At 52.1% G+C, this 115,343-nt stretch carries 107 protein-coding genes and 4 tRNA genes (2 of these 111 cut by a window edge); 70 read left to right on the forward strand and 41 right to left on the reverse strand.

Features of this window, described 5'->3' with window-relative positions; all coding sequences use genetic code 11:
• The 5 genes from sapD to pspF all read right to left on the reverse strand — a co-directional run.
• Positions 1–832: the 5' portion of a putrescine export ABC transporter ATP-binding protein SapD gene (gene sapD / locus AC6I4B_RS10965; RefSeq protein WP_497771632.1), read on the reverse strand. The gene continues 161 nt to the left of window position 1, outside the view; the window shows 832 of its 993 coding nt (coding positions 1–832); its start codon is at positions 830–832; its stop codon lies beyond the left edge, outside the window.
• A complete protein-coding gene (sapC, locus tag AC6I4B_RS10970; protein WP_497771634.1) occupies positions 832–1,722 on the reverse strand; it encodes a putrescine export ABC transporter permease SapC in 891 nt (296 codons plus the stop codon). Before sapC ends, sapD begins: the two co-directional genes overlap by 1 nt.
• Positions 1,709–2,674, reverse strand: coding sequence for a putrescine export ABC transporter permease SapB (gene sapB, locus AC6I4B_RS10975; RefSeq protein WP_497771635.1), 966 nt, complete (start codon positions 2,672–2,674; stop codon positions 1,709–1,711). The genes sapC and sapB overlap by 14 nt, the downstream gene beginning before the upstream one ends.
• Entirely contained in the window at positions 2,671–4,320 is a 1,650-nt protein-coding gene (gene sapA / locus AC6I4B_RS10980; RefSeq protein WP_497771637.1) for an ABC transporter substrate-binding protein SapA, read from the reverse strand. Before sapA ends, sapB begins: the two co-directional genes overlap by 4 nt.
• Before the next feature lie 122 nt (positions 4,321–4,442).
• Positions 4,443–5,417 carry a phage shock protein operon transcriptional activator gene (gene pspF, locus AC6I4B_RS10985; RefSeq protein ID WP_497771639.1) on the reverse strand — a complete coding sequence of 325 codons (975 nt, stop codon included), beginning with the start codon at positions 5,415–5,417 and terminating at the stop codon, positions 4,443–4,445.
• A 167-nt stretch (positions 5,418–5,584) separates the two neighbouring features.
• Between pspF and pspA the strand changes: the two genes are divergently transcribed.
• The 15 genes from pspA to AC6I4B_RS11060 all read left to right on the forward strand — a co-directional run bounded on the left by pspA (position 5,585) and on the right by AC6I4B_RS11060 (position 20,342).
• On the forward strand, positions 5,585–6,253 hold the full coding sequence (gene pspA, locus AC6I4B_RS10990) for a phage shock protein PspA (protein WP_497771640.1): 669 nt from the start codon (positions 5,585–5,587) through the stop codon (positions 6,251–6,253).
• 66 nt (positions 6,254–6,319) lie between these two features.
• Complete coding sequence (gene pspB / locus AC6I4B_RS10995; protein WP_497771642.1) at positions 6,320–6,544, forward strand: envelope stress response membrane protein PspB; 225 nt, start codon at positions 6,320–6,322, stop codon at positions 6,542–6,544.
• Positions 6,544–6,903 (forward strand): envelope stress response membrane protein PspC, encoded by a 360-nt coding sequence (gene pspC, locus AC6I4B_RS11000; protein ID WP_497771644.1) that lies wholly within the window; start codon positions 6,544–6,546, stop codon positions 6,901–6,903. The genes pspB and pspC overlap by 1 nt, the downstream gene beginning before the upstream one ends.
• A gap of 14 nt (positions 6,904–6,917) precedes the next feature.
• Complete coding sequence (pspD, locus tag AC6I4B_RS11005; protein WP_497772112.1) at positions 6,918–7,139, forward strand: phage shock protein PspD; 222 nt, start codon at positions 6,918–6,920, stop codon at positions 7,137–7,139.
• Between the two features lie 326 nt (positions 7,140–7,465).
• Positions 7,466–9,148 (forward strand): sugar phosphorylase, encoded by a 1,683-nt coding sequence (locus AC6I4B_RS11010; protein WP_497771645.1) that lies wholly within the window; start codon positions 7,466–7,468, stop codon positions 9,146–9,148.
• Between the two features lie 13 nt (positions 9,149–9,161).
• The gene (locus AC6I4B_RS11015) at positions 9,162–10,451 is read left to right on the forward strand and encodes an ABC transporter substrate-binding protein (RefSeq protein ID WP_497771647.1); all 1,290 of its coding nucleotides are present in this window, start codon (positions 9,162–9,164) and stop codon (positions 10,449–10,451) included.
• A gap of 20 nt (positions 10,452–10,471) precedes the next feature.
• Positions 10,472–11,353, forward strand: a complete 882-nt coding sequence (locus AC6I4B_RS11020) for a carbohydrate ABC transporter permease (RefSeq protein WP_497771649.1) — start codon at positions 10,472–10,474, stop codon at positions 11,351–11,353.
• Positions 11,340–12,182, forward strand: coding sequence for a carbohydrate ABC transporter permease (locus AC6I4B_RS11025; RefSeq protein WP_497771650.1), 843 nt, complete (start codon positions 11,340–11,342; stop codon positions 12,180–12,182). The genes AC6I4B_RS11020 and AC6I4B_RS11025 overlap by 14 nt, the downstream gene beginning before the upstream one ends.
• 28 nt (positions 12,183–12,210) lie before the next feature.
• Positions 12,211–13,263, forward strand: a complete 1,053-nt coding sequence (ycjQ, locus tag AC6I4B_RS11030) for a D-guloside 3-dehydrogenase (protein WP_497771652.1) — start codon at positions 12,211–12,213, stop codon at positions 13,261–13,263.
• A gap of 16 nt (positions 13,264–13,279) precedes the next feature.
• A complete protein-coding gene (ycjR, locus tag AC6I4B_RS11035) occupies positions 13,280–14,068 on the forward strand; it encodes a 3-dehydro-D-guloside 4-epimerase (protein ID WP_497771654.1) in 789 nt (262 codons plus the stop codon).
• A gap of 10 nt (positions 14,069–14,078) precedes the next feature.
• Positions 14,079–15,134, forward strand: a complete 1,056-nt coding sequence (ycjS, locus tag AC6I4B_RS11040; protein WP_497771655.1) for a D-glucoside 3-dehydrogenase — start codon at positions 14,079–14,081, stop codon at positions 15,132–15,134.
• Entirely contained in the window at positions 15,131–17,407 is a 2,277-nt protein-coding gene (locus AC6I4B_RS11045; protein WP_497771657.1) for a glycoside hydrolase family 65 protein, read from the forward strand. The genes ycjS and AC6I4B_RS11045 overlap by 4 nt, the downstream gene beginning before the upstream one ends.
• The gene (gene pgmB, locus AC6I4B_RS11050; protein WP_497771659.1) at positions 17,404–18,066 is read left to right on the forward strand and encodes a beta-phosphoglucomutase; all 663 of its coding nucleotides are present in this window, start codon (positions 17,404–17,406) and stop codon (positions 18,064–18,066) included. The genes AC6I4B_RS11045 and pgmB overlap by 4 nt, the downstream gene beginning before the upstream one ends.
• Positions 18,067–18,076: 10 nt before the next feature.
• On the forward strand, positions 18,077–19,156 hold the full coding sequence (locus AC6I4B_RS11055) for an ABC transporter ATP-binding protein (RefSeq protein WP_497771660.1): 1,080 nt from the start codon (positions 18,077–18,079) through the stop codon (positions 19,154–19,156).
• Positions 19,157–19,430: 274 nt separating this feature from the next.
• Positions 19,431–20,342: an OmpG family monomeric porin gene (locus AC6I4B_RS11060; RefSeq protein ID WP_497771662.1), complete on the forward strand. Its 912-nt coding sequence runs from the start codon at positions 19,431–19,433 to the stop codon at positions 20,340–20,342.
• Between the two features lie 30 nt (positions 20,343–20,372).
• On the opposite strand, the gene AC6I4B_RS11065 is transcribed toward AC6I4B_RS11060, so the two are convergent.
• Positions 20,373–21,383, reverse strand: a complete 1,011-nt coding sequence (locus tag AC6I4B_RS11065) for a LacI family DNA-binding transcriptional regulator (RefSeq protein WP_497771664.1) — start codon at positions 21,381–21,383, stop codon at positions 20,373–20,375.
• 155 nt (positions 21,384–21,538) lie between these two features.
• Here AC6I4B_RS11065 and AC6I4B_RS11070 point away from each other — a divergent pair, with 155 nt between their 5' ends.
• The 3 genes from AC6I4B_RS11070 to tyrR all read left to right on the forward strand — a co-directional run bounded on the left by AC6I4B_RS11070 (position 21,539) and on the right by tyrR (position 25,867).
• Positions 21,539–22,936, forward strand: coding sequence for a YcjX family GTP-binding protein (locus AC6I4B_RS11070; protein WP_497771666.1), 1,398 nt, complete (start codon positions 21,539–21,541; stop codon positions 22,934–22,936).
• Positions 22,933–23,994, forward strand: a complete 1,062-nt coding sequence (locus AC6I4B_RS11075) for a TIGR01620 family protein (protein ID WP_497771667.1) — start codon at positions 22,933–22,935, stop codon at positions 23,992–23,994. The genes AC6I4B_RS11070 and AC6I4B_RS11075 overlap by 4 nt, the downstream gene beginning before the upstream one ends.
• Before the next feature lie 331 nt (positions 23,995–24,325).
• Entirely contained in the window at positions 24,326–25,867 is a 1,542-nt protein-coding gene (gene tyrR / locus AC6I4B_RS11080; protein ID WP_497771669.1) for a transcriptional regulator TyrR, read from the forward strand.
• A gap of 425 nt (positions 25,868–26,292) precedes the next feature.
• Here the strand turns inward: tyrR and tpx are convergent, their stop codons facing one another.
• Positions 26,293–26,799, reverse strand: coding sequence for a thiol peroxidase (tpx, locus tag AC6I4B_RS11085; protein ID WP_497771670.1), 507 nt, complete (start codon positions 26,797–26,799; stop codon positions 26,293–26,295).
• Positions 26,800–26,900: 101 nt separating this feature from the next.
• Here tpx and ycjG point away from each other — a divergent pair, with 101 nt between their 5' ends.
• Complete coding sequence (ycjG, locus tag AC6I4B_RS11090) at positions 26,901–27,866, forward strand: L-Ala-D/L-Glu epimerase (RefSeq protein ID WP_497771672.1); 966 nt, start codon at positions 26,901–26,903, stop codon at positions 27,864–27,866.
• Here the strand turns inward: ycjG and mpaA are convergent.
• Entirely contained in the window at positions 27,857–28,576 is a 720-nt protein-coding gene (mpaA, locus tag AC6I4B_RS11095) for a murein tripeptide amidase MpaA (RefSeq protein ID WP_497771673.1), read from the reverse strand. The two genes, ycjG and mpaA, sit on opposite strands and share 10 nt — an antisense overlap.
• Before the next feature lie 190 nt (positions 28,577–28,766).
• On the opposite strand from mpaA, the gene AC6I4B_RS11100 reads away from it, so the two are divergent.
• Positions 28,767–30,383 carry a peptide ABC transporter substrate-binding protein gene (locus tag AC6I4B_RS11100; protein ID WP_497771675.1) on the forward strand — a complete coding sequence of 539 codons (1,617 nt, stop codon included), beginning with the start codon at positions 28,767–28,769 and terminating at the stop codon, positions 30,381–30,383.
• Positions 30,384–30,432: 49 nt separating this feature from the next.
• Here AC6I4B_RS11100 and AC6I4B_RS11105 read toward each other — a convergent pair whose 3' ends face one another.
• Positions 30,433–32,574, reverse strand: a complete 2,142-nt coding sequence (locus AC6I4B_RS11105) for a putative bifunctional diguanylate cyclase/phosphodiesterase (RefSeq protein WP_497771677.1) — start codon at positions 32,572–32,574, stop codon at positions 30,433–30,435.
• A gap of 380 nt (positions 32,575–32,954) precedes the next feature.
• On the opposite strand from AC6I4B_RS11105, the gene AC6I4B_RS11110 reads away from it, so the two are divergent.
• The 3 genes from AC6I4B_RS11110 to dbpA all read left to right on the forward strand — a co-directional run bounded on the left by AC6I4B_RS11110 (position 32,955) and on the right by dbpA (position 37,431).
• A complete protein-coding gene (locus AC6I4B_RS11110; RefSeq protein ID WP_497771678.1) occupies positions 32,955–34,127 on the forward strand; it encodes a methyl-accepting chemotaxis protein in 1,173 nt (390 codons plus the stop codon).
• Positions 34,128–34,742: 615 nt separating this feature from the next.
• Positions 34,743–35,726 carry a zinc transporter ZntB gene (zntB, locus tag AC6I4B_RS11115; RefSeq protein ID WP_497771680.1) on the forward strand — a complete coding sequence of 328 codons (984 nt, stop codon included), beginning with the start codon at positions 34,743–34,745 and terminating at the stop codon, positions 35,724–35,726.
• Between the two features lie 331 nt (positions 35,727–36,057).
• Entirely contained in the window at positions 36,058–37,431 is a 1,374-nt protein-coding gene (dbpA, locus tag AC6I4B_RS11120) for an ATP-dependent RNA helicase DbpA (RefSeq protein ID WP_497771682.1), read from the forward strand.
• Positions 37,432–37,473: 42 nt separating this feature from the next.
• Here dbpA and ttcA read toward each other — a convergent pair whose 3' ends face one another.
• The gene (ttcA, locus tag AC6I4B_RS11125) at positions 37,474–38,409 is read right to left on the reverse strand and encodes a tRNA 2-thiocytidine(32) synthetase TtcA (protein WP_497771683.1); all 936 of its coding nucleotides are present in this window, start codon (positions 38,407–38,409) and stop codon (positions 37,474–37,476) included.
• Between the two features lie 341 nt (positions 38,410–38,750).
• On the opposite strand from ttcA, the gene AC6I4B_RS11130 reads away from it, so the two are divergent.
• The 9 genes from AC6I4B_RS11130 (at position 38,751) to AC6I4B_RS11170 (ending at position 49,877) form a co-directional block, all read left to right on the forward strand.
• Complete coding sequence (locus AC6I4B_RS11130) at positions 38,751–39,896, forward strand: transglutaminase-like domain-containing protein (RefSeq protein ID WP_497771685.1); 1,146 nt, start codon at positions 38,751–38,753, stop codon at positions 39,894–39,896.
• On the forward strand, positions 39,874–40,230 hold the full coding sequence (locus AC6I4B_RS11135) for a mercuric transporter MerT family protein (protein ID WP_497771687.1): 357 nt from the start codon (positions 39,874–39,876) through the stop codon (positions 40,228–40,230). Before AC6I4B_RS11130 ends, AC6I4B_RS11135 begins: the two co-directional genes overlap by 23 nt.
• Complete coding sequence (locus AC6I4B_RS11140) at positions 40,227–40,511, forward strand: heavy-metal-associated domain-containing protein (RefSeq protein WP_497771688.1); 285 nt, start codon at positions 40,227–40,229, stop codon at positions 40,509–40,511. The genes AC6I4B_RS11135 and AC6I4B_RS11140 overlap by 4 nt, the downstream gene beginning before the upstream one ends.
• Positions 40,512–40,707: 196 nt before the next feature.
• Positions 40,708–41,736, forward strand: a complete 1,029-nt coding sequence (locus AC6I4B_RS11145) for a methyl-accepting chemotaxis protein (RefSeq protein ID WP_497771690.1) — start codon at positions 40,708–40,710, stop codon at positions 41,734–41,736.
• Between the two features lie 514 nt (positions 41,737–42,250).
• The gene (locus tag AC6I4B_RS11150) at positions 42,251–43,027 is read left to right on the forward strand and encodes an ABC transporter permease (protein ID WP_497772113.1); all 777 of its coding nucleotides are present in this window, start codon (positions 42,251–42,253) and stop codon (positions 43,025–43,027) included.
• The gene (locus AC6I4B_RS11155; protein ID WP_497771691.1) at positions 43,024–43,692 is read left to right on the forward strand and encodes an ABC transporter ATP-binding protein; all 669 of its coding nucleotides are present in this window, start codon (positions 43,024–43,026) and stop codon (positions 43,690–43,692) included. The genes AC6I4B_RS11150 and AC6I4B_RS11155 overlap by 4 nt, the downstream gene beginning before the upstream one ends.
• A gap of 60 nt (positions 43,693–43,752) precedes the next feature.
• Positions 43,753–44,856 (forward strand): Stealth CR1 domain-containing protein, encoded by a 1,104-nt coding sequence (locus tag AC6I4B_RS11160; RefSeq protein WP_497771693.1) that lies wholly within the window; start codon positions 43,753–43,755, stop codon positions 44,854–44,856.
• Positions 44,857–44,919: 63 nt separating this feature from the next.
• Positions 44,920–48,582, forward strand: coding sequence for a CDP-glycerol glycerophosphotransferase family protein (locus AC6I4B_RS11165; protein ID WP_497771695.1), 3,663 nt, complete (start codon positions 44,920–44,922; stop codon positions 48,580–48,582).
• Positions 48,583–48,611: 29 nt separating this feature from the next.
• Positions 48,612–49,877: a hypothetical protein gene (locus AC6I4B_RS11170; RefSeq protein ID WP_497771696.1), complete on the forward strand. Its 1,266-nt coding sequence runs from the start codon at positions 48,612–48,614 to the stop codon at positions 49,875–49,877.
• 4 nt (positions 49,878–49,881) lie between these two features.
• Here the strand turns inward: AC6I4B_RS11170 and AC6I4B_RS11175 are convergent, their stop codons facing one another.
• From AC6I4B_RS11175 to nifJ, 5 genes are all read right to left on the reverse strand, one after another.
• A complete protein-coding gene (locus tag AC6I4B_RS11175; protein ID WP_497771698.1) occupies positions 49,882–51,123 on the reverse strand; it encodes a capsule polysaccharide biogenesis protein in 1,242 nt (413 codons plus the stop codon).
• A 30-nt stretch (positions 51,124–51,153) separates the two neighbouring features.
• Positions 51,154–53,178 carry a capsule polysaccharide biogenesis protein gene (locus AC6I4B_RS11180; RefSeq protein ID WP_497772115.1) on the reverse strand — a complete coding sequence of 675 codons (2,025 nt, stop codon included), beginning with the start codon at positions 53,176–53,178 and terminating at the stop codon, positions 51,154–51,156.
• A 133-nt stretch (positions 53,179–53,311) separates the two neighbouring features.
• Positions 53,312–54,985, reverse strand: coding sequence for a polysaccharide biosynthesis/export family protein (locus AC6I4B_RS11185; protein ID WP_497771699.1), 1,674 nt, complete (start codon positions 54,983–54,985; stop codon positions 53,312–53,314).
• A gap of 27 nt (positions 54,986–55,012) precedes the next feature.
• On the reverse strand, positions 55,013–56,164 hold the full coding sequence (locus tag AC6I4B_RS11190) for a capsule biosynthesis protein (RefSeq protein WP_497771701.1): 1,152 nt from the start codon (positions 56,162–56,164) through the stop codon (positions 55,013–55,015).
• 495 nt (positions 56,165–56,659) lie between these two features.
• Positions 56,660–60,187, reverse strand: a complete 3,528-nt coding sequence (nifJ, locus tag AC6I4B_RS11195; protein ID WP_497771702.1) for a pyruvate:ferredoxin (flavodoxin) oxidoreductase — start codon at positions 60,185–60,187, stop codon at positions 56,660–56,662.
• Positions 60,188–60,532: 345 nt separating this feature from the next.
• Here nifJ and AC6I4B_RS11200 point away from each other — a divergent pair, with 345 nt between their 5' ends.
• On the forward strand, positions 60,533–60,799 hold the full coding sequence (locus tag AC6I4B_RS11200) for a putative hemolysin (RefSeq protein ID WP_497771704.1): 267 nt from the start codon (positions 60,533–60,535) through the stop codon (positions 60,797–60,799).
• 6 nt (positions 60,800–60,805) lie between these two features.
• Here AC6I4B_RS11200 and hslJ read toward each other — a convergent pair whose 3' ends face one another.
• Positions 60,806–61,243 (reverse strand): heat shock protein HslJ, encoded by a 438-nt coding sequence (gene hslJ, locus AC6I4B_RS11205; RefSeq protein WP_497771705.1) that lies wholly within the window; start codon positions 61,241–61,243, stop codon positions 60,806–60,808.
• 122 nt (positions 61,244–61,365) lie between these two features.
• Complete coding sequence (locus tag AC6I4B_RS11210; RefSeq protein WP_497771707.1) at positions 61,366–62,355, reverse strand: 2-hydroxyacid dehydrogenase; 990 nt, start codon at positions 62,353–62,355, stop codon at positions 61,366–61,368.
• A gap of 417 nt (positions 62,356–62,772) precedes the next feature.
• Between AC6I4B_RS11210 and AC6I4B_RS11215 the strand changes: the two genes are divergently transcribed.
• The 11 genes from AC6I4B_RS11215 to AC6I4B_RS11265 all read left to right on the forward strand — a co-directional run bounded on the left by AC6I4B_RS11215 (position 62,773) and on the right by AC6I4B_RS11265 (position 72,171).
• Positions 62,773–65,412, forward strand: a complete 2,640-nt coding sequence (locus AC6I4B_RS11215) for a YdbH family protein (RefSeq protein WP_497771709.1) — start codon at positions 62,773–62,775, stop codon at positions 65,410–65,412.
• Positions 65,412–65,603, forward strand: coding sequence for a YnbE family lipoprotein (locus AC6I4B_RS11220; protein ID WP_497771710.1), 192 nt, complete (start codon positions 65,412–65,414; stop codon positions 65,601–65,603). Before AC6I4B_RS11215 ends, AC6I4B_RS11220 begins: the two co-directional genes overlap by 1 nt.
• Before the next feature lie 7 nt (positions 65,604–65,610).
• Positions 65,611–65,934: a YdbL family probable chaperone protein gene (locus tag AC6I4B_RS11225; protein WP_497772116.1), complete on the forward strand. Its 324-nt coding sequence runs from the start codon at positions 65,611–65,613 to the stop codon at positions 65,932–65,934.
• A 137-nt stretch (positions 65,935–66,071) separates the two neighbouring features.
• Complete coding sequence (hinT, locus tag AC6I4B_RS11230) at positions 66,072–66,428, forward strand: purine nucleoside phosphoramidase (RefSeq protein WP_497771712.1); 357 nt, start codon at positions 66,072–66,074, stop codon at positions 66,426–66,428.
• A gap of 3 nt (positions 66,429–66,431) precedes the next feature.
• Positions 66,432–66,806 carry a YcfL family putative periplasmic lipoprotein gene (locus AC6I4B_RS11235; protein ID WP_497771713.1) on the forward strand — a complete coding sequence of 125 codons (375 nt, stop codon included), beginning with the start codon at positions 66,432–66,434 and terminating at the stop codon, positions 66,804–66,806.
• A gap of 13 nt (positions 66,807–66,819) precedes the next feature.
• Positions 66,820–67,467: a penicillin-binding protein activator LpoB gene (gene lpoB, locus AC6I4B_RS11240; RefSeq protein WP_497771715.1), complete on the forward strand. Its 648-nt coding sequence runs from the start codon at positions 66,820–66,822 to the stop codon at positions 67,465–67,467.
• A complete protein-coding gene (gene thiK, locus AC6I4B_RS11245; RefSeq protein ID WP_497772118.1) occupies positions 67,448–68,290 on the forward strand; it encodes a thiamine kinase in 843 nt (280 codons plus the stop codon). The genes lpoB and thiK overlap by 20 nt, the downstream gene beginning before the upstream one ends.
• Positions 68,278–69,303, forward strand: a complete 1,026-nt coding sequence (nagZ, locus tag AC6I4B_RS11250) for a beta-N-acetylhexosaminidase (RefSeq protein ID WP_497771716.1) — start codon at positions 68,278–68,280, stop codon at positions 69,301–69,303. The genes thiK and nagZ overlap by 13 nt, the downstream gene beginning before the upstream one ends.
• 38 nt (positions 69,304–69,341) lie before the next feature.
• On the forward strand, positions 69,342–69,884 hold the full coding sequence (gene ycfP, locus AC6I4B_RS11255) for an alpha/beta hydrolase YcfP (protein WP_497771718.1): 543 nt from the start codon (positions 69,342–69,344) through the stop codon (positions 69,882–69,884).
• 275 nt (positions 69,885–70,159) lie between these two features.
• Entirely contained in the window at positions 70,160–71,464 is a 1,305-nt protein-coding gene (locus AC6I4B_RS11260) for an NAD(P)/FAD-dependent oxidoreductase (protein WP_497771719.1), read from the forward strand.
• A gap of 170 nt (positions 71,465–71,634) precedes the next feature.
• Positions 71,635–72,171 (forward strand): glycine zipper 2TM domain-containing protein, encoded by a 537-nt coding sequence (locus tag AC6I4B_RS11265; RefSeq protein WP_497771721.1) that lies wholly within the window; start codon positions 71,635–71,637, stop codon positions 72,169–72,171.
• A gap of 130 nt (positions 72,172–72,301) precedes the next feature.
• Here AC6I4B_RS11265 and AC6I4B_RS11270 read toward each other — a convergent pair whose 3' ends face one another.
• A complete protein-coding gene (locus tag AC6I4B_RS11270) occupies positions 72,302–72,937 on the reverse strand; it encodes a TetR/AcrR family transcriptional regulator (protein WP_497771722.1) in 636 nt (211 codons plus the stop codon).
• A 246-nt stretch (positions 72,938–73,183) separates the two neighbouring features.
• Here AC6I4B_RS11270 and bhsA point away from each other — a divergent pair, with 246 nt between their 5' ends.
• A complete protein-coding gene (gene bhsA / locus AC6I4B_RS11275) occupies positions 73,184–73,441 on the forward strand; it encodes a multiple stress resistance protein BhsA (RefSeq protein WP_497771724.1) in 258 nt (85 codons plus the stop codon).
• Between the two features lie 192 nt (positions 73,442–73,633).
• On the opposite strand, the gene ldtC is transcribed toward bhsA, so the two are convergent.
• Both ldtC and AC6I4B_RS11285 read right to left on the reverse strand, forming a co-directional pair.
• A complete protein-coding gene (ldtC, locus tag AC6I4B_RS11280) occupies positions 73,634–74,593 on the reverse strand; it encodes a L,D-transpeptidase LdtC (protein ID WP_497772119.1) in 960 nt (319 codons plus the stop codon).
• Between the two features lie 133 nt (positions 74,594–74,726).
• The gene (locus AC6I4B_RS11285) at positions 74,727–76,895 is read right to left on the reverse strand and encodes a TonB-dependent siderophore receptor (RefSeq protein ID WP_497771725.1); all 2,169 of its coding nucleotides are present in this window, start codon (positions 76,893–76,895) and stop codon (positions 74,727–74,729) included.
• A 422-nt stretch (positions 76,896–77,317) separates the two neighbouring features.
• On the opposite strand from AC6I4B_RS11285, the gene AC6I4B_RS11290 reads away from it, so the two are divergent.
• The 9 genes from AC6I4B_RS11290 to AC6I4B_RS11330 all read left to right on the forward strand — a co-directional run bounded on the left by AC6I4B_RS11290 (position 77,318) and on the right by AC6I4B_RS11330 (position 87,686).
• Positions 77,318–78,142, forward strand: coding sequence for an ABC transporter ATP-binding protein (locus AC6I4B_RS11290; RefSeq protein ID WP_497771727.1), 825 nt, complete (start codon positions 77,318–77,320; stop codon positions 78,140–78,142).
• The gene (locus AC6I4B_RS11295; RefSeq protein ID WP_497771728.1) at positions 78,139–79,164 is read left to right on the forward strand and encodes a FecCD family ABC transporter permease; all 1,026 of its coding nucleotides are present in this window, start codon (positions 78,139–78,141) and stop codon (positions 79,162–79,164) included. Before AC6I4B_RS11290 ends, AC6I4B_RS11295 begins: the two co-directional genes overlap by 4 nt.
• Positions 79,161–80,213 (forward strand): FecCD family ABC transporter permease, encoded by a 1,053-nt coding sequence (locus AC6I4B_RS11300; protein ID WP_497771730.1) that lies wholly within the window; start codon positions 79,161–79,163, stop codon positions 80,211–80,213. Before AC6I4B_RS11295 ends, AC6I4B_RS11300 begins: the two co-directional genes overlap by 4 nt.
• 8 nt (positions 80,214–80,221) lie before the next feature.
• Complete coding sequence (locus AC6I4B_RS11305; RefSeq protein WP_497771732.1) at positions 80,222–81,172, forward strand: ABC transporter substrate-binding protein; 951 nt, start codon at positions 80,222–80,224, stop codon at positions 81,170–81,172.
• Positions 81,169–82,068 carry a MurR/RpiR family transcriptional regulator gene (locus tag AC6I4B_RS11310; RefSeq protein ID WP_497771733.1) on the forward strand — a complete coding sequence of 300 codons (900 nt, stop codon included), beginning with the start codon at positions 81,169–81,171 and terminating at the stop codon, positions 82,066–82,068. Before AC6I4B_RS11305 ends, AC6I4B_RS11310 begins: the two co-directional genes overlap by 4 nt.
• 100 nt (positions 82,069–82,168) lie before the next feature.
• Positions 82,169–83,044 carry an NAD(P)-dependent oxidoreductase gene (locus tag AC6I4B_RS11315; RefSeq protein WP_497771735.1) on the forward strand — a complete coding sequence of 292 codons (876 nt, stop codon included), beginning with the start codon at positions 82,169–82,171 and terminating at the stop codon, positions 83,042–83,044.
• A 518-nt stretch (positions 83,045–83,562) separates the two neighbouring features.
• Positions 83,563–84,750 carry an ABC transporter substrate-binding protein gene (locus AC6I4B_RS11320; protein WP_497771737.1) on the forward strand — a complete coding sequence of 396 codons (1,188 nt, stop codon included), beginning with the start codon at positions 83,563–83,565 and terminating at the stop codon, positions 84,748–84,750.
• A gap of 36 nt (positions 84,751–84,786) precedes the next feature.
• On the forward strand, positions 84,787–85,620 hold the full coding sequence (locus AC6I4B_RS11325; protein ID WP_497771738.1) for a glycyl-radical enzyme activating protein: 834 nt from the start codon (positions 84,787–84,789) through the stop codon (positions 85,618–85,620).
• Positions 85,617–87,686 carry a pyruvate formate lyase family protein gene (locus AC6I4B_RS11330; RefSeq protein WP_497771740.1) on the forward strand — a complete coding sequence of 690 codons (2,070 nt, stop codon included), beginning with the start codon at positions 85,617–85,619 and terminating at the stop codon, positions 87,684–87,686. The genes AC6I4B_RS11325 and AC6I4B_RS11330 overlap by 4 nt, the downstream gene beginning before the upstream one ends.
• 46 nt (positions 87,687–87,732) lie before the next feature.
• Here AC6I4B_RS11330 and AC6I4B_RS11335 read toward each other — a convergent pair whose 3' ends face one another.
• Entirely contained in the window at positions 87,733–87,873 is a 141-nt protein-coding gene (locus AC6I4B_RS11335; protein WP_497771741.1) for a hypothetical protein, read from the reverse strand.
• Positions 87,874–88,120: 247 nt separating this feature from the next.
• Between AC6I4B_RS11335 and AC6I4B_RS11340 the strand changes: the two genes are divergently transcribed.
• Positions 88,121–88,324, forward strand: coding sequence for a glycogen synthesis protein GlgS (locus AC6I4B_RS11340; RefSeq protein WP_497771743.1), 204 nt, complete (start codon positions 88,121–88,123; stop codon positions 88,322–88,324).
• A 75-nt stretch (positions 88,325–88,399) separates the two neighbouring features.
• Here the strand turns inward: AC6I4B_RS11340 and AC6I4B_RS11345 are convergent, their stop codons facing one another.
• Positions 88,400–89,701: a uracil/xanthine transporter gene (locus AC6I4B_RS11345; RefSeq protein WP_497771745.1), complete on the reverse strand. Its 1,302-nt coding sequence runs from the start codon at positions 89,699–89,701 to the stop codon at positions 88,400–88,402.
• A gap of 290 nt (positions 89,702–89,991) precedes the next feature.
• On the opposite strand from AC6I4B_RS11345, the gene AC6I4B_RS11350 reads away from it, so the two are divergent.
• The 5 genes from AC6I4B_RS11350 (at position 89,992) to pspE (ending at position 93,106) form a co-directional block, all read left to right on the forward strand.
• Positions 89,992–90,399 (forward strand): cupin domain-containing protein, encoded by a 408-nt coding sequence (locus AC6I4B_RS11350; protein ID WP_497771747.1) that lies wholly within the window; start codon positions 89,992–89,994, stop codon positions 90,397–90,399.
• A 93-nt stretch (positions 90,400–90,492) separates the two neighbouring features.
• On the forward strand, positions 90,493–90,843 hold the full coding sequence (locus AC6I4B_RS11355) for a transcriptional regulator (protein WP_497771748.1): 351 nt from the start codon (positions 90,493–90,495) through the stop codon (positions 90,841–90,843).
• A 67-nt stretch (positions 90,844–90,910) separates the two neighbouring features.
• On the forward strand, positions 90,911–92,209 hold the full coding sequence (locus tag AC6I4B_RS11360) for an arsenic transporter (protein WP_497771750.1): 1,299 nt from the start codon (positions 90,911–90,913) through the stop codon (positions 92,207–92,209).
• A 12-nt stretch (positions 92,210–92,221) separates the two neighbouring features.
• Positions 92,222–92,650, forward strand: a complete 429-nt coding sequence (arsC, locus tag AC6I4B_RS11365) for a glutaredoxin-dependent arsenate reductase (RefSeq protein ID WP_497771752.1) — start codon at positions 92,222–92,224, stop codon at positions 92,648–92,650.
• Between the two features lie 117 nt (positions 92,651–92,767).
• A complete protein-coding gene (pspE, locus tag AC6I4B_RS11370; RefSeq protein ID WP_497771753.1) occupies positions 92,768–93,106 on the forward strand; it encodes a thiosulfate sulfurtransferase PspE in 339 nt (112 codons plus the stop codon).
• A 180-nt stretch (positions 93,107–93,286) separates the two neighbouring features.
• Here pspE and AC6I4B_RS11375 read toward each other — a convergent pair.
• From AC6I4B_RS11375 to AC6I4B_RS11390, 4 genes are all read right to left on the reverse strand, one after another.
• A tRNA-Val gene (locus tag AC6I4B_RS11375) sits at positions 93,287–93,363 on the reverse strand.
• Between the two features lie 4 nt (positions 93,364–93,367).
• Positions 93,368–93,444: transfer RNA gene (locus tag AC6I4B_RS11380), tRNA-Val, on the reverse strand.
• Positions 93,445–93,448: 4 nt separating this feature from the next.
• Positions 93,449–93,525, reverse strand: a tRNA-Val gene (locus AC6I4B_RS11385).
• Positions 93,526–93,529: 4 nt separating this feature from the next.
• Positions 93,530–93,606 (reverse strand) — tRNA-Val (locus AC6I4B_RS11390).
• 245 nt (positions 93,607–93,851) lie between these two features.
• On the opposite strand from AC6I4B_RS11390, the gene zinT reads away from it, so the two are divergent.
• Positions 93,852–94,529: a metal-binding protein ZinT gene (gene zinT, locus AC6I4B_RS11395; protein WP_497771755.1), complete on the forward strand. Its 678-nt coding sequence runs from the start codon at positions 93,852–93,854 to the stop codon at positions 94,527–94,529.
• 46 nt (positions 94,530–94,575) lie between these two features.
• Here the strand turns inward: zinT and mdtK are convergent, their stop codons facing one another.
• Entirely contained in the window at positions 94,576–95,949 is a 1,374-nt protein-coding gene (gene mdtK, locus AC6I4B_RS11400) for an MdtK family multidrug efflux MATE transporter (protein ID WP_497771757.1), read from the reverse strand.
• 252 nt (positions 95,950–96,201) lie between these two features.
• Here mdtK and AC6I4B_RS11405 point away from each other — a divergent pair, with 252 nt between their 5' ends.
• Positions 96,202–96,840 (forward strand): riboflavin synthase subunit alpha, encoded by a 639-nt coding sequence (locus tag AC6I4B_RS11405; protein ID WP_497771758.1) that lies wholly within the window; start codon positions 96,202–96,204, stop codon positions 96,838–96,840.
• 44 nt (positions 96,841–96,884) lie between these two features.
• On the opposite strand, the gene cfa is transcribed toward AC6I4B_RS11405, so the two are convergent.
• Both cfa and punC read right to left on the reverse strand, forming a co-directional pair.
• Positions 96,885–98,033, reverse strand: coding sequence for a cyclopropane fatty acyl phospholipid synthase (gene cfa, locus AC6I4B_RS11410; RefSeq protein WP_497771759.1), 1,149 nt, complete (start codon positions 98,031–98,033; stop codon positions 96,885–96,887).
• Between the two features lie 295 nt (positions 98,034–98,328).
• On the reverse strand, positions 98,329–99,522 hold the full coding sequence (gene punC, locus AC6I4B_RS11415; protein ID WP_497771761.1) for a purine nucleoside transporter PunC: 1,194 nt from the start codon (positions 99,520–99,522) through the stop codon (positions 98,329–98,331).
• Between the two features lie 111 nt (positions 99,523–99,633).
• On the opposite strand from punC, the gene punR reads away from it, so the two are divergent.
• Positions 99,634–100,545: a DNA-binding transcriptional activator PunR gene (punR, locus tag AC6I4B_RS11420; RefSeq protein ID WP_497771762.1), complete on the forward strand. Its 912-nt coding sequence runs from the start codon at positions 99,634–99,636 to the stop codon at positions 100,543–100,545.
• A gap of 18 nt (positions 100,546–100,563) precedes the next feature.
• On the opposite strand, the gene purR is transcribed toward punR, so the two are convergent.
• A complete protein-coding gene (gene purR / locus AC6I4B_RS11425; protein ID WP_497771764.1) occupies positions 100,564–101,589 on the reverse strand; it encodes an HTH-type transcriptional repressor PurR in 1,026 nt (341 codons plus the stop codon).
• Positions 101,590–101,719: 130 nt separating this feature from the next.
• Between purR and AC6I4B_RS11430 the strand changes: the two genes are divergently transcribed.
• The 3 genes from AC6I4B_RS11430 to AC6I4B_RS11440 all read left to right on the forward strand — a co-directional run bounded on the left by AC6I4B_RS11430 (position 101,720) and on the right by AC6I4B_RS11440 (position 103,296).
• Entirely contained in the window at positions 101,720–101,899 is a 180-nt protein-coding gene (locus AC6I4B_RS11430; protein WP_497771765.1) for a hypothetical protein, read from the forward strand.
• A complete protein-coding gene (cydH, locus tag AC6I4B_RS11435; RefSeq protein ID WP_497771767.1) occupies positions 101,883–101,972 on the forward strand; it encodes a cytochrome bd-I oxidase subunit CydH in 90 nt (29 codons plus the stop codon). The genes AC6I4B_RS11430 and cydH overlap by 17 nt, the downstream gene beginning before the upstream one ends.
• Before the next feature lie 160 nt (positions 101,973–102,132).
• Complete coding sequence (locus tag AC6I4B_RS11440; RefSeq protein ID WP_497771769.1) at positions 102,133–103,296, forward strand: MFS transporter; 1,164 nt, start codon at positions 102,133–102,135, stop codon at positions 103,294–103,296.
• Between the two features lie 38 nt (positions 103,297–103,334).
• Here the strand turns inward: AC6I4B_RS11440 and sodB are convergent, their stop codons facing one another.
• Positions 103,335–103,916 carry a superoxide dismutase [Fe] gene (gene sodB / locus AC6I4B_RS11445; RefSeq protein WP_497771771.1) on the reverse strand — a complete coding sequence of 194 codons (582 nt, stop codon included), beginning with the start codon at positions 103,914–103,916 and terminating at the stop codon, positions 103,335–103,337.
• Between the two features lie 123 nt (positions 103,917–104,039).
• Positions 104,040–104,837, reverse strand: coding sequence for a C40 family peptidase (locus AC6I4B_RS11450; RefSeq protein ID WP_497771773.1), 798 nt, complete (start codon positions 104,835–104,837; stop codon positions 104,040–104,042).
• A 341-nt stretch (positions 104,838–105,178) separates the two neighbouring features.
• On the opposite strand from AC6I4B_RS11450, the gene grxD reads away from it, so the two are divergent.
• On the forward strand, positions 105,179–105,526 hold the full coding sequence (gene grxD / locus AC6I4B_RS11455; RefSeq protein ID WP_497771775.1) for a monothiol glutaredoxin 4: 348 nt from the start codon (positions 105,179–105,181) through the stop codon (positions 105,524–105,526).
• Positions 105,527–105,583: 57 nt separating this feature from the next.
• Here grxD and rnt read toward each other — a convergent pair whose 3' ends face one another.
• The 4 genes from rnt to AC6I4B_RS11475 all read right to left on the reverse strand — a co-directional run bounded on the left by rnt (position 105,584) and on the right by AC6I4B_RS11475 (position 108,560).
• The gene (gene rnt / locus AC6I4B_RS11460; RefSeq protein ID WP_497771776.1) at positions 105,584–106,228 is read right to left on the reverse strand and encodes a ribonuclease T; all 645 of its coding nucleotides are present in this window, start codon (positions 106,226–106,228) and stop codon (positions 105,584–105,586) included.
• 103 nt (positions 106,229–106,331) lie between these two features.
• Complete coding sequence (gene gloA, locus AC6I4B_RS11465) at positions 106,332–106,739, reverse strand: lactoylglutathione lyase (RefSeq protein WP_497771778.1); 408 nt, start codon at positions 106,737–106,739, stop codon at positions 106,332–106,334.
• Positions 106,740–106,810: 71 nt separating this feature from the next.
• The gene (locus AC6I4B_RS11470; protein WP_497771780.1) at positions 106,811–107,908 is read right to left on the reverse strand and encodes an alkene reductase; all 1,098 of its coding nucleotides are present in this window, start codon (positions 107,906–107,908) and stop codon (positions 106,811–106,813) included.
• A gap of 55 nt (positions 107,909–107,963) precedes the next feature.
• Positions 107,964–108,560, reverse strand: coding sequence for a TetR/AcrR family transcriptional regulator (locus AC6I4B_RS11475; RefSeq protein WP_497771781.1), 597 nt, complete (start codon positions 108,558–108,560; stop codon positions 107,964–107,966).
• A 142-nt stretch (positions 108,561–108,702) separates the two neighbouring features.
• On the opposite strand from AC6I4B_RS11475, the gene AC6I4B_RS11480 reads away from it, so the two are divergent.
• Both AC6I4B_RS11480 and AC6I4B_RS11485 read left to right on the forward strand, forming a co-directional pair.
• Positions 108,703–108,942, forward strand: coding sequence for a DUF1289 domain-containing protein (locus AC6I4B_RS11480; protein WP_497771783.1), 240 nt, complete (start codon positions 108,703–108,705; stop codon positions 108,940–108,942).
• A gap of 49 nt (positions 108,943–108,991) precedes the next feature.
• Complete coding sequence (locus AC6I4B_RS11485; protein WP_497771784.1) at positions 108,992–109,888, forward strand: aldo/keto reductase; 897 nt, start codon at positions 108,992–108,994, stop codon at positions 109,886–109,888.
• 41 nt (positions 109,889–109,929) lie between these two features.
• Here AC6I4B_RS11485 and AC6I4B_RS11490 read toward each other — a convergent pair whose 3' ends face one another.
• The 3 genes from AC6I4B_RS11490 to AC6I4B_RS11500 are packed head-to-tail and all read right to left on the reverse strand — an operon-like array spanning position 109,930 to position 113,057.
• On the reverse strand, positions 109,930–111,954 hold the full coding sequence (locus AC6I4B_RS11490) for an FUSC family protein (RefSeq protein WP_497771786.1): 2,025 nt from the start codon (positions 111,952–111,954) through the stop codon (positions 109,930–109,932).
• Positions 111,951–112,811 (reverse strand): efflux RND transporter periplasmic adaptor subunit, encoded by an 861-nt coding sequence (locus tag AC6I4B_RS11495; RefSeq protein ID WP_497771788.1) that lies wholly within the window; start codon positions 112,809–112,811, stop codon positions 111,951–111,953. The genes AC6I4B_RS11490 and AC6I4B_RS11495 overlap by 4 nt, the downstream gene beginning before the upstream one ends.
• Positions 112,812–112,820: 9 nt before the next feature.
• Entirely contained in the window at positions 112,821–113,057 is a 237-nt protein-coding gene (locus AC6I4B_RS11500) for a DUF1656 domain-containing protein (RefSeq protein WP_497771790.1), read from the reverse strand.
• A gap of 195 nt (positions 113,058–113,252) precedes the next feature.
• On the opposite strand from AC6I4B_RS11500, the gene slyA reads away from it, so the two are divergent.
• Positions 113,253–113,693: a transcriptional regulator SlyA gene (slyA, locus tag AC6I4B_RS11505; RefSeq protein ID WP_497771792.1), complete on the forward strand. Its 441-nt coding sequence runs from the start codon at positions 113,253–113,255 to the stop codon at positions 113,691–113,693.
• Positions 113,694–113,730: 37 nt separating this feature from the next.
• Here slyA and AC6I4B_RS11510 read toward each other — a convergent pair whose 3' ends face one another.
• Together AC6I4B_RS11510 and slyB are read right to left on the reverse strand one after the other, a co-directional pair.
• On the reverse strand, positions 113,731–115,089 hold the full coding sequence (locus AC6I4B_RS11510) for a sensor domain-containing diguanylate cyclase (RefSeq protein ID WP_497771794.1): 1,359 nt from the start codon (positions 115,087–115,089) through the stop codon (positions 113,731–113,733).
• Positions 115,090–115,307: 218 nt separating this feature from the next.
• Positions 115,308–115,343 carry the final stretch of an outer membrane lipoprotein SlyB gene (slyB, locus tag AC6I4B_RS11515; protein ID WP_497771796.1) on the reverse strand. 432 nt of this gene lie beyond the right edge of the window, so only the last 36 of its 468 coding nucleotides appear in the window; its start codon lies off the right edge, out of view; the stop codon is at positions 115,308–115,310.

A 115,343-nucleotide genomic window follows, 5' to 3' on the forward strand; every position in this document is an offset into this window, starting at 1 on the left:
GCGTATTCAGGCGGCTTTTATGCGGCATTGAGCGGCCAAAATCTGGGATCGCGCGGATTAACGCCTGGGTATACGGATGGTGCGGCGTCGTCACCAGCTCCTCGCTCGGCGCGCTTTCCACCGTCTGCCCGCAATACATCACGTTAATTTTGTCTGCCCAATGGGTCAGCATCTGCAAATCATGTGAAATCAGCAGGATAGTGGTGTTGTTATTCTGATTAAGCCCTGAAAGCAGACGGAAAATTTGCGCCTGCGTGGTCGGCTCCATCGCGTTGGTCGGCTCATCGGCAATCAGCAAACGCGGCTGGTTCGCCAGCGCGATGGCAATCATGACCTTTTGGCACTCGCCTTCGGTCAGCTCGTAGGGGAAGCTGCGCATCGCATCTTTGTGGTCTTTAATGCCGACACGGTGCAGTAGCTCAATGGCGCGACGTTTACGCCAGCCAAAGCGCTGCCACCAGCGGCCTTTAAACGTCCAGCCAGGGATGTTTTGCATTAACTGCTCGCCGACGCGCTCGGAGGGGTCAAGACACGACTGTGGCTCCTGGAAAATCATCGACACGTTATGACCGACCAGCTTGCGTCGCTCGCGGTTGGAGAGCCGGAGGAGGTCGATATCGTCAAATCGCATCCGGTCAGCGGTCACGCGCCAGTTATCTTTGGTGACGCCACAAATCGCTTTCGCAATTAAACTCTTACCGGAACCCGACTCACCGACCAGGCCGCGAATTTCGCCTTCTGCCAGCGTCATGCTGACGCGGTCAACCGCCTTGACCCAGCCTTCGCTGGTGTTGAATTCGATGGTTAAATTGCGGATATCAAGTAACGGCATTATTCCACCCCCGCATTAATCGCGCGGCGAATACCGTCGCCCAGCAGGTTAACCAGCAGCACGCTGACCATAATCGCCGCACCCGGTAACATGACCGTCCACGGAGCAACGTAAATAAGTTCCAGCGCGTCGCCCAGCATTGCGCCCCATTCAGGAGACGGCAGTTGTGCGCCCAAATCAAGAAAACCGAGGGCGGCGATATCGAGAATTGCCATCGACAGCGCGCGGGTAATTTCCGTCACCAGCCCAGCGGCGATATTAGGCAGGATCGCAAACCACAAAATATTGAGTGTGGTCGCGCCATCCAGGCGCGCGGCAATCACATAATCGCGTTCCAGTTCGTCGTGAACCATGCTGTAAATTGAGCGCACCATGCGCGGTAGCAGCGCCAGCCACACCGCGAACATCGCGTGTGACAGATGCGGCCCGGCAAACGCCACCACGATAATCGCCAGCAGCAGCGACGGAATCGACAGTAGGGTATCGAGAATATGGTTCAACACCGCTGAACGCAGGCCGTGAGTCGATCCCGCAAATGCCCCCAGTACGAGGCCAAATACCGTTGCCGCCAGCGTCACCAGAAACGCGCCGCCGACGGTAGGAGCCGCACCACTTAACAGGCGGCTTAACACATCGCGGCCTAAATCATCCGTGCCGAGGAAGAAAGAGACTTCGCCATAGCGCGACCACGATGGCGGCAGCAGTTGATATCCCAGGAATTGCTGATCGATACCATACGGCGCAAACCAGCTCCCGAGCACGCAGAGTAAAACCAGCCCGATACAGCCGTAAAATCCAATCATCGCGGTGGTATCGCCGTAGAATTTACGCCACACCGTGCGCAAGGCTCCCGGCGGACGTTTTTCAAGATAGACGCTATCGTAAGGCATACCATTCCTTATGTTTCAGCGGGTTAGCCATAGCACCCAAAATATCGGAGATCACGTTGACGATAATCACCAGCGCGCCAATCACCATCACTCCCGCCGAAATTGCGGCGTAGTCCTGTTGGCGAATGGCGTTAATCAGCCAGCGTCCCAGCCCCGGCCAGCTAAAGACCATTTCAGTGATCATCGCCAGCGTCAGCATGGTAGAAAATTGCAGCCCCAAACGCGGGATAACCGGCGGCAGGGCATTGTGCAGCACATGGCGGCGCAAAATGGTTAGCCGCGAAACACCGCGCGTGGCGGCGGCTTTTACATAGTTTGTGTCATAGACGGCGATAGTGCTGATGCGCATTAAACGCACCACTTCCGTCGTTGGCGCGACCGCCAGCGTCAGTACCGGCAGCACCATGTGGCGCAGGGCGCTGATGATCATTTCGTGACGCCACGGTGAATCAGAAAGCCAGGCATCAATCAGCGCAAAACCGGTCACGTTTTTCACTTCATACAGCAGGTCAAAACGTCCGGAAACCGGCAGCCAGCCCAGCGTCAGCGAGAAGAACAGCGTCAGTAGCAGCGCCAGCCAGAATACGGGAATAGAAAAGCCGAGCAGGGCAAAAAAGCTGATCATTTTGTCCTGCCATTTATTGCGCGTAATCCCCGCCAGCATCCCTACAGGAATGCCGACCAGCAGCGCGAAACCGAACGCCAGAATGCACAGCTCCATCGTGGCCGGAAACACTTCACGCACCTGTTCGGAAATCGACTGGCCGTTAATGCTGGACACGCCGAAATCCCAGTGCATAACGCTGTCGAACCAAAATGCCCACGCGTTCCACAACGAGGCGCCCTGGAGCGGCGCATGTGGGGTGAAGTAGTTCAGGCTGAAGCCGACGAAGGTCAGGAAAAAGAGCGTAACCAGCAGCAGCAACAGGCGACGGAGGGTGAAAATAATCATGGTTTCTGCACCTTCTGTTCTTTTTCCCGCGAAACACCGGCGAAAGAGGCGTTACCGAATGGGCTTAACACCAGCCCTTTCATATCGTAGCGATAGGCCTGGAGGCGCAGCGACGAGGCCAAAGGCAGAATCGGCAATTCGCGCGCCAGAATCTGCTGGGCTTCGTCGTAGGCATCAATACGCGACGCCAGTTGCTGCGAGTCCAGGGCTTTGCGTAGCACGTTATCAAACTCACGGTCGCACCAGTGGGCGAAGTTAGTTTGTGAGGTAATCGCCGCGCAGCTCAACAATGGACGGAAGAAGCTGTCTGGATCGTTACTGTCGGTCGCCCAGCCGGAAAGCGTCAGGTCATGGTTCATGTCCATCAAACGAGCCTCCTGGAAGCGGCCTTCTACCGGCACAATCACCACTTTTACGCCGATTTGCGCCATATCGGCCTGGATAAGCTCGGCGGTCTTTAATGGGCTTGGGTTCCACGCTTGCGAACTGGTCGGAACCCACAAGTGCAGCGTCATTTTCTCAAGGCCCAATGCTTTTAAGCGGCGACGGGCTTCAGCCGGATTGTATTCGGTAATTTTAGCCTCGTTATCGTAAGCCCAGGAGGCGCGAGGCAAAATTGAGGCGGCGGTTTCCGCAGTGCCGTAATAAATAGACTGCATCAGGCGCTGGTTATTAATCGCCAGCGACAGGGCATGACGCACTTCCGGTTTGTCCAGCGGCGGCTTATTGGTGTTAAACGCCAGATAGGCGATGTTCATGCCCGGGCGCAGCGTCAGGCGCAGACGCGGATCATCGCGCAGAATGCTGAGCTGGCTGGCGGCAGGCCAGGCCAGTACATCGCACTCGCCGGTTAACAGCTTCGACAAGCGCCCCGTACCGCCGGAGCCGAGATCCACGACCACCTGCGGCATCAGCGGCGTACCGCGCCAAAAGTGGGGATGCCGTTGCAGGCGAATATATTGCCCGGCCCGATACTCATCCAACTGGAATGGGCCAGTACCGACCGGTTGGCGGTCTAGCTGTTCCTGGCGGTCTTGCTGGCTGAGTTTGTCGGCGTACTCGGCGGACATTACCGGAGCGTAGTGGGTGGCCAGATGCCAGAGAAACGACGCATCAGGGCGATTCAGGCGGAACTCCACCGTGCGGTTATCGAGCTTGCGCACACTGCGTACGCTGTCGGCAAACTGCAAACTGTCGAAATAGGGGAATGCGCTGCCGTTAACGTTATGCCACGGATGATTGCGGTTAAAAATACGCTCGAAGGTAAACACCACATCGTCGGCATTTAACGCGCGGGTTGGCGTAAACCAGCGGGTGGTTTGGAACGACACATTGCTGCGCAAATGGAAGCGGTAGGTCGCGCCGTTGTCCAGCACTTCCCAGCTTTCCGCCAGCTCCGGCACTAAGCGATAGGTATAAGGATCGACGTCCAGCAGCCGGTCATAAAGCTGAGCGGCCAGGGTATCGACAATCAGCCCGCTGCCTGCTTTTTGCGGATTAAAGGTGTTGACCTGCCCACTGACACAGTAGACAAAGCCGCTGTCGCGAATGTCGGCATGAGGAGGGGCGAGCGGTTGCGGCGCTGCAATGGCATGGCCGCAAAGTAACCCCAACGCCGCCAGTAATGATGACAAATTCAGGCGCATAGTTTCGTTAATTTTTCGATTGATCTGCAAAGTGTATCGCACTTACGGCTACCAGGTACAAATCTCTGAAAGCAACTGCCTTAAAAGTCACCAGTTTTACCGGCTATTGGTGGCAAAGCGACCTAAAGCGAGTGCTTCTTCAACAACGCGCGTAGCTGGTGGTACGTCAGCCCCAGTAGCTCGGCGGCCTGTTTTTGGTTGAATTTAGCCTGTTGCAGGCTTTGCTGTAGCAGGCTTTTTTCTTGCTCCAGCTGGAAATGCCGCAAATTTAACGGCAGCGCGGGGGCAGCGACCGATGCCGATGGCTCTGGCGCGACGGCGGGTTGGCGATAAAACGGGTCGATAATAATGTCGTCCAACGGAATGTCACTGCTGCCGTGGCGATACATCGAACGCTCCACCACGTTTTTCAGTTCACGAATATTCCCCGGCCAGCGGTAGTTTAGCAGCGTGTCGCGGGCGCGGTCGGTAAACCCCGGGAACAGCGGCAGCTTTAGCTCACGGCACATCTGAATCGCGAAATGTTCAGCCATTAACATAATGTCGCTTTGGCGTTCACGCAGCGGCGGCAACAGCACCACATCAAAGGCCAGACGGTCGAGCAGGTCAGCACGAAACGTGCCATCTGCTACCCTCTGCGGCAAATCGGCGTTGGTCGCGCAGACTAAACGCACGTTGACCTGAAGCGGCTGGCTGCCGCCCACGCGCTCCAGCTCGCCGTATTCAATCACGCGTAGCAGCTTTTCCTGCACTAACATCGGGGCTGTAGCCAGTTCATCAAGAAACAGCGTGCCGCCATCGGCGCGCTCGAAACGCCCGGGGTGGCGCTTTTGGGCGCCGGTAAATGCGCCCGCTTCGTGACCGAATAGCTCTGAATCGAGCAGGTTTTCATTGAGCGCCGCGCAGTTCAGCGAGATAAATGGCCCCTGCCAGCAGGAAGAGAGGTAGTGCAGACGGTTGGCGATAAGCTCTTTCCCCGTGCCGCGTTCGCCGATAATCAGCACCGGTTTATTCAGCGGGGCGAGGCGGGAAACCTGCTCCAGCACCTCGATAAAACGGTTGGCCTCGCCGAGAAGCGTATCTTTGTAATCTGCCATGATGAAATTCGCCACTTGTTGGTGTAATTCGCCATTTTACTGTAGGTCTTTGGCGATGAAAAATCAATCACACCTTTAATAATCAATAAGATAAAAAGTTGGCACGGAAGTTGTAATAGTCTCTACGCAGGGCTAAGCCCGAAACACAGAACTATGAGGATTGAACAATGGGTATTTTTTCTCGTTTTGCCGACATCGTGAACGCCAACATCAACTCACTGCTGGAAAAAGCGGAAGACCCGCAAAAACTGGTGCGTTTGATGATCCAGGAGATGGAAGACACGCTGGTTGAAGTGCGTTCTACCTCTGCCCGTGCGCTGGCAGAAAAGAAAGATCTGACACGCCGCGTTGAAAAAGCGCTGGCACAGCAGATGGAATGGCAGGAGAAGGCCGAACTGGCGCTGCGTAAAGATAAAGAAGATCTGGCGCGTGCGGCACTGATCGAAAAACAGAAGTTGACCGACGTTATCGCGACGCTTGAGCATGAAGTGACGCTGGTGGATGAAACGCTGGCGCGGATGAAAAAAGAGATTGGTGAGCTGGAAAATAAACTGAGCGAAACCCGTGCTCGCCAGCAATCTTTGGCGCTGCGTCACCAGGCAGCGAGTTCATCACGCGATGTGCGCCGTCAACTGGACAGCGGTAAACTGGACGAAGCAATGGCGCGGTTTGAATCTTTCGAGCGTCGAATCGACCATATGGAAGCGGAAGCCGAAAGCCACCGCTTTGGTAAACAGCCGTCGCTTGACCAGCAGTTTGCTGAACTGAAAGCGGATGATGAAATCAGTGAACAACTGGCGGCGCTGAAAGCCAAAATGCAGCAAAGCGACCAATAACAAGTTTTCATCATCATTCCGGCGGCACGCGTTGGTGCCGCTGCTCATAAATCATAAGGAGTATCTATGAGCGCGCTTTTCCTCGGCATCCCGTTAACGTTGTTTGTGCTGTTTGTGTTGCCGATTTGGCTATGGCTGCACTACAGCAACCGTTCCCGCTCAGGTGAGCTTTCGCAGGGCGAGAAACAGCGGTTGTTACAACTGACCGATGACGCAAAGCGGATGCGCGAGCGTATTCAGGCGCTGGAAGCCATTCTTGATGCTGAGCATCCAAACTGGAGAGACAACTAATGGCGACACTGGATTTCAGTAAAAAACTGTGGCGCATCCCGCAACAAGGCATGGTGAAAGGGGTGTGCGCCGGGATTGCGCAATTCCTGGATGTACCGGTCAAACTGGTACGAATTATCACCGTACTGGCGATGGTTTTTGGGCTGTTTTTCTTTGTGCTGGTGGCCTACGTTATTCTGACTTTTGCCCTCGACCCGATGCCGGAAGGGGCGATGGATAACGGGCAACAGCCTACCAGCCGTGACCTGCTGGATGCGGTTGATGCTGAACTGGCAGCGGGCGAACAGCGCCTGCGCGAGATGGAGCGCTACGTGACATCGGATACTTTTTCCCTGCGTAGCCGCTTCCGTCAGCTCTGAAAACGAGGTGAATGATGAGCAATAAATGGCAACGGGCCGGTCAGAAAGTGAAGCCCGGTTTGAAAATCGTCGGCAAGCTCGCGCTGCTGACCGCACTCCGCTACGGCCCGGCGGGTGTCGCTGGCTGGGCGGTAAAATCCGTTGCCCGTCGGCCTTTAAAAATGTTGCTGGCGGTGGCGCTGGAACCGTTGCTCAATCGTATGGCCAATAAACTGGCGCAGCACTACAAGCGATAAACGGCGCTCGTCAATACAATGGTATTGATAATGCAAATGCATCTAAAGAAAATATTGGTATTGATATCTATCAGCGGCGTGCTCGACGCCGCTGATGAATCAACGCATCGTTAACAGGTGTTTGGCGCTGAACCCTTTCTTTTTATCCCACCATCGCATTAATCCACATTTTACCCTTTGAGTCATAATTTGCGGCAGCTCACAAATACGCATTTTGCACGCAAGGAATCTGTTTTTTTCCGCTGAATCGGCCTTTTACCACTATTGACAGTCTTTTTTACTGAGAGTAGCCTTTTCTCGTGGGACCGCTACCATGAGAAATCAACGTGAACGAAAAAATTCTTCAACTGCTTTCCGATGTGTATGGAAATACATTTTCAGAACAACATATCGCATCGCTTTTTTCTAATATTGAACAGGCCGAAAGAGTAATATCAAAAACGCGAAAACAGCAATGGGATGAGCGTGATGTGGTATTGATAACCTATGCTGACCAATTTCGTGGAGAGCAGGGGAAACCGCTAGCCGTTTTTAATGATGTGTACCAGAGATGGTTTTCCTCTGTTTTTTCACATGTCCATCTATTGCCTTTTTATCCGTGGTCCTCTGATGATGGCTTCTCAGTAAAAGATTATTATCAGGTAGACCCCAATAGTGGCGAGTGGGGAGATGTACAGGCGTTAAGTTCATCGGCAAAATTAATGTTCGACTTTGTTTGTAACCATATATCGGCTCACAGTGGATGGTTTAAGCAATATTTGAATCAGACGCCGGAATATAAAGATTTCTTTATTGAAATGGATCCCGCGACTGATTTAAGTGCGGTAACGCGACCGCGTGCGCTACCTCTGCTGACCCCCTTTACCCTGAAAGATGGCTCCGTTCGCTCACTGTGGACGACCTTCAGCGATGACCAGCTCGATCTCAACTATGCCTGCCCGGATGTGCTGCTGGCGATGGTGGATGTTCTGCTGCACTACCTCAAACAGGGCGCAGAGTATATCCGTCTGGATGCGGTGGGTTTTATGTGGAAAGAGCCGGGTACGAGCTGCATTCATCTGCAAAACACGCACCGTTTAATCAAACTCTTCCGCGCCATTGTAGAGCGCGTCGCGCCAGGCACGGTGATTATCACTGAAACCAATGTACCGCATAAAGATAACATCGCTTATTTCGGTAACGGCACTGATGAGGCTCACATGGTCTATCAGTTCTCACTGCCGCCGCTGGTGCTGCACTCGGTGCTGACCCAGGATGTCTCGGCGCTCTGCCAGTGGGGCGCAACATTGCAACTTCCTTCTGCGCAGACGACGTGGTTTAACTTCCTGGCCTCTCATGACGGCATTGGTTTGAACCCGCTGCGTGGCCTGCTGCCAGAAGAAGAGATCCTCTCTCTGGTGGACATGCTGCAACAGGAAGGTGCACTCGTTAACTGGAAGCAAAACCCGGATGGCAGTCGTAGCCCTTACGAAGTTAACGTCACGTATATGGACGCCCTTAATACGCAGAGCAGCAATGATGATGAGCGGTTACGGCGTTTTATTCTGGCTCACGCTATTTTGCTGAGCTTCCCTGGCGTTCCCGCTATTTATATCCAGAGTATTCTGGGTTCCCGTAATGATTATCTGGGCGTAGAGCGTTTGGGATATAATCGCGCAATTAACCGTGAAAAATATATCAGCGCCATGCTGGAGTCAGAATTGCAAGATGACGTTACGCTACGTCATAAAGTTTATCATTCGTTATCAGCTCTTATTAAACTTCGTCGCGGTTTAACCGCCTTTCATCCTGACAGCCAATTTTCAATACGTGCGCTTTCCTCGACGGTCATGCAAATAATTCGCCGCGCGGAGTCCGGCGAGGTGATAACCGCTTTATTTAATGTTAGTCGTAATAGTCAGTCTGTTTGTGTCGATATCACGGCGGGTGTGGATTTAATCTCTGGCGAGACGCTCTCCTCTGCTGAGATATTACTTCAACCGTGGCAGGTTATGTGGATTAAAAAATAACAAGGAACATCTAATGATTAAATCAAAAATCGTGCTGATATCAGCACTGGTTTCCTGCGCCCTGATTTCAGGGTGTAAAGAAGATAAAGCGAATGTCACCATTGAATTTATGCACTCGTCGGTTGAACAGGAGCGCCAGGCGATTATTAGCAAACTGATTACGCGTTTCGAAAAAGAAAACCCAGGGATTAGCGTAAAACAGGTTCCGGTTGAAGAGGACGCCTACAACACCAAAGTGATCACCTTGTCACGAAGCGGTTCGCTGCCGGAGGTGATTGAAACCAGCCATGACTACGCCAAAGTGATGGATAAAGAGCAATTGCTCGATCGGAAAGCGATTGAGAACGTGATTCGCGCGGTAGGCGAGCAACAATTTTATGACGGTGTGCTGCGTATCGTGCGCACGGAAGATGGCACGGCCTGGACGGGAGTGCCGGTCAGCGCCTGGATTGGCGGGATCTGGTATCGCAAAGATGTGCTGGCCAACGCTGGGCTGGCAGAGCCGAACAATTGGGCACAACTACTGGACGTGGCGCAGAAACTTAACGACCCGGTGCATAAGAAATATGGCATCGCGCTGCCGACGGCAGAAAGCGTGCTGACGGAACAGTCGTTCTCTCAGTTTGCGTTGTCAAACCAGGCCAACGTTTTTAACGCCGAAGGCCATATTACGCTCAATACGCCGGAGATGGCTCAGGCGCTGACCTATTACCGCGCTTTGGCGGCAAATACCATGCCTGGCTCTAACGACATCATGGAAGTCAAAGATGCCTTTATGAACGGCACTGCGCCGATGGCGATTTACTCCACCTACATTCTTCCGGCCGTCATTAAAGAAGGGGGGGCGAACAACGTCGGTTTTGTCGTACCAACGGAGAAAACATCAGCCGTCTACGGCATGTTGACCTCCCTCACCATTACCTCCGGGCAAGAGAGTGCCGAGACGCAAGCGGCTGAGAAGTTTGTCACTTTTATGGAGCAAGCCGAGAACATTGCCGACTGGGTGATGATGTCGCCGGGTGCGGCGCTGCCGGTCAATAAAGCGGTTGTCACCACCGCCACCTGGCAACAGAACGACGTGATTAAAGCGCTGGGTACGCTGCCAAATCAACTGATTGCTGAACTGCCGAATATCCAGGTGTTTGGTGCAGTGGGCGATAAAAACTTTACCCGCATGGGCGATGTCACAGGCTCCGGTATCGTGAGCTCGATGGTGCATAACGTGACGGTAGGGAAAGCCGACCTCGACAAAACAATCGCAGCGAGCCAGAAAAAACTGGATGAGCTGATTGAGCAGCAGTAATGGGGAAGTGGAAAGCCGTTATGAATAGGTTCTTTTCAGGTCGTTCCGATATGCCTTTGGCGATGCTATTGCTGGCACCGAGCCTGTTGCTGCTCGGTGGGCTGGTGGCCTGGCCGATGATTTCCAATATCGAAATCAGCTTTATGCGCCTGCCGCTGAATCCGCGTATCGAGTCTACCTTCGTCGGGATGAGTAACTATATCCGTATTCTCTCCGACCCTGGATTCTGGCACTCGTTGTGGATGACCGTTTGGTATACCGCGCTGGTGGTGGCGGGCAGTACGGTGCTTGGGCTGGGGGTGGCGATGTTTTTCAACCGTGAATTCCGGTTGCGGAAAACCGCGCGTTCGCTGGTGATCCTCTCCTACGTCACGCCGTCGATTTCGCTGGTCTTTGCCTGGAAGTATATGTTCAACAACGGCTACGGCATTGTGAACTATCTCGGTGTCGATCTCCTGCATCTCTACGATCGGGCGCCGCTGTGGTTCGATAATCCCAGTAGCAGCTTTGTCCTGGTGGTGCTGTTCGCCATCTGGCGTTACTTCCCGTATGCCTTTATCTCATTTCTGGCAATTTTGCAGACGATTGATAAATCGCTGTATGAGGCGGCTGAAATGGATGGTGCTAACGGCTGGCAACGTTTTCGGATTGTCACGCTGCCCGCCATTATGCCGGTGCTGGCAACCGTGTTGACGCTGCGCACCATCTGGATGTTCTACATGTTCGCTGATGTTTATCTGCTGACCACCAAAGTCGATATCCTCGGCGTCTATCTCTATAAAACCGCTTTTGCATTTAATGACTTAGGTAAGGCGGCGGCGATTTCCGTGGTGCTGTTTATCATTATTTTCGCGGTAATCCTGCTGACCAGAAAACGGGTGAACCTCAATGGCAACAAATAAGCGCAAGCTCGGACGTATCGGGTTTTATTGTGGGTTGAGCGTCTTTTTGCTGATCACACTGTTTCCTTTCTTCGTGATGCTGATGACCTCATTCAAAAGTGCGAAAGAGGCCATTTCGCTGCACCCGACGCTATTCCCGCAGGATTGGACGCTGGAGCACTACGTTGACATCTTTAACCCGGTGATCTTTCCCTTTGTGGACTATTTCCGCAACAGCCTGGTGGTGTCGGTCGTCTCTTCCGTGGTGGCGGTGTTCCTCGGTGTGCTGGGGGCTTATGCACTCTCGCGCCTGCGCTTTAAAGGGCGGATGACCATCAATGCCAGTTTCTACACGGTGTATATGTTCTCCGGCATTTTGCTGGTGGTTCCGCTGTTCAAAATTATTACTGCGCTTGGCATCTATGACACCGAGATGGCGCTCATCATCACGATGGTCACGCAAACGCTGCCAACCGCCGTGTTCATGCTGAAAAGCTATTTCGACACCATCCCGGATGAGATTGAAGAAGCGGCGATGATGGATGGCCTCAACCGCCTGCAAATCATCTTTCGCATCACCGTTCCGCTGGCGATATCGGGGCTGGTTTCGGTGTTTGTTTACTGCTTTATGGTGGCGTGGAATGACTATCTGTTTGCGTCAATTTTCCTCTCCAGCGCCAGCAATTTCACCCTGCCGGTTGGCCTGAACGCGCTGTTCAGTACGCCGGACTATATCTGGGGACGCATGATGGCCGCGTCGCTGGTGACGGCGCTGCCTGTCGTCATTATGTACGCGCTTTCCGAACGTTTTATTAAAAGTGGTTTGACCGCAGGTGGCGTGAAGGGCTAAGGCGGCCAGTTTAATCAAGGAGTTGTAAATGAAAAAGTTAGTGGCTACAGAACCGCGCGTCGCGGCGCTGGTGGAATATGAAGATCGCGCAGTGTTAGCTCACGAAGTGAAGATTCGAGTGCGCTACGGCGCGCCGAAACACGGCACTGAAGTGGTCGATTTTCGCGCTGCCAGCCCGTTTATTGATGAAGAGTTTAACGCCGACTGGCAGATGTTTTCGCCGCGCCCGGACGATGCGCCGCGTGGTATTGAGTTCGGTAAGTTCCAGCTCGGCAACATGGTGGTGGGCGACATTATTGAGTGCGGCGACCGCGTTACCGACTACGCCGTAGGCGATAGCGTCTGTGGTTATGGCCCATTGTCGGAAACGGTCATCATTAACGCCGTGGATAACTACAAGCTGCGCAAGATGCCGCAAGGCAGTAGCTGGAAGAACGCAGTGTGCTATGACCCCGCGCAGTTTGCGATGAGCGGCGTGCGCGATGCTAACGTTCGTGTTGGTGATTTTGTGGTCATTATCGGTTTAGGGGCGATTGGTCAAATCGCGGTGCAGTTGGCGAAAAAAGCGGGGGCGTCGGTAGTGATTGGCGTTGACCCGATAGCTCACCGTTGCGATATCGCCCGTCGTCACGGCGCGGATTTTTGTCTTAACCCAATCGGCACAGATGTTGGTAAAGAGATTAAAACGCTGACCGGCAAGCAGGGCGCTGATGTGATAATCGAAACCAGCGGCTATGCCGACGCGCTGCAATCGGCGCTGCGCGGCCTGGCCTACGGCGGCACTATCTCCTACGTCGCCTTCGCCAAACCGTTTGCCGAAGGCTTCAACCTCGGTCGCGAAGCGCATTTTAACAACGCCAAAATCGTCTTCTCCCGCGCCTGTAGCGAACCGAACCCAGACTATCCGCGCTGGAGCCGCAAGCGTATTGAAGAAACCTGCTGGGAATTACTGATGAACGGTTATCTCAATTGTGACGCGCTGATAGACCCCGTAGTGACCTTCGCCAGCAGCCCGGAAAGCTACATGCAGTACGTTGACCGTCACCCGGAACAGAGCATCAAAATGGGCGTCACGTTTTAATCAAAGGAATGAACAGATGAAAATTGGTACACAGAATCAGGCTTTTTTCCCAGAAAACATTCTGGATAAATTTCGTTATATCAAAGAGATGGGCTTCGATGGTTTTGAAATCGACGGCAAACTGCTGGTCAATAATATCGCTGAAGTGAAAGCGGCAATCAAAGAGACAGGATTGCCCGTCACCACTGCCTGTGGCGGCTATGATGGCTGGATTGGCGATTTTATTGAAGAGCGCCGCCTGAACGGCCTTGCGCAGATTGAACGCATTCTCGAAGCGTTGGCGGAAGTAGGCGGCAAAGGCATTATCGTCCCGGCGGCGTGGGGCATGTTTACCTTCCGCTTGCCGCCGATGACCTCGCCGCGCAGCCTGGAGGGCGACCGCAAAGCGGTGAGCGAATCGCTGCGTTATCTCGATAAGGTTGCCGAACGTACCGGAACCGTCGTCTACCTGGAGCCGCTCAACCGCTACCAGGATCATATGATCAACACCCTGGCCGATGCCCGCCGCTATATCGTGGAAAACGATCTGAAACAGGTGCAGATCATCGGTGATTTTTATCACATGAATATCGAAGAAGACGATATGGCGCAGGCGCTGCACGATAATCGTGACCTGCTGGGGCATGTGCATATCGCGGATAACCATCGTTACCAGCCAGGTAGCGGCACGCTGAATTTCAGCGAGCTATTTGACCAGTTGCGCGACGATAATTACCAGGGCTACGTGGTGTACGAAGGGCGGGTACGGGCCGAAAACCTGGCCGCAGCCTACCGCCAGTCGTTGGCCTGGCTGCGTACTTGTTAAGAGGATTGCCGTGAAAAGTGCAATGACAAGCTCTCCGCTACAGGTCGCGATTATTGGCGCCGGTCAGGTGGCGGATAAAGTTCATGCTTCGTACTACTGCACCCGCGACGACCTGGAACTGGTGGCTGTCTGTGACAGCCGCCGGTCACAGGCGCAGGCGCTTGCAGAGAAATACGGTAATGCCTCGGTCTGGGACAATCCGCAGGCGATGCTACAGGCGGTGAAACCCGATGTGGTGAGCGTCTGTTCGCCCAACCGTTTTCATTTTGAGCATACCTTGATGGCGCTGGAGGCTGGGTGTCATGTGATGTGCGAAAAGCCGCCAGCGATGACGCCGGAGCAGGCGCTGGAAATGTGCCAGACCGCGCGTCGCGTGGGCAAAGTGCTGGCCTACGATTTTCACCATCGTTTCGCTCTTGATACGCAACTGCTGCGCGAACAGGTGGCATCGAACGTGCTGGGGGAGGTCTACGTCACTCAGGCCAAAGCCTTACGCCGCTGCGGTGTGCCGGGTTGGGGCGTCTTTACGAATAAAGAGTTGCAAGGTGGTGGCCCGCTTATCGATATCGGTATCCATATGCTTGATGCCGCAATGTATGTACTGGGCTTCCCGCAGGTGAAACGGGTTCACGCCCACAGCTTTCAGAAGATTGGGACGCGTAAAAACCGGGGTCAGTTTGGTGAGTGGGATCCGGCGAGCTATACCGTTGAAGATGCGCTGTTTGGCACGATTGAGTTCCAGAGCGGCGGCATTTTGCGCCTCGAAACCTCTTTTGCGCTCAATATCCCTGAACAGTCGATTATGAACGTCAGCTTTTGCGGCGATAAAGCCGGGGCGACGCTATTTCCCGCGCAGGTCTATAGCGACAACGACGGGGAGTTGGTGATGCTGCGACAGCGTGAACAGGCCGACGATCAACGTCATTTCCGCAGCATGGATGCTTTTGTTAACCATGTGCAGGGCGCGCCCGTGATGATTGCCGATGCCGAGCAGGGATACGTTATCCAGCAACTGGTATCGGCGCTGTATCAATCCGCAGAAACAGGGACTTATGTGGAACTATGACTAAACCTGTAATGTTATCTGACCCTGTTTTTTGCCCGCATAGCCTGGACAAATATGCTTCGCTGATGACGGTGGGCAACGGTTATTTAGGCGTTCGCGGCACACACGAAGAGGCGTATACCCAGCAAACCCGTGGGATGTATCTGGCTGGGCTATATCACCGGGCGGGCAAAGATGAAATTAACGAACTGGTTAACCTGCCGGATGTGGTGGGCGCAGAAATCACCCTGAACGGCGAGATCTTCTCTCTGGCCAGCGGCACGATTGAAAGCTGGCAGCGCGAGCTGGATCTGGCCTGTGGCGAACTCCGTCGCTGCCTGGTGTGGCGGGCGGAAAGCGGGGCGCGCTTTATGATTGACAGCCGCCGCTTTGTCTCGGCAGAAAAACTGCCGTTGCTGGCGATGGAGATTGCCATCACGCCGCTGGATTCTGATGCCAGCATTGCTATCGTCACGGGCATTGATGCCACGATAACCAATCATGGCCGCCAGCACATCGACGAGACTCAGATCCGGCGGTTTGGGCAACACCTGTTACAGGGCGTCTATACCACTCAGGACGGGCGAAACGATATCGCCATCACCACTTTCAGCAGCATGAGCGGTGAAGCGCCGTGCAGTGTTTCCGCCAAAGAACGCCGCCTGATGCAGCATAACCGCACGCGAGTCCGCGCGGGCGAACGGGTCACGCTGCAAAAACTGGCCTGGGTGACCTGGCGCTCAGAGCGCGATAGCTCGCTGGAACACTGGAGCGGTGAATCGCGCCAACAGATTGAGGAATGTGCGCAACAGGGATATGAGACGCTGCGCGCGGCATCGGTGAAAAACTGGCGTGGCTGGTGGCAACGGCGGCGTGTGGAAGTGAACAGCGTCGATGCCGCTGACCAGCGGGCGCTGGATTTTGTGCTTTATCATTTGCGTGTGATGACGCCGGTACACGACGAACGCAGCAGTATCGCGGCGAAAGGAATGACAGGAGAGGGCTATAAAGGCCACGTATTCTGGGATACCGAAGTTTTCTTGCTGCCGTTTCATCTCTTTACCGAGCCGACTATCGCCAGAAGTTTGCTCCGTTATCGTTGGCATAATTTGCCCGGCGCGCAGGAGAAAGCCCGACGGCACGGTTGGCAAGGGGCGCTGTTTCCCTGGGAGAGCGCTCGCAGCGGCGAGGAAGAAACGCCTGAATTTGCCGCAATGAATATCCGCACTGGGATGCGGCAAAAAGTGGCATCTGCACAGGCAGAACACCATCTGGTGGCGGATATCGCGTGGGCGGTAGTGAACTACTGGCACGCAACGGGCGATCGCCATTTTATGTCCCATGAAGGGCTGACGCTGCTGCTGGAAACGGCAAAATTCTGGCTAAGCTGGGCGGTTGTGGTGAATGACCGTCTGGAGATCCACGATGTAATAGGCCCGGATGAGTATACCGAGCATATCAATAATAATGCCTTCACCAACTACATGGCGTATTACAACGTCGAACAGGCGCTCTATTTTGCCCGCCTGTACGGCAGCACCGATGATGCTTTTATGCAACGTGCGGCGGAGTTCTTACAGCGTCTTTGGCTGCCGGATATTCAGCCTGATGGCGTACTGCCGCAGGATGATTCCTTCCTCAGGAAACCAGTTATCGACCTGGCGAAATATAAAGCGCAGGCGGGTAAGCAGAGCATTCTGCTCGATTATTCGCGGGCGGAAGTCAATGACATGCAGATCCTCAAGCAGGCAGATGTGGTGATGCTGACCTATATGCGGCCTGAGTGCTTCAGCCAGGAGACATGTCTGGCGAACCTGCGCTTTTATGAACCCCGGACGATCCACGACTCCTCGCTGAGTCAGGCTATCCACGGCATTGTGGCAACGCGCTGCGGCGATCCTGCGCTGGGGTATCAGTTCTGGCATGGGGGGCGGCAAATCGATCTCGGCGATGATCCCCATAGCAGCGACGACGGCATTCATGCGGCGGCAACCGGGGCCATCTGGCTGGGGGCTATCCAGGGGTTTGCTGGGGTCTGCGTGCGTGATGGCGAACTGCATCTGGCACCTTCATTACCGCCCCAGTGGCAGCGTCTTCGTTTTCCGCTGTGCTGGCAGGGAAGGTCGCTCGACATCACGGTGGAGCGCGAACAGATCGCGATTCGGAGTTCCGCCCCCGTCAAGCTATGGCTCAATGGGCAGCCGAAAACCGTCACGGAGGCCGCTCTGTTTCGTCTCGACGATGTTATTTCGCCCTCTTATGGGACCGCTACCACATACAAGGATAGCGAATGAAACCTCAGGCTATTATCTTCGACCTCGATGGCGTCATCACCGACACGGCGCACCTTCACTTTCTGGCCTGGCGGGAAATTGCACAAGAGATAGGGATTGATATTGATGTGCGGTTCAACGAGAGCCTGAAAGGTATCAGTCGCGGTGAATCATTGCGCCGTATTCTGCAACATGGCGGGAAAGAAGGGGCATACAGCCCGCAGGCATGTGCAGAGTTGGCGTTGCGTAAAAATGCCCTTTACGTTCGTACTTTGCGCCAGTTGAACGCCGACTCGGTACTGCCGGGGATCCGCGAACTGCTTGTGGCACTGCGCGAGCAGCGGATCCCGTGCGGGCTGGCCTCGGTGTCACTCAATGCCCCCGCGATTTTGCAGGCGCTGGAGCTGACAGGCTTTTTCACATTTTGCGCCGATGCAGCACAAATCACCCGCTCTAAGCCTGACCCGGAAATTTTCCTCGCCGCTTGCAAAGGGCTTGGGGTGAACCCCGCGAGCTGTATCGGAATTGAAGATGCTCAGGCGGGAGTCGAGGCCATCAACGCCAGCGGCATGTTATCGGTGGCGATTGGGGCAGGGCTTCACGGCGCGGATCTCCATCTTCCGGCAACAAAATATCTGACGTGGCCGTGTTTATCGGCTTTCTGGCTAGAGGCAAAGTAAGGGAATCAACATGGCACAGCTTTCGCTGCAACATATTCAAAAAATATATGATAACCAGGTTCACGTAGTTAAAGATTTCAACCTGGAGATCGAAGACAAAGAGTTCATCGTTTTTGTCGGGCCGTCCGGCTGCGGTAAATCCACCACGCTGCGGATGATTGCCGGGCTTGAGGAGATAAGCGCCGGTGAACTGCTGATTGACGGTAAACGGATGAACGATGTTCCGGCAAAAGCGCGCAACATCGCGATGGTCTTTCAGAACTACGCGCTGTATCCGCATATGACGGTATACGACAATATGGCGTTTGGCCTGAAAATGCAGAAGATTGACCGCGCGGTGATTGATGAGCGCGTGAACTGGGCGGCGCAAATACTTGGCCTGCGTGAATATCTCAAGCGGAAACCTGGCGCGCTTTCCGGCGGCCAGCGCCAGCGAGTTGCGCTGGGGCGTGCGATTGTCCGTGAAGCGGGCGTGTTCTTGATGGATGAACCGCTGTCCAACCTTGACGCCAAGCTCCGTGTGCAGATGCGCGCGGAGATAAGCAAGCTGCATCAAAAGCTGAACACCACCATGATCTACGTAACCCACGATCAGACGGAAGCCATGACCATGGCAACGCGGATCGTCATCATGAAAGACGGGATTGTGCAGCAGGTCGGGGCGCCGAAAACGGTTTATAATCATCCGGCGAATATGTTTGTCGCCGGTTTTATTGGTTCACCAGCCATGAACTTTATTCGCGGCGTTATTGACGGAAACCAGTTTGTAACGGAAACCCTTAAATTAACCATCCCGCAAGAGAAGCTCACGGCGTTAAAAGCCCAGCGGGATCACCACCAGGCCGTTATTTTTGGCATTCGCCCGGAAGATATTCATCCAGAACTACAGCATGAAAATAGCGTTGCCGCCAAAATTAGCGTTGCGGAGTTAACCGGCGCTGAATTTATGCTTTACACCACGGTCGGCGGACATGAATTAGTCGTTCGCGCTGGGGCAATTAATGACTATTACGCAGGAGATAATATTACTATCCATTTTGATATGGCTAAAAGCCATTTCTTTGACGCAGAAACGGAAGTCGCTATTTGACACTCAATTCAAGATGCGGGTGATATTGCCGGATGGCGCTGCGCTTATCCGGCCTACGGGCTGGTTGGGTTGTAGGCCTGATAAGGCGAAAGCCGCCATCAGGCGTTGCGATGATATTACCGGATGGTTGTAGGCCTGATAAGGCGTAAGCCGCCATCAGGCATTGCGGTGAAATAACCGGATGACGCTGTGCTTATCCGGCCTGCAACTAATATCAATGCACTTTAAAACATGACGAATATAAATCCGTATATTTATTTTAATAAGGAATAAAATGAAAAGATTACTACCCTGTGCCGCGCTGGCCATGAGCGCGGGTATTGCCTGTGCGCAGGCGGCAGAAAATAACGACTGGAAATTTAATATCGGTGCGATGTATGAAATAGAAAACGTCGAAAGCCAGTCTGAAGATATGGACGGTTTATATGAACCTTCTGTTTGGTTTAATGCCTCTTATGGCGCGTGGCGAGTTGCCGTCGCTTATTATCAGGAAGGCCCCGTTGATTATAGCAGCGGTTCTCGAGGATCATGGTTTGATCGTCCTGAGCTGGAAGTGCGTTATCAGTTTATTGATAGCGATGCCTTCTCTTTGGGGTTAACCGGCGGGTTCCGCAATTATGGCTACCATTTTGAAGATGACCGTGGTGATGACGCCGGAACCGCCAATATGCAGCGCTGGAAAATTCAGCCTGACTGGAACCTGCGCCTGAGTGATGACTGGCGTTTTGGCGGCTGGCTATCGCTTTATCAGTTTGCTAACGATCTGGATGAAACCGGCTATGCGGATAGCCGCGTCGAAACGGAAACCGGCTTTACCTGGACAATTAACGATACCTTCTCGGTGGTGGCTAACTACTACCTGGAGCGTGGGTTTAATATGGATTCGTCACGTAATAACGGTGAATTTTCCACTCAGGAACTGCGGGCATATCTGCCTATTGCACTGGGAAACACCACCTTGACGCCCTATACGCGTATCGGCCTGGATCGCTGGTCTAACTGGGACTGGCAGGATGATATCGAGCGCGAAGGCCACGATTTTAACCGCGTGGGGATGCTGTACGCCTATGATTTCCAGAATGGTGTCTCAATGACGCTGGAGTACGCGTTCGAGTGGCAACATCATGACGAAGGCGCAAATGACAAATTCCACTACGCTGGAGTGGGAGTCAACTACGCCTTCTGATCGAATCAGGGATACGACGGTATCCCTGTTTTAACGCGGATTGTCGGGTAATGAAATATGTGTAGCGATCGTCATATTTTGTACCGCGACTTTCCCGGCGATAAGTTCAAACAAAAGTGTGCAACTCTGTTCGCCTAATTCTCGCGTTGGGATATCGATACTGCCTGGCGGCGGTGACAAAATAAAAGAAAGCATTTCATTGCTATATCCGACAACGGCAACCTGCTGCGGAATATTGATATTTTTTTCAGCCGCTGCACGATACAAACTCATCAGTTTTAAGCTATCGGTTGCAAATACGGCATCAGGCAGTGGTGACTGGCTGAATAATTTCCTGGCAGCGGCTAATGCGCTCTCATGGGTATAGCCGCCATCAATCACCCAATCCTGATTCAGCGTCAGATGATGTTTATTCAGGCTCTGTTTATAGCCGTTAACCCGATCAATAGAAACATGATAATCCAGCGGTGCATGTAAACAGGCGATCCGCCGCCGCCCGTTATCAATTAGCGCATCGGTTAATGCGATGCTGTCCTGATAATTATCGGTATCAACAGAATAGACGTAGTTGTATTTCCCTTCGACTTTACCGATTACCACCACCGGAATACCGTATTTATCCAGCTGGGCAAAAAAAGACTCATCGGCAGGGGAACTCAACATAATGATCCCCTTGACCATTTTTTGCCTGATTTTATTTTCACATTTTTGCAAATCATCAGCCGTACTACGGGAGGTTTGTAATATTACGTCAAACCCTTTTTCTTCCGCCTTAGCCGTAATGGCGTGTAACACTTCAGAGAAAAAAGGATTTCCGGTTGTGGTTTTTGCCGAACGGGTTGAAATGACCATAATGGCGTCAAACCCGGAGGAGGTCAGGGCGCGAGCAAGTTTATTTGGCTGGTATTGTAATTCTTCAATAGCGCGTAAAACTTTTTCCTTCGCTTCTGGTGATATGTTTGTTTGCTGATTCAGCACTCGCGATACTGTCGATTTTGAAACACCGGCGACGCGTGCGATATCGTATATAGTAGGAGACATATACTGGTGGCTCTGTCCGAGAGTGAATTACACTCTATCTTATGGAGTTACCTCGCGGATGACAACATGAGGTAGTTGATAACCAACAACCTGACCCCATTACTATCAACAGTCTGTACATCTTTAAGCGCTCTTTAGGGCATCACAGGACCGCAATGAAGCGACTCAAAAATGAACTTAATGCGCTGGTCAACCGTGGTGTTGACCGCCATCTTCGTATTGCCGTGACGGGCCTCAGCCGCAGCGGCAAAACGGCTTTTATCACCGGCATGGTGAATCAACTACTGAATATTCACACCGGTGCGCGGTTGCCGTTGCTCAGCGTAGTGAGGGAAGAGCGCCTGCTGGGGGTGAAACGGATACCCCAACGCGATCTCGGTGTTCCCCGTTTTACCTACGACGAAGGGCTGGCACAACTGTACGGGCAGCCTCCGGCCTGGCCGACGCCCACACGTGGTGTTAGCGAGATTCGCCTTGCGTTGCGCTATAAATCGACCGACTCCCTACTACGTCATTTTAAAGACACTTCGACGCTATATCTGGAAATTGTTGATTACCCAGGTGAATGGCTGCTCGACCTGCCGATGCTCAATCAGGATTATTTAAGCTGGTCACGCCAGATGACCGGGCTGCTGAACGGGCAGCGTGAGGAATGGTCGGCAAGATGGCGACAGCTTTGCGAAGGGCTAGACCCGCTTGCTCCCGCAGATGAAAACCGGCTGGCGGAGATTGCCGAGGCCTGGACTGATTATCTGCACCAGTGCAAAAAACAGGGGCTGCATTTTATTCAGCCGGGGCGCTTTGTGCTACCGGGCGAGCTGGCCGGTGCGCCCGCGCTGCAATTTTTCCCGTGGCCGGATGTTGATGCCATTGGCGAAAGCAAGCTGGCTCAGGCAGATAAACACAGCAATGCGGGCATGTTGCGTGAGCGCTTTAACTACTACTGCGAAAAAGTGGTGAAGGGCTTTTATAAAGAGCACTTCCTGCGTTTCGACCGCCAGATTGTGCTGGTGGACTGCTTGCAACCGCTCAACAGCGGGCCGCAGGCGTTCAATGATATGCGCCTTGCATTGACGCAACTGATGCATAGCTTCCACTACGGCCAGCGCACGCTGTTCCGCCGCCTGTTTTCTCCGGTTATCGACAAACTGCTGTTTGCGGCGACCAAAGCCGATCATGTCACGATCGATCAGCACGGCAATATGGTGTCGCTGCTGCAACAGTTGATTCAGGATGCGTGGCAAAATGCGGCCTTTGAAGGTATCGCTATGGATTGCCTGGGGGTGGCCTCGGTGCAGGCGACCCAAAGCGGCCTGATTGAGGTGAACGGCGAGAAAATTCCTGCGCTACGCGGCCACCGTTTGGCCGACGGACAGCCGTTAACCGTCTATCCGGGGGAAGTGCCAGCGCGTCTGCCGGGGCAAGCGTTCTGGGATAAACAGGGGTTTCAGTTTGAAGCGTTCCGCCCCCAGACGATGGATGTAGACCAGCCGTTGCCGCATATTCGCCTGGATGCTGCGCTGGAGTTCTTGATTGGAGATAAATTGCGATGACCGAGTCATTCAAACCACGGATAGATTTTGCTGGCCCGCTTGACGAGGCAAAAGACCAACAGTTGAAAACCGCGTTAGCGTTTGAAGGTGAGACGGCGGAGAAATTCGCCCCGGTTATGGCTGACGATGAACCCGAACCAGAAGGGCAGGCGGAAGCCGCCGTGGATGCGGCGCTGCGCCCGAAACGCAGCCTGTGGCGTAAAATGGTGACCGCAGGGCTAACGCTGTTTGGTTTTAGCGTTGTCGCTCAGGGTGTGCAGTGGACGATGAACGCCTGGCAAACGCAGGACTGGGCTGCACTGGGCGGATGTGCCGCCGGTGCGCTGATTGTGGGTGCGGGCGTCGGTTCAGTGGCTACCGAGTGGCGCAGGCTGTGGCGTTTACGCCAGCGTGCGCAAGAGCGTGATGAAGCGCGTGTGCTGATGCACAGCCACGGCGTTGGTAAGGCTCGCGCTTTCTGCGAAGGGCTGGCGCGCCAGGCCGGGCTGGATAACGCTCATCCGGCGCTGCAACGCTGGTATGCGGCCATCCATGAAACGCAAAACGATCGTGAAGTGGTCAGCCTGTATGCGCATCTGGTGCAACCGGTGCTAGATGCCCAGGCGCGGCGTGAAATCAGCCGCTCTGCGGCGGAATCAACCTTGATGATTGCCGTTAGCCCGCTGGCGCTGGTGGATATGGGCTTTATCGCCTGGCGTAACCTGCGTTTGATTAACCGTATCGCTAACCTCTACGGCATTGAGCTGGGTTATTACAGCCGTCTGCGTCTGTTCCGCCTGGTGCTGATTAACATCGCTTTTGCTGGTGCGAGTGAACTGGTGCGTGAAGTCGGGATGGACTGGATGTCGCAGGATCTCGCCGCCCGCTTGTCAACGCGCGCCGCGCAGGGCATTGGCGCGGGTCTGCTGACTGCCCGCTTAGGGATCAAAGCGATGGAGCTGTGCCGCCCGTTGCCGTGGATCGATAACGACAAACCCCGGTTGGGCGATTTCCGCCGTGAGCTGATTGGGCAGTTAAAAGAGACTATCCAGAAAGGCAAAAAAGATAAAGACGCCTAACAAGTAGGCCGGATAAGGCGCGCAAGCGCCGCCATCCGGCACGGTTGCCGCCATTGCCCGATGGCGTGGGTTTGTCGGTCGGATAAGGCGTTTATGCCGCCATCCGGTAATCTGCGCCGTTTTGCCTGATGGCGCTGCGCTTATCAGGCCTACAAACAGGCCTGCACGTGTTTATACCCCACCAATATTTGTCCTACAATGAACGTATAACTTTACGGCACAAAGGCCAATTTTCCGTCATACTGTCAATAATTGTTGACACTCATCTTCACGCCAGCAAATAAGTGTCTTATTATTCATACGTCTTTGGCTTAAAAGGGTGAAAACTCCCATGCGTCTTGAAGTCTTTTGTGAAGACCGTCTCGGTCTGACCCGTGAATTGCTCGATTTGCTGGTACTGCGTGGCATTGATTTACGCGGTATCGATATCGACCCTGTTGGCCGAATTTACCTTAATTTCGCGGAGCTGGATTTCACCAGCTTCAGCAGCTTAATGGCGGAGATCCGCCGTATCTCTGGGGTGACGGATGTGCGCACCGTGCCGTGGATGCCGTCGGAGCGTGAGCATCTGGCGTTGAGCGCGTTACTGGAAGCGATGCCCGAACCGGTGCTGTCGCTGGATACACGCAGCAAAATTGAACGCGCCAACCCAGCGAGCTGCCAGCTTTTTGGCCTGAGCCAGGAGCGTATGTGCAACCATAACGCAGCGCAATTGATTAGCGGCTTTAACTTCCAGCGCTGGCTGGAGAGCGACACGGTGCAATCTCATGCCGTACATGTGGTGATTCAGGGGCAAAACTTCCTGCTGGAAGCCACGCCGGTTTACCTGAGTGGCGAAAATGACGATCGTATTCTGGCTGGCGCGGTGGTGATGTTGCGCTCGACGCTGCGAATGGGCCGCCAGTTGCAAACCATGACTACCCAGGATGTCAGCGCATTTAGCCAGATTGTGGCCGTAAGTTCGCGTATGCGTCAGGTGGTGGAACAGTCGCACAAGCTGGCGCAACTGAGTGCGCCGTTGTTGATTGTGGGGGAAACCGGAACCGGTAAAGATCTGCTGGCTCATGCCTGCCACCTCGCCAGCCCGCGCTCCGCCAAGCCTTATCTGGCGCTGAACTGCGGCTCAATACCGGAAGATGCGGTTGAAAGTGAGCTGTTTGGTGATGCCGCCGACGGCAAAAAAGGCTTCTTCGAGCAGGCCAATGGCGGCTCGGTGCTGCTGGACGAAATTGGTGAAATGTCACCGCGTATGCAAACCAAACTGCTGCGTTTCCTCAACGATGGCACGTTCCGCCGTGTGGGTGAAGATCACGAAGTGCACGTTGACGTGCGGGTGATTTGTGCCACGCAGAAAAACCTGGTGGAGCTGGTGCAAAAAGGGCTGTTCCGCGAAGACCTTTACTATCGCCTGAATGTATTGACCCTGAACCTGCCACCGCTGCGTGACCGTCCTCAGGATATTATGCCGCTGACCGAACTGTTTGTGGCGCGCTTTGCCGACGAGCAGGGGATTTCCCGCCCGAAATTGTCTGCCGACCTGAATAACGTGCTCACCCGTTACGGCTGGCCGGGCAACGTGCGTCAGTTGAAAAATGCGGTATACCGCGCGCTGACCCAGCTTGAAGGTTATGAACTTCGCCCACAGGATGTCTTGCTGCCGGATCACGATGTCACCAGCACCGCCGTCGGTGAAGAGGCAATGGAAGGGTCGCTGGATGATATTACCCGTCGTTTTGAACGCTCGGTGTTAACTCAGCTTTATCGCAACTATCCCAGCACGCGTAAGCTGGCAAAACGTCTGGGGGTTTCGCACACTGCGATTGCTAATAAATTGCGCGAATATGGCCTGAGCAATAAGAAAAACGAAGAGTAACATCCCCTCTAATACTCCCCGGTAGCGTTACGTTGCTGGGGATTTCATTGCATATTGAGATTGTACTGAACGCGGTATGCTGCATTTGTCATGCCGCTGAGTGGTGAGGCTATATAACGCTGACGGTCATCGTGGTGGGAATATAAGCAGAATTGACTGAATATGCCTGGTTTACGACCGGTTTTCGAAAAAATAGGGCAAAAACTCCCCCTAACACCTTAAATCATATACTCTAAAAAGATTAGGGATAGTAAATTGTCCTGACCACAAAGAGCCTATCCCGCCAGGCTATCTTATTTGCCATTTGGCTTATCGCAGCGCCCGGAACCGACATGTTCTGCCTGTACGTTCCTATTTAACCTCGCTTCGAACCAAACTGCGCGATAGCACCTGCCAGGATAGGCTCTAAGGTCAGGACATAAGCATTACGCTTTCAGTGCAGCCAGGGCAGCATCGTAATCCGGTTCGTTGGTGATTTCATTCACCAGCTCGCTGTACACGACGTTGTCGTTTTCATCAACAACGACCACCGCGCGAGCGGCCAGGCCTTTCAGCGCGCCATCAGCGATACCTACGCCGTAGGTTTGCAGGAATTCTGGTGCGCGCAGGGTGGACAGCGTAACAACGTTGCTCAGGCCTTCAGCACCGCAGAAGCGAGACTGTGCGAACGGCAGGTCAGCGGAGATGCACAGTACCACGGTGTTCGCCAGTTCACCTGCCAGTTGATTGAATTTGCGCACGGATGCCGCGCAAACGCCGGTATCGATGCTTGGGAAAATGTTCAGAACTTTACGTTTGCCAGCGAACTGGCCCAGGGTGACGTCAGACAGATCTTTTGCCACCAGCGTAAACGGTTGAGCTTTATCACCCGCCTGTGGGATAGAACCTTGAACTGCAACGGGATTGCCCTGGAAATGTACGGTTTGCGACATGATTATCTTCCTGTTTACATATAGTTAACGTCTGCACTAGTGTATGACATCAGGTGTTAACACAGCAAACGCTAATTTACGCCTGAATAAAAGGAGCGAAAATGAGAAATTTGCGAGTTTTCGAAGAGGCCTGGCCACTGCACACGCCGTTCGTTATCGCCCGTGGTAGCCGCAGCGAAGCAAAAGTGGTCGTGGTCGAACTGGAGCAGGATGGCGTAAAAGGCGTCGGCGAGTGCACACCGTACCCTCGCTATGGCGAAAGCATCGCCTCGGTGATGGCGCAAATTATGGCTATCGGAGAGCAACTGGAGCAGGGCATAACGCGTGAGCAACTGGCAACGTTACTGCCTGCTGGTGCGGCACGCAACGCCGTAGACTGCGCACTGTGGAGCCTGGAAACGCATCTGGCGCACACGGATGAAATTACCCGCCTGGGCGTTACGCTGCCCGAAACCATCATCACCGCGCAGACCGTGGTGATTGGTACGCCGGAGCAAATGGCCGCCAGCGCAAAAGCGCTGAGTGAAAGCGGGGCGACGCTGCTGAAAATAAAGCTCGATAACCATTTCATTTGTGAACGTATGGTGGCGATCCGTGCCGCTGCCCCCCATGCGACGCTGATTGTCGATGCCAATGAATCCTGGCGCGCGGATGGCCTGGCGGCGCGTTGCCAACTGCTGGCCGATCTTCACGTCGCGATGCTTGAGCAGCCGCTGCCGGTAGGTGAAGACGAGGCACTGGAAAACTTTATTCATCCACTGCCAATTTGTGCCGATGAAAGCTGCCACACGCGGGAAGATTTGCCGGTACTACGTGGGCGTTATGACATGGTAAACATTAAGCTCGATAAAACCGGCGGCTTAACCGAGGCGCTGGCGCTGGCGGCGGAGGCCAAAGCGGAGGGCTTTTCGCTGATGTTAGGCTGTATGCTGTGTACTTCGCGAGCCATTGCCGCCGCGTTGCCGCTGGCGCCACAGGCCCGCTTTACCGATCTCGATGGCCCAACCTGGCTGGCTGCTGATGCGCAACCTGCTTTAAATTTTAGCCACGGCGAACTTCATTTGTGATGCTGCGGCTGCCAGTGTAATAGCGCGGTCATCGCCGCCAGATAGTTCTCGCTGGCTTCATCTGTCGAAATCGGCGGGAACTCGGCGGTAATGCAGTGCAGGCCGATATCATGACACCAACTGCCAAACGAACCGGGCGTTTCGTAGCCCACGCTGCCGACCAGCGGCAGGGCGAAAGCACCCGCCAGCCACTGTCCCAGCTCGCTTTGGCGAGCATCTTCAATGCAGGCGAGCGGGTCATGAAACGAGACGACCCACGCCGGGCTAATCTGATGAATTAACTGACACAGCGCCCGGCTTTCTGGCTCTGAGCCTGGGCGGTTGCCGGTGAGCAGTACCACGTCGCGCTGGTCGGCGGCGCTATTCCAGCGATAGACCGTTTCTCCTGCCTTCCAGTTCGCTGATGGAAAGTTGCGATTCAAATCAACGCCATTGGCGTTAGCTCTTAGCCCTAGCTGGCAACCGTCTGGATTGACCGCCAGCACCACATGATGACGACGGAGATCGGGCGCCAGCGTGCGTAGCGCGCAGGAGAGCGTCACCACTGAGGCGTTTTCATCGCCATGAGTACCGGCAATAATGAGGCCGCTTTGCGGGCCTGCCAGCGGGGCGGGAAACCAAATCAACGGTGCGCCCAGCAGAGAGCGACCATAGTGTTGTGTCCCTTGCGGGAACGCGCCGCGCTGGGCGCGAGGGCGGGTAGCTGACATGGCGTGAGTCCTGATAGAAAAAGGGGATTATCAGCAGTGTTGTGCAAAACCCGCCATGAATCAAATAGTTTCCAGAGTCATATTTGACGGGGATATATCAACTTTCTGTGACATGTCGTTTGCAATTATGGAATGTGAAACAAATAATGATTTCATTATGTTGTGTGGGTTTACCTATTAAGGGGATGTCATGAAGTATCCTTTCGCCTTGACCTGCTGCGCTGCCTGGCTTGCAGGGTTGAGTTCTGTCGCTGTTGCGGCCGATGTTCCCGCCGGAACCGTGCTGGCGAAGCAGCAGGAGCTGGTTCGTCATATTAAAGATGAACCTGCCTCATTAGATCCCGCCAAAGCCGTGGGGCTGCCGGAAATTGAAGTGATTCGTGACCTGTTTGAAGGCCTGGTCAATCAGGATGCCAACGGCAATATTGTTCCGGGCGTTGCTACCCGCTGGCAGACGAACGATCAGCGAATCTGGACGTTTACGCTGCGTGATGATGCCAAATGGTCCGATGGCACGCCGGTGACTGCGCAAGATTTTGTCTATAGCTGGCGACGTTTGGTTGACCCGAAAACGACATCGCCTTTTGCGTCATTTGCCGTGCTGGCAGGAATTAACAACGCGCAGGCCATTATTGATGGCAAAGCCCAGCCTGAGACATTGGGCGTCACGGCGGTGGATGCGCACACCTTGCGCGTTCAGCTCGATAAATCGTTGCCGTGGTTTGCCAGCCTCACCGCCAATTTCTCGCTCTATCCGGTGAACAAAGCCAATGTCGAAAGCGATAAAAACTGGACACGCCCGGGCAAGCTGATTGGCAACGGCGCTTATGTGCTGGCCGATCGCGTGGTCAATGAAAAGCTGGTGGCCGTGCCGAATAACTATTATTGGGATAACGCCAAAACGGTGATTCAGAAAGTCACGTTTGTGCCGATTAACCAGGAGTCTGCGGCGACGAAGCGCTATCAGGCCGGGGATATCGACATTACCGAATCGTTCCCGAAACATCAGTATAAGAAACTACTCAAAGAGCTGCCGGGGCAGGTTTACACCCCCGCGCAGTTGGGCACGTATTACTACGCGTTTAATACCCAGAAGGGGCCAACCGCCGATTCACGCGTGCGTTTGGCGCTCAGTATGAGTATCGACCGGCGGATTATTGCCGATAAAGTTTTAGGTACTGGCGAGAAACCCGCATGGCGCTTTACCCCAGATGTGACGGCGGGCTTCACGCCGCAGCCATCGGTACTGGAGAAGAGCAGCCAGGCGGAGCTGAATGCGCAGGCGAAAATGCTGTTGCAGGCCGCAGGTTATGGCCCGAATCGCCCATTGAAGCTCACGTTGCTGTATAACACCCAGGAAGTGCATCAGAAGATTGCCATTGCGGTGGCATCGATGTGGAAGAAAAATCTGGGCGTTGACGTCAAGCTACAAAACCAGGAGTGGAAAACGTACATCGACAGCCGTAACACCGGTAATTTCGATGTGATTCGCGCCTCCTGGGTGGGCGACTACAACGAGCCGTCAACGTTCCTGGCGTTGCTGACCTCGGCGAACAGCGGCAATATTCCCCGCTTTAATGACCCCGCCTACGATAAAATGATTCACCAGGCGACGCAGGAAAATACCGCTCAGGCACGTAATGCGGATTACAACGCGGCAGAGAAAATCCTGATGGAGAAATCGCCGATCGCGCCCATTTATCAGTATACCAATGGCCGTTTAATCAAGCCGTGGGTGAAGGGCTACCCGATAACCAACCCAGAAGACGTTGCCTATACCCGTATGATGTATATCGTGAAGCACTAATTGTCCTTTTCCCCCACAGGCGCAACTCTCGCGTCTGTGGGGAGAGAGATCAAGCCTGTTTCTTTTTACCAGAAGACGAAATATCCCGACGCATCGCAGTGGCGGCATGAGGATCGCTGCTTAACGGCAGGTTGCCGAGCATTACCTCAATCTCGCTTGCTGGCACTGGATCGGAGAACCAGAACCCCTGCAACGCGTCGCAACCCAGCGCGGAAAGGATCCTCTGTTGCTCTTGCGTCTCCACGCCTTCCGCCACCACATCCATATTCATCGAATGCGCAATGTTGATGATAGTCGTGACGATTTTGATATTTTTACTGTTTTCGCGCATATCCTTCATAAAGCTTCTGTCGATTTTCAGCTCGCCAGCGGGAAGATCTTGTAGCGCTAGCATATTTGAATAACCGACGCCGAAGTTGTCGATAGAAATGGTGATACCGATACGGCAAAAATCATTAAAAATCTGCACGCTACGATCAAAACCGTGCAGGGCGGTGGTTTCGGCAAGCTCAATGGTCAAACGCGTAGGCGAAACGCGGTGGCGCACTAAGGCATCGCACACCCGTTCGTAAAAATTCTGCTGCTCAAACTGTACGGGCGAAATATTCAGCGACAACGTCCAGTCATCATGCCCTTCGAGGCCCCACTGGTGTAGCTGTTGGCAAGCCTGTTCAAGGATCCAGTTGCCGACGGGCACAATCAGACCGGTGTTTTGCAGCGTGGGCAGAAATACATCGGGCAGCAGGATCCCTTTCTTCGGATGCCGCCAGCGTAACAGCGCCTCAAAGCCGTAAACGCGCTTTTCCTTCACGTGATATTTAGGCTGATACCACACTTCAAGCTGCCCGCGATCCATCGCCTGGGTGAGATCCTGCAAGAAATGCGCCCCTTGCCAGGTGCTATCAAGCATGGACTCGTTATAGAAAACCCAGCCGTTGCGCCCGCTGTGCTTAACGTGATACATCGCTGTATCCGCCGACAGCTTGAGTTCCTGTGGCGTTTCACCGTGCCCAGGATAAAGGCTGATACCGACGCTGAGTGAAATCTGTAATATTTGCCCGGAGTGATAAAAAGGCCGCCGAATACTTTCGACCATTCGCGTACAGATGTCGGCGATTTCCGCTTCGCTACAGTTGGGCGCCAGCAAAATAAACTCATCGCCGCCGATACGGGCGAGGGTCATTTTCGGCGTCAGACAGGCGCTCATGCGGTTGGCGACAGAGACTAACAGGTTGTCGCCCACGTGGTGGCCCCAGGCATCGTTCACCAACTTAAAGCGGTCGAGATCCATCAACACAAGCGCAAAAGTGCTGCCCGCGAGCCGAGCCTGATGCAGGCAGGCCTGTAGGCGCATATCAATCTGGCTGCGGTTTGCCAGCCCCGTCAGGCCATCGAAACGCGCCTGTTGTTCTAGCTGTTGATTCAGGCGTTGCAAATTATCGGTGAGCCGCGTGGTGCGTACCTGGGAATCGACCATCGAGATCATCAGCATTAGCCCCAACAGCAGCAGTGTGGTGACGGACACCCAGATAGACAACCCTTCTTCGCTGACCATCGTCGCATGTTCAACCATCACATGGCCCTGGCCGGTAAAGGTTGCCGCACTCATGCCGGTGTAGTGCATGGCGGCAATCGCAATCCCCATTGCCAGCGCTGCGCCAATACGGGTGAGCAGTACGCCTTTGCTGTTTAGGCGCAGACTAAACGCCAGCCACAGCCCCACACTGGAGGCCACAATCGCGATAACCACTGAAGTTATAATCAGCGGAATGCTCCAGATAATGTCCTCATGCGACATCAGCGCCGCCATGCCGACATAGTGCATGGTCACCACGCCGCTGCTTAATAGCGCGGTGGCGATACATAACCGCTTAAGTGATAGGGTATTTCCGGCGACGGCGATATTAATCGCCAGCGAAGAGGCGATAATCGCCGCCAGCAGTGAAATAACCGTTAACCCCAGGTGATAACTCATGGGCATCGGCATTTTCATGGCTAACATGCCGATAAAATGCATTGACCAAATGCCAATCCCTAGCGTTGCACCACCGGTGATGCGCCAGAAAATAGCGGCTTTTTTATTGGAAGCGGCAATTTTTGCTGCACTATCAAGCGCAACGAAGGAGGCAATGAATGCCACCAAAAAAGAAATGCCGACCAGTATTGGGTCCCACGAAGCGTGCATCATCATGCAGGCCATACCTTTTAATTCAGGGAGGTTCTAATTAATCTATCAGTAAATTCTGAATCTAGCTCAGGAAAATAATAATACACAACCCCTCTTTTTGAACGATTGCTACGCTCGTTACCTGCATTATTAAGCAGCGCTACAATAGTGTGAATTAACCATAAATATAGACGATGAATTTTTTATATTATGCTTAATATCCATGTGGTTAAGTTTGGTTTTGGTTTTTTATTCCATCTTATTATTTCATTTTGAGATAATCACCTGTCGAAAGTAAAACTTGAGTAGTGAATGGTCAAAGTGCTGAAAAACACCTAAACATCCTGGTAAATACCGTTTCTGCTGATATAACAAAAATACATGACCAGTGATGGGGAAGGGGTATGTTTAAAAATATTAGCGTCCGAACGTTTATCCTGGTGTTTATTTTGACGGTCTTTTTGATAGTGGATGTTGTCTGCTTAATTTTTTCTAAGAATATATTCTTGCTATTAGCGATTAATATAGTATGGCTGATAGCACTGGGGCTGCTGTGGCTGTATATGACCAAATACCTGGTCACGCCAATTAATGCCGTAAAGTGCAGTATTGATGAAGTTAATGACGGTAACTTGTCAGTGCGTATTCCCATCTTCGGCAATAACTGTGCTGGACGTTTAATTCCGGGGATCAATAATTTATCAAACAATATCTCGACGCTGGTGGCGGAAATCCGCTCCTCGTCGGATACCGCGATGTCACTTTCCGAACAACTCGCCACGCGCAGTGCGGAACTCTCGGTGAAAACCGAGCAGCAGTCGGCAACCTTAATACAGACGGCTGCCAGCATGGAGCAGATTTCTGCCAGCACCAAAAACAACGCTGAACATACACGACTTGCCAGCGCTCGTGCTGGAGAAGCCACGCAATGTGCGCGTAAAGGTGGGGCATTAATGGGCGATGTGGCAACCAATATGCAGTCGATTACCGATTGCGCCCGCCAGATGACCGAAATTATTACCCTGATAGACGGCATCGCCTTTCAAACCAATATTCTGGCGCTGAACGCCGCAGTAGAAGCCGCGCGCGCCGGTGATCATGGTAAAGGTTTTTCCGTGGTGGCAGGCGAGGTGCGTAATTTGGCACACCGCAGCGCCGAGGCGGCAAAAAACATTAAGACGTTAATTAATGTGACCAGCGAGAACGTGACGCAAGGGGCGAATATTGTTGCCGAAGCGGAGAAAAATATGCAGGAGATCGTCAGCGGATCGGGCGAATTAAATGGCCTGATGGAGCAGATCGCGGTTTCGACATCGGAGCAAGAGAAGGGCATCGACCAGATAACTATTGCACTGACGGAACTGGAAACGGTGACGCAAAGTAATATTGCCGTCGTGGAGGAGCTGGCGCGATCGTCCGATATCCTGAAGCGTCAGGTTATTGATTTGCAGTCCACAACGCAGAACTTCCGCATTGGTGATGAGCAACATTCACCCGTCGTCAGGCCGGTTATCGCACCGCCGCTAAAGCCGGCAGCGGCGGGAAATAACGATCAGAACTTCTGGCAATCTTTCTAACTTCGCGATTCCCTCAGCTTATTTCTTGCGGCTTTCGGGTTGGGCGCGAGGCAACATCCCTGTAAAGCCGCGCCCTCAGCCCACATCCCTGTGGGCTGCCCCGGCCTCCAGAGAACGCTTCGGCGATTCAGACGCCACCCACGTCAGTGTGGTCCTTGAATGAACAGCCAGAACCAGCGTTGCTGAAACCGATGAGTCCCCGATGGAAATCGGCGAGTCGGAGAAAGGAAGACAAGGTCAGACCGCCAGGGATGGCGGGCTGAGGCGAACCGAGACAGGAAGTCGAGTTTCGCCGTGCCGCAGGCTGGAGTTCGCAGGCGAGCGTAGTGCGAAGCACCGATTTCCCTGCGGGGCCGCAGGGATTGTCAAGGGGAACTCGGCAGTCCCCCTTGACCCGTTCACCGGTGCATAGATTTCATTTTCTGCAAAACATAAAGTGAACGGAATTTTGCGTATAGCTGACAAGCATTACGCGTCATGCCGGGTTTTTTTACGTCTTATAAACCGCTTATCGATTGTTTTGCGAACAATCTCAGTATGATGGCGTGGGCGCTTATTGCTTAACAAAAGGAGATGGCTAGACTATCAGAAACAACAGTAGTGAGCGGAGGTGATGTGGAAGCCATAAAGGGAGCCGACCTAAACGTGCCTGATGCGGTATTTGCGTGGTTGTTCGACGGGCAGGGTGGCGTAAAACCGTTAACCGACGCGGACACGATCAGTAAAGATAATCCGTGCTGGCTGCACATGAACTACACCCACCCCAATAGCGCACAGTGGTTGGCGACAACGCCGCTACTGCCCAACGTGGTGCGCGATGCGCTTTCCGGCGAAAGCCTGCGCCCACGGGTTAGCCGGTTAGGCGAAGGGACGCTGATTACGCTGCGCTGTATTAATGGCAGCACCGACGAGCGCCCAGACCAACTGGTGGCGATGCGGCTGTACATTGACGAGCGCATGATTATCTCAACCCGACAACGCAAAGTGCTGGCGCTGGACGACGTGGTCAGCGATCTCCAGGAGGGCAGCGGCCCGACGGATTGCGGCTCATGGCTGGTGGATGTGTGCGATGCGTTAACCGATCACGCGAGCGAGTTTATCGAGCAGTTGCACGACAAAATCATCGACCTGGAAGACAACCTGCTGGAGCAACAGATTCCGCCGCGCGGTTTCCTGGCGCTGCTGCGCAAACAACTGATTGTGATGCGCCGCTATATGGCGCCGCAGCGTGATGTTTATGCGCGGCTTTCCAGCGAGCGTTTATCGTGGATGACGGACGACAATCGGCGACGAATGCAGGATATTGCCGACCGGTTAGGGCGCGGGTTGGATGAAATCGACGGCTGTATCGCTCGCACTGCGGTGATGACCGACGAAATTGCCCAGATGATGCAAGAGTCACTTTCACGACGCACCTACACCATGTCTTTGATGGCGATGGTCTTTTTGCCGAGCACATTTTTGACCGGGCTGTTTGGCGTCAACCTGGGAGGCATTCCCGGCGGCGGCTCGCATCTCGGTTTCTCGCTGTTTTGTATTATGCTGGTGGGGCTGATCGGTGGTGTTACTTGGTGGTTACATCGCAGTAACTGGTTGTAAAAAATCACCTTTTATATTCTGTTTTACAGTGATAACGCGACTAAATTTGAGCGAGGTCAATAAACCCGTACCCCGTTCGAGGCAATATCGATGTCGCAGGTGAATGCAACGTCAAGCGATGGGCGTTGCGCTCCATATTGTCTTACTTCCTTTTTTTGAATTACTGCATAGCACAATTGATTCGTACGACGCCGGCTTAGAATAGTCGGCTTTTTTTTGTCTTTTTTCCGCTACCCTTACTCCTGCGAACGATTAATTGTCGCATCGATCGGCGAGATCTGCGAGGATACGCGCCTGCTGAACTTTAGCCCCTAATTCGCGAGAAAAAATTGTGACCGCTTTTGCCACCCTGAATGCACTGCCAGCCTCCCAGATAGACAACCTCAACGACCTGGGCTACCTCTCCATGACTCCGGTTCAGGCGGCGTCGCTGCCAGCTATTCTTGCTGGAAAGGACGTGCGCGTGCAGGCAAAAACCGGCAGCGGCAAAACGGCTGCATTCGGCCTGGGTCTGCTGCAACGCATTGATGCCGGCCTGTATCAGACACAGTCGTTAGTACTCTGTCCCACCCGTGAACTGGCCGACCAGGTCGCCGGTGAAATTCGCCGTCTGGCGCGTTACCTGCCGAATATTAAAGTGCTAACCCTCTGCGGCGGCCAACCGTTTGGCGCACAGCGAGACTCCCTGCAACATCCACCGCACATTATTGTCGCCACGCCAGGCCGCCTGCTGGATCATCTGCAAAAAAACACGGTGTCGCTGGATGCGCTGCAAACGCTGGTGATGGATGAAGCAGACAGAATGCTGGATATGGGCTTTAGCGACGCGATTGATGAAGTGATCCGCTTTGCTCCGGCCTCACGCCAGACGCTGCTGTTCTCCGCCACCTGGCCGGAGGCGATTGCCGCAATTAGCGGGCGCGTACAGCGTTCACCGGAAACTATCGAAATTGATAGCGTAGATGCGCTGCCAGCCGTTGAACAGCAGTTTTTCGATGTGCCACGCCACGGCAAAATCGCACTGTTGCAGCAGTTACTCAGCCAGCATCAACCGGCCTCGTGTGTGGTGTTCTGTAACACCAAAAAAGATTGCCAGGCCGTTTACGAGGAGCTGAATGCCGCAGGGCAGAGCACTATCGTGCTGCATGGCGACCTTGAGCAGCGTGACCGTGACCAAACGCTGGTGCGTTTTGCGAACGGCAGCGCGCGCATCCTGGTGGCGACCGACGTTGCCGCCCGTGGTTTAGATATTAAATCGCTGGCGATGGTCGTGAACTATGAGCTGGCGTGGGACCCGGAAGTGCACGTACACCGTATTGGCCGTACCGCGCGCGCAGGTAACAGCGGTTTAGCCGTGAGCTTCTGCGCCCCGGAAGAGGCACAGCGCGCGAATATTCTCGCTGAAATGCTGCAACTGAAACTGAACTGGATGCCGGAGCCAGGCAAAAACCGCATTGTGCCACTGGCGGCGGAGATGGCGACGTTATGCATCGATGGCGGCAAGAAGGCCAAAATGCGCGCGGGCGATGTGCTGGGCGCGTTAACCGGTGATGTCGGGCTGGTTGGGGCGGATATTGGTAAAATCGATGTGCATCCGGCGCATGTCTATGTCGCGGTGCGAGCTGGTGTGGCGAATCAGGCGTTTAAACAGCTGCAAAAAGGCAAGATTAAAGGCAAAGCGTGTCGCGTGCGTTTGCTTAAATAAGCCGTAAAAAGCGTCTCAGGTTCGGCCTGAGACGCCAATCATTTACTTCACTTCCACTACGTTCAGGCGCAGCTCATCAAGCTGACCGTCTTCTTCTTCCGGCTGCCAGCCCACGGGCTGTAACGGCAGTTCTTCCCGGTCAAACGCTAAATCGCCACCGTTAACCACTTCAGCACCGTGAGTCAGACCTTTAAAGTCGAACAGTGAGGTGTCGCTCAGGTGTGATGGCACGACGTTCTGCATGGCGCTAAACATCGTCTCAATACGGCCCGGATAGCGTTTATCCCAGTCGCGCAGCATGTCGCCAATCACCTGACGTTGCAGGTTAGGCTGAGAGCCGCACAGGTTGCACGGAATAATCGGGAAGGCTTTAGCTTCGGAAAAACGCTCGATGTCTTTTTCGCGGCAGTAGGCCAGCGGGCGAATCACGATATGTTTACCGTCATCGCTCATCAGCTTCGGTGGCATCCCCTTCATTTTGCCGCCGTAGAACATATTCAGGAACAGCGTCTGTAAAATGTCGTCACGGTGGTGCCCCAGCGCGATTTTGGTCGCACCCAGCTCAGTTGCCGTGCGGTACAAAATACCGCGACGCAGGCGAGAACACAGCGAGCAGGTGGTTTTCCCTTCCGGGATTTTTTCTTTGACGATGCCGTAGGTGTTTTCTTCGACAATCTTGTATTCAACGCCCAGTTTTTCCAGGTATTCCGGCAGAATATGCTCCGGGAAGCCGGGCTGCTTCTGGTCAAGGTTCACCGCCACCAGGCTGAAGCTAATCGGCGCGCTCTGCTGCAAGTTGCGCAGAATTTCCAGCATTGTGTAGCTGTCTTTACCGCCGGACAAGCAAACCATAATGCGATCGCCATCTTCGATCATATTGAAGTCAGCAATGGCTTCGCCCACGTTACGACGCAGACGCTTCTGTAATTTGTTCAGGTTGTATTGTTCTTTTTTGCTAATTTCTTGATTTTGTTGCATGTAATGGTTACTCAAAAATCTAAATGGAAACTCAGGCCGAATACAGCGTCTCCCCGTCCATTTGATTTGCGATAAAAGACCTGTTTCGCGCTGACTATTGCGGCAAATCAGCGAATGTGTGGCGTGTATGGTACGGATTACGGCGACGAATACCAGCATGTTTTGCAGTCGGCATAACAGTAACGCGTAAACCCAACGAATAAGCCGATAACCATGCGCTATTTTTGCATCGCTACCCCTTCTTATGCATTGTTGTGACCAATGCATCGTCGCATAATAGCGCCCAACCTCCGCAGGTGCGGGGTTAAGTGCCAGCTTTTACTGGCAATGAAGGATACACAATGGAAAGGCGTAACTTCCTGAAAGGTGCTGCGGCACTGTCCACGTTAGGGCTGGTTAGCCCGGTCTTTGCTAAAACGGAAACGGTCGCGCAGCCTGCCGTCACCTCTTCTGCTAAATCTCGCCGTTTTGTGATGACCCAGACCTACAGCCTCAAGGCACCAGAAGGGTCTTCCGGCAAGGTGAATCTGTGGATACCCATTGTGGAAGATACCGCCTTCCAGCAACTGCTTAACCTCTCTTTCAGTGGCAATTATCAGAGTGCCTCACTCAATGCCAACAACCGTTACGGCGCAAAAGTACTGTTTGTGACCTGGCCGTCCTCCAGCGGGCCGCTCAATATTAACGTTGAGATGGAAATCGAGACGCGCGACTGGGAAGTACTGAAAGAAAACCGTCTTGCGGATTGGCAACTGCCTGCGCAAGGTGGCGTGATTCCTGATGACATTAAACCGTTCCTGCTGGCGACCCCGCATATCCCCGTCGATGGTCTGGTAAAAGAGACCGCTTTAAACATTATCGGTGATGAAAAAGCGCCGCTGAAACAAGCTCGGCTGCTCCACAACTGGGTGAGCAGCCATATGCACCGTGATGACGCGGTGATTGGCTGCGGCACTGGCGATGTCGGCGAGATCCTCAAAACCGGCAAACTTGGCGGCAAATGTACTGATATCAACTCGGTGTTTGTTGCGCTGTGCCGCGCGGTAGGCATCCCGGCGCGCGAAATGTTCGGTATCCGCGTAGGGGCGAGCCGCAAACTGGACGGCTACTCCAAAAAAGCGTTTGGCAGCGCCGATGCGCAGGGTGTGGCAAAAATCAGCGGTGGTCAGCATTGCCGTGCTATGTTCTGGCTCGCCGGTTTTGGCTGGCTGCCCGCAGACCCGGCAGACGTGACGAAAATGCGTTTGACCGAGAAAAAAGACAACAGTGACCCAGCGGTTGCCGCCGTCAATGATTACCTGTTTGGGAACTGGGAAATGAACTGGGTTGGCTTTAACCACGCGCGTGATTTTGCCTTGTCGCCAGCCGCAGAACAGGGCGACGTTAACAACCTGGGCTACCCGTATGCCGAAGTAGACGGCGATCCGCTGAATTTTTACGATCCGGCTGCTTTTAGCTATGACTATGTCAGCGTCGAACAGCATTAAGGGCGGGGTACTTACGCTGCTGGCGGCGATTATCGCCGCTGGCGCGTCAACGCTATGCTGCATTGGGCCGCTGCTGTATCTGCTGTTTGGTATTTCGGCTGCGGGGCTGGTGGGTATCCCCGGCGCAACCTGGCTACAGATACCGATGGTGATTGTTGCACTCGGGCTGATGGCTCGCGGGTTCTGGCGTTTATATCTGTCGCCAAAACCGGTGTGTGTCAACGTGGTCAGCCGTCGGTTGCTGCTGTGGCTGTACTGGCTGTCTGTACCATTAGTGCTGATACTGATCAGTTACCCGTATGTTCTGCCCTGGATTTGGGAGTGGATGGAATGAAAAAAGCCGCCTGTCTGGCGTTAGTGCTGTTCACACCGTTTGGTTGGGCCGCCGATAAACTGGTAACGATTGATGTTGCTGAGATGAACTGCTCGCTGTGCGTTATCTCCATTAACCAGGCGTTGCGTACCACCGATGGGGTGATAAAAGCGAAAGCCTCACTGAAAACGCGGCAGGTCACGGTGGTCGTGCCGGAAGGTTTTGATAACCAGCGGCTGCTGGCAGCGATTGCTAAAACGGGTTTTCGTGGTGAAGTTCACGATGTGAGTGCGGTGCAATAAATAAAAACGGTAGCAGGCCACATCCCCCCAGGCAGGGCCTGTTTGGACTCTCCTTAAACTGATCTAACTCTCCAAATAAAACGACCGTCGAGGTCGTTTCCCCGCTTTTCATTTAAGTATACTCCGAGTTGTGCCGATACTAGATATAATACGTTCTTTACCCGCCTCCTGTCAGACATATAAAATGGATACCCTTATGCTTGATATTTTTCCCCACAAAAAACAGCCGCATTTAGATGAAATTAATAATTCATGCCCAAAAGATGTTGTAAGTGAAGGACAGGAGGATTCTTTACTAGAACAGGTTTTATGTCACAAAATATTGTTAGGAACATCAACGATTAACCTGATTCGGGACTCGATTCTTGAGTCCAGCGAGCAGTTCAATGTACAGATAAGACAAATTGATGAATTAAATCATCAGAATGATGAAGCGAGAAACTCGATAAAGACATTAATGCACTTTATTTCCAATATTAACAAGTGCTCTACAGATGCAGATGAAAACATAGTAACGTTAAATCTTTCTCTTGGCAAAATAACCGACTGCATCAATAGCATTCAAAAAGTGGCCTGGCAGACGAATTTAATCGCGATAAACTCTGCGATCGAGGCGGCCAGAGTAGGGGAAGCAGGCAGAGGATTCAGCGTAATCGCTCAAGAAGTTAAGCAGTTAGCCGATGATGTACAAAACAGCTCGGTCGCAGTTCATAGCACAACCGCTTTGATATTAGATAATTCACAAGGAGTAAATAAAATTCTGGCTGAGCAGAAGACAATAATCGACGATACCCTGGGAAATATCGAAGATATCGTTGGCTCAATTAGCATCATTATCAATAAATCCGAAAGCATGAAGCAAATGCTTGAGAATATATCAACAATCCAATTCCTGAATGTGGTGAAGATAGATCATATACTCTGGAAGTTTGGTATTTATCAAATGTTACTTAATAAAGAAAAAGATAAAGAAGTCACAATGCATGACCAATGTCGCTTAGGCAAATGGTATTATGGCCCGTCAGGCCAGCCATTCTCACATTATAAAAACTTTTCCCTCCTGGAGGCGCCGCATAAAAAAGTCCATGTTTCTGGAAATGCTGCCTTAGCGGAGTTCGCAGCCGGTAATATTGAAAAAATGTCGCAAGAATTAGACCTAATGGAAAATGCCAGCAATGAAGTCATGTATCAGATAGAACAACTCGTTCATGACATTAGCCACTAAGAACCCTCTGCATTCCGTGTGTATCAGGGGAGGGCGAAAGTGTCCATTGGTGGTGTGTTCGTCAGTGGACCTGATATGACGCTTAGGTAGGTACATCCCTATGCTGAAGGTGTAGGGTGACGACCTCTATTCCAGTCGATAGCGCGTACTATCGCTCCTGCGCGTTCACGTAGCTGAGGGGAGGCTCTATCCTGATTTGATGACATTTTGAATTCCCTTCTCTGAGCATTTAGCCTCCAGGATTTCCGCACAGTTCATTTATCTGCAAAGGGAATGAAGAGCTCTCCGCCATGAAAATTCTTCCTGCCGAAAACCAATCCGCTTATTTTTTACTCGTCACATCATCTAAAACACCTTATCAATTTAAGTTTTATCCGAACCGACCGTATGTATTTAGCTTATGGGGGGGACTAAAGAATCCCTCGTTCTTGTCAATTTCATTTGAGCTCTAAGCGTTCAGGTTGCTATAGCCTGGGGCGGTAGCGTGCTCGCAAGCATTACGGGACCAGCATCAATGGCCAGAAGTGGGCTAGAAGTACAGCAAGCGGCTGTGAAGGCATTGTTTTTACGTGAGATCAAAACACGGTTTGGTAAGTATCGGCTCGGATATTTGTGGGCGATACTGGAACCGTCAGCACATTTGTTGATCCTGCTTATGATTTTTGGCGTTATCATGCATCGGACCATGCCTGATATTTCGTTTCCGGTATTTTTGCTAAATGGTATTGTCCCTTATTTCCTTTTTAATAATATAACCAAGCGATCGGTAAACGCAATCGAAGCTAATCGAGGCCTTTTCCACTATAGGCCGGTTAAACCGATCGATACAATAATATCAAGAGTCCTGCTGGAAACAATTATATATTCGGCGGTCTATTTGAGCCTGATGGTATTAATGGTATTGGTTAACGAACTGACTTCAATCAATAATATACTTTTACTGTGCTGTGTTTGGGGGGCGTTAGTTATCCTCTCAAGCGGTATCGGTATGATTTTTATGGTCATAGGAAAAATATATCCAGAAGCTGAAAAGATATTTCCTATCATACTAAAGCCATTATATTTTATATCGTGCATCATGTTTCCATTACATGCTATCCCTTCAGACTATTGGAAATATTTTTTGTGGAACCCCATCGTTCATGTTGTTGAATTAGGTCGTGAAGCTGCCGTTAATGGATATGTTAGCGAAGGGGTTAGTATGGGATATTTAGCGAGTGTCTCTCTGGCGGTTTTTTTCATAGGGTTAGCACTCTATAGAACCTTTGAAGAAAGGATGCTGACATCATGATTGAGATTAGGGATTTAACGAAGTCCTATAAAGTTAAAGGGACAAGACATTATGTTTTTAGAAACTTAAATGTCCAACTGCCCTCTGATAAGAGTATTGCATTAATTGGGCGTAATGGCGCTGGGAAATCAACGCTACTACGTATGATTGGTGGTATTGACAGGGCTGATAGTGGCGAGATTATTACCGATAAGACGATTTCATGGCCCGTCGGATTATCCGGTGGATTTCAGGGGAGTCTGAGTGGACGCGAAAATGTCAAATTTGTCTCTCGACTTTATGCCAAAAAAGATGAGGTACGTCAAAAAGTTGAATTTGTTGAACAGTTTGCTGAGTTGGGAAAATATTTCGATATGCCAATCAGAAGCTATTCTTCAGGTATGCGATCGCGGCTGGGTTTTGGTTTGAGTATGGCATTTAGTTTTGATTACTATTTGGTTGATGAAGTGACAGCTGTGGGGGATGCGAGATTTAAGCAAAAGTGTTCTGAGCTATTCTTACAAAGAAAGAAAAACTCTTGTTTGCTAATGGTGTCTCATAGCGTTAGTCAACTCAAGCAATACTGTGATGCAGCTTTATTTATTGATAGAGATAATAAAGTAGCCTTCTATGATGACATCGATGAAGCTCTTGCTGCGTATAAGAAATCCGAATCTCTGTGCTGATTTAATCATTAGTGTAATGATGATGAGCTTTAAATATCTGTCCATTCCAGTCGGTGGGAAATGAAAAAGATTAAGAAACTTATTAATAATCCAGGCTGTTTTTTACGTGATTATTTTAACAAACGATATCCGATCATTAGAAACGAAATATCATGTCCTGATTATGTCGAGAAAGAATTAATCCATCATGATAATCTTCTTGAAAGTAAAATAAAAACAGAATCATCAATTGATGTTGTTTATACGTGGGTGAATAATCAAGATCCCACGTGGCAATCGAAATTTATTGGAGCTTGTGAGGCTAATAGTCAATGCCATCTGGGACAATATGCCCAAGATACGGCTCGTTTTGACAACCATAATGAAATATTTTACTCATTAAAGAGTATTATCAATTATATGCCGTGGGTTAATAAGATCTACGTCATAACGGATTCCCAAATTCCTCCAGGGATCGATTTTTCTGACAAAATTAAAATAGTCGATCACCGTGAAATAATAGATGATAGATATCTCCCAACATTTAACTCACATGTAATTGAGGCCCATCTCCACAAGATTCCAGGGCTTGCCGAGAAATTTATTTATTTCAATGATGATGTTTTTGCCGCCCGTCCATTAAATGCGTCACATTTCTTTAAAAGTAATGGTATTGCATCCCTGTTTCTTTCCAACAAAAGTCTCAACGCAATGAGCGAAAGAGGGGTAGCGACACCAACACTATCGGCATCTTTGAAGGTTAAAGCGCTTTTACACCGTGACTATCAGTTTGAGATTGATAGCCCACTGGTTCATACCTACATACCATTAAGAAAAAGTATGTTTGAATTCGCATGGGATAAATATCACGACGAAATTCATAGCTTCTTAGGGAATAGGTTCAGAACCAATAACGATATAAATGTTGCTACTTGTCTGGTTCCCTGGTTGACATATATACATGGAAAAGCATTTCCTGTTAGAGATATTTGCTATTACTTTAACATTCGCTCATCGATTGCCAGAAGTTATTATAAGGCACTAGAGAAAAACAGAACGCTTGATAGTGCACCGCATTCATTTTGCGCAAATGATTTTAACTCTGAAAAAGTAACCCTAAGCAACTATCATGATTTACTTTTGTTAAATTTAAAAAAATACTTCAGCAAAGATAACAAGGCCTAAAATATTATAATGAACAGGAAATTAAGGAAGTTAGTTAAGAATCCACGGTTGTTTTTTTATGACATGATGGCGAAGAAAACAAGCTTCAGTAAAATAATTAAAATCACTCAGGTGATACGAAGAAAGTCGCTGGAGCGAACGTACAATATAATACTGCTCGCTGAGCCTTCCATGACGGATGTAAGAGCATGGGTGGATAAGGTTGCATTTCAATTTATTAAGCATGAAAACAACGTAAATATCATTCTGCTAGATTTAGGGATCTGTGCTGAAGAGCGTAAAAACCTTAATGATTTGAAATTCAGCATATCCATGTATCACACCAGTAATCAGGATGAGTATAAGCAGTTTTGTTATAAACTCAGCCATGAATATTCTCTATTTATATGGGGCGGTGATTCTTTAAGTCCGAAATATTTAAATGTTGTTGATCTCTATCTTTCATCAGAGGCTGTCAAAGATAAAAGGGTTGTATTTACCCCGATAGTATCTAATAGTGATGTCTATGATCCAAACTCGGCATTCTTGAAAAAATTAAACACCGATAAAATACCCGGGGCAAAAGTTGTATTTGATTGCATATATGGAAAGGTTATTCCTACATCCATGTTACTGGCTGCATTTAAAGCAAAAGCGCATTTCCCTGATTTTCATTATAATGGTGCGATAGTATTAAGTGACATTATTAGTCTGGTGGAAGATGACCAAATTTCGTACTATCTTGATAATGCGATTTACAAGGTACATATCAATGCTTCGACGACGCCATCAAGAGGTGTCTCATGGGATAATCCAGAGTTGTTCACTCGGTCATTTTTTAACATGGTCGATGATCTCCGCGTTCAAATTGATAATCGTGTGTCCTGGCAACCAATGCTTCAAAAGGTTCTGTTAAGCATTGTTGTTAAATATATTAAAAAAGGGGTGACAAACCAATCATTGCTGGACGGCCTCGAAAAAAATGAACGGGATATCTTTATAGATAAATTCAAATACGCTATAGAGCTAATTGGAAATGAATCCTTAAAGACATATAATATTTCTCTGGCTGAACACTTGAAGATTGGTTTACTGCATCTTCAGGGATGTCAGTGTAGTTCTAAATTTATTGATTTACTTCAAGTTGATACTGATAAAAAACAGGTTTTAATTCGTTATTACTCAACATCAATTGACAATGAATTGTATGTTTACAATGGTAAACCAGTCGTGCCACTGGTTGATAAGCATATATCTCATACATTATTTGGTTCGATCTTTTTTTATGAGCGCCGCGTATGGTTGCAAATGGACGAAAGTTTACCCGATGCTGCCTTATCGGTGTATCTAAATGGGATGCAATGCAAATTTAAAGGGCCAGACAAAAAAATATATGATGAGCTGACCTATAGAAATATCATGGCGGTACATGGAAGGTTAGCGTTCCCGTTTGTAATAACGGAGAAGTATCGCGATATCTGGATTCTCATGGATCGCGATAACCAGGCTGATGACAACGCCGAGCATCTGTATCGTTATATCCAGACTTATCGCCAGGATATTGATGCATGGTTCGTTATTAACCAAAATTCCCATGATTGGGACAGGTTGAAAAATGAGGGTTTCAAACTATTGGCATTTGGTAGTGAGGAGCATGAAAAAGCCCTGTTATCATGTTCAAGAATATTGAGCTCTCATGCCGCACAGTTTGCAACCGATTATTTCAAAGATAAGCGGATGTTGTGGAAGAAGTTTATCTTCTTGCAGCACGGTATTATTCATAACGATCAGTCTACATTATTCCGGGCTGACTGGAAGAAATTTGATATCTTCCTTACCTCGGCTTATGACGAATATCACTCTCTGGTTAATGATTTTAGCGGATATAAATTTACCGCAAAGGAAGTTGCCTTAACAGGTCTTCCTCGTCATGATGCTTTGGTGACGTCAGAAATTAAAACAGAGAAAATGATTCTTGTGATGCCAACCTGGCGTCCCGCGTTATTAGGTAAAGTGATTAAAGGTACCGAACGTGCACTACTGGCGGATTTTAACAGCAGCGAATATGCTGTCGCATGGTTTGAATTCTTGAATGATCCACGACTGGCTCAATGTGCTCGCGAACACAACTATAAAATAGTGTTCTTCCCTCATGCCAATATTCAACCTTATCTCCACGGATACCAACTTCCTGAACATGTTGAGGTTCTTAGCCATGCCAGCGGCAGCATTCAGGAACTGTTTTTAAAAGCCGCTATCATGGTGACTGACTATTCATCTGTGGCGTTTGAGATGGCCTATTTGAATAAACCCGTTTGTTATTATCAGTTTGATGAGGAAAGTTTTTTCCTGGTAGGTCACTATAATAAAGGCTACTTTAGCTATCGTGATAATGGGTTTGGCCCTGTTTCAACCAGTAAGGATGAGATCATCGATTTTGTTATTGACTCCATTGATTCTGGTTGCAGAATGCAATCTCCGTATGCAGAGAAAGCCATTAACTTTTTCCCCTATCGTGATGGTAAATGCTGTGAACGTGTTGTTAATACGGTTTCTTCTTTGGATGATAGGGACATCGACGATAATCTATTGTTCAGTGCAGGTATCTGTAAAGGCAATGATAGAGTCTTCCAGTGGGCAGAAAAATTATATCGAAACGGTCATTATTCTTCAGCCGTAAAGTATCTCGATGATGCCATTGATGGTCAACGCCTTCTGCCGGAGGATTACGCAGAATTATATGTTAATGCGCTAATTATGTGTGGAGATATTAATCGAGCGCATAAATTTATAGCTATTCATTTCTCATCCGACAAAGGGCAACATAAGAGTCTGCAAGCTCGCCATGCTATTGTCAGCGCCATTTTTCACGGGGCTTCTCCAGGTGAGTTTGACATTACTGTGAATGGGTATGATTGGCATCTCTATAATCTGATGTTTAGCCGTGACAGCCGTTTTACTCTGGACAATCAGTGCGATTATATCGAACTTGCCGAGAGTCTTCACCAGCAGGCGTTGAGTTCAGTAACGGTGGGGAGTATTAATAACCCGATATTGAATTATGATATTGTTCTACTGAAGTTATATGAACTAACCGGTGACTATGAGGGGGTAATACAATGCTATGCCCTTATGGATATGAGTGCGCAAGGTCATATTGTTGCTAAGTACCTATATCTGAAAGCGCTGTTTGAATTGAATAAATGGAGTGACATTCAGGATTTCATTGGTTCCGAACCTATCTTGCAGGGCCGGACTGGACTAGTGAAATTTGCGGCCTGTCATTTTATGGCTGCCAACGGATCTCATAATAGAATTGAAAATATCAATGATTATCAATATTTATTGGCGGATGCTGCTGGCCTGGATGATAGTTGTATTATTGAGATGTTAAAATATTATTTATACAGCGAAGGTGATTTAGATACTGTCGCTACTATTGTTGATGAATGTGCTATTCGAGTGCCGATAGCGCTGGTTGAGGATTTTTCAGTTGAGTTGTGTAAGATTAATCAGTCTGAAATAGCCTACAGGTACTTAAAGCTATCAGACGCCAGCAGTATGTCAGTCGAAGGGCTTGCGCTATTAGGTCATCTGGCGATGGCTTATGGTGACTATGAGCTTGCTGTTAATGCCTTTAAACAAGCCTATCTGAGCCGCCTGCCGGTGTCGGATGCTGGTTTATTTGAGAAACTATCGGTGGCAAGACGTTGGTCTGAGCGTCACCTTTCCTCACCAAATTTTTAATGTATCTCTGCCTGTTTTAGATAAATATAATGAAAGAAACTCTGGATGTTTTTGCTAATGTGCAATTTGAACAATCTGATAAACCGATTAAGGCTATCCTGGTTGTTAATGATAAAGAAATTCCTGTTTCAGGAAAAAAAGGAAAATGGTTTACCAACATCCCGATGAATAACGGGGATGTGTTTTCCTTGAAAGGTAATTCTAACGAGGTAAAACTTATATTCTGTAAAGGTAAAATATATCATCCAGAGCAGATTGCTTTTGATGAAAAATATAATATTGAAAAAACTGGTGTAGATGACGATAGCATTTACTATTCCTTAAGCGGTGAGAGGGTTTCACCGAGAAAAATATTGATAACGTTTCCAGGGACGAGTAACTTCGATAATATTAATTATCGATTGAGTGCCATGACATCTCTTCAGTCGCGATTAAAAGATATATTGATTATTGCTTTTCAGGATAAAGAGAGTGTCTATGGTAACTATATGTATAAGACCTTTGGTGGGAAATACATCAAGCCGTTGGCTGTTGATGTCATAAAGTCACTGCTTGAAAAGTATGACTTAAATTCTACCGATTTAATATTTTATGGTAATTCGAAAGGAGGGAACATTGCTATTGATTATATCGATGAGTTTCCCTCTTCTCTGTTCTTTATCGATATCCCTCAGTTGGATCTCTACAATTATGATGCGCTAAATGCACTAATGAGATTTAGCCTTAGTGATGACGTTCTGAATTACTATCGTTTTTTGGCGTATTTGCCATCGATCAAAAACAAAAATGTAACCTATTCATTGGCTGAAAATGATTTTGATTCATCCAGAGGATTGCCCCTAAAGCAATTCTCTGGAATAAATGCCGTGATGCTGAAAGACATGGAACATGCTGGTTCAGCGATGGAGTTGGTTAAACGCCAGTTTACTAAGGTTATTCAGCAGGTAACGGATGATGGGCTTGTTGTAAGAGACGCTATAGATGTCCGATTTAGCTATGCGAACAATAAATTATATGCGACTCGAGTGTTAGGTTCATTTAAAGAAGAGTCGAAAATGCAATTAGTCTATGCTGAAGTCGAGTTCTTTAATGACACCTCATCCTATTCAGTTTCGCTGAATAAACGTTTTGATAAGCTACTGGTTGTATTCTGGAAAAATGGTTTTGACGTACTGCAACACCTCCCGGAAGGTGAGTTTGATATTAGGCTTCATGTTTATTACAGATTCCGGGAGTTTGTTTATCCAGTAAGAAGCCGTATTGTTCTTGATAATAACAACGTCACAATTCTTTGAACAATCATTGCTGGGGCTTAGATATCAATAGTATTGATTTTTGTGGTATCTCAGTCTCAGCAGTTTTTGGCTGCTGACCATAATACACCGCATTCACTTGGGTGTTTTCCAGTAAATAGCCTCTAAACTTCCTGAACAGACTCATATCTGGCTTAAAACCGGCCGTCCAGAATTGATGCAAATGTCCCTGGTAGGTCAGCCCTTTAATATCATAAAGCGCATTCCCCATCACTTTTAATGGCTTGTTGTGGATCAGGGCGGAAATGCCTGCCGTGCTGTTAATCGTCACCACGGCTTTACAGTGAGTCAGTAACTCCGGCATAGGCAGATCGTGGATATAAATCACCCGTTTCTCGACGCCATATTTTTTAGTCAGTTGCTTGATTAGCGGGCCGTAGAGACGGTGTCCGCGATCCATTGGGTGGTGCTTGAACACCAGAAACTGACTCATCGGCGCTTTGCGTGAGAATGAGAAGATAACGTCGTTGATGTAGTCGCGCACATCGTCGTACGGACTATGATTACGGATCTGACTGTCATTATAGACCTGCAAGATTGCCAGATAGTAGTGCTGATCCAGCGTCGTTTGCAGCTTGTTGAGTACCTTACGTTGTTTGAAGCTATACCACTGCTTTCGCCACCAGGCGCGAACCCAGCAGCGCGCTTCGTACCACGGAGAGAACGATTTATGATGGCGGTAGTTTGGAAACTGGTGACGACAGCGCCAGCTTACAAGATAGTACCAGCAGGCATGGGCATAACGTTTAGCGTTAGACGGTTTTAGCTTCTGTACCGGTGGTGGGGGTAAATCCGGTAATGCGCGATAAAAATTGGCATCGCGAGGGAGTGGTGAGAAGGCGTTTACGCCATCCTCTTCGATAGTAATAAAATGTGGCCGCAGGTATCCTTCTTCAAAGGCAAGAAAGCGTATACCTTTGGCTTTCGCCCAGGCTCGGGCGGCCTGATGCAGCGGGCGGCAATCGCCAAAGCAAAGAATTGTGTCGAAAGGGTACTGCTGCCAGGTCTCCTTCAGCCAGCCGGGAAATTCTTTTGGCGTCTGCTGGTAGGTGAGGTTTCTGCGCTGGCGGCAGTAGAAGCGATCGCCACCGTTAAAAACCACGTTTACGGCTTCGCGCTCCAGGGTTTCCAGCCAATTGGCGACGTCGTTGAAAAACGGCCCCATAGGCCCCTGCAACAGGAGATACTTTTTCCCCGACAGCAGTTTTTTTACGGTGGTGTTATGCATTTTCTTCCTTTGCTCCACTGGTCGATGGCATCAGCCAAATCGCACTTTGTAAAACATCTGTAGCTTTCGATACTGTCTGGCCAGACGACCGATACTTTTTTTGCTCACTTTCATTTCGCCGCGTGGTACACCGCGCAGCCACTCCACGGCCTCTTCAACCGCGATGGGTTCTAACCGCTCTGGGTGGATGTAGGTTGGGTAAGCGATGAGCGTTTGCCATATCAGATCGGTGAGTTCGAGCTGACGTGCGCGACGCTCGGTGCTGTGCTCATCGTGGGTTAGCCCCCATCCGGCGTAGAAGGGTAGGCCGTAGCAGTACACCTTTTTACCGTGCAGTAGCGCTTCAAACCCTGAGAGCGAGGTCATGGTGTGGAGTTCGTCAGCGTGTTGTATGCACTGAATAATATCGGCATCCAGCGCCTGGCAATCGGCCCACTGTAATACCTCATCGTCGCTGACCGCACCTTTGCGGTTGCCTACCAGTACATCGGGATGTGGCTTAAAGATGATGAATGCATCAGGGTTGCGCTCACGCACTGTGCGTAGCAGGTCGCGGTTGTTGTTGATTGACAGCGTGCCCGTCGCGATGGAGGCATCGTCCTCTACCTGGCCTGGCACCAGCAACACGCGTTTACCCTGTGCCTGCGGCGGCAGTTCCCAGTCCTGACCGAGGTTATATTTGCTGAGCTTGTGTGCAACCAGCATCTGGTTCAGTGCATTGGCACGTTGCTGCTGATGAGCGTTGAGTTGGCTGGCGTTGAGTAAATTTTCCAGATCGCTTGGGCGAGTCGCATCGTAGTAGATGCCTGTTTTATCTAATACTAATGACAGTGGAGCGAGTAGATCAGAACCTAGCCCTGACGAGCGAATAAAACCATCCTCCATCCGCCATAGCGTTATGCCATGCTCTGCGGCATGTGCTTGCCAGCTCGTTTCACCTTTGATTCCCCAGACTACCAGCGCGCTGGCATTTGGGCATTTACGGGCGAAACGGACTTTGTTTTCACTGGTTTGCAAGTAGGGTTTAAGGATAGCGCTCTTCCAGAGGCTCAGCCCAGGCGCCCATAACGTACCAGAGCGGCTAAGGCGATACTGACGCTGCTGGCTTAACCAGTCCACGACACTTGCCAGAGTGCAGGTATCTCCGGTCACTGGGTGGCGGTAGCGGCTGTAGCGCAGATAGGCGGCGGCAAAAAGGTCGATTAAGGTGACGCTACCGCGCCGTGCCGCGAGTTCCTCTGCCTGTGGGTGACGATCGTCAGTTAGCCCCCATCCGGCGTACCACGGCTGACCAAAACAGGTGACGGGTTTACCTGCCAGTAATGCTTCAAAACCATATTGCGACGTCACCACATAAACATGTTTAACATGGCGAAGGAGCGATTGCGGGCTGACATTTTCGGCGAAGAGTCGCAGGCGACCACGGCTTTTCAGTTCGGCAAAGTAACCCGCTTTTTTGCCACAGAGCACGTCGGGATGAACTTTCACCCAAATCTCTGCGTCGGGGTTTTCTGCGCAAGCGGTCTTTAGCATATGTTCGAAAGAACGGGCGTCAGCATTACCTTTACTGACGGAGACGTCGCCGAAAGTTTGATCAACCACCAGTACACATGGCGTCATGGCGGCGGGGGGCGAGAAGGGCGGTGCCTGGTTGTATTTAGACAGATCGCCATCAACGATAGCATTCATAAGGCGGTTGGCTTCTTCGCGATGCTGTAGATTCCCCTCGTGATCCTGAATCAATCTTTCGAGTTCGCTGGGTTCGGAGGCATCATAGTAGATGCCATCGCTATCCACGACGATCGACAGCGGTGGTGCGCCTTCCACGCCAAGACCCAGAGAGCGGATAAAACCATCCTCTAGCCGGATAACCGGTAGCCCCGCCGTGGCGGCTAACGCCACGGGTTTTTGTGCCGTTGGGCGGTGGCCCCAAACCGCTACCGCCGTCACTCCCGACGGAATCGGTCTACTCGCGATGAGTTTGGTTCGCGCGCCTGGCAGTAGGCTGTCGAGGTGCGGAATATTCCAGATTCCTGAGGAGTAAATGCCCAGCATGTTATCTCTGTGCCTCATGGTACTCATTGATTCCCGATAAACGCACGGCCCTGGTTTGCGAGGCCATGCCTATCCCTGTATGCACAGGGATAAAGCGTGAAAATAGGCGTACAACCTAAATGACGCTCGGCCCTTAAAAGTCGAGTATCACTTTTGCTGCCACGGCTAATTGATACAGAATGGTCGAGATGCCACGGGTGACTTCGATATTCTTCGTTTCATAATTTGGCAGCACCATGATTTCATCGCCCGGAGCCAGAGTGCTGACATCGCGGGCGTTAAGCGTTTCGCCGTTTTGACGAATCACAATGATTTTCGCTTTGCTGGACTTCTGGGTTAAACCACCGCATTTCTTGATGTAGTCATCGGTATCAAGACCTTTTTCCCAACTGACCGCGTTCGGGAACAGGACTTCGCCATGCACCATCACCAGAGACGTCTTCTCTGGAATGATGATGACATCGCCGTCTTCCAGCAGCACCGCGTCAATATTCTTCTCGTTAAGCACCACTTCACCTTTTGGCGCCACGGTACGGGCTTTGGCGACAAAGCGGCTCACTAACTGAGCCTCTTGCATACGAAGCCGGGCTTCTTCTTGGGTTGAGGACTGAGCGGAAAGGGATGCCTGCTCCAGTTTTTGCAATGCCACATTCAGCATCTCAGCCTGTCGCTCGGCCACCGACTTGCGATAGAGCTGGATAGAATTCATTTGCGACATGCTATTAGGGCGGATTTGTGCGATGACCTGGCGCATTGATGAGCCGTATGGCAGGACGATGGCGTGTTCGCCGGAGTGTGCACCATCAACTCGCACCTGGATTGTGCCGGAGTAGCGATCTGTACTGACAATTAACTTGTCTCCATCCTGCAACGAACGGCCAGCGGCTGCGTTTAATGCAAAGTATTCACTACGCTTAACCGTGCCTTGCTGGCGAATGATGGTCATATGCGTTGCACCCGGTTTTGGCCTGGCCCAGTTCAGCGCTTCGCTCACTGGAATGGTGTTATTGGTAAATTCAAAGTCGTAGCTGTTAAAGACATCGCCTTCAACGCTAAAGGTGTGCTGACGTGGCCCAACGACGATCGTATCGCCATCGACAAACTGAGACAGACCTAACTGCCCGTTCAGCAGGAAGTCGTACAAATTCACCCGAGAACGTATTTTCTTGCCGCGTTTCACCAAAATATCAACGTAGCTACCGCGCTCGCTATCAACGCCACCGGCCTTGCTGAGATAGTTCAGTAGGGAATCGGAGGCTACGCCGCCGTAAAGGCCTGGGTTACGCACATAGCCCGCGACAAAGACTTTGACGGGTTGAGCCTGCAGCAAAGAGGCGTAAACATTGACATTCGCCTGGTAGACTTCTTTGATCTTGCTGGCGACCAGCGTATTTAGCTGTCCGTTGGTGACACCGGTCACTTTCAGAGGCCCGACGTTCGGCAGAAAAATATTCCCTTTGGGGTCAACGGTGAGCGCACCGTCGAAATTAAACGCGCCCCACAGGCGTACCTGAATGGTGTCGCCTAGCCCAATCACATAGTTCGGGTTAAAACCAATGCTATCGCCGCCTGCGGCGCTGGTTGCCGTAAAGAGCTGAGCACCAAACATGCGGCTGATTCCCACTGCGGGTAGCGGGGGGGGCGTATCGTCAAAACCGGAGGCGACCGATGTATCCGTTGTTTTGCCGCTAATCAGAGAAGGCAGTGGTGCTGCGCCCGTTAAACTGGGGTCGGCGTTGATACTCACAGCACTAGCCGAAGCGGTATGGCACGCAAGAAGCACCAGAGCTGACTGCAATAATTTCATCGTTATTTGTACACTCGGTTTCATTTTTTAATCTTTGTGGTCTTCAATCACGGCCAGCAATAGTTTTACTGTGCCGAACAATAGGCCACATATCAGCAGCCAACTTGCCAGTAGATAGGGGATTTCCGGAAAGCTGGACTCTTCCGGTTGCTGGGGTGAACTGATAACTGACAGGACTTTCAGCTTACGGGCACTCTCAAGGCGGGTTTTCTCAATCGCTTTTAGCGCCATGCCATAAAGGTCTGTATCAAAATCAACGCGCGCCTTAATTTCTTCAAAGTCGGCGGCCATTCTGTTGAGTTTGTTGCTCCCTGGCGCGGTAATTTTGCTCTGCTCTTTATCGATCTGTTCTTGTAGCGAATCGACGGAATTGCGAGTGCTAATCACCTGTGGGGCATCTTCGCGTAAATAGGTCAACTGATTGCGTAGCTCGGCTTCAAGGTCGATTTTCTTCGCCATCAGCGTATTGATAAGAGAGTTTGCCGCCAAAGCCGAGGCTTTAGGATCAAGGACGTTGTTTTTATTCTGATAGGAGAGTAGCTCTGCCTTGCTCTTATCAAGGCGATGACGCGCCTGCATAAGCTCTTCCTGAGCAAAATTCAGTTGGTCACGAGCGATGCGGTGCGATAATTCATTGATAAAAATCTCAGATTCTTTTAATACCGCCTGGTTAAAACGCAGAGCAAATTCTGGTGTGAAACCCTGAGTCTGAACCCTCAGTAATCCAGCTTTATCATCATAGGTAACGGCAATGCGATCGCGGTAGTAGTCGAGGAACTTTTCAATCGTTACCCCTTTCGAGAGGTGGTTGAGGAAGTCCAATCCGCTCTGGCCCCACGCCTCCCGGAAGTTGAGCTGTTTATCCAGTGTGCGCAGCATATCTGTGGAGTTGATGTATTCCTTCAGGTAGAGAGAATCTTCCGCTGAACTCGGGTTGGCCGCACCCAGCAGCAAGCCCACGTTAAGGCTGCTAGCTTCGATATCACTAGGGCGCTTCACCGCGAGGGTGGATTCACTCATATAGCGCGGCTGGCTAAAGATCAGTAAATAGATGATCAGTAGCGATACCGGGGCAACGACGGTGATGTGGACAAGATGTTGTTGGATCCACGCAAGATTTATGCGGCTGGCGGGGCGACAGAGTGTTCTGAACCATTCCTTTACTTTATTTTTAGACATTTCGCTTTCGATATAAACAGACGGTGGACGCTACCGGAGTATATGGAACGTTAATTTTTAACTGTATCAATAAAATACCTTGTTATTGCCCATGACCAGCAGAGAGAGGGGCAGCTCTGTTGTCTATAAATCAGACAATATTTGATACATTGGGCTTTTTCCCATAGCTAAATTAAAAGGGCTGGTTTTAGCGAGAACTTAAATATTCGATCGAACAAAAACCGGTATTCAGGTAACTCTTTTCTGTTAATAAGGTCTGCGGCGGTAAAACACGTTGCATTCTGGCGATAGCACAGGTTAAAGCGGAAACGAAAAGAGGATAGAGAGAGGGCAATGCGAGTGGAGTATGGACATGATGCAACGGTAATGGTTGTCCCAGAATACCGGTGTTTGGCGATGAGTAACGGCGGGCGTGAGTTTCTCGTTACGGTTGAAAAACTCAGCCCGAATTTCTATTCGGGCTGAGTTTATAGCTAAAGAATAATCTTAAGCCGTTTATTCTTGCGGCGTGGCTTTCTCGGCTTTTCCTGCCATTAAGGCGAGGAAGTCATAGCGTTTTTGCAAGTCTTGTGCCGCATCTTTCCACAGTTGCTCGGCGACTTCCGGCTGCTGGCTGTTAAGACGACGGAAACGCTGCTCGTTCATCAATGTTTCAGCCAGCGCATCTGACGGCGGACGAGAGTCCAGCGCCAGCGGGATTTTGCCTTCGTCGGCACGACGCGGGTCGAAGCGGAACAGCGGCCAGAAACCGGTGGCGGTTAACTGGCGCATCTGGTCGTGGCTCAGCGCCAGGTCGTAACCGTGCTCTTCACAAGGGCTGTAGGCGATGATAAGGGATGGGCCTGGATAGGCTTCGGCCTCTTGAATCGCTTTCACCGTTTGGTTGAGCTGCGCGCCTAGCGAAATCTGTGCGACGTAGACGTGGCCGTACATCATCATGCTGACGCCCAAATCCTTGCGTGCTTTGCGCTTGCCGTGCTCGCCGAACTTGGTTACGGCTCCCAGCGGGGTGGCTTTCGAGGCCTGTCCGCCGGTGTTGGAATAACATTGGGTATCGAGCACCAGAATATTGACGTTCTCGGTCAGGCTCATCACGTGATCCAATCCGCCAAAGCCGATATCGTAGGCCCAGCCATCGCCGCCAATCAGCCAGATGGATTTCTCCACCAGCGCATCGGCATCGGTCAATAGCTCCTGTGCGCCCTCCACACCTGCCAGCGCTTTACGCAGTTCAGCAACCTGTTCGCGACGCACGTCCGGCGTGGCATCTGTATGCAGCGCTTCGTTCAGTTCGGCTGGAATATGGTCGGCAAAATTCTCCAGCAGGCGCATAACGCGCTGGCGATGCTGATCGACGGTTAAGCGGAAGCCCAGACCAAACTCGGCATTGTCTTCAAACAGTGAGTTTGCCCACGCCGGGCCACGCCCGTTGGCATCGGTAGTGTACGGCGTCGATGGCAGGTTGCCGCCATAAATAGAGGAACAACCGGTGGCGTTGGCAATCAGCATCCGGTCGCCGTAGAGCTGGGTCAGCAGCTTGATATACGGCGTTTCGCCGCAGCCGGAGCAGGCACCAGAGTATTCAAACAGCGGGGTAATCAACTGTGAAGTACGAATATCAATACGTTCCAGTTTGTTACGGTCGATCTCCGGCAGGTTGAGGAAGTAGTCATAATTCACTTTTTCTTCTTCAACGTGTTCAAGGCGCGACATCATATTGATGGCCTTGATTTCCGGGTTCTGGCGGTCTTTCGCCGGGCACACCTCAACGCACAGGTTACAGCCGGTGCAATCTTCCGGTGCGACCTGCAACACGTATTTCTGCCCACGCATATCGCGGGATTTCACGTCCAGTGAATGCAGGGAGGTTGGGGCGTTTTCCATCGCGTCCGGGGATACCACTTTCGCGCGGATAGCCGAGTGCGGGCAGGCGGCGACGCAGTGGTTACACTGGGTACAGAGATCTTCTTTCCAGATAGGGATCTCTTCGGCAATGTTGCGTTTTTCCCAGCGCGTCGTGCCTACCGGCCAGGTGCCGTCTGGTGGCAGCGCCGAAACCGGCAGCGCGTCGCCGAGGCCTGCCAGCATGGCGGCGGTAACGGTTTTGACAAAATCCGGTGCGGCATCGGACACCACCGGCGGACGGTTCGGGCTGTCAGGGTTAACCGGTTGTAGCGGAACTTCAAACAGTGATTCGCGTGCCAGCGCCAGCGCCTGCCAGTTACGCTCGACCAGATCTTGCCCTTTGCTGCTGTAGCTTTTGGCAATTGCGTTTTGCAGCTCCATCAGCGCGCTGTCGCCAGGCAAAATCTGCGTCAGGTGGAAGAACGCCATCTGCATCACGGTGTTGATACGCGCCGCCAGGCCACACTCACGGGCGATTTTCGCCGCGTTGATCACATAAAAACGGGCGCGCTTCTGGTTGAGCACTGCCTGAACTTCCTGCGGCAGGCGCGCCCACACTTCATCCGCGCTATAAGGCGTGTTGAGCAGGAAAATACCGCCGGGTTTCAGGCGCTCCGCCATTTGATATTTATCGACAAACTGTAGCTGGTGGCAGCCGACAAAATCAGCCTGCGCGACTAAATAAGCAGAACGAATAGGGTCGTCGTTCACGCGCAGGTGCGAAACCGTCAGGCCACCGGCCTTTTTGGAGTCGTAAACAAAGTAGCCTTGCGCAAACCACGGCGTGGAGTTACCGATGATTTTGATATTGTTTTTGGTTGCCGAGACGCTACCGTCGCTGCCCAGCCCGTAGAATAACGCCTCCAGCCTGGCGCGTGACGGTAGGGTGTTTTCCGGCAGTGGCAGGGAAAGGTAGGTGATATCATCATAAATGCCGACCGTAAAGCGCGGTTTTGGCTTCGCCTGGAGTAGCTCATTGAAAATAGCCAGCACACAGTCGGGGCCAAACTCTTTCGACGACAAACCATAACGGCCACCAATCACTCGTGGCAGCGTTTCGCGCTCGCCCTGGTTGAAGGCTTCGGCGAGGGCGGTCATGACATCCAGATACAGCGGCTCAGCTTGCGCGCCTGGCTCTTTGGTGCGGTCAAGCACCGCCACGCTGCGAGCGGTTTCCGGCAAGGCCTGAAGCAGATGTTTCGCCGAGAAAGGGCGATAAAGGCGCACTTTCAGCACCCCGACTTTTTCATCGCGGCTCAGCAGTTCATCAACCACTTCTTCACACGTCCCGATAGCGGAACCCATGATAACGATAACGCGCTCAGCCTGCGGGTGGCCGTAATATTCAAACGGTTTATAGCTGCGACCGGTGGCGTCAGCAAAATCCGCCATCGCCTGTGCCACGTGGTCATACACCGCGTTGTACCACGGGTTAGTCGCTTCGCGAGACTGGAAATAGGTATCCGGGTTAGCCGACGTTCCGCGAATCACCGGATGCTCTGGATTCAGCGCGCGGGCGCGGTGGGCCGCGATTGCGTCCTGCGGCAACAGATTGCGCAGGGTGTCATCGGCGAGCGGGACGATTTTGTTGATTTCGTGCGAGGTGCGGAAACCATCAAAGAAATGAATAAATGGCACGCGGCTTTTGAGTGTCGCGATATGCGAAATCAGCGCAAAATCCTGCGCTTCCTGAACGCTACTGGCGCACAGCATGGCACAGCCGGTTTGGCGCACCGCCATGACGTCTGAGTGGTCGCCGAAAATCGACAACGCATGAGTGGCAACGGTGCGCGCAGCCACGTGCAGGACAAACGGCGTTAACTGACCCGCCAGTTTGTAGAGCGTGGGGATCATCAGCAGTAAACCCTGCGATGAGGTGAACGAGGTAGACAGCGCGCCGGTCTGCAACGCACCGTGAACGGCGGCAATGGCCCCCGCTTCAGACTGCATTTCGACAACGCGTGGGACGTCGCCCCACACGTTTTTCAGCCCATTTCCCGCCCAGGCATCGGCCTGTTCTGCCATCGTTGAACTTGGCGTAATCGGGTAAATGGCGATGACTTCACTGGTGCGGAATGCCACAGAGGCGACCGCACCATTACCGTCAGTTGTGATCATTGGATATGACACCTTACATTGCGCAAAAATAGGTTCACGGCATTGCCGCAAACCGAGAATTTATTGTGTATTGACCCTTTCGTGGGTCATGGTGCTGCATTCGTCATCCATTACGCTGCCAAAAGGACGCGGCATACTGTTGAAGTTTAGCAAACCGCAGGCTGAATCATTTTTGCATTTGTGTCCTTTGGTGCATCTATATCGGCGAGACGAATGTTTACGCTGCACTAAATTGCCAGAAAATGTTTCAGTAGTGCATAAATGCGCGTTTCGTCTCTCGACGGACGGCGCTGCACTGCCTATGATGCATAGGTTTGCTTTTATTTTGCGATTCGGAGGGGAGTGATGCGATCTGCGTTTTTAATCGGGTGTGCGGCGCTGTTATTGTCCGCGTGCAGCAGTGAACCTGTACAACAGGCAACTGCCGCACACGTTACGCCGGGAATGAGAGCGGCGATGTCCAGTTCAGGCCAGGCAAACTGCGCCATGATTGGCGGAACGCTTTCCGCCGCACGTCAACTGGACGGTTCAAGTATTGGTATGTGCGCGTTGCCTAACGGCAAGCGATGCAGCGAACAATCGCTGGCAGTCGGTAGCTGCGGTAGCTACTAACGGCGCTTAGTGTACCAGGTCGGAAAGACGGTAGATAAGCGTCTGATCTGCGGTCGCCAGCGTCAGTTGAGTTTCGGTTAAATCCACTTCAGCGCCCTGGCGCAGCATGGTGCTTAGCGTCGCGTCCAGTTGGTTAAGCTGCGGGTCGCTACACATTTTTCGCGTTACCGCCATATTTGGGGCGCTCAGTTCACCGTTGGCGATTTTAGCGGTCCCGGAAAACCGGTTGCACATTTCGGCAGACAGATAAATGCCGTTAAGCAGCGGCATTTTCTGACCAAAGCTCAGCTCCAGCGGCTTGCTGCTGTTGACGGCTTTGCCATTCACACTTTCCAGGACAAAGCGGTGATGCTGGAGCTGCTCGCCGTTGGTAGACATTTTGCTGTTGTAAACGCATCCGGCGAGTAAAGTGCTCGCCGCCAGTAGGCATAAGACTTTTTTCATGTCACTACACTTCTTATAAATATTTTCTGGATGAATATATTGGAATTGTAACTGTACTGCGGGTGATGTCTCTGGGGGTTGTCCGAAAGTGCTCCCCGACAAGCGCCAGGGAGCAGTGCGCATTATGCTATCGCGTTAGGGCAGTCTGTTCCGTTGTCGATTTGACGCAGGTTTTCCAGCGTGGTTTCTGAAATGCTGGTCAACGCTTCTGCCGTCAAAAACGCCTGATGGCCGGTGAACAGTACGTTGTGACAGGCAGAAAGACGGCGGAATACGTCATCCTGAATCACATCGTTCGACTTGTCTTCAAAGAACAGATCGCGCTCGTTCTCGTAGACGTCCATCCCCAGTGAACCAATCTTCTGGTTTTTCAGCGCATCGATAGCCGCCTGCGAGTCAATCAACGCACCACGGCTGGTGTTGACGATCATCACGCCATCTTTCATCTGCGCAAAGGCTTCCGCATTCAGCAGGTGATAGTTTTCAGGCGTTAGCGGGCAGTGCAAAGAGATAACGTCGGACTGCGAGAACAGCGTTGGCAGGTCAACGTATTCTGCACCCATCTCCAGCGCGGCAGCGCTTGGATACGGATCAAAGGCCAGCAAACGCATACCGAAGCCTTTCAAAATCCGCATCGCGGCAATCCCGATTTTCCCCGTACCGATAACGCCCGCCGTTTTGCCGTACATAGTAAAACCGGTCAGGCCTTCCAGTGAGAAGTTGGCATCACGCGTACGTTGATAAGCACGGTGAATACGACGGTTCAGCGTCATCATCATGCCGATGGCGTGTTCTGCTACCGCTTCCGGCGAATAGGCTGGCACACGCACCACGCGCAAACCCAGTTCTTTGGCGGCATCGAGGTCAACGTTATTAAAGCCCGCACAACGTAAGGCAATGTATTTCACGCCATTCTTTTTCAACTCTTCCAGCACCGGACGGCTGCCGTCATCGTTAACGAAAATACATACGGCTTCGCAGCCGTGCGCGGTTTTAGCCGTTTTTTCCGTTAACAGAAAGTCAAAAAATTCAAGCTCAAAGCCATATGCCTCATTCACATTCTGCAGATACTTTTTATCGTACTGTTTTGTGCTGTATACGGCGATTTTCATAGGAATTTTCTCCGGTGATTTTTAAGTCAGATTAGCATGGCTAAAATTATCATACAATTCTTAAAAAATAGTTTAATCGCAGAGCGACGGAAGAGCGTTAGCAGCAAGTATAAGCGTTTTATGCGATGCTGTAGATTACAATAATTTTCTATTTTTTCAGCAACATAATTGAAAATTCCACCATTGGCGGAAAAAAGGGGGCGCATCGGCGCGTGCCGAGGCTGTTGTCCGTTGACGGTTGAGCGCGGCGCGGGGGTTTTGCTTTCATTTATTGAACAAAGAAATACATTTCCCTCATACCACATCATCTCATCTATTCTTAAAAGGGCGTCGCGACTTTAACTCAGCGGCTCAACATGACACAATATCAGCCATATACGGCGTTTACGCTTGATAAATCTGGATATTAATTGGCCCATGAAGGGTAAATACAAAGCCGCCTTAGCGCTGTTTCTGCTGCTCGTCCTTTTGCCGCTAACGCTGGTTATGACGCTTGGCTACTGGGTTCCTACCTTAGTGGGGATTTGGCTTCCGGCGGGCACGCGCATTGCCCTGAATGAAAGCCCGCGTTTAACTCGCTCGGCGCTGCATATCCCCGATCTCCGCTATTTAGTCGGTGATTGCGAGCTGGCGCGCTTACAGGACGTGACATTGTCACATCCCAGCCGCTGGCAGCTTCATGCCGCCTCAGTCAACCTGAATTCTGTCTGCTTTAATAAACTGCCGTCCAACGATGCCGTTCCTGGTGCGCCGCGCACGCTGGCCCAGTGGCAGTCGATGCTGCCCAATACCTGGTTAACGATTGATTCTCTGAGCGTTTCACCCTGGGAAAAATGGCAGGGTAAACTCAATGTCTCTCTTAGTCCGCAGCGCCAGAGCCTGGAATACGAAGGTGAACAGGTTAGCCTTCACGCCCGTTTGCAGGGGCAGTCGCTGACCGTGAGCGAGTTTAAAGCGGGGCTGATTGAAGGCGAAGCGCCGATTCAGCTCGTGGGTGAATTTACCATGCCGCTGGTTCCCGATGGCTTGCCGATCAAAGGCCACCTGACGTCTTCGTTCCAGGTGCCGCAAGTCCCGTCGCTGGTGGATGCCGAGCTGGAATGGGACGGTAATCAGGGGCAATTGCTGATGCTGGCGCGCGGCGAAGATGACCCGCTGATTGACTTACCGTGGCAGCTAACCGAACAGCAACTCACCATTAGCGATGGCCGCTGGAGCTGGCCGTATCAGGCGGGGATCCCGCTTAGCGGGCGTGTCGGCCTTAAGCTGGAAAACTGGCAGCAAGGGCTTGATAACACGCGGATCAGTGGGCGCCTCAACGTGCTGACCGCCGGTGATGCGGGGAAAGGCAACGCCGTGCTAACGCTGGGGCCGGGTCGGCTTAGCATGGATAACAGCGAGATGCCGTTGCAGCTGACGGGGGAAGCCAAACAGGGCGATCTGATTTTCTACGCCCGTCTGCCGGCGCATCTCAGTGGCCCGCTGGCAACGCCGATCCTCGCTTTCCAGCCAGGCGCACTGCTGCGCTCCCGTGGGCGACTCATTGACGCGCTAAATATCGACGATGTGAGCTGGCCGCTGGCCGGAGTGACCCTCTCTACTCAGGGGATCGACGGTCGGTTACAGGCCATTTTGCGCGCCCATGAACAGCAGACCGGTGATTTTATTCTGCACCTTGACGGTAAAGCCGATAACTTTATGCCGGACAAAGGCACGTGGCAGTGGCGTTACTGGGGCGATGGTCATTTTACGCCGATGAATGCGCGCTGGGATGTTGCCGGTACGGGGGAGTGGCGCGACAGTGCGATTGTGCTGAATACGCTCTCGACCGGTTTCGATAAGCTCCAGTACGGCACGATGACCATCGATAAACCGCGCCTGACGCTGAAACAACCCATCCACTGGCTCCGCGATGAGCAGCATCCGTCTTTTTCTGGCTCGCTGGCGCTGGACGCCAACGAAACGCGTTTCACCGGCGGTAGTGTACTGCCTGCCTCCGCGCTGACGTTTAGCGTGCAAGGCCGTGACCCGACCTTTTTCCAGTTTAAAGGTGATTTAAAAGCGCAGGCTATCGGCCCCATTCGGGTGAACGGGCGCTGGGATGGCGAGCGTCTGCGCGGGCAGGCGTGGTGGCCAAAGCAGTCGTTGACCGTGTTCCAGCCTTTATTACCGCCGGACTGGAAAATGAAGCTCCGCGATGGCTCGCTGTACGCGCAGGTGGCGTTCTCCGCCGCTGCGGGGCAAGGGTTTGAAGCCGGTGGGCACGGCGTGCTGCGTGACGGTAGCGCCTGGATGCCGGACAACGAAGTGAGCGGCGTGGATTTTGTGCTGCCGTTCCGCCTCAAAGCAGGGGAATGGCAGTTGGGAACCCGTCGCCCGGTGTCGCTGCGAATTGCGGAAATCGTCAACCAGGTCACCGCGCGTAATATTACCGCCGATCTCCAGGGCACCTGGCCGTGGAGCGAGCGTTCGCCGTTGCAGCTCAGTAACGTTAGCGTTGATGTGCTCGGCGGCAAAGTCACGATGCAACAGCTACGGATGCCGCAGCATGACGCCGCGCTGCTACGCTTACAGCACATCTCGATGAGTGAGTTGATAAGTGCGGTTAACCCGAAACAGTTTGCTATGTCTGGCCCAGTGGACGGTGCGTTGCCGCTGTGGCTGAACGACAGCCAGTGGATTATTAAAGATGGCTGGCTGCACAACCCCGGCCCAATGACGTTACGCCTTGATAAAGACACCGCTGATGCGGTGGCCGATGACAATATTGCGGCGGGGGCGGCGATCAACTGGCTGCGTTATCTGGAAATTTCTCGCTCGTGGACGCGCATTAATCTCAATAGTCTGGGCCTGTTGACGCTACAAGCAACAGTAACCGGTACGGGGGTGATGGACGAGAAGCGCAGCACGGTGCAGCTTAACTACACGCACCAGGAGAATGTTTTTGATTTGTGGCGAAGTTTGCGCTTTGGCGACAAACTTCAGTCATGGCTTGAGCAACACGCGACCCTTCCCGGTGCGCCGTGTCGCAGCGGCACGGAATGTAAGGAGCAATAATGAAATTATCTACTGCCATACTGGGATTGATGGCCACCGGTTTGTTGTCAGGATGTACGCCGCGTATCGAAGTCGCTGCGCCAAAAGAGCCGATAACTATCAATATGAACGTGAAGATTGAACACGAGATCCGCATCAAAGCCGATAAGGACGTTGAGGATCTACTGAAATCACGTAGCGATTTATTCTGAGGTCATGATGCGAAAAATGCGGATTATCGCACTGCTGGCGCTCAGCCTGTTTAGCGTCAACGCGCTGGCATTAACGCTGGCAGAAGCTCGCCAACAGGGGCGCGTGGGGGAAACGCAGGGCGGTTACCTGGCGCCTATCGCCCAGGATAACGACACGCTGGTACTGGTGAAAAAAATCAACCAGGCGCGCAGCGAAAGCTATCAGCAGTTGGCGCAAAGTAACCAGATGTCACCGCAGGATGTTGCACGTATGGCGGGCAAAAAATTAATTGAAAAAGCACTGCCGGGTGAATATGTGCAGGGGATTAACGGCCAATGGCTACGCAAGTAAGCGATGGGCTGGCGTAAGAAAAGAAAAAATGCATTCCGGTTGAAAGAGGGGTTGTAACTCGCTCATACTCTGGCGTGTAACCTGTTCGCCGGTAACGATTTTACCGACAGCATTTGAGAATAATAAAGGAATTCCTTATGGCAGAAGAAACGATTTTCAGCAAAATTATCCGTCGTGAAATCCCGTCGGACATGGTTTATCAGGATGAACTGGTTACCGCATTTCGCGATATTTCTCCACAGGCTCCGACCCATATTTTAATCATCCCGAATACGCTGATTGCCACCACCAACGATGTGACGGCAGAGCACGAGCAAACCCTGGGCCGCATGATCACCGTAGCAGCAAAAATCGCTCGTGACGAAGGCATCGCGGAAGACGGCTACCGTCTGATCATGAACTGCAATCGTCACGGCGGTCAGGAAGTTTACCACATTCATATGCACCTGGTGGGCGGCCGCCCGCTGGGGCCGATGCTGGCGCATAAAGGCTAATCTATGAAATCGGCATGTCTGGGTCTTGTGCTTTGTACCGCGCTGCTTGCCGGGTGTCATTCGCGCCCGGAAATCGCCGTGAGCGAGCAGCAAACGTTGGTGATGGAAGCGAACGTTCTGGCGGCGGGAATCAGTGCGGAATCGCCTGAGTTCAGCTCGTCGGATATTCAGGCGACCGCCAGTGCAAAACTGTTCAACGAAAGGCGAGAGCCGGTCACTGTTCACTATCGTTTTTATTGGTATGACGCCAGAGGGCTGGAAATTCACCCACTGGAAGCGCCGCGCAGTGTAACCGTACCGCCGATGGGCGCGGTTACCGTGTACGGGACGGCTAACAGCCTTGGGGCACATAAAGCCCGGCTTTATCTTTATCTGTAAGGGGTAAACTGGAATGAGTAATATAGGTCGCTATGCGTTAATTGCCTCTCTGGCACTGTTTCTGAGCGGGTGTGTGATCCGTGAAAATCCGGCTCCGGTAGAGACGGCGAATCCGCAAACGCAGCCACAACAGCCGGTAGAGCCGCAGCCGGAACCGACCGTGCCATCCGTGCCGACAATTCCACAGCAGCCAGGGCCTATTGAGCATGGCGGGGACGCGTCCGGGCAGCCTGCGCCGCGCGTACGTCATTACGACTGGAACGGCGCTGCACAGCCGCTGGCGGCAAAAATGCTCCAGACTAACGGGGTTAACGCGGGCAGCATTTTGTTGGTTGATAGCGTCAACAACCGTACTAACGGCTCGCTGAATGCGGCAGAGGCGACCTCCGCACTGCGTAATGCGCTGGAGGGCAATGGCAAATTTACCCTCGTTTCTGCTCCGCAGCTTGCGGTGGCAAAACAGCAACTGGGCCTGTCCCCGCAAGACAGCCTGGGTTCGCGTAGCAAAGCGATAGGTATCGCGCGTAAAGTGGGCGCACAATACGTGCTGTACACTAACGCGACCGGTAATGTGAATGCGCCGACGCTGCAAATGCAACTGATGCTGGTGCAGAGCGGTGAAATTGTGTGGTCAGGTAAGGGTGCGGTTGCGCAACAATAAGCTCACGCGTGATGCCCTGTTATCACGCGAATTTCCGCACTATCATCTGGTTGACAGCCCCGAAACCTCGGGGCTGAGCGGCAGTAGCTGTATCGTGCAAAACGGCGACCGGCGGTTGGTTCTTCGTCAGCATCACTCGCCCGACGCGCCGGAAAGCGACTTTCTTCGTCAATATCACGCCCTGCGGCAGTTACCTTCTACGCTTGCCCCGAAGCCGGTTTTTTATACCCCTGGCTGGATGGCCGTCGAATATTTAGCCGGAGAGATTAAAAACGGGCTTCCGGCGCATCGCCCACTCGCTACACTCCTGTATGATTTACACCATCAGCGCCGATTTGGCTGGTCGCTTTCGCTATTGCCGCTGCTCGAGCAGTATTGGCAGCAGTGCGACCCGGCACGGCGTACGCCGTTCTGGCTGCGTGGTTTACAGCGCCTGCGCCGTCGTGGTGAGCCGCGCGCGCTACGGCTGGCCCCGCTGCATATGGATGTTCATGCCGGGAATATCGTCCATACCGACGACGGGTTACGGCTTATCGACTGGGAGTATGCCGGTGATGGTGATGTCGCACTGGAACTGGCGGCAGTATGGACGCCAGACAAGAGACAACGTCAGCAGCTAACGTTTACCTACGCCGAGCTGGCGCGAATAGCCCCTGATTGCCTGTGGCAGCATGTTATGCGCTGGCGACCGTGGGTATTAATGCTGATGGCGGGTTGGTTCGAGTGTCGCTGGCAACAGACCGGCGACGTACAATTCATCGCGCTGGCCAATGAAATATGGAGCCAGCTAAAGGATAAAAAGGAGGCCGTGTGGGGCCAGTAATGTTGGATGTAGAAGGCTACGAGCTGGATGCCGAAGAACGTGAAATTCTGGCGCACCCGCTGGTCGGTGGCTTAATTCTGTTTACCCGTAACTATCATGACCCGGAGCAACTGCGCGAACTGGTACGCCAGATTCGCAGCGCTTCGCATCACCGACTGGTGGTCGCGGTTGACCAGGAAGGTGGCCGTGTACAGCGTTTTCGTGAGGGTTTCACGCGCTTACCGGCGGCGCAATCTTTTGCTGCGGTGCTGGGCGAAGAGGCGGGCGGTCGTATGGCCGCAGACGCCGGTTGGCTGATGGCGAGCGAGATGATTGCTATGGACATCGACATTAGCTTCGCACCAGTGCTGGATGTCGGCCACATCTGTACGGCTATCGGTGAGCGTTCTTATCATGCTGACCCGCATAAAGCGCTGGCGATGGCGCGCCACTTTATTGACGGGATGCACAGCGCGGGAATGAAAACCACCGGTAAACACTTCCCTGGGCACGGCGCTGTGACGGCAGATTCCCATAAAGAAACGCCGCACGACCCGCGTTCTGAGGCGGAAATCCGCGAGAAAGACATGGCGGTGTTCCGCGCCTTGATTAGCGAAAACGCGCTCGACGCGATTATGCCAGCGCACGTTATCTATGATCAGGTTGATGCGCGTCCGGCCAGCGGCTCCCCGCACTGGCTGAAAACGGTGCTGCGCGGCGAGTTGGGCTTTGATGGCGTGATTTTCTCTGACGACCTGTCGATGGAAGGTGCGGCGATTATGGGCAGCTATGCCGAACGCGGGCAGGCTTCGCTGGATGCCGGTTGCGATATGATCCTCGTCTGTAATAATCGTAAAGGCGCTGTCAGTGTGTTGGATAATCTGTCTCCGATCAATGCTGAGCGTGTTACGAAGTTGTATCATAAAGGTTCGTTTAGCCGTCAGGAACTGATGGACTCCGCCCGCTGGAAAACGGTTAGCGCTCAACTGGAACAGCTCCACGAACGCTGGCAGGATGTGAAGGCTGGTCATTAACCCTCCCGGTGTGGGAGTAATGGTGTGGTGAGGACAAGATGATTATCTATTTGCACGGTTTTGACTCAAATAGCCCTGGGAACCATGAAAAAGTGCTACAGCTTCAGTTTATCGACCCCGATGTGCGGTTGATTAGCTACAGCACGTTGCATCCCAAACATGATATGCAGCACCTGCTGAAGGAAGTCGATAAAATGCTGCAATTGTGTGCCGACGAAAGGCCGCTTATCTGTGGCGTCGGTCTTGGCGGCTTTTGGGCAGAGCGTATTGGTTTCCTGTGCGATATTCGCCAGGTGATGTTTAACCCGAATCTGTTCCCGAATGAGAACATGGACGGCAAAATTGACCGCCCGGAAGAGTACGCCGACATTGCGACTAAATGCGTGAATAACTTCCGCGAGAAAAACCGCGATCGCTGCCTGGCGATCCTTTCTCGCAATGATGAAGCGCTGAACAGCCAGCGTTCCGCAGAAGCCCTGCATCATTACTATGAAATCATCTGGGATGAAGAGCAGGGGCATAAGTTTAAAAATATTTCGCCGCATCTCCAGCGCATCAAAGCCTTTAAAACATTAGGCTGATAAAACGCTTCAGAAGCCCCGGCAACGTTCGCGCTGCCGGGGCTTTTTTTTGTTAATTTTTTAACCTGGCTTCACGCGTGAAGCACCCCTGGTCGCGCGTTCGCTCAACTTCTGCGCGATAAAACTTGATGCACATCAATTTTGGTATGACCAATGCACCATTCATGTTATTCTCATTGCAGCTGAATGGTTTCGTACTGGTAACTTGTTGTTAATTAAAGGCTATATTCATAACTTTTAATTAACAATTGGTTAATAAATTTTAAGGGGGTCACGTGACTACACCAATGAAGAAAATCGTAATTGTGGGTGGTGGCGCTGGCGGCCTGGAACTGGCTACTCAATTGGGTAGAAAGCTTGGCCGGAATAAAAAAGCAAAAATCACGCTGGTGGACAGAAATCATAGCCATCTGTGGAAACCGCTGCTGCACGAAGTGGCGACCGGTTCTCTGGATGAAGGCGTTGATGCGCTGAGCTATCTGGCCCATGCACGCAATCATCACTTCCAGTTCCAGCTTGGCTCGGTGATGGATATTAACCGCGAAGCGAAAACCATCACCCTGGCGGAGCTGCGTGACGAGAAGGGCGAGTTGCTGGTTCCTGAGCGTAAACTGGCGTACGACACGCTGGTGATGGCTCTGGGCAGCACCTCTAACGACTTCAACACGCCGGGCGTGAAAGAGAACTGCATTTTCCTCGACAACCCGCATCAGGCGCGTCGTTTCCATCACGAAATGCTGAACCTGTTCTTGAAATATTCCGCGAACCTTGGCGCGAATGGCAAAGTGAATATCGCCATCGTGGGTGGCGGGGCGACCGGTGTAGAGCTGTCGGCGGAACTGCATAACGCGGTAAAACAACTGCACAGCTACGGCTATAAAGGGCTGAACAACGAAGCGCTGAACGTAACGCTGGTGGAAGCCGGTGAGCGCATTCTGCCTGCGCTACCGCCACGTATTTCCGGCGCGGCGCACAGCGAGCTGACCAAAATGGGCGTGCGTGTTCTGACGCAAACTATGGTGACGAGCGCTGACGAAGGCGGCCTGCACACCAAAGACGGCGAGTACATTAATGCCGACCTGATGGTGTGGGCGGCGGGTATCAAAGCGCCAGACTTTATGAAAGAAATTGGCGGCCTGGAAACAAACCGTATCAACCAACTGGTGGTCGAACCGACGTTGCAAACTACTCGCGACCCGGATATTTACGCGATTGGCGACTGCGCATCGTGTGCGCGCCCTGAAGGGGGCTTTGTGCCACCGCGCGCTCAGGCAGCGCACCAGATGGCGACCTGCGCGCTGAACAACATTCTGGCGCAGATGAAGGGCAAAGAGCTGAAAGCCTATAGCTATAAAGATCACGGCTCGCTGGTTTCGCTGTCTAACTATTCGACGGTCGGTAGCCTGATGGGCAACCTGATGCGCGGTTCGATGATGATAGAAGGGCGCATTGCGCGCATGGTCTACATCTCTTTATACCGTATGCACCAGATTGCGCTGCACGGTTACTGCAAAACGGGTCTGATGATGCTGGTGGGCAGTATTAACCGCGTTATTCGTCCACGTCTGAAACTGCATTAATCCTCGCTTGCCCCCGAAGGCGGCGCTAACGCCGCCTTCGGGAATCCCCTCAGAATCTTCCGAAACACCTGTATTCCCTCATAAATCCCCGTTTTTAATCCTCTGTCTGATTGGCACTGCTAACAATCAGTTGCAAAATTGTTAGTAATAGCAACAAAGGAGGATCTCCCGTGAATAAATCAATGTTGGCGGGTATAGGTATTGGCGTCGCCGCCGCACTTGGGGTTGCCGCAGTCGCGAGCATGAACGTGTTCGATCGTGGCCCGCAGTATGCACAGGTTATTTCTGCCACGCCTATCAAGGAAACGGTTAAAAACCCGCGTAAAGAGTGCCGCAACGTGACGGTAACGCATCGTCGCCCAGTTCAGGATGAAAACCGTATTACCGGCTCGGTGCTTGGCGCCGTTGCGGGCGGCGTTATCGGCCATCAGTTTGGCGGTGGTCGTGGTAAAGATGTGGCGACGGTAGTGGGCGCGCTGGGTGGCGGCTATGCCGGTAACCAGGTGCAGGGGTCGATGCAAAACAACGACACCTACACCACCACCGAACAGCGCTGCAAAACGGTATATGACAAATCAGAGAAAATGCTCGGCTACGACGTGACGTATAAAATCGGCGATCGGCAGGGCAAAATTCGTATGGACAAAGACCCTGGCAGCCAGATTCCGCTGGATAACAACGGCCAGTTGGTTCTGAATAAAGCCTAAAAAAGCACTAACCTATTATTCGCCCCGCAATCACTCAGGCTGCGGGGCGTTTTTTTATCTTGCTGTCGCCCAATAAAATCGGCAAGCCTGCGCTTGCCGAATCACGACTACCTTACACCCTGAAACTCGTCTATTCGCTCAGCATATGCGGCCACAGCTTGAGAGTGGTTTCAGTAATCTGCATCAGCGTTTCAAAGCTTGCACCCTCGCGGGCGCTGATGGACATCCCTTGTAAAACACAGCTTAAAAACAGCGCCAGTTCGCCGATGTTTTTATCCGCCGGAATTTCGCCGCGCGATTGACGCAGTTGTAAAAACTGGCTCAGCGTCTGCTCTTGTACCGCATGGCGCGACTTAATGGTTTTGGCTATCTCTTTTGACGATGCCGCCAGCGCCGACGAGGTGTTTATCATAAAGCACCCGGCAGGGGTGTCTTTGCTGGTAAAACAGGTGGCAACCGCAGTGAAGTAATTGCGTAACGCCTGAACCACCGGCTGCTCGTCGCAGAACAAGCAGGCCTCATTTTTCGATGCGAAGCGGGTGATGTAGCGGTCAAGAACGGCACGGAACAGCCCCTCTTTATTAACAAACTCCGCGTACAGCGTCGGGGCTTTCGCACCTGTCGCTTCAACGAGATCGGAAAGCGATGTCGCTTCATAGCCATACTGCCAGAACAGCGTCATGGCTTTATCCAGCGCTGCTTCCCGGTCAAATACTTTAGGTCGCCCACGGCCTTTTTTCGCGCAACTTTGCGTATCAGTTGTCATCGCGCCGCCTACCTTAGTCGGTTTAGTGAACATTCATTATAAAAATAATTGCCAGCAGGGGCTAGCGCTTATGATACTAAAAAAATTTTCAGCATATTCATATGAAAAATATATGAATTATTATTTACCAAACGATCGTTATAAAAATGACATTGACGTGTGACGCAGATCTCATTATTATTAATTTATCGATCGTTAAGTTAATAACGTCTGACCTACAAAAATTCATCTGCATAGGTAATAATCATGAAAAACGTACAAGCCCTGGCCATCGCAGCAGTCCTTAGTTCACTGTCATTTGCAAGTTTTGCCGCTGTTGAAGTGCAATCCACTCCAGCAGACCAGCATAAAGTCGGCAATATCGCGGCGAGCGCAGGCCCGAACCTGGCTTCTCTGGAACAAGAATTAGCGCAGAAAGCGGATGAAATGGGTGCGAAATCGTTCCGTATCACCTCCGTGAGCGGCCCGAACTCTCTGCACGGCACTGCGGTAATTTATAAATAAGCATTTTACGCAGCCTCTTTCAGACGGCCTCTGCGTTCCCTCACCCGAGCCGCTGACTCCGGTTGGCGAGTCGGGTTCGCTTCGCGCCGCAGCCTGAATGAATTTGCGTTGATAACCCTCAAAATGCTTATGTCACTGCCATAAAAAAGGCCCTGAGCGTAACCCGCCCAGGGCCTTTTACTTTTGTCGCGTTTACAGATTCTGCTGAGCGATATCCTGGTGACGAGTCACGTCAACCGGCATCCCCGAACGGACATCCATCACTTTATTCATCACCGTATCATCGGTTTTTGGGTTCTGGCTAAAGGCTTTCATGCTGGCATTGAGCACGATCGGCAGGGTCTGCGGATTATCATCAATGCTCTCGGAGAGCGGCTGATGAACTTCTACCAGGTGCACGCCATTCGGCTCAATCGATGCTTTGATAGGCGTATTGATAATGCTGACTTTCGTGCCGGGTTTTACCTGATCGAACAGCGCCTTAATATCACCATCGCGCAGGCGAATGCAGCCGGAACTTACCCGCATTCCGATACCAAAATCGGCGTTAGTGCCGTGTAGCAGATAGACGCCGCCGTATGCCGCCAGGCGAATCGCGTGATGACCCATCGGGTTATCCGGCCCTGCTGGCATCACTGCTGGCAGGTCGATCCCTTGTGCTTTATAACGCGCACGAATGTTCGCGGTCGGCGTCCAGGTCGGATTGGCGCGCTTATCAGACACCGTTGTCACCATGGTTGGCGTAACGGTTGAGCCGCCCAGCTGACCAATGCCGATAGGGTAGACGGTGACTTTATTGCTGCCCGGCGGGTAGTAATAAAGGCGTAATTCCGCAAGATTCAACACGATACCTTCTCGCGGGACGTCCGGGAGCAGGGTTTGCAGTGGAATGGTGAGCACGCTACCCGCGCGCGGAACATAGGGGTCAACGCCTGGGTTGGCTTGCAACAACGCCAGGAAACCGACGTTGTATTTTTTGGCGATGGCTTCCAGCGAACCGCCGTTATTTTCAACGACATGAAAACGGTTTTCGCCTACCAGACGGCTACCTGGCGGCGGCAGAGGCCAGGTATTGGCGCTGACCGGCAGCGCGACGCTAGCGGCGAGCAATAGCCCCACCAACCAACGCGAAAGTTGCAGCGTACGTTTTATCACGGGTATCCCTTGAGGTCACAAGATGTTGATTAAAAGTTAAAGTGACTATTATGCGCAAGGGAACTGTAGGGAAGTGAGGATGCTTTGAAAGAGTATGTAAAGGCGGCCCCGGAGCGGGGCCGCGTACGGATTAGAACGACATCTTCACCGTGAACTGGACTTCGCGCGGGTCGCCAATTTGGTTACCCAGGTTGTTGCTGGCAATCGACGAGGTGTAGTAGGTCTTATCAAACAGGTTTTTGACGTTAACCTGTAGGGTGACCGGATACTGCAACTTCATCTTATAGGCCGCGAACACATCTGCCACCGCATAGCCTGGCAGGTAGTAATCCGCCCCGTTAGTGCCAGAGCGACGGCTTACCGCGTGTCCGCCGCCGCCGAGGGTTAGCGTATTGTTTTCATAGACATTATTAATGTCATAAGTCAGGAACAGCGAACCGGTGTGGCGCGGCACGTTCGGCAGTGGTTTACCGGCGTAGTCTGGGTCTTCCAGCACTTTGGCATGGGTGTAACCATAGCTGGCGATAATGTTTATGCTGTCGGTCAGTGAACCGGCAACATCCACTTCCACCCCTTGTGAGCGCACTTTTCCCGCAGTTTTCGCCACCGTTTCATCACCGATGGTTTCGTTGTAAAGCACATTGCGCTTATGAATATCGAACAGCGTGATATTGGAGGTGACGCCGTTGAACAGGTCAAATTTCGCGCCCACTTCATAGGCCGTTGACTCTTCAGGTGGTAAATCACCAATGTAGCTGGCGATTGACGACTGCGGCATAAACGACTGGGCGACGTTCCCGAACAGCGATACCGACGGTGTGAGTTTATACACCAGGCCAAATTTTGGCGTCAGCTTCTCATCACGGCTGTCGGTGTTCTCTTTGAACGGGCGGCCTTTGCCAGCGTATTGGGTATAATACTGGTAGCGCGCACCGGCAACGGCAATCCATTTATCGGTGAGATACAGCGCGTCCTGCACGTAGGTGGCGTAGGTTTCTTGCTGGATGCGCTGGTCGCTGTCGGAGGCCGAAACGCTGGTACATTTATTCAGCGTGCCGTACACCGGATCGTAAATATTAAAGCCTTTCACATTCTTACAACGAATCATATCGGTGCGCAGCAGGTCGTAGTTCTCATAGGCAATACCGCTGAGAATCTCGTTATAGAAGCCGCCGATAATCACGTTGCCCTGTAAATCCGCCCGCGTGGAGTGCATTCGCTGGGTTGAACCCTGCGTGGCGTCAACGCGGCGCGTCAGGTTGCCGGTTTTCGCGTCATAGGCCATCACCCGCGCCTGGTTATCGCTGTATTTATCCTGGCTGAATGCATAGTCGAAACGGGCAGTCCACTGGCTGTTCAGGCGATATTCGGCATTAACCTGCGCCAAATCGGAGTTGCCCTGCGTGATATTGAACGGCTCGTCAAAGCGCTCATCGCGCCGCACATCGACCGCATGGCTGGTATTCAAATCAAAAATAGTGCCGCGATCGAACGGGGTGTGGTAGTTACGGTGTGACCACGACAGGTTTACGGTGGCATCGTCACCAAACCAGGTCAGGGAAGGGGCGATAAAACTGCTGCGCTCCTTGCCAAAATTTCGCCAGTAGTCTTCGTTTTGGTATTCACCAATCAGCCGATACGCCAACGGCGTGCCTTCAATTGGCCCGGTGACATCAAGCTGGCCAGTGCCGCCGCCAAAGCTGCTGGAGGTTGCTGAAATATCGCCAGAAAAACGGCGCTCCGGGCGTTTGGTCACGACGTTAATTAACCCGCCGGGATCGAGGATCCCGTACAAGGTAGAAGCCGGTCCTTTCAATACTTCTACGCGCGACGTCGCGGCGTTAAAACTGCGTGGTAGCACCGTGCGCAAGCCGTTAGTCATGATGGAACCATCGCGATTAGCGCCAAATCCACGGCGGGTAAATGCGTCCTGAGTGCCGCCAAGAGTGTTGGTTTGCACGACGTTTGCCACGTTATATAGCGCTTCATCTAGTGAAGTTACATGCTGATCTTCCAGCACTTTATCGCTCACCGTATTCACCACCTGCGGGATATCCAGCAGCGGCATTGAGGTGAGCGTTGCGGTGGAACTGCTCAGTGGTTGGTAACCCTCGGTCACGGTTTGGTCGGCCTGCGAAGTTGCGCCAGTCACCGTCATCGTGTCTTCTTTTTTTGCCGTATCGCCGCTTACATTTTTTTCCGCCGCCATCAGTGCAGGGGAGCTAACCGCCCCAACAAAAATCAGCGAAAAAAGCGCGCGGCCAGTGAGTCCCGTGAACGTTGGGGATAACTGTGTCATCTGTCTGTTTCCCATAAAACTGCCGCAGTACGGCAGTAAAAAGTGATGAAAATCATTGCCCTAAATAAAAATAATTACCCGTTTACACCAAGCCACGGCGTTCAGGATATGTAATTGAGAATCATTCAAACATGCGGGAATGTAGTAGTAAATGCGGCGGGTAATAAATTTATTCCATCGGAAATCCTGGTGACGCAGGTGCGATTTAATGGCACTGATATCTTGTTAATTTATTGATTTAAAATATTTATTTGTTTTACGGTTGATGCTCTTTTTCATCGATTTCCATAAAGCCCCTCTGAAATGAAGCGGTAATGTAGCGCTATTGACTACTACATAACGCCATTGCATGATCAAAAGAGAATGAGATTTATTTAAAGTGCAGAACGATACCACGTCGTTGCCGCCGGAGAGAACGAAACATGCCACAGCGGCGAGCTACCCCGCAGGAACGCGGAATTGTGCTGGAATCACTCAGTGCCGGATACGGCAACCAACGCATTGTTGACGACATTAGCCTGACGCTACCGGTCGGTAAAATGACGGTGCTGGCGGGGGCCAACGGTTCCGGTAAATCCACCTTATTGAACACCATCGCGCGGATGCTAAAACCGCTGGGTGGCTGCGTACGCCTTGATGGCCGCGACATTCATCAACAGCCAACCAAACAGGTGGCGCGACAGCTTGGCCTGTTGCCACAATCACCGTTGACGCCGGAAGGGCTGACGGTGTTTGAGCTGGTGTCGCGCGGGCGCTTCCCCTGGCAAGGGCTGATACGCCAATGGTCAGACGCTGACGAGCTGGCGGTGGAGGAGGCATTACGCTTAACCGGCACGCTGGAGTATGCCCATTTGCCGGTGGATAGCCTTTCCGGCGGCCAGCGCCAGCGCTGCTGGATTGCAATGGCGCTGGCGCAGCAAACCGCCACTATCCTGCTGGATGAACCCATCACCTGGCTTGATTTACGCTACCAGGTCGAGATCCTCGAATTACTTCAGCAACTCACCCGCGAGCATCAGCGCACGGTGATTACCGTACTGCACGACCTCAACTTTGCCGTCAACTACGCCGATACGTTGGTGTTTATGAAGCAGGGGAGGATTGCGGGTATTGTCGATGAACACAATCCATGTACGGCGGAGATAATCAAACAGGTGTTTGATGTTGATGTGCAAATGCTGCATAACCCGCAAACCGGTAAGCCGTTGTTTATGCCATTTTGCGCTCGCCCGGAGTGCGTTGGATGAGCAGCCAAACGGTGCTGCATCGGCAGCGTTCTGCCCGCCCGCTGGTGGCGCTATTGCTGATGAGCGGGCTGCTGTGTCTCGGCGCGGTCATTCACTTAAGCCTGGGGGCGCGGGCAATTGCGCCACGCGTGGTGGTGGATGCACTACTGAATTACGACCCGCGAAATTTTGACCACCGCATTATTGTGAGCCTGCGGCTTACCCGTCTGCTCGCCGCGCTATTGACCGGCGCGGCGCTGGGCGCGGCGGGGCTATTACTGCAAACGGTTATCCGTAACCCGCTGGGTGAGCCGCATATTCTTGGCCTCAACGCGGGGGCTACGCTGGCGGTGGTTGCCTGCTCTGCGGCGGGCGTGTCGTTGGGGGATAGCAGTATTAGCCGCCCGTTAACGGCGGCGCTTGGCGCGGCGGCGCTGTTTGGTCTGGTGATGCTGCTGGCATCGGCGGGGCGCGCGGGGGCAACGGCGATGAAAATCACCCTCTGCGGTGTGGCGCTGTCGGCCTTTGCCTCGGCGGTGACCGCCGCCATTTTGATTCTCGACGAACAAACGCTACAGGCGATGCGTACCTGGCTTGCAGGAGATTTAGCCGGTGTTAGCCTCTCGCAGTTGACGCTTGCCAGCGCACCGGCATGGGGGGGCGTTTTGCTGGCGGCACTCCTCGCGCCCCGGCTTAATATTCTGGCACTGGGCGATCGGGTTGCCAGCGGACTGGGCGTGGCGGTTACCCGTACTCGCGTGTTGGGGATTATCGCGATTGCGCTATTGTGCGGCGCGGCGGTGTCGGTGGCAGGGCCGATTGGCTTCATCGGCCTTGTCGTTCCGCACGTGATTCGCCGCTGGAGCGGGCAAGATATCCGCATTGGCCTGTTGTTGGCGTTGCCTGCCGGTGCGCTGCTGCTGTTGGCCGCCGATATTTTGGCGCGCTGGCTACTTGCGCCGCAGGAGCTGGCGACCGGGGTGATGACCGCGATGGTCGGCGCACCGGTGTTTATCATCATCGCGGTGAGGTTTTTCAAATGACGCGTGCGGTAATGAAAGCCGGTTTTCGCCCCCTGGCGCTAGGGCCGTGGCGAGTATTGCTACGCCCTCGGTTATTGAAAATAGCGGCGCTGCTGGCGGCGGTGATTACGCTGCTGCTGCTGTTTGGCGTCACCCGAGGCTCGCTGCCTGTGCCGACGGGCGCTATCGCGCGGTCACTGTTTTATCCAGAGGCGTTAAACCCTCAGCAACTGTATATCGTGCGCGATATCCGCCTGCCTCGATTGCTGATGGCGATTTTTTGCGGCGGTATGCTCGGGCTGGCGGGCGCGGCGATGCAGTCTATCACTCGTAATGGTCTTGCCGATCCCGGGCTTATCGGCGTCAAAGAAGGCTCCAGCATCGTGGTGCTGACCTTAATTCTGGCCTTCCCGTCGCTGAGCCTCGCCTGGCGACCGTTGGCGGGCATGTTGGGCGGTGTGCTGGTGGCTCTGTTGGTGATTGTGCTGGCGCGCGATCTCTCGCGCCCGCGCTTTATTTTGATTGGTATAGGCGTGTCGTGGGCGCTGTCGGCGGCAATGGGGCTGTTTGTTACCACCGCAGACATTCGCGATGTACAAACGGCGATGACCTGGCTTGCTGGTAGCCTGCACGCGGCGACCTGGCCGCTGCTGGCGGTGGCGATGGCGTGGGCGTTACCGGCGGTGCTGATTTTGTATCTCACCGCGCGGGCGGCCGATGTTGCTTTGCTGGGGAATCAGGTCGCCAGCGGGCTGGGCGTGCGTTTATCGCGCCTGACGTTGCTGCGCTTTTTCGCGCCGGTTTTGCTCACCGCCGCCAGCGTTTCCTGCGTGGGAAGCCTGGGTTTTGTCGGCCTGATGGCTCCACATATGGCGCGATTTTTACTGCGCGGTGGGCAGGTCGCGTTACTCAGCGGCAGCGCGTTAATCGGGGCGCTGCTGGTGCTTCTGACCGACACCTTCGGGCGGCTGGCCTTTGCGCCGCTGCAAATTCCGGCTGGAATTATCATCTCGTTAGTGGGCTGCCCATTCTTTATTTTACTGCTGTGGCGTCGGCGCGACGCCTTGTGAGGATCAGGATGACCATCCGTGGACTGATGTCAGCCGTTTGGCTTTTTAGCGCGGTAGCTGCTGCGCAAACGCAGGCGTTTACCGATGATCTCGGGCGCGTGGTGCAGGTTCCGCTCCACCCGCAGCGTATTGTTTCGATGCACGATCTCGATATTACCATTCCATTGATTGAGCTGGGTGTCCCGCCGGTTGCCAGTCATGGGCGCACACGCCCGGACGGCAGCCATTATCTGCGCTCCAGTGCGCTGTTGACCGGAATCGATTTCGATAACAGTGATATCGCATTCATCGGCACGGCGGATATAGACCTTGAAGCGGTGGCGGCGGCGAAACCTGATCTGATTATCACCGAGCCAAACCGCAATGTGCCGATTGAACAACTGGCAAAAATTGCCCCGACGGTCAGTATCGACCATCTGTTGGGTAGCGCGCCGCGTATCTACAGCAAGCTGGCGCAATTAACCGGGACACAGGCGCGGCTCGCAGTGCTCGATCGCCGTTATCAGACGCAAATTCAACAGTTGCGACAAACCATAGATAGCCAAAAAATGACGGTATCGGTGATTCAGGCCAACAATGGAAAAGTCACCGTTCATCACTCTTATCACTCTCTGGGGCGGGTGCTGCGTGATGCTGGCTTTCGTTTTCCTCCGCTGATTGAGCGTATTCCTGACGGCGAGCGGATTGACGTTAGCGCCGAGCAGTTGCCGGAACTGGACGCCGATTTTGTCTTTGCCACCTGGCGCTCTGATACCGGCGGTAAGCCGCAGGATGAATTGAACGATATGGAAAAGGTGATGCCTGGCTGGTGTGATTTCATGCGCGCCTGCCATACCGGACACTATATTTTGCTGCCGCGTGAGGAGGTTATCTCGAACTCCTACGCCGCATTAAGCCTTCTGGTGGCGGAAGTTCAGTCGCAAATCGCCGGCCGGCCCCTTGTGCAGGAGGCCAAATGAGCCAGTTAGCGACGCGCAAAGAAAAACGGCGAGTGGACTTGTTCGGTGAACGTCTGCGCAGCCGCAGTTGCCAACTTTCACCCCGGCTACTGGCGGTAGTTAACTGGATTGACGACAACCGTGAAGCGGTGCTCGACCATACGGCGATGGAAATTGCCAGCGCGACGCAAACCTCTGATGCCACGGTGGTTCGGGCGATTCAGGCGTTGGGATTTGCGGGTCTACGCGACCTCAAACAGACCATGCAGCACTGGTTTGGCCCGACGATTACCTCGGCGGAGAAAATGGCATCGACGGTGGGGGCGCTGACCAGTGACGTCAATTCCAGTATCGATTTTGTGCTGGAAGGGCATCTTCGTGCCTGCGAAATACTGGCGAGTCTCGACAACCGCGCAGCGATAGCGCAAGCCGTGGCACTGCTCAGCGATGCACGACAGGTTGCGCTGTTTGGCATTGGCGCATCGGGTATTCTCACCGACTACACTGCACGATTGTTTAACCGCATCGGCCTGCCGTCGTATGTTCTTAATCGCACTGGATTCAGTCTTGCCGAACAATTGATTTCGTTACAGCGCGGCGATGTGCTGATTATGATGGGGCAAAAATCTCCGCATCGCGAAGGGCTAACCACCTTGCGTGAAGCGGAACGGCTGGGCATTCCGACCATTTTGTTGACTCAGGCGACGGATTCGCGCTTCAGCGAAATGTCGCAGGTGGTTATCCACGTTCCGCGCGGAGAAAATGGCCGCGTACCGCTCCACGGCACGGTGATGGTGTGCCTCGAAATGCTGGTGCTTTCGGTCGCCTCAACCGCCTCACAGCGCACTATCCGCTCAATGAAACGGATTAACGATTTGCATAAAGCGATTGGTAAATCCGGCGGGCGGAAGGGCTGAAACTGGCTGGGTTACTGCTGCATTTGCCGGATGATGGGTTGCATTTTGAGCGAATAATCATCAGGCTACCAAAAATAGCCGAACATGTGAGGAGCATAAAATGAAGGCACTGCCTGCGGTAGCGGTTCTGGGTTTAGGCGCAATGGGGCACGCGTTTGCCGCCAATTTGCTGAAAAAAGGGTTTACGGTATACGGCTGGAACCGCACACCCGGACGTGGCGATGATTTACAGGCAAGCGGCCTGCAACAGTGTGCCGATGCGCCACAGGCCGCCGCCAACGCACAGGTGATTATTGCCATGCTGACCGATGGTGCGGCCACCCTGGTGACGATTCGCGCCATCGCAGAATCTTGCCCACCGAATGCCACTTTCTGCCAGATGGGCACTATTGGTATTCAGGAAACTAATGACGCTATCGCACTGTTGCAGCAACTGCGCCCAGATATGCTGTATCTTGATGCGCCGGTTTCGGGGACGAAAGCGCCCGCTGAAAATGCGCAAATTCTGGTGATGGCTAGCGGCGATCGGCAGCGTGCGGAATCCGCGCAAACCGTTTTTGATGCGATTTCACGCGGCACGCAATGGTACGGCGAGGCGGGCAATAGCCAAAAAATGAAACTGGTTATCAATGCCTGGCTTATCTCGATGATGCAAGGGGTGGCAGAAAGTATGCAGTTGGCGAAACAGTTTGGTTTTACGCCATCGCAACTGTGGGAGACGCTCGAAGGCGGCCCACTGGCTGCGCCGTATGTCAAAGGTAAGCTAGAGATGATTGCCAAAGCGGATTACCGCCCGCAAATGCAGTTACAACATGCGTTAAAAGACGCGCGTCTGGCGTTAGAAAACGCCCCGCAGGGAACCATGCCGATGATGAATGATATCGCTCATTTATGGCAGGACGCCGCCGAGAAAGGGCTGGCGGAGCAGGATTTGGCGGCGATTTACGCCTGGCTTGATAACGCCCGACAGGCATGATAGCGGTGTTGTAACCCGATTCCAGCGCCATTCACCATGCCCCATTCGCTCCTGAGTTTCGCTATTTGGGAGTGAATGGATCATAAAATCGGCGCAATCCATTTCTGTTTTATAATATTTAATAAATACAGGTGGAGTCTTTTATATTCTTGTGGTGAATATTTTATTTTTAACGTATTTAGATTCTGCCTCACACTATTCCCTATCTATTGTTGTTATTTGCGACGCCTTTCACATCGCGCTTAAGTTTTTGTGGGAAAACGTTTTCCCTCGATTACTCTGTTTCAAAATTAACACCTTAATCAGCTAATGGACTATTAATGAATGGCTTAACGGACTGATGCTTAAACCATAAATAATAAAGCATTTATCGTTAACCGCATGGCCTGCGGTTCGTTTTATTATTCAAAAGATATAGTCTCCACGCGCTTAACAATAATACGCGAGAGGTATTTATGGTTTCACGATTTTCACGTACCGCTGTGGCTGCCTGTGTCATATCAGCATCATTGGTTTCGATGGCTCAGGCAAAAGAGACGGTCACTTTTTGGGGGCGTCCAGATCAGTCATCGCTGGATATTATTGTCGATACGTACAATAAATCGCAGGATCAAGTCGAGGTGCAGCTAAATATTATACCCTCGGCGCTGATTATGTCGAAACTCAGCGCGTCTATTGCGGCCAATAGCCAGCCGGATATTGTCGCTATTGATGTCTCCTTTTTCCCTGAGTTGAGTCTCTCTGGCCAGTTGGTGGATTTAACCGATAAAGTCGCCTCGATGGAATACATGAACCAGTTAGCCGGTTCACTAAAATCTATCGGCAGCTATAACGGCCATATTTATGGCGTACCTTTCGCCGCGGAATCGTCTTTTCTTTATTATAATAAAAAACTTTTCCGCCAGGCAGGGTTAGATCCTAATCAGCCCCCTGAAACGCTACAGGAATTGCGCGAGTACGCAGAAAAAATCACCAGGTTAGGTGAGGGGCGATATGGCTATGCTATTCCTGGGACTTGCTCCGGGTGTCTTGCATTTACCTTCTTACCTTATTTATGGGCAAACGGTGGCGATATTATCTCCGCCGACGGTAAACGCTCGGTAGTTAATAGTGAGGCGAATAAACGCACGCTGAGTTTCTTCCATCAAATGTTTAAAGATGGGCTTATCGACCCGGCCTCGAAAGTCGATAGTAACCTTAATGATTCGTTTGCCTCCGGCAAAGTGGGAATGGTGGGGTCAGGCGCTTTTACTTTTAAAGTCTTTAAGAATAACTATCCCGATGTTGAATACGGCGTGGCTTATTATCCCGGTGAGAAAAAAGGTGACTGGGCATCATTCGCGGGCGGGGACGCCTTTGCGCTGCCGGTAGGCGGAAAGCATCAGCAGGAGTCGATTGATTTTATCAACTGGGCGTTGTCAAAAGAGACGCAAATTGAAGTGATGGCGAAAAACGGTTATGTACCAGCCCGTCTGGATGCCAGCGATAATATTTACAGCCAACAGAATCCGAAATATTTGCTGGCGAACAAAGCGCTGGAGAGAGGCCGTAATCTGTATCTGGTTCCTTATAACGAGGCGATCAGCGCGCAAAATAGCCCATTCTTAACCTTAATCCAGCAGTCGGTATTTGAGGGCAACGTTGAAAACGCCCTGAAAGCTGCCGATCAGCGGATTACGCAAATTATCAAAATGTCGCAAGAGTAAGCAGCAAACATAACCCACGACGGGCACGAGGGCGCAATGGCACAGGGCGTTATTTTTGACATTAAAGAGTTTGCGGTTTTCGATGGGCCGGGCATCCGACAGACGGTGTTTCTAAAAGGTTGCCCGCTGACGTGCGGCTGGTGTCATAACCCGGAAGGGCTACGAATGCAGCCGCAAATAATGGCCACCAAAACGGTGTGTCGGTTTTGCCAAGAATCCCAGTACGTACTGGCGAGTAATATTTGCGCATATTGCGGCAACGTTCTTCCTGTTTTGCCCCGTATTACGGGAGAGAAGATCGAGGCTAGCGAGTTAGTCCGCCGGATTCGCCGCCACAGCGACTATTATGCCCGTTACGGCGGCGGGGTGACGTTCTCCGGCGGTGAACCGCTGATGCAACCGCTATTTTTACTGGAGGTGCTTGCGCAAATTCCCGATCTTCATTGCGCAATAGAAACATCGGGTTACTGCCGTCCAGAGGTCTTTGCTGAGGTCATCACTGAAATTGACTATGTCATGTTCGACCTCAAATTATTTGATTCGACATTACATCAACAACATACCGGAAAACCTAACGATCGAATTTTGCATAACGCCAGAACTCTGTGTCAGGGCAATACGCCATTTGTTATCCGTATCCCACTGATTCCCGGCATCACCGATACAGAAGATAACTTAGTGCAGATTGCGCAGTTTATTCAGGGAGCCAGGTCATTGCTCAAAGTGGAGTTGCTTCCTTATCACCGAACCGCAGGGGCGAAATATCCGCTGGTGGGGTTGGAGTATCAGCCTGGTTTTGATGACACGCGGTTAGTGCAAGGGACTACCGCTATTTTCACCGATTTTGGGATTCGGAGTGACATATTATGAATGACCTGATTGCCATCCTGCGCCAACAATTTATTGTCGATAAAATTCAACGGCAATATAGGCAGGATGCTGAAGACCCCTATGTTCTGGCGCAACAGTATAGCCAGCAGAATATTGACTACACCCGCCGCGAAGCGCTGCGGATGATGTATGTGCTCGATAAAGAGCGACCGGTGGTGTTCGCCAATGAGCATATTACGTTCACCCGCACGGTGGTGACTGTTCCGCAGATTCTGACCGCAAGCGAAATGGCGGCGTTGCGCGCCAATTATTGGGTATACGGTGAAGTTTCCAATATTAACGTCGATTATCCACGGCTACTGGCGACGGGGTTGGACGCTAAAATTGCGCAACTGGTGACGCTACAACAACAATTGATACTGGCTCATAAAACGGCTCAGGCGGATTACATCCAGCTACAGGTGGATATTTTAAACCGGGTGCTGGCGCTTGCCGAACGTTATCGGCAAGCGGCGGTGAACGGTGGGAATCTTTTGGTGGCTCAAACGTTAGCCAAAATACCCGCTCAGGCGCCGGAAACGCTGCTCGAAGCATTACAAATGTTCAGGATCCTCCATTTTACCATGTGGTGCGGCGGGCACTGGCACAATACCATCGGGCGGTTGGATCAGTATCTGTATCCCTATTTGTGCAATGACCTGCGCAACGGCGTATTGACCGAGGCGAGTGCACTGGTGCTACTGGAGGAGTTCTTCCTCACCTTCAACCGCGATGCAGATATCTACCCCGGTGTACAGCAGGGGGATAATGGCCAGACGCTGATGCTGGGCGGGTTAAATGAGGACGGATCGGACAGCTATAATCTGCTGTCCCGGCTGTGCTTAAAAGCGAGCCTCGAACTCAATGTGATCGACCCTAAAATCAATCTGCGGGTGAATCGCAAAACGCCGCTGGAAACCTATATTCTCGGCACTCAACTGACCCAGCAGGGGTTAGGGTTTCCACAATATTCTAATGATGATGTCGTGATCCCAGGCCTTATCGCATTGGGCTATACAAAGGTCGATGCGTATAACTATGTGGTTGCTGCCTGCTGGGAGTTTATTATTCCCGGCAAAGGCATGGATATTCCGAATATTGACGGGCTTTCTTTTGCGCAGGCGACGGTGGATGCGGTCACTAAACATCTGGCGAATAGCGCAACCTACGAGGTTCTTTTCGCCCATGTGCAGCATGAGATGGCGCGGCGGGTAGATGAAATTTGCCAGCAAACCCAAAAGTTATATCTGTTTCCCGCTCCATTTTTATCGTTGATGATGACGGTTAGCGCCCAGCAGGTTCAGGACACCTCGCTGGGTGGGCTTTACAATAATTACGGCATCCACGGGACGGGGCTATCTACCGCTGCCGACTCGTTAGCGGCGATTAAGAAATTTGTCTTCGAGGATAAAACCGTGACGCCCGACGAGATGCTGGCGGCGTTGGGCAGTGATTTTGCCGGTAACGAAAACCTGCGTAACCGTCTGCGTTATCAGGCGCCGAAAATGGGGCAGGATGATGATTTCGTCGATCAAATAGCGGTAGCGCTGCTGACTAGTTTTGCCGATATTTTGCAGGGGCGGAAAAACGAACGCGGAGGCATTTATCGCGCAGGAACCGGCTCGGCGATGTACTACATCTGGCATTCCGCCGAACTCGCGGCGACGGCGGATGGGCGCTTTCAAGGTGAGGGCATCGGTTGTAACTATTCGCCGAGCCTGTTCAGCCAATGTCCTGGCCCGGTGTCGATTATTAAATCGTTCACCAAACCTGATTTAACCCGCACCATCAATGGCGGCCCGCTGACGCTGGAGCTGCACGATACGTTATTTCGCAGCGCCGATAACATTCAGAAAGTGGCGTTAATGGTCAAATCGTATGTCGATCTTGGGGGTCATCAGCTACAGCTCAATGCGGTGAATCGCGAAACGTTGCGGGATGCGCAAAAACACCCAGAGAAACACCGCAATCTGATTGTTCGCGTTTGGGGCTGGAGCGGGTATTTTGTTGAGCTGGAACCGGTCTACCAGGATCACATTATCCAGCGCATGGAGTTGATGATATAAGGTCGGCGGTATAAAAAAACCGGTACTTGGAGTACCGGTTTTTGTCTCAGATCTTGCAGGCGTCGCCGCAATCATCATCGGCAACAATGGCTTGCGCCTTTTTGTCGGCATCTTCCAGACGCTCTGCGTTGCGCTCTTGCGCCTCTTCCAGCCCATCAAAGACCAGATTATTTAGATCAATGTCCATTCATCACCCGTTTTCAATTTGTTCTACACTTGTCACAGTATATTGCAAAAATGTTGTTTGATGTACCGCAAATGGACCCCGCTGCCTTCAGGATTGTCTGAGCCGAAAACCGGATGGATTGCTGAAAGTGTGACGCCGAGCGCCAGGATTGCGCACGCAGGGCTTAAATCGATATTGATAACAGGCGAATACTGGAAACAGGAAAGCATATAACCTTAAAAATGAAAGCCGCTTGGAGGGATATGCAATGCAACAGGACTACCCATCATTAATGAATTTTGATTTTCTGGCGCTCAGTTTTGCGCGGATGCAGTTGCTTGGGCAATCGGTTGATATTTGCGCGGTGACGGGCAATATGAATGAGCAACAGCGTGAATGGTTCCGAGCGCGTTTTGAATACTATCTCAGGCAGATTGGCAGTACCCAAGAGCAGACGCTGAAAGTTTCTTAATGAAAAACGGGCCGACAGGCCCGTTTTTCACCCCTGCGGGCACGATATCGTGCCCGTTTTTGTTTCGGCTATACGCTAGCGAATACGCTGCCAGGGAATCAGGTTGTCGAACAGGACGGCTAATAAAATGCCCACCAGCAGGCCGTTGCTCAGCAGTGGGCGCAGGGTTAGCGGCAGGCTCTGCAAATAGACCGGCGGTAGGCTCATAAGGAATAAACCGACAAACAGCGGCAGCGCCAGACGGTAGATATTCCGCGAGGTGAAGTTAACCTGCTGGCTGAATACCAGGCTGGAGTAGAGCAGTGGCAGATAAGAGACCAGCATAACCGCACTGCTGACACCCAGCGGGATGGTGCAGAAAAAACGGCTCAGCGGCGGTACGACAGCCACCAGCAGCAATAACACGCCGCCGACGAAAAAGGATTTTCGCGAACTGTCGCCGGTTTGGGTTAACAGCCCAACGGATGAGACAAACGGCGAAAAGGGAATGACGGCCAGCGGAACGGTAAACAGTGTGACCACCCCGGAAACGATAAAACTGCGGCGATAATGCGTATTATCGGGCGTTGTTTGCGGGTAAAAGACGTCCGTGCCGCGCAGTGCACCGTAGGTGTTACTGATGTTCACCAGCCCCGTGAGTACGGCGGTCAGGATAATTCCCGGCGACAGCGCCCCGTGGCTGCCCAGCGGGAACCATTGCCAGTGCAAAGGGGTGAAATCCGCTGACGATGCGCCAAAACAGAGTCGCCACAAAAGCCAGCCAACGACAGTACCTATCAACAAGGCGTAGCGTGAAATGCGCTGGGGCAAAAAGACGATAAGCCCAATGACAAAAAACATCACCGCGACCGACATGCCAAACGGTGCCAGCGACAGATTGACGGAGGTGGCCGCAATCCCAAACGGCAGCCCGAGCATACCTTTAAAAAAGATAGCGGTGAGCTGTGCGCCCAGTAGCAGCATAAACGCCACCATCACCGTAGGCGTAAACAGCCGCGCTAATCGGCTACCCAGGCCACTTATTCCAATAACCATCGTCAGCAATGCGGCAATGGCGATACCCACCGCAAGACTGCTGGCGATGTCATTGAGCGGCGTGCCGCGCGAGGCTTCGGCGAGTGTGACGGTGAGAATCGTTCCCCACCACAGGCCGGTTGGCCCTTCCATAATCGCGCGGCGATGGCCGAAAACAGCCTGAAACAGGCAGGCGAGGGCGGTGGTCAGAAACGCATACTGCGTTAACATCAACAGGCTATTGGCCGGAAGATGAAAGGCGGAAACGAGCGTCGGAGGGACGACGACGGTGTTGCAAAAGATAAAGAAGAACCATTGAAAACCGGACAGCAGGTTTTCGCGTTGCAAGCGTAACGTAGGCATAGAGCGCACCGGTAAATAAACGCGACTGTATGCCTTTTTACTCCCCGAAAGAGGAATTCGGCATTAACTGCCGGAAAACGGGAATGAAATGCCGGAGGCGCAGCATAAAGTGCATTATTTATGTGATGAATATTTGTGCTGTTTACTATGCCGTAAAATTTGCATCTCTGGCAATGGTTAAGCTCATTTATGAAAGTGGCTCATAGGTCAGTTCTGATTTCAGCATCTAATCAATACCTCGTTGGCTCTCTATACTCATCCCATTTATTACTTCCTTATCTGGAGCCACTATGAACAGCACTTTTGACGGGAATGGCGTTTTCCCACGCGGCGAGAAAAACGAAGCCTATGCCCGTTATTTTACCGGAACCAGCTATCTGACGATGCTCTCCCGCGAAGGCGTGACGATAGGCAACGTGGTGTTTGAACCTGGTTGCCGTAATTTTTGGCATATTCACCACAAAGGGGGGCAGATTTTGCTGGTGACCGGCGGTCGAGGCTGGTATCAGGCGTGGGGGGAAGTGGCGCGCGAGCTGAAAATGGGTGATGTTGTTAATATCCCTCCCGGCACGAAACATTGGCATGGCGCGGCGCATGGCAGTTGGTTTGCCCACATTGCGGTCGAAGTCCCGGCAGAAGGGGCGTCAAACGAGTGGCTGGAAGCGGTAAGCGACGCCGAATATCAGCGTTTGCCTTAAGTTCTGGCACTTCGATTAAATATGTTTTAGCGTATATATATTGTTATTGTCATGATAAAGCGTATCCTGTTGCCACACTTAACAGGAGGAACGATGGCGCTGACTTCATTACAACTGTTCAAAAATCTCTCGGATGAAACCCGTTTGGGAATCGTCCTGCTACTGCGAGAAATGGGCGAGCTGTGCGTGTGCGATCTCTGCTGCGCGCTGGAACAATCACAGCCGAAAATCTCCCGACACCTGGCAATGCTGCGCGAGAGTGGACTGTTGTTGGATAGCAAGCGGGGGAAATGGGTGCATTACCGTTTATCCCCGCATCTGCCATCGTGGGCGGCTCAGGTTATTGAGCAGGCCTGGCGTAGCCAGCAGGACGAAATTCAGGCGGTGGCTCGTAAGCTGGCACAGGCCAATAGCATCAGCGGTGGCAAGGCCGTTTGTTGCTAAAAATTTTGCTCTAATATATTCGAAAAAACATATGTGTTAATCGCGTCGTGCGCGTCAAGGAGGTTTCATGTTATTGGCAGGGGCTATTTTTGTGCTGACCCTGGTGTTGGTTATCTGGCAGCCCAAAGGCTTGGGGATTGGCTGGAGCGCGGCGTTTGGCGCGATATTAGCGCTGCTTTCTGGGGTTGTGCATTTCGCGGATATTCCCGTGGTGTGGAACATTGTCTGGAATGCGACCGCGACGTTTATTGCGGTGATCATCATCAGCCTGCTGCTCGATGAGTCCGGCTTTTTTGAATGGGCGGCGCTGCATGTTTCGCGCTGGGGAAAAGGCCGGGGGCGCTTGCTGTTTACCTACATCGTGCTGTTGGGCGCGGCGGTGGCGGCGCTGTTTGCCAACGATGGCGCGGCGTTAATTTTAACCCCTATTGTTATCGCTATGCTGCTGGCGCTGGGCTTTAGCAAGCGCACCACGCTGGCTTTCGTGATGGCGGCAGGGTTTATTGCCGATACAGCCAGCCTGCCGCTGGTGGTGTCCAATCTGGTCAATATTGTTTCGGCAGATTTCTTCAACCTGGGCTTTACACAATATGCGGCGGTAATGGTGCCTGTCGATATAGCCGCGATTGTTGCGACGCTCGTCATGCTGCATCTGTTCTTTCGTAAAGACATTCCGCCGACCTATGAATTAGCGAAACTGAACGCGCCGGAAACGGCGATTAAAGATCTGGCGACCTTTAAAGCGGGCTGGGTGGTGTTACTGGTGTTACTGTTGTTGCTGGTGGGCTTTTTTGTGCTGGAGCCGCTGGGGGTTCCGGTGAGTGCGATTGCGGCGATTGGCGCGCTGATTCTGTTTGCGGTGGCTAAAAAAGGCCATGCCATTAACACCGGCAAAGTGCTGCGCGGTGCGCCCTGGCAGATTGTGATTTTCTCGCTGGGCATGTATCTGGTGGTCTATGGCCTGCGTAACGCCGGGCTTACCGAGTCGCTCTCTGGCATTTTAAATATGCTGGCGGAAAAAGGGCTGTGGATAGCGACGCTGGGCACGGGGTTCCTGACGGCGTTTTTATCCTCTGTCATGAATAACATGCCGACGGTACTGGTGGGGGCACTGTCCATTGAGGGCAGCAGTGCGGCAGGGGTGATTAAAGAGGCGATGATTTATGCCAATGTCATTGGCTGCGATCTGGGGCCGAAAATTACGCCCATTGGTAGCCTCGCGACGCTGTTGTGGCTGCATGTTTTGTCGCAGAAAAACATGACTATCTCCTGGGGCGTTTATTTCCGCACCGGTATTGTTATGACGCTGCCGGTGCTGCTGGTCACGTTAAGCGCGTTGGCGCTGCGACTGTCTATTTCTCTGTAACGGGGCACGGTTATGAGCAACATCACGATTTATCACAATCCGGCTTGCGGGACGTCGCGCAATACGCTGGAAATCATCCGTAATAGCGGTATTGAACCAACGATTATCTATTATCTGGACACACCGCCTACGCGCGAGGAGCTGCTGCAACGGATTGCTGAAATGGGCATTAGCGTCCGGGCATTGTTACGTGAGAATGTGGAACCTTACGCGGCGCTAGGCCTGGCGGACGGGCAATTGAGCGATGCACAATTAATTGACGCCATGCTGCAACAGCCTATTTTAATTAATCGCCCCATCGTGGTGACGGAAATCGGAACCCGATTGTGCCGACCTTCCGAAACGGTGCTGGATATTTTACCGCAGGCGCAAAAGGGGGCGTTCAGTAAAGAAGATGGCGAGCGGGTGGTTGATGACAGCGGTAACCGAATTCGCGGGTAGGAAAAGCGAGCCTGTTTTTTTTACCGAAGACAATCTCCGTTTTGCCACTCCGGTCGATAATTCCCTATAGAATCAACGTATATAATACGACCCGAACTTAAAAGAAGAGGAATGATAATGTCTTTAAAAACTCGGTTGTTAAAAAACACGATCCTCGCGGGTGTGGTATTTATGGCCTCTACGGCCACGTGGGCGGCAGAGCACTGGATTGACGTCCGCACGCCGGATCAATACCAGCAGAGCCATGTTCAGGGCGCGGTGAATATTCCGTTAAAGCAGTTAGAACAGCGGATTGGCGAAGTGACGCAGGATAAAAACGACACGCTGTATTTGTACTGCAACACCGGCAATCAGTCTGGCAAAGCCGAAACGTTATTGCAGAAGTTGGGCTACAAAAATGCGATTAACGAAGGCGGCCTGAAAGACGTTGAGAAAAAACAGCCGTTGGTGAAATAAAAGAATACGATGACGCCAGCGGTGCGGCTGGCGTAGTCAATCTCGCCAGAACTTCCACGCTTATCAATGTAATACGTCAGCATGAGCCATGTCGTGGCTACAAACTGTTATCGGAATTTTTACGGGTAAATTTAAAAAAGAAAGGTACAGAAAGAAGTGCACCAGATCATCAAGATGATATGGTGCGTCCGAGTGGACTCGAACCACCGACCCCCACCATGTCAAGGTGGTGCTCTAACCAACTGAGCTACGGACGCATAATGGTGCGTTTAATTGGACTCGAACCAACGACCCCCACCATGTCAAGGTGGTGCTCTAACCAACTGAGCTACGGACGCATAATGGTGCGTTTAATTGGACTCGAACCAACGACCCCCACCATGTCAAGGTGGTGCTCTAACCAACTGAGCTATAAACGCATAATGGTGCGTTCGATTGGACTCGAACCAACGACCCCCACCATGTCAAGGTGGTGCTCTAACCAACTGAGCTACGAACGCATGTTGCAGTGACAACGGGGACGAATATTAGCGACAGTAACTGCCTGTGGCAAGTGGAAAATGTGTGATTTCACGCGACTGGAGAAGTTTTACCCATCTCTGATGCATTTTTCTGCGGTTTAACAAAACTCCGCGTCTGGCGGGCATTTCACGATGTTTCATTTCGCACAACTGACATGAAGATAATTTGCCTGGCGCTTCTTCGCGTATCTGTGTTGAAGAATAAAGTGTTATGTTATAACATTATGTATTTATGGGTGACAGGAGGAACGGCAGTGACACATTTGGGAAAAATCGCCTTCATGTTAGGGGCTTTGCTGGCTAGCAGCCAGGCGCTCTCTCATGCGCATCATGCTCACGGCAAGCCGCTGAGTGAAATGGAACAAAAAGCGGCAGAGGGGATTTTTGATGACAGCGCAGTGAAAGACCGCACGCTGGAAGATTGGGATGGGATGTGGCAATCGGTCAACGGCGCTCTGTTGTCTGGCGCACTTGACCCAGTATTTCGCCAAAAGGCAGAAAAAGACCCGCACAAAACATTCGAGGAAATTAAAGCCTATTACCGCAAAGGCTATGCGACGGACATTGACACCATTGGCATTGAAAATGGCGTGATGGAGTTTCACGTTGGCGATAAAGTCAGTGCCTGCAAATACCGTTATGCCGGACATAAAATACTCACCTATGCCTCCGGGAAGAAGGGCGTGCGTTATCTGTTTGAATGTGATGAGGCGAACAGCGCCGCACCGAAATACGTCCAGTTCAGTGACCATACGATTGCGCCGCGTAAATCGGCACATTTCCACCTGTTTATGGGCAATAAATCGCAAGACGCCTTACTTGCAGAAATGGATAACTGGCCGACTTACTATCCGTACCAGTTGAGTGAAAAACAGGTCGTTGATGAAATGCTGCATCACTGAGGAATGATTAAGGTGTAAAAAAACCGCCCGAAGGCGGTTTTTTTACTTAGCGCGACGCTCGCTGAAGGATAAGGGTATCCGGCTGGCGCTGGAGGAAGCGCATTCTTAGCATCATCAAAACAGCGGCGGAAGTCAGGCCAATAATAAAGCCCCACCAGAAGCCCGCAGGCCCCATCCGCTCAACCACCAGGTCGGTCAATGCCAGTACGTAACCGCACGGCAGGCCCAGCACCCAGTAGGCAGTGAAGGTGATAAAGAAAATTGACCGGGTATCTTTATAGCCACGCAGAATGCCGCTGCCGATTACCTGAATCGAATCAGAAATCTGGTACAGCGCAGCCAGCAGCATAAGCTGGGCAGCCAGCGTGACCACTTCTGGGTTGTCGTTATACAACAGCGCGATGTGGGTGCGCATCAGCGAGGTAAAAATCGCCGTACACATTGCCATGCAAATGCCAACGGCCAGCCCCGTACGCGCAGAAATTCGCGCATTCGCGGTGGAACCCTGGCCTAAACGGAAGCCCACGCGGATTGTCACCGCCGCCGCCAGCGACATTGGCAATACAAACATTAACGAGCTGAAGTTCAACGCAATCTGGTGACCGGCGACATCGACAATCCCCAGAGGCGAAACCAGCAGCGCAACGACGGCAAATAATGTCACTTCAAAAAATAGCGCCAGCGCGATAGGTAAGCCCAGCGTAATAAGGCGCTTAAGAATGACCTTATCAGGACGCGTAAAGCGAGTGTCGTTGCGAATATCACGCATGGAACCGGCATGGCGCACGTAGTAGAGCATACTGAACAGCATGACCCAATAAACGGATGCGGTTGCTACACCACAGCCGACGCCGCCCAGTTCAGGCATTCCAAAATGGCCGTAAATAAAAATGTAGTTAACCGGAATATTGACCAGCAGGCCGATAAACCCCATCACCATGCCCGGTTTTGTTTTCGCTAACCCTTCACATTGGTTACGTGCGACCTGGAAACCGAGATAGCCCGGCGCGCCCCACAGCAGCGCGCGCAGATAGCCAACGGCTTTGTCTGCCAGCGCGGGATCAATGTTATGCATTGAACGGATGATATAGCCTGCATTCCACAGCACCACCATGATAAGCACCGAGACAAAACCTGCCAGCCAGAAGCCCTGGCGCACCTGTTGCGCGATACGATCTCGGCGACCGGAGCCGTTCAGTTGGGCGATAACTGGGGTTAGCGCCAACAGCAGGCCGTGACCAAAAAGAATGGCCGGTAACCAGATAGATGTGCCGATAGCCACGGCCGCCATATCGGTTGCGCTGTAGCCGCCCGCCATCACGGTATCGACAAACCCCATGGCGGTTTGCGCCACCTGCGCAAGGATGACGGGGATCGCCAGAGCTAATAATTGACGCGCTTCGCTAAAGTACTTCTGCACGAGAACACCTGTATTGTTGTTATTTATTCTCGCCGTACATAGAGCACGGGAGACAGAAAAGCCGCCTTAACCGGCAGCAAGAAGAATAAATAGAGGAATTGCCCCGTTATTGTAGCGAGGATTCGCTATTAATCTAGTCAAAAAAGAGGGGGGAGGCCGCCGAAGGTGGCAACCTGTTTTATCAACTGTTATTGTGCGTAGCAGATGACTCGGTAGTGGTACCGAAAATAGATTATTAAAGGAGTTAACTGCATGTTTACGGGTATTGTGCAGGGCACGGCAGAAATCGTGTCTATTGATGAAAAACCAAATTTCCGCACTCACGTTGTCGCTCTGCCGGAACACATGCTGGCGGGCCTGGAAACCGGGGCGTCGGTTGCTCATAACGGCTGTTGTTTAACCGTGACGGAGATTAACGGCAACCACATTAGCTTTGACCTGATGAAAGAGACGCTGCGCATTACTAACCTCGGCGATGTAAAAGTTGGCGACCAGGTTAACGTTGAGCGCGCGGCGAAATTTAGCGATGAAATTGGCGGTCATTTAATGTCTGGCCATATTATGACCACCGCTGAAGTGGCAAAAGTCCTGACCTCTGAAAACAACAAGCAGATCTGGTTTAAAATTCAAGACCCGTCGCTGATGAAATACATCCTGTACAAAGGTTTTATCGGGATTGACGGTATCAGCCTGACGGTTGGCGAAGTGACGGCGACCCGTTTCTGTGTGCATTTGATTCCAGAAACGCTGGAGCGCACGACGCTTGGCAAAAAACGCCTGGGCGATCGCGTGAATATCGAAATTGACCCGCAAACGCAAGCGGTAGTAGACACCGTTGAACGCGTGATGGCGGCAAAAGAAGCGGCGGCGAAGCAGGCTGTAGCTGAGTAAAAATGAATATTGCCTGCCTCAATGTGAGGCAGGCAATCGCACATTTAGCGGGCGACGCGCAGGCCGTGCTCAGCCCCGCGAGAGAACATCACCTGCCACAGTTGAATATCTCGCGCCCGAAAAGCACCCGCGCAGGCGTTGAGATAGTAACTGAACATGCGTTTGAATCGTTCAGAATAGTTGTCGGCGATTTCTGGCCAGCAGGCGAGGAAACGCGAATACCATGCCATCAGCGTTGTGTCGTAATCAGCGCCAAAGTTGTGCCAGTCTTCCATCACAAAGTGTGGCTCGCTGGCGTTGGCAATCTGGCGAACGGAAGGCAAACAGCCATTCGGAAAGATGTATTTGTTAATCCACGGATCAACATTATTGTCGGTTTTTTTCGAACCGATAGTGTGCAGTAAGAATAAACCGTCAGGTTTTAAATTGCGGTCAACAACGGCAAAATAGGTATCGTAGTTTTTCGGGCCGACGTGCTCGAACATCCCGACGGAGACGATACGGTCAAACTGTTCGTGTAGGTCGCGATAATCCTGAAGCAAAATAGTGACATCCAGCCCTTCACAGCGCGTTTGCGCCATTTTTTGCTGTTCAGCGGAAATGGTCACGCCCATCACTTTCACACCGTAGTTCTTCGCCATATACGCCGCTAAACCCCCCCAGCCACAGCCGATATCCAGCACGCTCATTCCGGGTTTTAGCTGCAATTTCTGGCAGATAAGCTCAAGCTTGGCTTGTTGCGCTTCTTCCAGCGTTTGCGCTTCTTTCCAGTAGCCGCAGGAATATTGCATATAAGGGTCAAGCATGCGGCTAAAAAGATCGTTGCCGAGGTCGTAGTGCTCTTTACCGACCATCCAGGCGCGTTTGCGGCTTTGCAGGTTAAATAGCCGTGCACCCGCGACGCGAAGCGTATCTTTGAAATGATGTGGGAGTTGGTTTTCTAATCCGGCGCGTAGCACTTTGTCGAAAAAAATATCTAAACGATCGCATTCCCACCAACCGTCCATATAACTTTCGCCAAGGCCTAGCGAACCTTCTTGTAATACACGTTTGAAAAACTGCGGATTTTTGACCTGAATATCGCAAGGCGCGTTGCCATTGATTTCAACGCTTGCCCGGTTTAGCAGCTCGCTAACAATACGATACCAGTCATCGTCCGGTACATTGACTTCTTCTATACACGATGAGCTCATAGCCTCTCCATCCCGACCTGATGATCAGAAATTTCAAACAGCGTAGACGCTTTTTTGAGTTTGTGAGAAATGTCACGAAAAATCGTGAGCCTGCTATCTGACGTAGCACAGAGGAAGGGAAGAATCCCTTACCGAAAGCCAATCCATGGTGTAAACGGAGGCATCCCGCTCTCGTTTAATAAATAAAATCGCTATTAATTATGTGATGCCAATCCAGTATAGGACGCTAAGTTTGTTGATTCAACAAAAAAATCCTAGCGTCCTAACTGTTTTATAACATTGATATCAATGATATTTAAGCGTGCGAGGCGGTTTGTTGCGTTTCCCGCTCAGCGCGACGGGCGGCTAACTGCATTCTGTAGCCAATACCGGCGAGCAGTACGGTCGCTAACATTACACTGGTGGTGGTCAACAGTGGTGTGGCGATAAGCGTAGAGACGGCAAGGCTTGCCAGGAAGCACAGCCCCAACTGTAAGGTATTTTGCAGCGCTGCCGCGCGCCCGGTGGCCTGTGGGAATGGCTTCAACGCCTGGGCGACCACAATCGGGTAAATAGCGCCGTTAACCGTTGCCATCAGGCAGAACGGAATGAGCAGGGCGGTCAGCGAGACATTTTCCGCCAGGCCAACGGCCCATGTTGCGATGACGCTTAAACCAAACACCACCAACAGCCACGGCAGCATTTGCGAACCTTGCCACTTTTGCAACGCCGAGCGGCAGCCGTAACCACCGATTAAGAACGCGATGGTTTGCGGCACATAGCTCAGGCCAATCACCGTTGGGCTGTAGCCCATATCATGCAGAATAAACGGCGAACCGGTCAGCCAGGCGAAGAAACTGGCGGAGCAGGCGGCGTAGATCAGCACGTTACCGCGATAATCTTTGCTGCGCAGCAGGCGCATAAAGGTCAGTTTTTCTTCGCTGGACGTCGCATTGTGGTGCGCGGGTTTCAGGCGCAGGGCAGGCAGCATCAACACCAACGTGATGATAAACAACGTGGCAAAAATCGCCTGCCAGTCGAAATGCGCCAGCAACCAACTGCCCAGCAGAGGCGCCAGTGCCGGAGACAGCCCGACCAGCGGCATAATCGTGGCGAAAATACGGTTAGTGCGCTGCGGTGGATAGTAATCGGTGACCATCGCCTGCCAGGTGACTGCCGCCGCACAGACGCCTACCGCCTGAACAAAGCGCAGTACCAGCAGCGTAGTGCCATCGCGCACCCACAGCATCCCCAGACAGCCGATAGCGAAAATGGTTAACCCCGTCAGCAAAATGGGCTTGCGCCCGTAGCGGTCGGACAACGGCCCCCACAGTAGTTGTGCTACTGCGAAACCGGCGAGGAACAGGCTCAGGCTGGCACTGACCGCAGACGCTGGGGTTTGTAAGTCTTGCTGGATGGCAGCAAATGCAGGTAGATACATATCGGTGGCCAGAAAGCCCAGCACGCTAAGCCCTGCGAGCCAAACTAAAAAACCTTTCCCAGGTTGCATAAATCGCCCTTTTTATTGTTAGTGAACAGAGTCGCTGAGTGTAGAGAGTGCATTCGAGCTTGTGAAACGCTAATATTTGAGTCATGGATTCAAAATTTTTGCAGGCAGAAAATGTGGTCTGAATATTCGCTGGAAGTGGTTGATGCAGTTGCGCGTAACGGCAGTTTCAGCGCTGCCGCACAGGAGCTGCACCGTGTGCCTTCTGCTGTAAGCTACACGGTACGTCAGTTAGAGGAGTGGCTTGCTGTGCCGCTGTTTGAACGTCGCCATCGTGACGTTGAACTGACGCCAGCCGGAGCATGGTTTTTAAAAGAAGGGCGATCTGTTATCAAAAAAATGCAGATCACCCGTCAGCAGTGCCAGCAGATAGCGAATGGTTGGCGCGGGCAGTTGGCGATTGCCGTGGATAACATCGTCAAGCCACAGCGCACCCGGCAACTGATTGTCGATTTCTATCGTCATTTCAGCGACGTTGAGCTGATTGTGTACCAGGAAGTGTTCAACGGCGTGTGGGATGCATTAGCTGACGGTCGCGTGGAGTTAGCGATCGGCGCAACGCAGGCGATTCCTGTCGGGGGGCGCTTTGCCTTTCGTGATATGGGGATGCTCAACTGGCACTGCGTGGTGTCTGGCTCGCATCCGCTGGCGAAAATGACGGGGCCATTGAGCGACGATGTGTTGCGCAACTGGCCATCGTTGGTGCGCGAAGATACCTCGCGCTCGTTGCCAAAACGGACAACCTGGCTGCTGGATAACCAAAAAAGGGTGGTCGTGCCGGATTGGGCATCATCAGAAACCTGTATTTCGGCGGGGTTATGTGTGGCGATGGTGCCGGGGCACGTGGCGCAACCGTGGCTGGAAAGCGGTGAATGGGTCGCGCTGGAGCTGGAAAACCCTTTCCAGGATGCCGCCTGTTGCCTGACGTGGCAGCAAAGCGATGCTTCTCCGGCGTTAAGCTGGTTGCTGGAATATTTGGGCGACAGTGAAACGTTAAATCAAGAGTGGCTGCGGACGCCCGAGTAGGGCATCCGCAAAAAGCGATTAACGACGGTAATCGCGATAAGGACCATCGGCAACCGAGCGACGCTCGATAAGACGCGGGTGGACTTCAATCGACTGTGACTCTTCGCGCTTGCTGACAATTCTGTCCATCAGCATATTGAAGGCTGTTTCACCAAGCGAATCTTTCGGCTGGTGAATGGTTGTCAGCGCTGGGGTAAAGAAGCGCGAGTTACGCACATTATCATAACCGATCAGCGAAATGTCCTGCGGCACGCGCAGCCCCATTTCGTCAGCGGCGCACAGCGCGCCCATCGCCATGATATCGCCACCGCAAAAGATAGCGGTTGGGCGAGGATGCTGCGACAAAATTTGCTGCATCGCGCGATAGCCGGATTCTGGCTCAAAATCGCCTTGTACAATCCAGTTAGCCGGTACGTTGATTTGTACCTCTTCCATCGCTTTCATAAAGCCCGCCAGACGCCCGGCGCCGGTGTTGCGCTCCAGCGGCCCTGGGATCACGCCGATATCGCGATGACCGCGTTCGATCAGATAACGGCCAGCCATATAGCCGCCTTCAAAGGCGTTATCGATTACCGAATCGGTAAAGTCGGCTTTGGCTTCGCCCCAGTCCATCACCACCATTGGGATGTGGCGATATTCTTCGAGCATCGTCAGCAGAGGCTCTGGATACTCAGAGCACATGACCAACAGGCCATCTACGCGTTTTTGCGCCATCATCGACAGATAGGCGCGCTGTTTTTCCAGGTTGTTCCACGCGTTACCCAGAATCAGCGTATAGCCTTTTTCGAAGCAGTTTTTCTCAACGGCTTCGATAATTTCGGCAAAGTAGGCCGCTTCGCTGCTGGTGGCTAACAAACCAATGGATTTGGTGTGATTAACCTTCAGGCTACGGGCAACGGCGCTTGGCGAGTAGTGCAACTCTTTAATCGCCGCCCAGACCGCTTCACGCGTTTCCTCGGCGACAAAACGCGTTTTGTTAATTACATGTGATACGGTTGTAGTGGAAACGTTTGCGCGCTTCGCTACATCTTTAATAGTTGCCATTCCATCTCACTCCAGACCCTGGCCTGCCCCTGAAAAAATCGAAAGGAAAACGTTTGCCTTCACACACCCTGGCGCAATTTGTGAATTGCGATTCGCCGGGAAAACGATACAGGACGACAGGAGGGGGTCAATGGCCGGTACGCTTTTAAATAAGCGTCGAATTTTGGCCTATCTTGACGCAAAGTGGAAGAGCAAAAACAAACATCCTGCTAAATCTGTGAAGATTTTTATGATTAACTGTGCAAAAATGAGTAAGGTCAGTTTTGCTGTAGCAATAAAAAGGAGAAAAATTGATGAGTACCGAACTTAAGCTGTCGCTCTCTACTACCGTTGTAACGCTTGCGCTGATTGTCGCCGCAGCGTTCACTGCCATCCTGCATTAATTCCCCTGTGAGGGGGCTGCCGCTCCCTCATCATCCGATTGTTAGCAAATAAGCAATAATCTTTTGCTATTTTGTACGCTTCTGCTTTTCTGTGATTAATGTCATGCTTTTAACATCATATTGATGTCGCACTCTCGATGCGGCTAACCGGAGTTATGGCATGAAAATTAATTTCCCATTATTGGCGCTCGCCATTGGGGCTTTTGGCATTGGCACTACCGAGTTCTCCCCGATGGGCCTTTTGCCGGTAATTGCGAAGGGTGTGGATGTCTCAATTCCCGTTGCGGGAATGTTGATCAGCGCTTATGCGGTTGGGGTGATGGTGGGTGCTCCGTTGATGACGCTGCTGTTATCGCACCGTGGGCGACGCAATGCGCTTATCTTCCTGATGGCGATATTTACCCTCGGTAATGTGCTCTCGGCGCTGTCGCCGGATTACACCACATTGATGTTATCGCGCATTATTACCAGCCTTAACCACGGCGCATTCTTTGGTTTAGGTTCGGTAGTGGCGGCAAGCGTAGTGCCCAAACACAAACAGGCCAGCGCGGTCGCGACCATGTTTATGGGGCTGACTATCGCCAATATCGGCGGCGTTCCGGCGGCGACCTGGCTTGGCGAAACTATTGGCTGGCGTATGTCGTTTTTGGCAACGGCGGGGTTGGGCGTGATTGCGATGATTAGCCTGTGGCTGTCACTGCCGAAAGGCGGCGCGGGTGAAAAACCGGATGTTAAACGTGAATTGGCGGTGCTGGTGCGCCCGCAGGTGCTTTCGGCGCTGTTAACCACCGTTCTGGGCGCAGGGGCAATGTTTACCCTCTATACCTATATTTCTCCGGTGCTGCACACGATAACCGACGCGTCATCCGGCTTTATCACGCTGATGCTGGTGTTGATTGGCGTTGGTTTCTCCATCGGTAACTATCTTGGCGGCAAATTTGCCGACCGTTCGGTGAGCGGCACGTTGAAAGGCTTCTTGCTGCTGCTGATGCTTATCATGCTGGCGATCCCATTCCTCGCACGTACCGAAATTGGTGCGGCGGTGAGTATGGTGATTTGGGGCGCAGCGACCTTTGCGGTTGTACCACCGTTACAGATGCGTGTGATGCGCGTTGCCAGCGAAGCGCCGGGGCTGTCGTCATCGGTCAATATCGGGGCATTTAACCTGGGTAACGCGTTGGGGGCTGTGGCCGGTGGGGCGGTGATTTCAGGCGGCCTGGGTTACAGTTTTGTGCCGGTGATGGGGGCGATTGTCGCTGGTTTAGCTCTGCTGGTTGTGTTCTTTAGCAGCCGTTCTCGCGGTGAAGAAGCGCTCGTCAGTTAATAAAAAACGCAGAAGGGGATTCCCTTCTGCGTCATTTCTTATGCCGCTAAGTTCTCGGCCACAAACGCCCAGTTAACCAGAGCCCAGAAGTGCTCCAGATAGTTAGGGCGCGCATTGCGGTAGTCGATGTAGTAAGCATGTTCCCACACATCAACGGTCAGCAGCGGTTTAGCATCGGTCGTCAGCGGAGTTGCCGCATTGGACGTCGATACGATAGCCAGAGAGCCGTCTGCTTTTTTCACCAACCACGTCCAGCCTGCGCCGAAGTTTTTCACTGCGGCATCAGTAAACTGCGCTTTAAATTCCGCGAAGCTACCAAATGAGCGGTTAATGGCTTCAGCGACTGCGCCAGTCGGTTCACCACCGGCGTTCGGAGCCAGGCAGTTCCAGTAGAACGTGTGGTTCCAGACCTGAGCGGCGTTATTGAACACGCCACCTTCAGATGTACGAACGATCTCTTCCAGTGTTTTACCTTCAAAGGCAGTGCCTTTGATCAGGTTATTCAGGTTGGTGACGTAAGTCTGGTGATGTTTACCATAGTGGTACTCCAGCGTTTCCACGGAAATATGTGGAACCAGAGCGTCTTTGGCATACGGTAATGCAGGTAATTCGAACGACATTGCTACTCTCCTTCTTATAGTTTGTTTACTCAATAACCTTGTACTGAGTAAGGACAGGGTAGCAAATTAAAAGGTGAGATAAAAGATAAGCTTACCCCGTTTATTAACAAACGGGGTAAGTGATTAACGAATGGTCTTCGGCGTAACCACGCGACGCGCGCCAACGTAGTGGCGAACCCAGTAGTCTTCGCTTAGTGAGGTGATTTGAATATCACGGCCGGTACGTGGCGACTGGATGAACTTGCCGTTGCCAACGTACACGCCAACGTGATCGGCAGTACCGCGACCACGAGTGCGGAAGAATACTAAATCACCACTTTCCAGCTCACCACGGTCAACCGGACGTGCATCGCGCAGGTGATACATTTCGTTTGCGGTGCGTGGAATGCGGATATTCACCAGATCTTTATAGGCGTAGTACACAAGACCGCTGCAATCGAAACCGGTACGCGGTGAGTTTCCCCCCCAGCGATACGGTTTACCCAGTTGTCCCATCAGCTTATTCATCGCCGTTTTTTGTGCCTTCTGCACGCGAACTTTGTGCGCCTGAGCAATGGTGGTGGTTTTGGCTTCTGCTGGGCTGGTAGTGCAGATTTTTTTGTGGCCTTTGCGGGTCTTGCAGGTTGTTATCACGTTGGCGGTTTTCAGCGAACTACTTTTCTTGCTGACTTTAGCCGTAGACTTAACGGCGGCTTTGCGCGGGGTAGAGGCTGCTTTTTTAGAGACCGGGGTCGTTGCTTTTTTCTTGGTGTTAGATTTGCTGACCGTATTCTTTTTCTTACGTTCGCTGCCTTTTACAGGAAGCGATTTTTGCGCCGTGGGCGTTTTGGTATGCCCTGTGGCATGAGCCAACGGCGTAAAGGATAACGATGTAAACAGCAATGCACAGAGCGTGAACGACCATTTTTTAATCTGCGCCACTGAATAACCCTCTGAGTATGCAGGCTTTAAAGTCTATGCCTGAGTATGGTTTACAAAACCCAACGATTCTAATCCATAAAAACACGAAATGTTAAGCGCGTTTTTGTATCTAAAACGTTGTTTCGTTAACAACTGCAAAAAAAAACATAACTTGATACATATTGAATCAAAAAATGAGCAATATTTAGCGCGCGTGAGCGATAAAGACATATTTATAAAGCAACTTAACGCGACAGGCGATAAAATAGTAAAGCGTGAACAAAATGTTATTTTCTGTTCAGGGTCTGAAACGCTACAATGTCGGACTACTGTCGTAAAGAGAAGTTTGAGGAAGCAAGATAATGAGCGAGACAATTGAAAAAATTCAGCGCCAGATCGCTGAGAACCCAATCCTGCTGTACATGAAAGGTTCCCCGAAACTGCCAAGCTGCGGTTTTTCCGCGCAGGCGGTTCAGGCGCTGTCTGCCTGTGGCGAGCGTTTTGCTTATGTAGACATCCTGCAAAACCCAGATATCCGCGCAGAATTGCCGAAATACGCTAACTGGCCGACCTTCCCACAGTTGTGGGTAGATGGTGAGCTGGTCGGCGGTTGTGACATCGTGATTGAAATGTATCAGCGCGGTGAATTGCAACAACTGATCAAAGAAACCGCTGCGAAGTACAACAGCGAAGAGCCGAAAGCGGAATAATCGTCAGGCTACGGTAGAAACAAAAAAGCGACCTTCAGGGTCGCTTTTTTTATCGCGTTATTCCGCCGCCATTGGCAGCGGCCAGCCGCCGAGACGCTTCCAGCGGTTGACGATTTCACAAAACAGAATCGCAGTTTGCTGGGTGTCGTACAGCGCGCCATGCGCCTGGGTGCTGTCAAAGTCCATGCCTGCGGCGGCGCAGGCTTTCGACAGCACGGTTTGCCCTAACGCCAGCCCGCTAAGTGCGGCGGTGTCGAAGGTGACAAACGGGTGGAACGGGTTACGCTTGAGCGAGGCACGTTCGGCGGCCGCCATCATAAAGCTGTGGTCGAAGGTGGCGTTGTGCGCCACCATAATGGCGCGGTTGCAATCGCTGTCTTTAATCCCTTTGCGTACCATTTTAAAGATAGCGTGCAGGGCGTCGTATTCGCTAACTGCGCCACGCAGCGGGTTTTCAGGGTCGATACCGTTAAACGCCAGCGCTTCCGGCTGGAGATTCGCCCCTTCAAATGGCTCCACGTGGAAATGTAAGGTGTTGTCCGGCATCAGCCAGCCTTGCTCATCCATTTTCAACGTGATTGCTGCTATTTCAAGCAAAGCATCCGTTTTGGCATTGAATCCGGCGGTTTCAACATCAATAACCACAGGATAGAACCCACGAAAACGGTCGCATAGACCATTAAGTTGCGCATTGTCGGACATCAGAATCTCTTACACCTGGAAAAAGTAGCGCGCATTATGGCAAATTTTGCCTCGGCTTGGAAAGGCGGGAGAAAAATGCGGGCGCTGGCGCACCCGCAGACGATCAGTTGCCGAGGCCTTTGCCGGCATCTTTTTCTTCGATCAGCTCGATTTTGTAGCCATCGGGATCTTCAACGAAGGCGATAACCGTTGTGCCGCCTTTTACCGGGCCAGCTTCACGGGTGACGTTGCCACCGTTGTGACGAATACGTTCGCAGGCTTCGGCGGCGTTATCCACGCTCAGCGCAATGTGGCCGTATGCCGTGCCGAGGTCGTATTTATCCACACCCCAGTTATAGGTCAGCTCAATAACCGCTTCGTCGCTTTCGTCGCCGTAGCCGACAAACGCCAGCGAATATTTGTATTCGGTATTTTCGCTGGTGCGCAACAGCTTCATGCCCAGTACTTTGGTGTAAAAATCAATGGAGCGTTGCAGGTCGCCGACGCGCAGCATGGTATGCAGTAAACGCATGATATCCCTCGTCCTATTTATGAGTGGTCGGTTTAGTATAGCGGCGGAAGACCGCCGCTATCAACGTAGGATCACAGCGTAGGGTAATCGGTATAACCTTCGGCGTCACCGCCATAGAAGCTTTCCGGGCGCTGTGGGTTCAGTTCGGCTTTGTGCTGAAGACGCGCCACCAGATCTGGGTTGGCGATGTAAGCGCGACCAAAAGCGACGGCATCGATTAACCCTTTTTCAATCAATTCTTCTGCTTTTTCCGGTGTGTATGCACCAGCACCAATAATTGGGCCGTGGAAACGAGCACGAACTTTTTCGCGGAACGCATCGCTGTACGGCTCGCCGCCAGCCCAGTCGGGTTCAGACATGTGCAGATACGCGATACCACGTTTGCCCAGTTGCTCAATCAGATACAGCGCGTCGGCTTCTTCGTTCGGGCCGTTATCGACGTTCTGGAAGCTACCAATAGGTGAAACGCGAATACCGATACGGTCGGCGCCCCATTCTTTAATCCCTGCATCAACCACTTCCAGCACCAGGCGCGCGCGGTTTTCTACGCTGCCGCCGTACTGGTCGGTACGATGGTTAGAAGAAGGGGACAGGAACTGGTGCAGCAGGTAGCCGTGAGCCGAGTGCAGCTCAACCAGATCAAACCCAGCCTCACGGGCGTTAGCAATCGCCTGGCGGAAATCGTTAACGATACCCGGGATTTCGTCGGTTTCCAGTGCACGTGGCATGGAGGTATCGACGCGAATCGCATGGCCGTTTTCGTCACGCAGTGAGGTGCGGGTATTGGCGCTCAGCGCAGATGGCGCAACCGGCGCTTCACCGTTTGGCTGCAAGCTGCTGTGCGAAATACGTCCGGTGTGCCACAGTTGAACGGCAATGCGGCCGTTTTCCGCATGAACACCTGCTGTGATTCTCTGCCACGCGGCAATTTGTTCTGGGCTGTGCAGGCCAGGCGCACCCTGATAGCCTTTTGCTTGCGCGGAAATCTGGGTGGCTTCAGAAATGATAAGCCCGGCACTGGCGCGCTGGCGGTAATATTCTGCCATCAGCGGAGTAGGGATATCCCCCGGAACGATGCTGCGCAGACGCGTCAACGGGGCCATAAATACGCGGTTTGGGGCGGTAATCGCACCGACTTTCAGTGGGGTAAACAGTTTTTCTTGCGACATGGTGACTCCTGAGTAGACCGGTCGTCTAGTAATTTGCGAAATTAAAACGCCGATGTTAGTTCGGCGCGGCAATCAGATTTCTGACGTGAGTCAGTGCGCTTTCCAGCGGTGCGGAGCTGCGCGAGATTTTCGCTTGCAGATTCGCGCCTAACCATAGCGAGTAAAGCACCTGCGCGGTGGTGTCGGCTTCACCGCTGAAAGTCAGGCAGCCTTCACGGCGGCCATTCTCCAGCGCTTGCGCCAGCAGAACCATAATCTGCGTAGCGCCTTTGTTCATTTCAGTGCGCATATCTTCGGAAAGGTCGCACACCTCGGCAGAGAGTTTGACGGTTAAACAACCGCTAATTAATCCCTGCTGGCAAAACTGGTTGAGCGTGTGCTGGTAGTAATCCAGCAGGCGGTCGCGGTAGTTGCCAGCGCCTTGCGTAAAATGCTGCGCAAGGCGTTGATGATAGTCAGCAAAGTGCCGTTCCAGCATCGCAACACCAAACGCCTCTTTTGAACGGAAATAGTGATAAAACGATCCCTTCGGGACTTCTGCCGTTTTCAGGAGTTCGCTTAGCCCCATCCCAGTAAAACCACGATGCATACAAAGACGCTCGCCGGTCGCCAGGATGTGTTCACGGGTATCATGTTCAATAGATTTGCTCATGGGCAGAACTGTAATAGACCGATTGGTCTAATGCAAATTTTTTTTGCGCATATCGACAGCCACCGGCTGGAAAAGAGAAAAGTTGCGCCCAGCGCCACAAGCGTCTTCAATGAGAGTATGACGAGCAGAAAAGGGGGCTAACGTGGCGGAGCAACTGGAGTTTTTCCCGGTTCAAAGTCCGTGCCGGGGGATTTGCCAGTCTGATGAGCGTGGTTTTTGCCGTGGCTGCTTTCGTAGCCGGGACGAGCGCTTTAACTGGCAAAATATGAGCGATGCGCAAAAGCAGGAGGTGCTGCGATTGTGCCGTCAACGCTTGTTGCGCAAATTACGCGCGGGTAAATCATCTGTAGCTGAAGATCCTCAGCAGCCCTCACTGTTTTAAGCACAAATGTGCGTATACTCAATGCCAAACTTTTCTTGAGGATGTGGTGATGGTTCAACGTATTACCCTGGCACCGAAAGGGCCAGAATTTTCACGTTTCGTGATGGGTTACTGGCGTCTGATGGACTGGAATATGTCTGCGCGCCAGTTGGTGAGCTTTATTGAGGAGCATTTGGATCTCGGCGTCACTACCGTTGACCATGCGGATATCTACGGCGGCTACCAGTGTGAAGCGGCGTTTGGCGAGGCGCTCAAACTGGCTCCGCATCTGCGCGAGCGGATGGAAATTGTCACCAAATGTGGTATCGCCACCACGGCGAAACCGGAGCACGCTTTAGGGCACTATATTACCGACAGCACCCACATTATTAACAGCGCCGAGCAGTCGCTGCGTAATCTGGCGACCGATGTTATCGACCTGCTGTTGATTCACCGCCCCGATCCGTTGATGGATGCCGATGAAGTGGCACAGGCGTTCCTCTCGCTGCACCAGAGCGGCAAAGTGCGTCACTTCGGTGTGTCTAACTTCACGCCCGCACAGTTTGCGCTGTTGCAGTCGCGTCTGCCGTTTACGCTGGCAACAAACCAGGTCGAAATTTCGCCTATTCACCAGCCAACGCTGCTGGATGGTACGCTGGATCAGCTTCAGCAACTGCGTATTCACCCTATGGCCTGGTCGTGCCTGGGCGGCGGTCGTCTGTTTAATGACGGCGAATTCCAACCGCTGCGCGATGAGTTAGCGCAAGTGGCGAATGAATTGAACGCCAGCAGCATTGAACAGGTGGTTTATGCGTGGGTGATGCGTCTGCCATCGAAGCCGTTGCCTATTATTGGCTCCGGTAAAATTGAGCGTGTCCGCTCGGCGATTGTCGCGCAGTCTCTTGATATGACGCGCCAACAGTGGTTCCGCATTCGTAAAGCGGCGCTGGGTTACGACGTACCGTAATCGCGACGATGCAGACGGGCAAACCGTCTGCATCGCCTTTCTTATGCCGTTTGTTCGGTCAAGGTTCCCGGTGTTGGAGCCGCTTCCAGTTGCGATAGCGAGCAGTATAAGCGCCAGAGTAGTGAGGCCAGTTCACGCGCGGCTGGCTGATGGTGATGTGAAAGGGTATCGCAAATTCGTTGTAGCTCCTGCAAGGTGGTGGCGAGCGGGCGCTGTTGCACCCCGCGTTCACTCATCACGTCACGCAGCAGGCCAATACAGATATCACGCACCTGCGACAGCGGGTCTGAGCGCGTCTCCCAGGCACGTAGTTGCCACACCACATGTGAACAGTTGAGCAACACCACGCCCCAACGAAGTAGCCAACGTCGCGCCAGCTCATCCTGGCTGGTACTCAGTTGGCTAACATGATGATAAACCAGGGATTCAAATTCGTGCTCACTGTTGTCCGGGTGACGGCTTAACTGGTCAACAAAGTGACGGCGTAACGCCTTAATGTGACGGCGGCTTTTGCGCGCGTCAGAGCCGGGGGTGAGTACCGCAAAGGCCAGCCATGCTAGCCCGACGCCGATCATTTTCGCCAGATTATCATTGAGAAAATTGGCAAAGTTATACACCGGTGGATTTGTCACCGCGATAAACGAGCCCATAAAGACAATCAATGAACCCCAGAGCCGCGCCTGTTTGGGTATTTGCAGTTTGAGCAACTGCATGGTGAGCAGTAGCGGGAACAGAAACAGAATAAATTGCCACAGCTCGCTGATTTGCACCATCAGGCCAAATTTGACACCAAAGCTGAAAATAGACAGCAGCGCCAGCGTGCGCATCAATAACGTTAACGAGCTAAACGGCGAGGGAACGTTGGCGTACAGCACACAACAAATTGCCGCCAGCGTTAACGCCGCCGTGCCGGACTCCCACTGCGTGCTGATGCTTAACGCGCCGACGCACAGCAAAGCAAAAAAGGTACGAATACCGCTCCACACCGCCTCAGCGTGATCGGTATGGCGCATTAACGCCGGTGCTGCCGGAACAGTAAATTCCGTAACCGCAGTGGCGTTTTCCAGCCGGTTCAGCCACCGGCTGGTGGTGAGATACAGGCGGCAAAAATAACGCAGACGATGCCAAAATGCGTGATGCCGATAGTCCTGTGGGTCGCCTGGTGCTAGCGGGGCGATAATCCGAGCCACCGTGTAAGCATCGCAATCGCTGCGCGCCAGTGCTTGCAGCAACTGTTCCAGCACCGGGCGAATGGTTTCTGGCGCATTGGGCCAGTTCATCATCAGGCGGCGCAGGCTTGAAATCACGCTGGTCAGGCGTAGCTGTTGGTGGAGCAAATAGTTGAGCAGCGTGTTTTGGCGACGCAGCCGGTAGTGGCTCCAGAATGCCTGAATACGCAGCAGATTCATGGTTAGAATTTGGCTGATAACGCTTTGGTGCGCGCTGCGAATGGCATCGGTGGTGACCGGCTGCCACAGCAGGCTGGCGTGCTCCAGCAGGCGCGAATGCATATTCTTCAGTGCGGTGAGCAGCGCGCTGCCGTCGGAGGTACTAGGCAGAATCATCATCATCAGGCCGCCGCACAGAATCCCGACCATCACCTCGCACACGCGAGCCTGGGCGATTTCCCATAATTTAGTGGCTTCCACCACGTTAATAATAGGAAAGGCGATGATGGCGCAGGTGTAGCCCGCGAGCTGGAACGCGTAGGCGACGTTGTTGGTATACATCGCGCTTGCCCAGGTACAGAGCGCCAACCAGCCCGACATGGCTAATAAAAACAGCCACGGGTCGGTTAGCGTGTATCCGGCTATCAGCAACGCTGCGCAGGCTCCCATTAAACTCCCGGCGACACGCCCCAGGCTTTTACTGATAACCCCACCGACCGTCGGGAAGCTGACGACTGCGGCGGAAGTCATCGCCCAATAAGGTTCGTCGAGGTTCAGCCAATAGGCGATGCAGAGCGCCAGACACATGGCAATCGCATTACGCAACGCGTAGCGCCACTGCGGCACGGTCGCTTTAACCCACGGCAGTGACTGCCAGGTTAAGGCGGGGAAGGTCATTGCTGTCCACCGACGATGGATACGGTGCAGGTTGTCCCGGCGACGAGCACGGTGTGGGCCGGTAAAGCATCGAATTCAATACGCACAGGCACGCGTTGTGCCAGACGGACCCAGGGAATGGTTGGTTTAATGTCGGCAACCAGCGTGCCATCGGTCGCTAAACTCTGGTCGTGGATCGCACGTCCAATACTGGAAACGTGACCCTGTAACTTTTTGTCATCGCTGTATAAAACAATATCAGCGCGGTCACCTTCGCGGATATGGCGCAGTTTTGTCTCTTCAAAATAGCCGACAACATAGAAAGAATGGCTGTCAATCAGGGCAAAAACCGGGCGGCCAGTGGTGGCGTAGTTACCCACGCGAGTGGTGAGATTTGTCACCCAGCCATCAACCGGCGCTTTGACTTCGGTTTGCGCCAACTGCCAGCGAGCATGTTGTAGCTCAGCCTGTGCAGCATCAAAATTGGCCTGTGCGGCTTTCTGCGCCATAGTGACGGTATCGAGATCTTCGGCAGAGATATAATTTTGCGATAAGCCTCGACGGCGTGCGACTTCATGGCTGGCGCGAGACAAGTCTGATTGTGCTTTAACCTGTTTAGCTTCTGCATTCATCACTGCAATGCGCCAGGGTGTGGGATCAATGTTAAAGAGTACTTCTCCGGCTTTAACGAATTGGTTGTCCTTAACATGAAGCGCCAAAATAGTCCCTGAAACTTGTGGGGTAATATCAACCTGCTCAGCACGAATTTTACCATCGCGCGTCCACGGCGATTGCATATAGTAGTTCCAGACGAGCCAGACGGTAATAATAGCGAGCGCAGTGATGAGCAGCGTCGAGAAATATTTAAGTTTTTTCATTGAATAATATTACCACCATACCAACAGCATCAGCGCAAGGCAGACTGAAAGGGCAAAGAAAGAGAGATCCATCAGCAGGGGATGCCAGATGTCGCCTGCGTACATCCAGTCACGCAGTACGCGGTGGATGACTAGCCAAAAAAGGAAACCGAGCAGAACCGCTTTAAAAAGTGGGGGAAAATAAATTGATGCACCGACGACAAGATCTTGTAGCGGTAATCCAGGAATGTGGAGAATCGACTTCACAAGCAAAAATCCTTTTTAATTAATATGTTATAAAGCGCTATTGTGTCGTAAATTGACATAAATTCACATCATTTGTAACAGTGTAACCCATGGATTCGATTTTCGTGCACGTGGCAATTCATTTGTTTTGCTAATTTAAATGCTGCACACTATTCTAAAATCAGTATAATAACTTAGCAAGCTAATTATAAGGAGATGAAATTGGAATCGCCATTAGGTTCTGATCTGGCACGGTTGGTGCGCATTTGGCGTGCTCTGATTGACCATCGCCTCAAGCCTCTGGAACTGACGCAAACGCATTGGGTTACGCTGCATAATATTCATCAGCTACCCCCTGAGCAGTCGCAAATTCAACTGGCTAAAGCGATCGGCATTGAGCAACCGTCTCTGGTACGTACGCTAGACCAACTGGAACATAAGGGGTTAATTTCCCGCCAGACCTGTGCGAACGATCGTCGTGCTAAACGCATTAAGTTAACTGAGAAAGCGGAGCCTCTGATTCAGGAAATGGAGGCGGTTATCAGTCACACCCGTGGCGATATTCTGGCGGGAATTTCCGCCGAGGAGCTGGAGATGTTGACCTCGCTCATCCGCAAACTGGAACAGAACATCATTGAGTTACAATCTCGCGATTGAAACTGAAAAACCCGCGATTATCGCGGGTTTTTTTCGCTTATTGCCAAACCTCAACCCGATTTCGGCCCGCCGTTTTGGCGCGATACATCGCTTCATCTGCCCGCCGTACGCACTCCTCAATGGGGACTGACAGGTTGCGGGCAGTGTAGACTCCCATGCTGATAGTTATTGCCTCCGGCAACTGTTCGTGGCTGCTTTCGATATCATGTTGGCTAATAGTCAGACGAATACGCTCGGCAATGGTATGCGCCTCTTCGGGGGAGGCGTTGGCTAAGAGCAGGGCAAACTCTTCGCCGCCGATACGCGCCGCGATGTCATTTTGACGCACCGAATCTTGCAACACTCGGGCGACAAATTGGATAACCTTGTCGCCCTGTAGGTGGCCATACTTATCGTTGATGCGTTTGAAGTGGTCGAGGTCACTAACGATAACGGACACCGGTTGACCCAGGGAAATGGCGGGTAACAGCGCCGTGAAGGCGTCATAAAAATAGCTGCGATTGTACAGCTGCGTTAATGGATCACGGATGGAGTTCTGGTACGAGTTCAGGTACTTGGTGTTCGACTGGCGGTACAGCGTGAACACATCGCAAAACAGCACCAGGATCAGAAACAGTGTGGAGAGGGTTTCAAACAGTCGCGCCTGATACCAACTGTAGCCTGCGGTATGTTGCCCATTCATCATCACCAGCAGTGTGAAAATATAGCAAGCGCAGAAAAATGCGCCGCTATACCAGAATATATTATTTAGTTTTGTCACCAGAAGTAAGGTTAATAATGTTACGCACCATATTATTAATAAGACCCAGTGAACATAATCAATCCATATTTCACTATACCGATGTGTTTTATTATCTACTAGCGTAACGCTTAATAACGGGTCATGGCTGGAGTAAAACCATGACAACATCAGTATCGTAATGGAAAAAATAACAATCGCACATAATATAAGGGTGTGATTACGTGGACTATGCATATTTCGTGATTTAAACGCATATAACACCACCGATGCCATAAATAAGACTGCCATACCAATATTACGGAAAAAATAAAAGATTAATGCGTCATTATAATTAATATGGTTTGTTGACCCGCAGAGAAACCACATAGGGTAACTGTTCAGCGTGCCCAGCATCAGCAGCGCTGAGCTGACGAAGCCGCAGGCGATAGCCATCAGGTATAAACAACTTTTATCGCAAAGGTACTTCATTATCATGAATACGGCGATCATCGTATGGAAGACCATCAGGAACATCGTAAGCAACGGAAAGAGAATCGGTGCCATCGCCGGTATGCGATGAATAAAGACACGGGATGAATGATTTAATAGAAAAGTGCCAATAAGACAAATAATGATGTAAATCAAAAAACGGGTCAGCGGAGATTTTAAGAGCATATATGAATCCTGTTTACACTAGCGCTGTATACTTTGGCCGTCCTGGCCATATGTCTAAAGTGTAATGGAGTCTCTGCTATAAAAAGTTGTCCATGCGCAAATAATAGCTACGACAAATAGTTTTACGTATCCATCATATAAATAGACGAAAGGGAATTAAATAATAAATATGGTGAATGAAAAATGCGTGACAAATTAGCCACGCATTTATAAAGGCATTAACGCGGAGAAACGGTCACCTGGCTACCATTGCT

This window comes from Kluyvera fluvialis (assembly GCF_059725275.1).

What these genes read in the sequence shown, in the direction of transcription:
- sapC (WP_497771634.1), bottom strand. Translation starts at nt 1,722, where the DNA reads ATGCCTTACGATAGCGTCTATCTTGAAAAACGTCCGCCGGGAGCCTTG.
- sapB (WP_497771635.1), bottom strand. Translation starts at nt 2,674, where the DNA reads ATGATTATTTTCACCCTCCGTCGCCTGTTGCTGCTGCTGGTTACGCTC.
- sapA (WP_497771637.1), bottom strand. Translation starts at nt 4,320, where the DNA reads ATGCGCCTGAATTTGTCATCATTACTGGCGGCGTTGGGGTTACTTTGC.
- pspF (WP_497771639.1), bottom strand. Translation starts at nt 5,417, where the DNA reads ATGGCAGATTACAAAGATACGCTTCTCGGCGAGGCCAACCGTTTTATC.
- pspA (WP_497771640.1), top strand. Translation starts at nt 5,585, where the DNA reads ATGGGTATTTTTTCTCGTTTTGCCGACATCGTGAACGCCAACATCAAC.
- pspB (WP_497771642.1), top strand. Translation starts at nt 6,320, where the DNA reads ATGAGCGCGCTTTTCCTCGGCATCCCGTTAACGTTGTTTGTGCTGTTT.
- pspC (WP_497771644.1), top strand. Translation starts at nt 6,544, where the DNA reads ATGGCGACACTGGATTTCAGTAAAAAACTGTGGCGCATCCCGCAACAA.
- pspD (WP_497772112.1), top strand. Translation starts at nt 6,918, where the DNA reads ATGAGCAATAAATGGCAACGGGCCGGTCAGAAAGTGAAGCCCGGTTTG.
- AC6I4B_RS11015 (WP_497771647.1), top strand. Translation starts at nt 9,162, where the DNA reads ATGATTAAATCAAAAATCGTGCTGATATCAGCACTGGTTTCCTGCGCC.
- AC6I4B_RS11020 (WP_497771649.1), top strand. Translation starts at nt 10,472, where the DNA reads ATGAATAGGTTCTTTTCAGGTCGTTCCGATATGCCTTTGGCGATGCTA.
- AC6I4B_RS11025 (WP_497771650.1), top strand. Translation starts at nt 11,340, where the DNA reads ATGGCAACAAATAAGCGCAAGCTCGGACGTATCGGGTTTTATTGTGGG.
- ycjQ (WP_497771652.1), top strand. Translation starts at nt 12,211, where the DNA reads ATGAAAAAGTTAGTGGCTACAGAACCGCGCGTCGCGGCGCTGGTGGAA.
- ycjR (WP_497771654.1), top strand. Translation starts at nt 13,280, where the DNA reads ATGAAAATTGGTACACAGAATCAGGCTTTTTTCCCAGAAAACATTCTG.
- AC6I4B_RS11045 (WP_497771657.1), top strand. Translation starts at nt 15,131, where the DNA reads ATGACTAAACCTGTAATGTTATCTGACCCTGTTTTTTGCCCGCATAGC.
- pgmB (WP_497771659.1), top strand. Translation starts at nt 17,404, where the DNA reads ATGAAACCTCAGGCTATTATCTTCGACCTCGATGGCGTCATCACCGAC.
- AC6I4B_RS11055 (WP_497771660.1), top strand. Translation starts at nt 18,077, where the DNA reads ATGGCACAGCTTTCGCTGCAACATATTCAAAAAATATATGATAACCAG.
- AC6I4B_RS11060 (WP_497771662.1), top strand. Translation starts at nt 19,431, where the DNA reads ATGAAAAGATTACTACCCTGTGCCGCGCTGGCCATGAGCGCGGGTATT.
- AC6I4B_RS11065 (WP_497771664.1), bottom strand. Translation starts at nt 21,383, where the DNA reads ATGTCTCCTACTATATACGATATCGCACGCGTCGCCGGTGTTTCAAAA.
- AC6I4B_RS11070 (WP_497771666.1), top strand. Translation starts at nt 21,539, where the DNA reads ATGAAGCGACTCAAAAATGAACTTAATGCGCTGGTCAACCGTGGTGTT.
- AC6I4B_RS11075 (WP_497771667.1), top strand. Translation starts at nt 22,933, where the DNA reads ATGACCGAGTCATTCAAACCACGGATAGATTTTGCTGGCCCGCTTGAC.
- tyrR (WP_497771669.1), top strand. Translation starts at nt 24,326, where the DNA reads ATGCGTCTTGAAGTCTTTTGTGAAGACCGTCTCGGTCTGACCCGTGAA.
- tpx (WP_497771670.1), bottom strand. Translation starts at nt 26,799, where the DNA reads ATGTCGCAAACCGTACATTTCCAGGGCAATCCCGTTGCAGTTCAAGGT.
- ycjG (WP_497771672.1), top strand. Translation starts at nt 26,901, where the DNA reads ATGAGAAATTTGCGAGTTTTCGAAGAGGCCTGGCCACTGCACACGCCG.
- mpaA (WP_497771673.1), bottom strand. Translation starts at nt 28,576, where the DNA reads ATGTCAGCTACCCGCCCTCGCGCCCAGCGCGGCGCGTTCCCGCAAGGG.
- AC6I4B_RS11100 (WP_497771675.1), top strand. Translation starts at nt 28,767, where the DNA reads ATGAAGTATCCTTTCGCCTTGACCTGCTGCGCTGCCTGGCTTGCAGGG.
- AC6I4B_RS11105 (WP_497771677.1), bottom strand. Translation starts at nt 32,574, where the DNA reads ATGATGATGCACGCTTCGTGGGACCCAATACTGGTCGGCATTTCTTTT.
- AC6I4B_RS11110 (WP_497771678.1), top strand. Translation starts at nt 32,955, where the DNA reads ATGTTTAAAAATATTAGCGTCCGAACGTTTATCCTGGTGTTTATTTTG.
- ttcA (WP_497771683.1), bottom strand. Translation starts at nt 38,409, where the DNA reads ATGCAACAAAATCAAGAAATTAGCAAAAAAGAACAATACAACCTGAAC.
- AC6I4B_RS11130 (WP_497771685.1), top strand. Translation starts at nt 38,751, where the DNA reads ATGGAAAGGCGTAACTTCCTGAAAGGTGCTGCGGCACTGTCCACGTTA.
- AC6I4B_RS11135 (WP_497771687.1), top strand. Translation starts at nt 39,874, where the DNA reads ATGTCAGCGTCGAACAGCATTAAGGGCGGGGTACTTACGCTGCTGGCG.
- AC6I4B_RS11140 (WP_497771688.1), top strand. Translation starts at nt 40,227, where the DNA reads ATGAAAAAAGCCGCCTGTCTGGCGTTAGTGCTGTTCACACCGTTTGGT.
- AC6I4B_RS11145 (WP_497771690.1), top strand. Translation starts at nt 40,708, where the DNA reads ATGCTTGATATTTTTCCCCACAAAAAACAGCCGCATTTAGATGAAATT.
- AC6I4B_RS11150 (WP_497772113.1), top strand. Translation starts at nt 42,251, where the DNA reads ATGGCCAGAAGTGGGCTAGAAGTACAGCAAGCGGCTGTGAAGGCATTG.
- AC6I4B_RS11155 (WP_497771691.1), top strand. Translation starts at nt 43,024, where the DNA reads ATGATTGAGATTAGGGATTTAACGAAGTCCTATAAAGTTAAAGGGACA.
- AC6I4B_RS11160 (WP_497771693.1), top strand. Translation starts at nt 43,753, where the DNA reads ATGAAAAAGATTAAGAAACTTATTAATAATCCAGGCTGTTTTTTACGT.
- AC6I4B_RS11165 (WP_497771695.1), top strand. Translation starts at nt 44,920, where the DNA reads ATGATGGCGAAGAAAACAAGCTTCAGTAAAATAATTAAAATCACTCAG.
- AC6I4B_RS11170 (WP_497771696.1), top strand. Translation starts at nt 48,612, where the DNA reads ATGAAAGAAACTCTGGATGTTTTTGCTAATGTGCAATTTGAACAATCT.
- AC6I4B_RS11175 (WP_497771698.1), bottom strand. Translation starts at nt 51,123, where the DNA reads ATGCATAACACCACCGTAAAAAAACTGCTGTCGGGGAAAAAGTATCTC.
- AC6I4B_RS11180 (WP_497772115.1), bottom strand. Translation starts at nt 53,178, where the DNA reads ATGCTGGGCATTTACTCCTCAGGAATCTGGAATATTCCGCACCTCGAC.
- AC6I4B_RS11185 (WP_497771699.1), bottom strand. Translation starts at nt 54,985, where the DNA reads ATGAAATTATTGCAGTCAGCTCTGGTGCTTCTTGCGTGCCATACCGCT.
- AC6I4B_RS11190 (WP_497771701.1), bottom strand. Translation starts at nt 56,164, where the DNA reads ATGTCTAAAAATAAAGTAAAGGAATGGTTCAGAACACTCTGTCGCCCC.
- nifJ (WP_497771702.1), bottom strand. Translation starts at nt 60,187, where the DNA reads ATGATCACAACTGACGGTAATGGTGCGGTCGCCTCTGTGGCATTCCGC.
- AC6I4B_RS11200 (WP_497771704.1), top strand. Translation starts at nt 60,533, where the DNA reads ATGCGATCTGCGTTTTTAATCGGGTGTGCGGCGCTGTTATTGTCCGCG.
- hslJ (WP_497771705.1), bottom strand. Translation starts at nt 61,243, where the DNA reads ATGAAAAAAGTCTTATGCCTACTGGCGGCGAGCACTTTACTCGCCGGA.
- AC6I4B_RS11210 (WP_497771707.1), bottom strand. Translation starts at nt 62,355, where the DNA reads ATGAAAATCGCCGTATACAGCACAAAACAGTACGATAAAAAGTATCTG.
- AC6I4B_RS11215 (WP_497771709.1), top strand. Translation starts at nt 62,773, where the DNA reads ATGAAGGGTAAATACAAAGCCGCCTTAGCGCTGTTTCTGCTGCTCGTC.
- AC6I4B_RS11220 (WP_497771710.1), top strand. Translation starts at nt 65,412, where the DNA reads ATGAAATTATCTACTGCCATACTGGGATTGATGGCCACCGGTTTGTTG.
- AC6I4B_RS11225 (WP_497772116.1), top strand. Translation starts at nt 65,611, where the DNA reads ATGCGAAAAATGCGGATTATCGCACTGCTGGCGCTCAGCCTGTTTAGC.
- hinT (WP_497771712.1), top strand. Translation starts at nt 66,072, where the DNA reads ATGGCAGAAGAAACGATTTTCAGCAAAATTATCCGTCGTGAAATCCCG.
- AC6I4B_RS11235 (WP_497771713.1), top strand. Translation starts at nt 66,432, where the DNA reads ATGAAATCGGCATGTCTGGGTCTTGTGCTTTGTACCGCGCTGCTTGCC.
- lpoB (WP_497771715.1), top strand. Translation starts at nt 66,820, where the DNA reads ATGAGTAATATAGGTCGCTATGCGTTAATTGCCTCTCTGGCACTGTTT.
- ycfP (WP_497771718.1), top strand. Translation starts at nt 69,342, where the DNA reads ATGATTATCTATTTGCACGGTTTTGACTCAAATAGCCCTGGGAACCAT.
- AC6I4B_RS11270 (WP_497771722.1), bottom strand. Translation starts at nt 72,937, where the DNA reads ATGACAACTGATACGCAAAGTTGCGCGAAAAAAGGCCGTGGGCGACCT.
- bhsA (WP_497771724.1), top strand. Translation starts at nt 73,184, where the DNA reads ATGAAAAACGTACAAGCCCTGGCCATCGCAGCAGTCCTTAGTTCACTG.
- AC6I4B_RS11285 (WP_497771725.1), bottom strand. Translation starts at nt 76,895, where the DNA reads ATGACACAGTTATCCCCAACGTTCACGGGACTCACTGGCCGCGCGCTT.
- AC6I4B_RS11290 (WP_497771727.1), top strand. Translation starts at nt 77,318, where the DNA reads ATGCCACAGCGGCGAGCTACCCCGCAGGAACGCGGAATTGTGCTGGAA.
- AC6I4B_RS11295 (WP_497771728.1), top strand. Translation starts at nt 78,139, where the DNA reads ATGAGCAGCCAAACGGTGCTGCATCGGCAGCGTTCTGCCCGCCCGCTG.
- AC6I4B_RS11300 (WP_497771730.1), top strand. Translation starts at nt 79,161, where the DNA reads ATGACGCGTGCGGTAATGAAAGCCGGTTTTCGCCCCCTGGCGCTAGGG.
- AC6I4B_RS11305 (WP_497771732.1), top strand. Translation starts at nt 80,222, where the DNA reads ATGACCATCCGTGGACTGATGTCAGCCGTTTGGCTTTTTAGCGCGGTA.
- AC6I4B_RS11310 (WP_497771733.1), top strand. Translation starts at nt 81,169, where the DNA reads ATGAGCCAGTTAGCGACGCGCAAAGAAAAACGGCGAGTGGACTTGTTC.
- AC6I4B_RS11315 (WP_497771735.1), top strand. Translation starts at nt 82,169, where the DNA reads ATGAAGGCACTGCCTGCGGTAGCGGTTCTGGGTTTAGGCGCAATGGGG.
- AC6I4B_RS11320 (WP_497771737.1), top strand. Translation starts at nt 83,563, where the DNA reads ATGGCTCAGGCAAAAGAGACGGTCACTTTTTGGGGGCGTCCAGATCAG.
- AC6I4B_RS11325 (WP_497771738.1), top strand. Translation starts at nt 84,787, where the DNA reads ATGGCACAGGGCGTTATTTTTGACATTAAAGAGTTTGCGGTTTTCGAT.
- AC6I4B_RS11330 (WP_497771740.1), top strand. Translation starts at nt 85,617, where the DNA reads ATGAATGACCTGATTGCCATCCTGCGCCAACAATTTATTGTCGATAAA.
- AC6I4B_RS11335 (WP_497771741.1), bottom strand. Translation starts at nt 87,873, where the DNA reads ATGGACATTGATCTAAATAATCTGGTCTTTGATGGGCTGGAAGAGGCG.
- AC6I4B_RS11340 (WP_497771743.1), top strand. Translation starts at nt 88,121, where the DNA reads ATGCAACAGGACTACCCATCATTAATGAATTTTGATTTTCTGGCGCTC.
- AC6I4B_RS11345 (WP_497771745.1), bottom strand. Translation starts at nt 89,701, where the DNA reads ATGCCTACGTTACGCTTGCAACGCGAAAACCTGCTGTCCGGTTTTCAA.
- AC6I4B_RS11350 (WP_497771747.1), top strand. Translation starts at nt 89,992, where the DNA reads ATGAACAGCACTTTTGACGGGAATGGCGTTTTCCCACGCGGCGAGAAA.
- AC6I4B_RS11355 (WP_497771748.1), top strand. Translation starts at nt 90,493, where the DNA reads ATGGCGCTGACTTCATTACAACTGTTCAAAAATCTCTCGGATGAAACC.
- AC6I4B_RS11360 (WP_497771750.1), top strand. Translation starts at nt 90,911, where the DNA reads ATGTTATTGGCAGGGGCTATTTTTGTGCTGACCCTGGTGTTGGTTATC.
- arsC (WP_497771752.1), top strand. Translation starts at nt 92,222, where the DNA reads ATGAGCAACATCACGATTTATCACAATCCGGCTTGCGGGACGTCGCGC.
- pspE (WP_497771753.1), top strand. Translation starts at nt 92,768, where the DNA reads ATGTCTTTAAAAACTCGGTTGTTAAAAAACACGATCCTCGCGGGTGTG.
- zinT (WP_497771755.1), top strand. Translation starts at nt 93,852, where the DNA reads ATGTATTTATGGGTGACAGGAGGAACGGCAGTGACACATTTGGGAAAA.
- AC6I4B_RS11405 (WP_497771758.1), top strand. Translation starts at nt 96,202, where the DNA reads ATGTTTACGGGTATTGTGCAGGGCACGGCAGAAATCGTGTCTATTGAT.
- cfa (WP_497771759.1), bottom strand. Translation starts at nt 98,033, where the DNA reads ATGAGCTCATCGTGTATAGAAGAAGTCAATGTACCGGACGATGACTGG.
- punC (WP_497771761.1), bottom strand. Translation starts at nt 99,522, where the DNA reads ATGCAACCTGGGAAAGGTTTTTTAGTTTGGCTCGCAGGGCTTAGCGTG.
- punR (WP_497771762.1), top strand. Translation starts at nt 99,634, where the DNA reads ATGTGGTCTGAATATTCGCTGGAAGTGGTTGATGCAGTTGCGCGTAAC.
- purR (WP_497771764.1), bottom strand. Translation starts at nt 101,589, where the DNA reads ATGGCAACTATTAAAGATGTAGCGAAGCGCGCAAACGTTTCCACTACA.
- AC6I4B_RS11430 (WP_497771765.1), top strand. Translation starts at nt 101,720, where the DNA reads ATGGCCGGTACGCTTTTAAATAAGCGTCGAATTTTGGCCTATCTTGAC.
- cydH (WP_497771767.1), top strand. Translation starts at nt 101,883, where the DNA reads ATGAGTACCGAACTTAAGCTGTCGCTCTCTACTACCGTTGTAACGCTT.
- AC6I4B_RS11440 (WP_497771769.1), top strand. Translation starts at nt 102,133, where the DNA reads ATGAAAATTAATTTCCCATTATTGGCGCTCGCCATTGGGGCTTTTGGC.
- sodB (WP_497771771.1), bottom strand. Translation starts at nt 103,916, where the DNA reads ATGTCGTTCGAATTACCTGCATTACCGTATGCCAAAGACGCTCTGGTT.
- grxD (WP_497771775.1), top strand. Translation starts at nt 105,179, where the DNA reads ATGAGCGAGACAATTGAAAAAATTCAGCGCCAGATCGCTGAGAACCCA.
- rnt (WP_497771776.1), bottom strand. Translation starts at nt 106,228, where the DNA reads ATGTCCGACAATGCGCAACTTAATGGTCTATGCGACCGTTTTCGTGGG.
- gloA (WP_497771778.1), bottom strand. Translation starts at nt 106,739, where the DNA reads ATGCGTTTACTGCATACCATGCTGCGCGTCGGCGACCTGCAACGCTCC.
- AC6I4B_RS11470 (WP_497771780.1), bottom strand. Translation starts at nt 107,908, where the DNA reads ATGTCGCAAGAAAAACTGTTTACCCCACTGAAAGTCGGTGCGATTACC.
- AC6I4B_RS11475 (WP_497771781.1), bottom strand. Translation starts at nt 108,560, where the DNA reads ATGAGCAAATCTATTGAACATGATACCCGTGAACACATCCTGGCGACC.
- AC6I4B_RS11485 (WP_497771784.1), top strand. Translation starts at nt 108,992, where the DNA reads ATGGTTCAACGTATTACCCTGGCACCGAAAGGGCCAGAATTTTCACGT.
- AC6I4B_RS11490 (WP_497771786.1), bottom strand. Translation starts at nt 111,954, where the DNA reads ATGACCTTCCCCGCCTTAACCTGGCAGTCACTGCCGTGGGTTAAAGCG.
- AC6I4B_RS11495 (WP_497771788.1), bottom strand. Translation starts at nt 112,811, where the DNA reads ATGAAAAAACTTAAATATTTCTCGACGCTGCTCATCACTGCGCTCGCT.
- slyA (WP_497771792.1), top strand. Translation starts at nt 113,253, where the DNA reads ATGAAATTGGAATCGCCATTAGGTTCTGATCTGGCACGGTTGGTGCGC.
- AC6I4B_RS11510 (WP_497771794.1), bottom strand. Translation starts at nt 115,089, where the DNA reads ATGCTCTTAAAATCTCCGCTGACCCGTTTTTTGATTTACATCATTATT.